The sequence below is a fragment of the Brevibacillus sp. BD137 genome, from assembly GCF_041644655.1.
Classification (GTDB): Bacteria; Bacillota; Bacilli; order Brevibacillales; family Brevibacillaceae; genus Brevibacillus; species Brevibacillus brevis_D.
Genome location: NZ_JAOTNO010000015.1, coordinates 1 through 115,047, shown reverse-complemented (window position 1 = coordinate 115,047; position 115,047 = coordinate 1). Strand labels below are relative to the sequence as shown.

Sequence of the window (115,047 nt, the reverse complement as noted above, 5' to 3'; positions counted from 1 at the left end):
ACTGCGAATGACAATCCCTTCCCATTTTACAAGCATGCCTGTGTGTCACCCAATTCTTCCTGGGCGAGATCAAACGAGGTTTCCTCGCTGGAAACATCCGTTTGATGGTGATCACGGTAGAGAAGGTAAGCATGGATGTCACCGGTTGAAGCGAAAACTCTCCAAGAAAAGTCACGAAGCAAGGAGCATCATCCTTTCCTATATCGGGTCTATCCACTTCCTTCTTAGAATCACCTTTGCCCGTTATTCTATGCCTTGGAAAAATTAACACATCGCGTTGGGAATATTATTGCTCGTCGTAGAAACCGAAGTTACGCAGCATCCGATCTTGGTTGCGCCAATCCTTTTTCACTTTGATCCAGAGCTCCAAAAATACTTGGTCCCCCATCAGTCGCTCGATATCCTTGCGCGCGCGTTGACCAATTTCTTTGAGCATCTGACCTTTTTGCCCGATCAAAATACCACGCTGAGAATCCCGCTCTACATAAATGGCCGCGTAAATGTAAAGTGTCTTGCCATTTTCGCCTCGCTTCATTTCTTCAATGACGACAGCAATGGAGTGAGGTACTTCTTCTCTCGTCAAATGCAGAACTTTTTCCCGAATCAATTCAGCTGCTACAAAGCGTTCCGGATGATCTGTCACCTGGTCAGCAGGATAATACATCGGGCCTTCTTCCATTTCACCCAAAATAGCCTGCTGCAATGATCCTGTATTGTTACCTTCCAGAGCAGAGATCGGAACAATCTGCTTGAAATCATACAATTTGCGGTAATCGTCAATAATTGGCAACAATGCTTCCGGATGTACTTTGTCAATTTTGTTGATGACCAAAAATACTGGCGTTTTGACCTGCTTCAACCGCTCGATGATGTAGTCGTCCCCGGCTCCGCGTTTTTCTGTTGCATCGACAACAAACAAAACGAGGTCTACTTCGTTCAATGTATTTTCGGCAACCGAAACCATGTAGTTTCCGAGTTTGGATTGAGGCTTGTGAATCCCCGGTGTATCCAAGAAAATAATTTGACCCTCTTCGGTCGTATGCACCGCCGTAATTTTGTTACGTGTCGTTTGTGGCTTATTCGACATGATGGCAATTTTATGTCCCACAATATGATTCAACAGTGTTGATTTTCCAACATTTGGGCGTCCCACAATGGAGACAAAGCCCGATTTAAACGATTGCTTGGTCTTGCGATTATCCACGTAAATCCTCCTTGGTGAATGCGCCTGGAAGCAGGGCAGATACTGTCGTTTCCCTAATGTCGCCTTTGAGATTCGTCAAAAATACAGGCATGTCCGGTGGGCACAGCTCAGCGATGACTTGTCGGCAAGCCCCGCACGGTGACACAGCTTGTGGTGTATCGGCAGCGACGGCTAATGCTTTGTAAGTCCGATCACCTTCCGAATACGCTTTAAAAAGAGCTGTACGCTCTGCGCAGTTGCACAGTGAGTACGCTGCATTTTCGATATTGCCTCCCAAATAAACCTTGCCACTCTCAGCTAAAAGAGCTGCTCCGACCTGAAACTTGGAGTACGGTACATAAGCGAGCTTTCTGGCTTCGATTGCTTGTGCTAATAATGCTTGTTTATCCATTTTCATCATTCCTCATATGATTGTTCTTTAACATCATTTCACAACAGAATGTGCCCAAAGAGACACGAAGAAACCAGACTGAAAGGTCAACTGGAATGACCCGTCCGGTATCACTAGTAAAAACTATCCCCATACTTTTTGCAACAGTGGCTGTCCAAATACGATGACTCCGATGATAAAAGACAGGATCGCCGCCACAAGCACAGCTCCTGCTCCCACATCTTTGGCAATCTTCGCCTTGGCGTGCCATTCCGGGGAAGCTAAATCAACGACTGCTTCGATCGAAGTATTTACCAGCTCAAGGGAGAAGACCAGACCGATAGAAAAAAGGACCAGCAAAACATCGCTGCGGGGTATCTGCAGCCACCACGCTGCCGCCAGCACCACTATGGCTGCGGCTACGTGGATTTGCATGTTTCGCTGTGTCCGTACGGTAAAGGAAATTCCTTGCAGAGCGTAGGTGAAGCTGCGAGTCAATCGTCGCCATTCCTTCAACGTAATCTCCTACCTCGTCAAGCCGATTTCTTCCAGTACCTTTTCTTGACGTGAAAACATTTCCTTCTCTTCTTCTGGCGTCCCATGATCATAGCCCAGAAGGTGAAGAAAACCATGAACCGTGAGAAATCCGAGTTCGCGTTCGAATGAATGACCATAGTCTTCGGCCTGCTCATGTGCTTTTGGCACCGAGATGATGATATCTCCAAGCATATTCGGAAACTCGCTGGCCTCATCCTCATCAATGAAGATTTCCATTTCCCCTTCACCTGGCTCGTTCATCGCAAAGGACAGAACATCCGTAGGCCGATCAACGCCACGATAGTCGCGATTTAGCTCGTGGATGCGCTCGTTGTTCACCAGCGTGACAACTACTTCTCCTTGTACCTCTTCCAGCTTTGCCGCTGCTTCCAGACAACGGACAAGCAGGTTTTGCAAATTCTCATCAATCGGTTCGATTTCTTCATGAAGGATTTCTACAGATAACACAGGTAAACGATCTCCTTTTTGTGACGCCATTTATTAATAGCCGTGTTCTACTTCTTCCTTGGCATAAGCAGCGATGATTTTTTGTACTAGACTGTGACGAACGACGTCTCCCTCTTGGAAATGAATAAAGGCAACATCGGAAATCGGATTTAAGATGCGCTGTGCTTCGCGCAATCCGGATTTCTTGCCTTTTGGCAAATCCACCTGGGTCACATCACCCGTAATGACCATTTTGGAACCAAAGCCAAGCCTGGTCAAAAACATTTTCATTTGCTCGGGAGTCGTGTTCTGGGCTTCATCCAAAATAACGAAGGAATCTTCGAGCGTACGACCACGCATGTACGCCAGAGGAGCAACCTCAATAAGTCCTCGTTCCATCATTTTGGCGACTTGTTCATTGCCCAGCATGTCGTACAAGGCATCATAGAGCGGACGCAGGTAAGGGTCTACTTTTTCCTGCAAATCTCCTGGCAAAAACCCAAGGCTCTCCCCCGCTTCTACGGCCGGTCTGGTAAGAACGATCCGTTTGACACGCCCATTTTTCAACGCATTTACTGCTGTGACAACAGCCAAATACGTTTTCCCTGTACCAGCTGGTCCAATTCCAAACACAATGTCATGCTTCTTGATCGCAGACAAATAATGACGCTGGCCCAAAGTCTTTGCCCTGATTACTTTGCCACGTTGGGTACGAGCGACTTCTTCATCATACACATCGAGCAGTTGGGCACCTTCTCCCCGTTCAATCAACGACATCGCATAAGAGATGTCTCTCTCGGACAGGGCAATCCCTCTGCGAATCAACTGTAGCAGAATTTCAATCAACGCTGTCAGTTTGTCCACTTCCGGCTTATCCCCGCTAATAACCAGTTCGCCTTCTCGGGTCATGATTTTGGCGGAATTTCTTTGCTCGATCAGTGTTAGGTACGCGTCATGTGGTCCGAACAACAGCAAGGCCTCAGATGCGTCTGAAAACGGGATTCTTACCTCATCTTGTACGTGCAACAGGCTTCCATCTCCTTGCAACGGTAATCAGCAATGCGTCATTTGCTTGCCATCCCTCACTGCCCAACAAAAGGCTGTTCAATGGCAATATCTTCAATGACGGAAAAATGAATGCTTACGTAAACTTTACCATTCTCTGTTGTGACGTGCAAAACTTTTTCGTCCTGAATGAACGCATCTTTTCCAGCTTTTTTCAAGATATCCTCCCTGGCGAATTTTTTAGCCAGCTCCGTCGCTTCCTCTACGCTCATTTCTGTTTGAACGGGTTCTGTTTGCGCGTACGTTACTGTCTTCCAGCCAAGTGGTGAGGTATATCCCGCATACGAGGGCAGAAACCGTTGTTCTGCCATTTCGGCTTGTGCAAAGGACTGTTTTTCAAAGGGCCACACGTATACCGCATAGGGGCCTACCAGCAAGTATTGATGCTGCAGCTTTTCTCCCGTCAAACGGTGCATCGTTTGTTTTAGCGGGACGGATGTGTTGCTTACATACCACACTTCCCCTTGTACCTTGCCTCGTGCTGATACGGCTTGTTGCCGGTCGTCATTGCCGATGATCCCGGAAATAAGCACTTGGCCTTTTTCTACCAATTGATTGCTCACAACTTGACTGCGACCAACCTCCGGGAGAATTTTATGGACAACAGCCCTCTTTTTCGCTACAAGATGACGGGGACCAGTTGCAAGCGGCTTTACGGGAGCCTCTTTTTCAACCACTTGAAGCATGACCTTGGTTCCTTGAATCTCAATTCCAACCCAGGACGCTTCAGGCAGCAGACTCAACAGCTCTTTTTGCAAAACCAACGGTTCTTTTAGTTTGACCTTCCATGCCCCTTCTTTAATCCCCACTTGTTCAGCGGCTTGAATCACTCGTCGCGGATCAACCATTTTCGTCCCACTCACTTCCACACTCCAAACAAAAGAGGAGAGCATGTACAATCCGATGAAAAAAAGAGCAGCCCCAATTGCCAGTCCAGATCGTCTACGTATACGCAGCAGCCAGAAAGGTAGCCCATCTCTTGCCTCGACGTGACTGCGACAGCCTGTCTCTTTTAAAAGCGGCCGCAAACGAAAATAATCCCGAATCAAAATATCGCAGCGCGTCACCTCTTCTCCTACCCTGCGAATATTCCAGATTCGAATTCCATCCCGTACGGCCATATTCAACATCCGCTCAAACCGTTTTCCCCGAACGGTAATGGTTACATGTCCATCCACCCACTCTTTGATTCCATACCTCATACGTGCCGCCCCCTACCTCAACAAAGATTACGAGCTCTGTGGTCCCGTCTCCAAAAATTTCACGCCACCGATTCTGCCTTCTAACAGAACCTCCTCAGGTAAAATCGCTCGGATGACAAGCTGTTCACCTGAAACAATCATTTGACCGTTCGTCAACAACAGGCGAAGCTCTTTTTCACTAAAATGCAAGACTCCTCGATGATTCTCTATATACATTTGCAAATGACCTATCATCGTAATGCGCGGGACTTCCAGGACTACATCTTGCGGCAGATCCAACACCCCTCCGGCCAACTGGCGCAGACGGCGGCTCCAACGCTTCATGGATTAGCCCCCCTTCTCGTTCTATATATTGGCGAATATGACGATCTCAACTGTTTGCAGGTGCAAAACCATTCTTATCTATGCGTATGCGCGAGTATAAAGTGGCATTCATCAAAAACGGTCACAAAAAAAGAGCCCTCATCGCTCGCAATTTGGCAAGCAGGTGAGAACTCCCTTTTTGAAATACATGTAACAAAATCCATTTATTATTTGCTTTCGTTTGCAACAGAAACCCGTTCTTTTTCTTTTGTAAGCGCCTTCCATTTTTTCATGACTCGTTTTACTTTCTCAGCGGAACAACCGCACGCGACCGCTGTTTCATACACTGATTTCTTTTCGAAGATGGCAAGCCGAATCACTTTTTGGCGAAACCGCCCCATTTGTTCGAAAATTTGTTGATTCATCGCTTGACCTCTACTCCTTCTTCTATTCGGAAGAATTTTCTTTACATTCAGGATAGTCAACCGGGATACGAGAAACAAGACAAGTTGTTCGAGATATTTCGACATGAAAACATTGCGTATCAAGAAAAACAGGCGAACCGAGGTTCACCTGTTTTGACTTGCTGCTATTATCAAATCTTTCTTTGCCTAACCTGCTGGGCGTACGGAGCTTTAGAGCGCGGCTCTCCAAAAATGAGTGCCCATTTCATCCCATCACGCGGATTACCTTGTTTCGCTGTGAGGGTACTCGCTCGTTCCGAATCAGCGACCTTCTTCGTTTCCGATTCCTTCACTGTGATGGTCGGACCCGTTGAAGCACGAGCTGGACTAGAAAATGCCCATTCCTGCTCGACCCCAATCCCTTCCATCGATTCTTGCTGAAGTGGCTCGTATTTAGAGGATGCTCCCACCGTCTCTCTGCCGTACTCTTCCGTTTCCATCGGGATTTCCGACGTGCTTACCGGGGTAAGCGGAGGCATTTTCTTGCCTTGAGACATCTTCTTCTTTCCGGTTTTGCCAAGAGCTTTATATCCTAAGTAACCAAGGATGACAAACCAGAACTTGCCAATGAGCGGGATGATCCACTCGACTAAATCCAGTAAATCTACGACGAGATCCATGAGATCTTCCATGGCAATCGCCCTTATTCTTTCTCGTCCGGCAAAGCAGGATCTTGTTTGTCACCTGCATGCCCAAAAGATTGACGCATTTGTGTATCAGCAGCAATGTTTTGCATGTTGTAATAATCCATTACACCCATTTTGCCGCTTTTCAATGCTTCGGACAAAGCGAGTGGTACTTGTGCCTCTGCTTCTACTACTTTTGCCTTCATTTCTTGTACGCGCGCGATCATTTCTTGCTCTTGGGCTACCGCCATGGCACGACGCTCTTCCGCTTTCGCTTGGGCGATACGTTTATCTGCTTCTGCTTGGTCGGTTTGCAATTGTGCCCCGATGTTCTTCCCTACATCCACGTCCGCAATATCAATCGAGAGAATTTCAAAAGCAGTTCCGGCATCCAGACCTTTGTTCAATACCGTTTTGGAGATCAGATCCGGATTTTCCAATACGTCCTTATGTCCTTTTGACGAACCAATTGTCGATACGATCCCCTCACCAACACGGGCGATGATGGTTTCTTCACCAGCACCACCGACCAATCGATCAATGTTGGCACGAACCGTTACTTTTGCACGAGTGCGCAGCTCGATACCGTCTTTTGCCATAGCTGCAACCACAGGTGTTTCAATCACTTTCGGGTTAACGCTCATTTGTACCGCTTCCAATACATCACGACCAGCCAGATCAATGGCTGCAGCTCGTTCGAAACCAAGTGGAATATCCGCGCGTTGTGCTGCTACGAGCGCATCTACTACACGGTCTACGTTACCGCCAGCGAGATAATGGCTCTCCAATTGGTTTGTATCCAGCTGCAAGCCCGCTTTACGCGCTTTAATCAACGGATTCACGATACGAGATGGTACGACGCGACGCAAGCGCATAGCGACGAGAGTAATAATCCCGATATTCACACCGGAAGCCAGTGCAGAAATCCAGAGCATGACTGGTACGAACGAGAAGAAAACTGAAAGTACAACAATGACTACTGCCACCATAAAAATAAGGGGAATCAAACCGCCTTCAAACATGAAGAGCTCACTCCTTTTGTTCTAGTTCGGCAACGACGATACGCGTGCCTTCTACTTGCACAACCGTGATGGCGGTACCTGCTTCAATGAACCCACCAACCGATACGGCATCCACACGTTTTCCTTCCACCTTGACGACCCCTGCCGGGCGCAATGGCGTTAGCGCGATGCCTGATTTTCCTTCCAGCTCACGCTGATCGCGCGGAGCTACGTAACCTTCCTCACTGCTTTGCGTCTCACCCAAGACAAACTTGTTGAATAGACCTTTGACCCCGTATTTCTTCACTAACATGAATGCTACAATTACCGTGACCAAAGCGGCTACACCCAGGGATGCGAGCCCTTGCTTCGTGTCGTAGGCTGCCATTACGAGACCTGTCACAATGCTCAGGAAGCCAATCGCACCGACAATGCCGCCCGGAAGAAAGATTTCCAGAAGCATCAGTAAGATTCCGACGACAAACAGTCCGATGTGCAACCAGTTGGCAAATCCCGCTACATAATGACCGAAGAAATACAGACTAAAGGCGAAGAGCGAAATCGTCCCCGCAACCCCAAAGCCAGGAGCAAACAGTTCGACTACAATTCCTCCCAATCCAATGATGAGCAAAAGACTCATCACAATGGGACTCGTCACCCATCTAGCTACCAGCTCGCCACCGGTTGGCTCAATGGCCTGAAGGGAATCTGGCTGAATGCCAAGCTTTTTGAGCAATTCTTCCTTATTGGACACCACATCATCCGCATAACCCAACCGCTTCGCTTGTTGAGCATCGAGAGAAAGCACCGTGCCTTTTGGCTTTAATCCCGGGAATTCTGTATCGATTTCCACCATCGCGCGAGCAACGTCAGGATTGCGATTATTCAGCTCAGCTGCCGCCTTCATTTTATTACTCCAACCGGAAATGAACTTGATATCTGCTGCATTCCCTGCCAAGTCAATCGGTGTGGCTGCCCCCATGCTACTACCCGGAGTCATAATAATTTCATTTGCATTCAGGGCGATGTAAGTTCCCGCTGAAAAAGCCTGGTTATCAATGTAGGCTATCACATGCATGGGAGCCTGACGGATCAACTGCCCAATCTGGTCGGCAGCGTTCACTTCTCCACCTGGCGTATTGATATGCAAGATAACAAGATCTGCCTGTTGCTGCTGTGCGTCAGCAAATGCTCTGTGTAAAAAGCTCTCCAACCCTCGCTCGATCGTGCTATCTACTGGAATCCAGACAGCTTTTTGATAGGTCTTGGCTGTTGTGGACGCGGGAGCAAAAAGCATCGTCATACCCATAATCAGGCAAAGAAGTGAAAAAAGCAATCGCACGCGGCTTTTTACTAGCCTTGTTGCACTCATTGCATGTACCTCCTTTCCTTCTATCAGCTTCAACTTGTGTGCAATAAGGTATACGAAAGAGGTTGGCAATCGTTTCATATTTCTTTCACATTTGGAAAAAAAGAAAAACCCAACCTTAATAGGTTGAGTTTTTCTGTTCGTATCTATATGAGGTGTTACTCGCGTCTACGATGGTAGTTCCTCAGATACAATCTTTTGCACGAGGTTTCCGTCTGCTCTGCCTTTCACTTTCGGCATGATCGCACCCATCACTTTGCCCATCTCCTTTTTGGAGGAGGCATTGGTAGCTGCGATACCTTCCCGAACGATATCACGAATTTCGTCTTCGCTAAGCTGAGCGGGTAAGTAAGCGGAGAGCACGTCGATCTCTTCGCGCGTTTTCGAGGCAAGTTCCACGCGGCCTGCCTTCTCAAATTCGTGGAGGGATTCACGGCGTTGTTTTAACTCACGAGTCAAGATGGTCAGCACTTCGTCTTCAGACAAAAGTCTGCCCTTGTTAATCTCTTCGTTCTTTAATGCGGCTTTCACCATGCGAATAACAGAGAGTTTTAGAGCAGCTCTGTCCTTCATTGCCTGCTTCATATCTTGATCGAGTCGCTCCATTACACTCATGATGAGCCCTCCGTCAATTAAAACTTGCGTTTGCGAGCTGCTTCGGATTTCTTCTTGCGCTTAATGCTAGGCTTCTCAAAGTGGCGACGTTTACGCAGTTCCGCCATCACCCCGGATTTTGCGCTTTCACGCTTGAAGCGGCGAAGTGCGCTATCCAAAGACTCGTTTTTCTTGACTCGAATTTCTGCCATTTGTCTTCCCTCCCTCCGCTAAAACCGTGGGACGCCTGAGTCGAACGTACGAACAGACTGTCACACTTCATTATAGGATAATTGACTAAAGAAGGTCAACCTTTAGTTCAATTTTATTCGTAAAAACCGGACAACAGGTGATAATGGATGTGGAAAACCTCTTGCCCACCCTCTTTGCCGCAGTTGTTAATCAAGCGAAATCCTGGCAGCTCCAGCTTTTTCGCCAGAAGTTGTGCTACATGATGGATATGTCCGATCAGCGGCAGGTCCTCGGGGCTTACATCCATTAGCGTCGGAATTGGCTTACGCGGGATGATCAACAAGTGAACGCGTGCTTTTGGTGCAATATCGTGGATGACAATGACGTGCTCGTCCTCATACTCGATACGAGCAGGAATTTCACCATCCATGATTTTGGTAAAAATACTTTTTTCCATGGGAGACTCCTTTCTTCCTCATGTATGTGGATAGTTATGTATGTAAGGATTGATCGTATCATATTCCCTCACTTTTGTCTTGCGGCGCTACCTAACGCATGGTAGCATGACTTCGAGGTTGAAACAGGATAACAAGAAAAAGGAGTTCGTGCAGATGAAACCAATTGCACTGGATCAGGCAGCAATCAAAGCAGAAGGGATTTTGCTTACTGGTTCCCCAGGGCTTGCCTTGTCATCCGTTCACTTTGATACCCGCGAGCTGACTGCGGGATCTTTGTTTGTAGCGCTGACAGGCGGCGCACGGGATGGACATGATTTTTTGTTTCAAGCAGCTGAACAAGGAGCTGTAGCTGCTCTCGTTTCGAATCAGGAGAAGATTCCTGCGGACTTGCCAAACGATTTTGGGTTAATTCTCGTCAATGATACACTGCGTGGCTTTCAAAAGCTGGCTGCCGCTTATCGGAAAAGCTTTTCGTTCCCTCGCATCGCCATTACCGGAAGTATCGGGAAAACAACCGTGAAAGACATCGTGGCACACGTACTTGCGAGCCGTTCGCCTGTATACAAGACATATAAAAACTTCAACAACCACATCGGTGTACCTTTGTCGTTATTGCAGATGGAAGAAAAACATCAAGCTGCTGTACTGGAGCTCGGGATGAACCACGCCGGGGAAATTGATCTGCTCGCTTCGCTGGTCCAGCCAGATATTAGCGTGATTACATTTATTGGAGAGTCCCATATTGAGTATTTTGGCACGCGTGAAAAAATCGCTCTCGCAAAGGCGGAACTGCTTCCTCATACCGCTCTTGACGGGCTTGTGCTGCTCAATAAGGATTCTGAGTATCTACGGTTGATAGCCCATCTGTATCCGGGTGAACTCATGTACTACTCTGTTAATGAGAAAGCGGATATTTGGGCAGAGCAAATCGAAACGGTTGAAGGTGGGACTCGTTTCAAAGTGTGCTTTGCGTCCGGAGAGCATTTCGAGGCATTCCTTCCGCTCCATGGTCGCCACAGTGTCCTGAATGCACTGCCTGCTGTCGCGATTGCCAAGAGGCTCGGAATGGATACGGAGCAAATCGCTTACGCCTTGTCCACCGTTCAGCTCTCCGCCATGCGATTTGAGCAAATTAACGGGAAGCACGGTACTGTGTATATCAGTGATGCGTACAATGCCAGCCCCGTCTCCATGGAGGCTGCCGTACGGACATTTGCTGAGCTGTACCCTGAGCGCGCAAGAGTCGTCGTGTTAGGTGACATGTACGAGCTTGGACCAGATAGCAGGTCTATGCACGCGGGCGTCGGAGCCTCGATTCAAGACATCGCTGAGCGCTTCGAACTGCTCGTGACAATCGGTGAGGATTCACGCCATCTCCATGATGCTTATGCGGGGAACAAGCTGCATTTTGCTACCAAAGCAGAGGCAATGGCTGCTCTACTGCCGCTACGGGATGAAAAACATGCCTTTTTGTTCAAGGCTTCCAAAGGTATGTCATTATGGACGCTTATTACTGATCTCGAAGGTCACGAATAATAGAAAGAGAAAGCCGCCTCTCGTATCATACGGGAGACGGCTTGTTTTTTAGCGCTTGTCATTATCATTCCACAGACGTTCTACCTGGATTAATCGATCTTCCTCAAAGCTTAGTTGATAAATATCGGGCATCGAGGTCTTTTTCCAAAAGGAGAAATCGTACGATGGATCGTAGTGATTCATGATGATCGTCATGATGTTTCCATGGATGCCAATCGCGATTTTTTTGCCTCGATGGTGATCCAAAACTTCCTGAAAGGCAGCGAGTCCTCTTTCCCCCGCTACTGCATTGGATTCTCCCCCTGCGAAAGCGAACTCAAGGTTTGCAAACATATGCTCTATAGCTTGCACAAAATGCTCAAAATGCTCTCCCCAAGCGCCTAATTCCCGCTCGCGAAAACCCGGTTCCTGCTTGATTTCCCGATTCGCTTGCTTCGCCGCCGCTTCAATCGTCTGGATAGCCCTCGCATATGGGCTGGAGACAAATACTTCAATCTGTTCCATTTGCAAAATTTCCGCAACACGCCGCGCATCTTGCCGACCCTTTTCTGACAATCCGCGCGTTTCCTCCTGGTCCTGAATGTACGGCGACTCTGCATGGCGGATCATGTACACATGTGTTCGCACCTCTTACACTTCCTTCGCTTGAAGATTAGCCGAATTTGTTGGTTAGCGCTGCTCATAGATTTCGTTGTACATATCGAGCTTATCAAGTGCGAAAGCCGTATAGTGAGTAGAAGCAAGATCGGCTACGTAGTACGACTTCCCATCCTTTGCCCAGCCAATGATGCGATAGTTATCAGCAGAGCTCAAATACGGGTTTGGTAAGCCTTTCTTCGGATCACTGAATGGATCGTTGCAATTTTTCACCTGCTTGCAAAAGCGGATGGCCCCATACGAGTCTTGTGAATTTGATGGATGTACATATACTTCTGCTGCAAACTGATTCCCTCCCGGTGACCAGAAAATCTGTTTCAAATCGTTATCAGGATAAAAGGACGACTTCAAAATCAACTTTTTCCCCATTGGCAGATCCAGCATGTATTCTTCTTTTTCCGTTCGCATATACCGGTACTTCATATCATTCGAATAAGAAGGGAAGTCGGTCATTTTGTGTTCGTATTTTAACCCTGTTGGCAAATCGAGCTCTTTGAAGGCTGTTTGCGTCTGGTAAAACAGCTTTTTGGAGTTTGGCATCCAATAAAACTTCTCTTGTGGTGCGTATTGATCTACCTTCCATTCATATTGGTCATTCTTTTTCATTTTGAGTGTTGGCAGGTGCTGCAAGTACATGTGGCCGCTTACTTTGGTATTGGAAGAGAGCATGTCCATCCGGGTGAACACCATGTACTGTTCATCCGGTGAAACGGAAAAATCAAGGACAGGATACTGAGCTACTGCCGGGACGAGTACCGTTTTTTTGCCGTCTGGCAGACTGAGCTTTACGATACCGCCATTTTCACGAACGTAGAGTGCGTCTTGCTTCGGCGACCATTTGCCATAGCCGGATAGCTGCGTCATCTTTTTTGTTTGCATATCGTACAAGTACGGTATGGTTCGGTCTGCTTTTCCGTATCCGATTCGCTCCCCGTATACAAACCGCCCAGATGGCGACATGCTCGCCCTGTGAATCAAGGGCATGTTCGTCACTGTTTTTGTCACTTTTCCATCTACTGTTACTTTATAGATGACGACTGGCTCTGGTTTGCGAGGGTCTGCCTTTGCAGGAGCAGAAGCATTGATTTGTCCAGGGACAAGGATGCCCAGCAAGGAAATCAGCAAGCATGAGAGCAATAGGTGTTTTTTCATCAAGGTCCTCCCGAATAAGTAATCAATACGTAGACGCTCACTGGAAGCACTTGGTTTCCTTTTACACGAAAAAAAGATCGGAAGCACCCCTGCGCCCCCGACCTTTTTTCACTTACGCACGGACCATCATTGCCTTCCGCAACCACTCTACCTCTTCCGCTAATACACGCTGCGGACTCTGACCAAACCATTCAATCGATGCAAAATAATCCGTATCCGCAATCTTTTCTAAAATAGGTCCATAATCTACAACACCTTCACCGAGCAGTACCATTCCCTCACGATCGCCGTTAGGAGCATATACATTATGCGGAGCGAATACCGGTAAATGATTCGATGAAGAAATATTTTTCAAATGATAATGAGCTACCCACGGTCTCAATTGCTCGTACGCATCGATCGGATTAGCACCGGATTCCCAGACATGAAGAAAATCAAGATTCACTTTTAGTGCAGGATGATTGACTTCCTGCAACAAGGCAAGTGTAGAACTCAGCGAATCTGTAAGCGTGTTCGGATGTGTTTCGACCAAAAGCTGAATCCCGTGCTCTTGACACATCTTACATAAGATTTGCAGATGATGCACATAGCGTGCACGCTCTTCTGGCCCTACTTCTTGACTTGCCTTCTGTCCAGCAAACGTCCTGATTTGCTTCACATGTAACAGATTCGCCAGTGAAATGAGTCTTTTTGCTTTTTCCAATGTACGCTGAAATCCTGATGTAGTAGCAATATCCAGATAATCGCTAAGCATGGAGATACTCATGCCTTGATCCCTGACCAGCCTTACCTGTTCCTCCATCTCTACTCGATCATGATCGTACAGATGTTGGGCGTGGGTTCCCCATAACTCGATTCCATCAAAATGATGACGATGAGCAAATTGAACAAGCTGTGCAAACGAAATCAACTGGTGGCGAAAAGTAATTGTGCACAATGAGAGTTTCATATGATCTTTACCTCCACCCTTTTTCGTCGACAGTGACGAGACTTTTATCCATTTGGGTCCACAGAACAAACTGACGTTCCAACTCTTTTTTCACTTCAAGCTCGATCAGATCAATCTCTTCAAGCGCCTCGATAATCGGAGGCAACAACGCCATATTCTTGGTCATCGCCATTTTGACAGACAAGTACTGAGCTGTCGTAAACCCTTGGTAGATGTCCTCCACTTTATAGGCAATGCGCAAAAACTCATCACGATGGTATTGCAGGTAATCTTGCAGATAGAGAAATGCATACTCGTAGCTATATTTGCGGATCGCAATCACTTTCACCTGAGTCACTGCCGCAAGCAACATGTCCAAGTTGTATCCATTGCGTCCTTCTGCCATGTCTGTAATCAATTGCTTTAGCTCAAGGGTAAACGGGTTATGGTCACGCTTGAGTGCGTCGTAGAAATAGTCGTGGATCATTTCATAGGTTGGTTCCTTAATTTCACTCGCATCCACCATAAAGCCGCCACCAAACGGATTTTCCAAGAAGGCTTTGATCACCGTCTCCTTCTTCACATTGCCCTCCCAACGAAAATCCGGGTCAAACATAAACCACTCATCCTCATTCTCCGTCTTTGAAATCATCAAAAAATGCGGGAATGGCTTCAACGCAAATTTATTATCTCGTTCTGGAACCAGCGACATGTCTATCTGAACAAGGACAAACTGATCCTCGGTACGCTTATCGATTAGCTCTAAGAACATGTCCAGATTGGAGGCTTTATCTTGGGAATGATCATACCATTCTGTTACTTTCGCTCGGAAAAGTCGCTCATATCCCTTGATAATCTCCTCATGGTTATCAATGTAATAGGTGACCACACCTTGATCTGTAATGGAGTACTCGGCATCCCATATGCCAAAATAATAGGGACGATAATCAATCTTTGTGCGGCGCTTAATCACTTCGCATAGGCAAGAAATGATGCAATGAACCTTAACCATTCTGTATCCCCCACTCGCTGTTTGTATAGACGCTAATTCGATACATGCTGCGGTTCTAGCTGATCAACAAAAGTAAGGAGCGATCCAACCGTTTGGAAGATTCGTGGATCTAACTCATGCGCAGGTACTACCAAGTGCAAATCTTCTTCGATATACACAATCAGTTGCAATAGCATAATCGAATCTATATGTAGATCCTCATTCAATCGCATGGACTCTTCTAGCCTGTGAATATGCGATAATTTTAATTTTTCGGTCATGATCGTATGGATTTGCTCGATTCTTTCTGTTCGTGTCATTTGCTGATCGTCTCCGTTTCTACTAATCGACGGCTGATTTTTCCTGTAGCTGTTTTAGGAATGCTCGTCACGCATTGGATTTCGAATGGGACTTTATAGCCTGGCAAACGATCCTGGCACCATTTCCTGATTTGTTCAGGCGTAGCTCCTTCCTCTGCAATAACCTGCGCCTTCACAATCTCTCCCATGACCGGATGATGTCCACGATACACGACCACTTCTTTTATCCCACTCCTTTTCAAAATGACGTCCTCGACCTCTAAAGGAAATACCTTTAAGCCAGAAACGTTTATCACATCATCCATCCTTGATACAAATTGAATATGTCCTTCTCCTGTCCAGAAACCTATATCCTGCGTGGCTATTTCGTTCTGTCCATTCCAAATCTTAATTTCACCGGGTTGTTCTTCATTTTCTCCTGCTGTCATTGTTACATGTGAAAGAGGAACTCCCAAATCTGTATGGGTTCGCATCTGTTTACTCATACTGACGCATCCCGCCTCGGAGCATCCATATTGTTGCATTAGGATGTCGCTCATGCCTTGCAGCTTGAGAAACAAGCCTTCTGGCATGGGAGCTCCTGATGTCATTAACCGGTGAAAGCGTACCTGCTCTCGCGTAAAGCTAGATAAGATGTGATAAAAGACTGGCAGACCATACACAATATGCTGGGGAGTATCTTGAATCACTTGCAAAGCAAACTTCGGATTTTTGTGCGTCACAATCGAAGGCTTACTCCCCCGCTCCAAAGCTGCCAAAACTCCACATATCAATCCATACGAATGTGTCACAGATGCCAGCACGATCGGGGTTAACGCTTCCTCTCCCTGAAACAACTGGTTGTAGGCATGAATTTCTGTTTGGATATCCTCCCAGCTTCTCCCGATGAGCTTCGCGTCCCCCGTCGTGCCTGAGCTATATTGATAGAGCGATGGTTTTTCGCCCTGTTGTTTATCCGTGATGGACAAGAAGTGCTTCGTCTCCTGATAAACAAGCCCATAACATCTTGCCTTCACTGCCATCTGATAAGCTGTTTCCATTGGGGTTTCCCCATGAATTAACAACACCGAAGCATTATGCTCACGTAAATATTGAACAAGACTAATCACGTCAAGTGGGTCAGCTATGCAGACGGCGTACCTCTTTCCTTCTGGCTGTCGAAAATGATCCATACTTTCGAACCCTTGCTTATGTCTCTCCAATTCATGCACAGAAATCTCATTTTGATTCACAATGAACATGCTAGTAACCTCCCACCGCCATGGAATGAAGCCTTTTCCTTGCCTCGAACAAAGGATTGGGAACTTCATGTAAATGATAGTTCTCGTTCGTTGTATATAGCTTTTTCTTGGTCAATTTCTCTACTTGTACGCTTGGAACAAACAGATCAAATCGCGTAAATCGCTCCGCCAATTCCGGGAATCGTTGTTGGTGCCCCTCCAAAACCTGAGCGGCCATCTCCCAGAAGCGCTCTTCGGCATATCCGTAATGTTCTTCCAATAGCCGTGCGAGTTGCCCCAGATTGATCAGAAATAAGGTCTCTAACGTCAAATCTCTGACTGTTGAAGTTTCATTCATGTGAAACATCACATCATCGGGCTTCGTTGCGTAATATTCATGCACTTCCGCGAAGTTCGGGCATTTGTCCGGCTCACTCAAGAACGGTTGGCAAAAAATCAAATCTTCGTGAAAATCCTTCAATGCTACCCGAGTAGGAACACCATCCCGATGCACCAGGATCATATTCTGTGCGTGGGTTTCCATGGCAATTCCGTGTTTCACTAGAATATGAACGACTGGCAATACACTGCTTTCCAATAATCTCACAAGCCAATTCTCTAGCCCTTGCTCACGAATCCAGCGATCAATGAACGGCACCTTATCCACCTCTACTGCCGCTAATGCGTTATAAGGAACCGCATCTTCTCCTGCTTCGAGATAAGGGATGAGACTTTCTCTCCACATGCACCCAATTACTCCGAATGTAACCATTTCCACAAGCTCAGAAGCAGGGGGAGGATCGTATGCCACTGCCGCAAACTCCTGGAGCATGATCACCTTTTGCACGTCTCGTAAATACGCATCTGCGTCCGTAATCCCCTTGAGCCACCTCGAAACAATGGGTGCACTTGCCAGTGAGTGCGGGGTGAGATGACGTGCCGCTGAGGTATTCACCACGTTGATCGAGAGTTTCAGATACGGTTTATGCGGATTACTTTTGTTAGCAAAGGTGCGAATGGATTGTTGTGGACGATGACTATCAGAGCCTACTCCTAGCACAATGATCTCTTTGCGATGGATATCGTCCAGGAATCCAGGCACGATATGATTACGCCACTGCCAAGGATGGACAGGCACGAAGGCGTACTGATCAGGATCACATCCATGATTGACGATGATTTGTTGAAAGGCTTCTTTTTGGTCTCGACCTAATTCATCCAAAAGAAGGTCATCGAAATTTTTCCCTTGATCAATGGACACTTGAGAATATTGCTTATGTATCGCTAGCCATAGAAAATGAACTTCCTGCTTAAATTCAGGACCATAGGCATAATGATCTACGTAGGTAAATCCAACACGTGATTTATAGCTAGGGTGGTATGGGTGACCGTCCATCAGATCCCCTTCCAGCTCATCGTATGATTTGCCCTGCATCCGAATATCATGTTGCACCCGATAGTATTGAGACAATGTATCCTTTAACAACGTTTGCTCTAGATCATTGGCAAATAGCTTCAGTCTTTGTTCATCTACCGTATTCATTCGGAAGACTTCCACTAAAAAACGAGTGAGGGATATCGCTTCAGATTCTTGCTGTGTGACTCCGCTTTGATCGAAAACAACACGAGTAACGGGGTCCTTCCCTAAACGTACCAGCCCAAAACTAGCACTTTTTCGCCCCCGGCAACGATAGCGAACAGGCATATCTCCCTCATCAAGCCCATGTATGGTATAAATCGTCTCGTCATCCTCTTGGATGGTCTCAGGAATCACAATTCCCTCGTAGAACAATGACTCGATGCATTGTCGAAACACCCTTCTTCTCACCTGCACGTACTGTGTCGAGTGAAGTGCCTCTTCAATCGAGAAATCTTGTATTGTTAACTCCATACCTTATCCTCCAAGTCTCTTCAAGCTATCCAAAAGCATGCAGCCCTGCCTTTTCGGTCTGCTTTACCTTTGCTAAAGGATTATCTATGTAAACAAAAACAGATGATCTCTCTTCCGGTTGGGTTAATTCATCCAAATCATAGAAGCGCGTGAGCAAATTCGCCTTACACGGAAGCTGTTCACGCGTAAGTAGATTCTCTAGAAACTTCGACGCCTCTCGATTCATAGGTAAAAACTCCGTCAAAACCTCATGCATCTCTGCCAATAAGATCCGTTCGTCAATTAAACCTTCCGTTCCAAATCCATTAATAAGTCCAAACATATGGTTAAAAATCATATAATAGGTGATTCGCTCATCGACAAGATGGTCTTTGTAAATGTTCCTACTCGCCTTGCCAACTCCGGGCAATTCTGCCTCTAATACCTCTTGCATCGATTCTGAGAAATAGTAGCCTTGATTATCACGATAAAAGAACTGATCGGGGTATCCGTCTTTGAGCGTGACTACACTATTCTGTTGATGAGCTTCCAAGCCGATTCCGTATTTTAGATAGAGCCATACCATTGGTTTCAATGAAATGTCTACATACCGCTTAAACCATTCCAGACTAACTACTTCCGGTGCCTTGCCTTCCTTTTGTGCCAGATGGTGGATGATCGTTGCCAACCGACTCTTGTAGCCAGGAAGTGGATCTTGCACAAGTGCCGCGATTTGCGTGACTTGTTCTGCATTCCTCCCCATAAAGGGATTATCACGCAGGATTACCTCAAATCCCGTTTCTCCCTCATGCTCCAACATAATCGTGATGTAAGCCGGATCAGAGATAAAGCCAAAGCCCGGATACTTGCGACTTACTTCCCCGATCCCTGTTTCAAAAAGTTGCTTGGCCTCTAAACCGATCTTCATCTCACTTAACTTGTTGACCCGTAAAGAATTCGTAACTTTGATTGGGACGGACAGCTTGAGCATGTATTTCTTCTCAGGATGATAAACCGTTCGAAGAGAAGATGTCGCCATATACTCCTCACCCGCTGGCCCTAGGTATAGAAGCAACCCTTTCCGGATCAAGGATTGTACAGCTACCTTTTCGAGCAACCATTCTGCTTGAAGAGGATGAATCGGGACGATTGAAAATGATGGATCGACATCAGCTATCGAAGGAAACTCATCCTTCAGTAATTGCGTAGCGGACTCTTTTTGCCCAGATTTTTCATGAACAATCGACGGATGGGCTGCAAACAAGTGGAGTTGAAACTTCCCACAACACTCCGGTGCATACAGCGCTTGCTTGGCCTCAGGAATTCCTTGCTGACTCTTCGGCGTTGGATGGAACAAGTGACCGAACAAAAGCGCCTGCTCTGCTTCGATGAAGCTTTGTTCCACGCCATATAACATCTCCGCACTACTTTGGCGCGTCCGAACAAATTTCTCAATGCTTTGGCAGCTTTGAATCATCCGCAAGACTAATTCATCCGGAACTGCATTTTCCCCATGCTGAAGCGTTAGTTCTTTAATCAAAAGAACCGCTAATGTCAAATAGTCCGCTTGAACGAAACGAGTGCAGTCACCACTTCGGTAGCAAGCTGGGTAATGAAACAAATGCCTGCCTGTCACGGAATGATATTTGACACTGACATAGAGGGAAATCCCCTGATGCGGGAGTTCACAATGAAGGTACGTACCCGTTGAACTCGGCTGTATGATTTTCGTTAGCTGCTTCGTAATCTCGTCTTTTCGATTGACCCACTCGCCCCTACCTGTTTCTCGGAGATAACAATTGAGAAAGCTCTGCATCGTTGCATGCTCTGCGATATGCTTGACTACGAACATGTTACCTCTCCTCTTGCTTGATCCAATTTTTTATTCAAGCATTGCGACTGACATAACTGGTAAAACGTCCCATCTATAATGTAAACGATTATCATTCTCATTTCAAGTGATAATATTCTTCGGATACAGTTAAAAGAGATACGCAGGCCGAAATTCGTTCCTCCATCCACACACAAAAAAAAGATGCCGATTCATCAGCATCTTTTTTCTCATGATTAGTCCAACTCTTCCGCATCTACGACGTTGCGACCTTTATCCGCATGTCGCTCGATAGCGAGTTGTACCAGACGATCGATCAACTCGCTGTAGCCCACACCCGCAGCTTGGAAGAGCATTGGATACATGCTAAACGGCGTAAAGCCTGGCATCGTATTCACTTCGTTGATATAGAGTTTGTCGTTTTTCTCATCCCAGAAAAAGTCTACACGGGAAAGGCCAGAACCATCGAGTGCTTGGAATGCCTGCTTGGCTATTTCCGCGATTTGTTCGGATACATGCTCGGGAACGATGGCAGGAATGGAGAGCTCTGTTCCCGCCCCCTTGTACTTGGCTTCATAATCATAAAATTCTTTAGCGGCAATGACTTCCCCAACGACAGATGTCATCAGCTCTTCATTCCCCAAAACGCCAATCTCCAACTCACGGACTTGAACAAACTCTTCTACAATCAATCTGCGGTCGAATTTGGCAGCTACATCTAATGCCTGTTTGAGTTCCTCACGATTTTTCGCTTTATTAATCCCTACGCTGGAGCCCATATTCGCTGGTTTGACGAAACACGGATAGCCGAGTTCGCGCTCGATCCGATCCATGACATCATCCTGGCCTTTTTCCCATTGAGAGCGCAGCAAGCCTACATATTTCACTTGCGGAAGTCCAGCCTGTGCAAAGACCGTCTTCATCATCCATTTATCCATTCCGACAGCGGAAGCCATTACTCCGGTTCCCACGTACGGAATATTCGCCAATTCCAGCAGTCCTTGGATCGTCCCATCTTCTCCAAATGGTCCGTGAACCACAGGGAAAACAACATCCATTTGCTCATTCATGGCAAACAGCGATCCTGACTTGCTTGTTACTGCCAGCTCTTGCCCTGTCTCTGTTGCCTCGTTACTAACTGGTGTTTTTGCCGATAAGCGCAACGCTTCGATCTTATCTGGCAGTTGTCCTGCCAGTGTCTCTCCAGTCACCCAAGAGCCATCCAATTGAACGTACACAGGGGTTACCTCATATTTATTTGCATCTACAGCCTGCATAATGGACATGGCCGTACGCAACGAAACTTCATGCTCTGAGGATTTTCCTCCATAAATAATGCCCAGTCGAATCTTTTGATTTCCCATCTGTGTCATGCTCCTTTCCCCTCCGTACGATACCCGGAGAGTCTACCCAGTTTCTACTCTCTCCTATGCTATGCAAAAGCCCAACATCTGCTCTATTTACCGGGCCGAGCCCGTCATTTAGCATACACAAACCAAACGCCAAAAACAAGAGAAGCAAGTATCACCTGCTCACGTTTTTTCTCATACCATGTAAATAAAATTCCTGTCATGGAGCTATTTTTTGGAGGGATTTCCATGAGAGATTATTTACTGTACTGCACGTACTGCTCTTCTTACACTTTATTGCACAGCTATGATAAGGACAGCGGTTCTTTTTTGGGGGAATATTCCCTGCTGCATAACAACTACACCCGTGACCCAATCGTCTTGAACAAATTTCTCCTCGCCCATCTCGGTCACACCATCCGTACCATTCCCTCTAAGACGGATGACTACCGCCATATCATCTGCAATGCCTCGCATTTTTTGGAGGATGATATTGACAAGTATGTGGAGGAAAGTCAACAGCGGGCTAAATTCAAGGAGCGTGATCGGAAAAGCGAACGGGAAATTGGTCAGGTACAGCTATATCTGGTCGAGCATCTCTTGACCCACGAGCTTCAGAACTTAAGCCAGGCCCGCGCTTCTACCCCCGCCGAAGGACAAGTCTTTTTAGGCAAGGAGCTGGGGTTCAAGGAGGCACTCGATCTCGTCAGGCGTGTTAAAAATGACAAGCAATTGTCATGAGCACTTATTTCTTCATTCGAAATGATTCACATTCTTTGTGCAACTCTTTCCGCTCGTCGCGCGTATAAAAAGAGAGACGATACAAGCGGGGGGAAAGAACATGTTTGAATACAAATTCGTCCGAGTTGAGCTGTCCTCTTTTCGACGCCAACCAAAAGAAGATTATCAGACCGTTGTCCACGAGCACGCCAAGGAAGGCTGGCGTTTGGTGCAAATCTTTGCTCCAAGCATCGGGGGCGATGGTATCGCCAAATACTTCGAATTGATTTTTGAAAAACCAACTTCTTAAATCAGACTAAAAGCCGAAAAGAAAAACAGCGCCGTTTTAATGCGGACGCTGTTTTTCTTTTTCTCTATCGACGATCTCTTACTTCAAAGATGGCAAATTTCAAGTAATGAGCCTCATCAGCCCCACTGATTTGCGGGTGATCCTTACCCGCTCCTCGCCATTCAATCAGGCGCAATATCTTTTTCGCATCGACTGCTGCCTCTTGAATCGTTTGCAAAAACAACTCAGGTGACATATGGTACGAGCAAGACGCGGTAACGAGAAAGCCGCCCTGACGAACGAGCTTCATTCCGTTTAAGTTAATGTCTTTGTAACCGCGGCAAGCGCCTTTCACTGCTCCACGCGATTTCGCGAATGCTGGCGGGTCAAGAATGACTACATCCCAGCTCTTGCCTGCCTCTACATTTTCACGCAAGTAATCAAACGCATTCGCCACCACAAAATCAACACGATGCAAGAAGCCATTGAGTGTAATGTTTCGCTTCGCTGTTTCGATAGCGTGCTCAGAAATATCGAGGGCTGTCACTTTTTTCGCACCGTGCTTGCATGCGTTCAGGGTAAAGGAACCCGTATGTGTAAAGCATTCCAATACCTCAGCGCCATCCCAAAACGGATTTTTGACCACTTTCCCCCGCTTGTCTACAGGCACCTGCTTTGTCTCGCCGTCTACTTCCATGCTCGTCAGGGAAATGCCGTGCTTTTCGCCCCAGCCTTTCATCAATGGCGCGATGGAGGCGCGATTTTCCCGCTGATCATAGAAAAAGCCTGTCTTTTGCCCCTCTACGATATCTACATAGTATTTCAATCCGTTTTCTTCGATCAATACTTCACGCGGACACTCTCCGTACAGGACCTCTTTGCCCTGTGTGAGCCCTTCCAATTCACGGACAGGTACATCATTGCGCAAATAAATACCGGTCGGTGCAAATACCTCTACCAGTGCATCCCGAATCCAATCGATGCGCTTCTCCATCCCCAATGAGAGGACTTGGACAACCAATGTATCCTCGTAGCGATCGACGATGAGTCCAGGCAAAAAGTCAGCTTCCCCGTAAATCACACGGCAAGCCCGTGGGTTGTCCACAAATCTCGTCCGGAATTCTGCCGCTTCCTTGATTTTCCGCAAGAAAAAGTCGTAGTCGATCTCTTCCTTTTGGTCGTAGCTCAAAATGCGTACGATCATTTGTGAAGCTGGATTGATGTAGCCCTTTGCCAAGAAATGTCCTTTGTGATTGGTGACCTCGACGATTTCACCTGGTTCTACATCCCCTTGAATTTCTAATACCTCTGATTGAAAAATCCACGGATGTCCTACTTCTAACCGCTTTTTCCGATGTTGATTCAATAGCACACGTGCCATGCAGCCATTCCTCCTCGTTGTCATGCTTGCCCTAGTACAGGCATAGCGTTATAGTAACTTGCTAAAAATGGACAGGGAGGAACGTATCTTGTGATAGTCTCCATCCTCGCCCCTTTTACCTTTGGGCTCACGTTTTTTCTTTTCGGTATGTATGCCATGCGCTCCGGCTTTCAAAACCTCGCCGGCAAAAAAATGGAAGAATGGATGGGGCGCTTTACTCGCACCCCACTCCATAGCTTCTGGATTGGTCTCTTCGCTACTTTTGTCTTGCAAAGCTCCAGTGCGGTAACCGTCCTGACGATTGGGCTGACGAACGCAGGTATCATCCAGTTCACACAAACCGTTGGCATCATTCTAGGTACCAATCTGGGCACGACCGTGACAACGGAGCTGGTTGCGCTCAAGCTCGAGTCTTTTGCCATCCCCATGCTTCTCATCGGAGTGGCCCTTTGGCTGATGCCGCGCCGAAACATTCGTTGCATTGGTCTTGTCGTCGCCGGCTTCGGGCTGATCTTCCTCGGCATCGATACATTGAAAGTCATGGCGAAGCCTTTGGAGCAGTCTGAGACGTTTCGTTCGCTTTTTCTGGAGAGCAGCCATTCCATCTGGATCGGTTTGATTACCGGGGTCATTTTCACCGCGCTCATTCATAGCGGTTCCGCTACAACCGTGATCACGATGGGCCTGCTCAGTCATCAAATTCTTTCGATGGAAACGGCACTCGCCATCGTATTGGGCGCGAACGTCGGAACTTGCTTTACTGCTGTCATCGCTGCGATTGGCACGAATACGGCATCCAAGCAGGTCGCATGGTGCCATACGCTCTTCAACGTCGCAGGCGCGATTGTTTTTTTACCGTTTCTTTCCCAGCTTGCCCTCGTCAGTGCCTTTTTAACGGATAGTCCTTCTATGCAAATCGCCCATTCACAGACGATCTTCAATCTCGTCTGCTCTCTAGTTGCGCTGCCATTCGTGCCGCAAATAGCCCGGTTTATTCAATGGCTGATCCCTGATAAGCGTCGTCCTACTGACCTCACCTTTAGAAAGAAAATGGTATCAAGTAGATGGAAGTAATGACGCCTGCCACGATCATTGCGACACTGGACGCTGCCGTTTGAACAGGGGAAACGCGGTTCAAGCTAGCCGTACCAATGGCGTGTGCACTCGTACCGATAGCGATCCCGATTGCCCAATCATCAGTGATTTTTCCCCATTTGAGAACAGGACGGGCAATCATGACACCGACCATCCCTGTTAGCGCGGTAAAAAAGGCTGCAAGTGCAGGCTCCCCACCTATGGAACGACTCAGCTCCAACGCAATGGGGGTGGTCACGGATTTGCTGAGCATGCTTTTGTATACGAGCTCATCTGAGCCCAGACACCAATGAACCGCCATAACGACAAAGATCGCAACTGCACAGCCTGCACATACACCAAGCAACACACCGCGCCAAATATGAGCAAATTCCTTGATCTGTTTAGCCAGCGGAATAGCGAGTGCCACCGTTGCAGGACCGAGCCAAAAGGAAATCCACGATCCTCCGGCAGCAAACGTCTCCCAATCTCCGCTAAGTGCCCACCACATGGTCCAGACCAAGATCACAGCCACCAAAAGAGGCTGCAATCGTTGGAATCGAGTGTTGATCATAGTTGCGCCTTTGTACCCTGCTATCGATACCAAAATGGCAAAAAATGGACTAAGCATCCAAAGTCCTCCCCTCTTGCGGCAAGGACGATTCTGATTTTTGTTTATGATGCTTCATATACCATTGCACAACCACGCCAGTCACAAGCATGACCAGCAATGGACCAAGAACCATCGATAGTATGATTGGCAATGGGTTTTGTGTGAATACGTTTAAATAGGAAGCAACCCCAACAATGATCGGTACGAAAAAGAGCAACATGTGTCTAATTAAAAATGTACCCGCTTGTTCCACCCAATCCATTCGTATCCATCCCATACACAGTCCCAGTGTTAATAGCAGCATTCCCACCAGGTTGCCGGGCAGGGGAATATGCAGCCATTTGCTCGCAGCTACGCCTACCCCATAAAAAGCCAACAGGATGACGATTCCTTTAACAAATTTCATTTTGCTAATCTCCTCCCCGCTCCCTATCCTCTCTCTATAGGAACTTCAGCATGCAGGACGGAAAAAGCCCGGCCTTACCTCGGCCAGGCTTTTCTTTCGTATTAGTATCCGCTGCCTGTTGTTTTTGCTCCTGTTACAATGGAAACACCGGAGCTCGTACCGATACGGCTCGCGCCTGCTTCGATCATCGCAACCGCTGTTTCACCGTCACGAACGCCACCAGACGCTTTTACGCCTACATTTGGTCCTACGGTTTTACGCATCAGGGCGATATCTTCAACCGTTGCTCCACCTGTTGAAAATCCTGTGGAGGTTTTTACGTAATCAGCACCAGCCTCGACGGAGAGCTTGCACGCAACTACTTTTTCTTCTTCGGTCAAGAGGCAAGTTTCCAGAATCACTTTCAAGAGAATATCGCCAGCCGCTTGCTTTACAGCAGCGATGTCTTTTTTGACAGTTTCCAGGTCGCCGGATTTCAGGGCACCTACGTTCAGTACCATATCTACCTCAGTCGCACCGTTTGCAATCGCATCGCGGGTTTCGGCTGCTTTGGATTCGATTGTGCTCACTCCCAGAGGGAAACCGATAACCGTGCACACTTTTACATCAGAACCTGCCAAGAGTTCAGCAGAGCGTTTTACCCAATAAGGGTTTACACATACAGACATGAAGTCATGCTCTCTTGCTTCTTGGCACAGCTTGTCAATCATCTCTTGTGTAGCATCAGGCTTCAACAGCGTGTGGTCGATATATTTGTTCATGTTCATAGAACTACACCTCTATCCCTAATTGTTCGAATGCAAGGCGAAAAATGCTGTCATTGTTACGGTATCCCCGTTGCAGTTGCAAATCCCATGCTTCCTTTGCAGAATGCCAATGGACATCATTGATTTCCTCTAGCTGCACGGTGATCTCCGTGTTGTAAGCTTCCACCAAATAATAATGGACTTCTTTGTCGATGGATTCGCCCGTCACTGGATGTGTATACACATAGGTGATCATGTCGAGCTTGGATCCCAATCGTCCGGCTACGCCTGTTTCTTCCAAAACTTCGCGCAGAGCCGTTTCTTCGATGGTCTCGCCCATCTCCTGCTTCCCTTTTGCGAGTGTTACCTTGCCATAGCGGTCTTCAATCAATAGGAGCATGTACTCTGTGTCTTGCTTCTGGTATACAACGCCCCCAGCCGATATCTCCCTCATATAGCTCGCTCCTTCAGGTAAGGCAGCGCCTCTGTTTCCACTACGCGAACAAAAGTCCCTTTGCAGTATTCCGAGCCTGGTTCATCCAGTCTGACCTTGCAAATCTTGCCGATCATGCTCTCATCGCCAGGGAAGACGACGTTCAGGTAGTTGTCCGAATAGCCCATCAGAAGACCGCTATCAGGTGCTTCTTTAAACGGACGCTCTGGAATGACTTCCAGTACATCCCCTACGAATTTCTTGGAGTATGCCAAGGTCAGTTCCTGATTGAGCTCCAGAAGCTTCGCAACGCGCTCGTTCTTTTCCTCTTCAGGAATTTGATCCGTCATACGCGCTGCTGGTGTACCTGTACGCATGGAGTATGGGAATACGTGCATCTCGGCAAAACCGATTTTCTTCATAAACTCGTATCCGTTCCAGAATTGCTCTTCGGTCTCACCCGGGAAGCCTACGATGACGTCTGTCGTAATCGCTGCTCCTGGCAATGCTTCGCGTACTTTGACCATTCTTTCGTAAAACTCAGCAGTCGTATACTTGCGGCGCATGCGCTTCAACACTTCGTCATCGCCCGCTTGCAACGGTACATGCAGATGGCGTACGACACGATCGGAGTTGTTGATAACCTCGATCACTTCATCGGTGATTTGGCTTGCCTCGATCGAACTGATCCGGATGCGCTTGAGGCCTTCCACCTGATGAAGGTCAATCAACAGCTTGGCCAAATTGTAGTCTTCCAAATCTTCGCCGTATCCACCTGTATGAATCCCAGTCAAAACGATTTCCAGGTAGCCCGCTTCCACCAGCTTCTGGGCCTGTTCGACGACGCTCTCTGGTTTGCGGGAACGCATCAGCCCGCGTGCCCAAGGAATAATACAAAACGTACAAAAGTTGTTGCAGCCCTCTTGAATCTTGAGGGAAGCACGTGTGCGATCTGTGAAGTTAGGAACATCCAGCTCTTCGAAGTCGCGAGCTTTCATAATGTTGCCTACTGCATTGATCGGCGTGCGTTCTGCGCGAATTTGATCCACGTACTCGATCAGCTTCTCGCGTCCTTGTGTACCAACTACGATATCTACACCGGGAATTTGCGCAATCTCACTTGGAGAGGTTTGCGCGTAGCAGCCCGTTACGGCTACGATCGCCTCAGGATTCCGGCGAATCGCACGACGAATCACTTGGCGGCTCTTCTTATCTCCCGTATTCGTAACCGTACAAGTATTAATCACGTAAACATCTGCATCTTCTTGTTCAAAGTCGACTCTTTCATAGCCGTCAGCCTTGAACAATTGCCAGATGGCCTCTGTCTCATAGCTGTTTACTTTGCAACCCAATGTATGAAAAGCAACGGTAGACATTGCCATTCCTCCTTTTGTGTGAAAAACGTCTCTCCGTTTTTCATAAAAGTGGATGTGACCGCTTGCGGTCAACGAAATCGGTCATAACCGTTTCGTTCCTGCTCATCCTTTGCGAAGTGATGAAGCCTTTCGTTCAAACTGATAGGAAGCGCAGGCCAAAACGTACTGGCTTGCTGTTTCCGTGCGCAAAATACGCGGGCCGAGGGAAACTGTCAGGAACCCTTTGCTCTCTGCTTGGGCCACTTCCTCAGGAGAGAAGCCTCCCTCCGGTCCAACGAGGACGAGAAGTGAATCACTCGCAGTCATCTCTTCTAACACTTGATGAATCGTGGTACTGCCCTCTTTTTCATAAGCAATTGCGCAATGCGTATACGACTGGCCAGCTTCAAGTATCTCACGAAACGAAACAGGAGATAAAAGTTCTGGCAAAACAGCACGATGAGACTGTTCAGCAGCCTCTTTAACGATTTTGCGCCAACGCTCCAGTTTTTTCGCTTCTTTTTTGGCGTCCAGCTTTACAATGGTTCGCTCAGAAGAAAACGGGAAAAAGGAGTACGCCCCAAGTTCCGTCCCCTTTTGCAAAATCCACTCCAGCTTCTCGCCTTTTGGAAGCCCCTGACCAATTGTGACCCGGATCGGCAGTTCTCGCTCTTCTTGAAGCATTTCCATTACTTCTGCCCGTACTTCCTTGGCAGAAAGATAGACAAGCTTGGCTCGTGCTGACCTGCCCGCTCCATCAGAAACGATGATTTCTTCGCCTTCCCGAGCACGCATTACATTTACGATATGGTGTACGTCGTCTCCGACAATCGTTAGCTCATTCTCAGTAAAGGAATGTGGCTCGACAAAATATCGTTGCATCTCGTCAACCCCACTATTCTATCGTTTTTTTGCTACAATTGCTACCCAGTCATCGATGAAAATGGTTTCCACGATCTCAAGACCTGAAGCCGCCAACGCCGCTTTCACATCCGCTTCACGCGCAGCAATAATACCTGACGAGATAAAGGTCCCACCTGGCTTCAACACGCGGAATACATCGTCGGTGAAACGCACGATGACCTCAGCCAAAATGTTAGCCACGACCACTTCCACCTGCTCCTCGATGCCGTCGAGCAAGTTGTTTTGTCTCACGTTGATATACTCATGCACACCATTCAGTTCGGTATTGGCCTGTGCAGAGCGAACGGCTACTTCATCTAAGTCCATCGCCAGCACATCTTTTGCTCCGAGCTTGATGGCAGCAATACTCAAAATGGCTGTGCCTGTCCCAACATCATACACCTGATCACCTTTTGCCATATACTTCTCGAGTGCACGCAGACAAAGGATGGTCGTCGGATGTGTACCTGTTCCAAATGCCATACCTGGGTCCATTTCGATAATGATCTCATCTGGATGCTTCGGCACGTACTCTTCCCATACTGGCTTGATGGTCATGCGATCGGATACATGAACCGGTTTGTAGTATTTTTTCCAGGCGTGGGCCCATTCATCTTCATGGACATCGTTTACAGCAATCGATGCCTTGCCGATATCCAAACCGTACTCGATCAACTGCGCCAGCTGCTCTTTCAATTCTTCTACAACGTCTAGCAGCTCGCTGCTGTCAACCGGCAGGTATGCTTTAACGAATACGCCCTCGGCCGGAAAATCATCAGGAGAAAGCTGGTAGATTTCGCCAAAGGGGGTATCCCACTCACGATAGAGCACCTCCGGGTCTTCAATTACGACACCATTGGCACCCAATTCATACAAGAGGCTTGACACCGCCTCCGTAGCCTCCGCTGTAGTATGGATACTGATTTCTGACCATTTCACGAATCTACCACTCCCCACATAAGCTCCCAATCGGGCTTTTCATTTAATCGACTTCGCTACATGAAACTTTAGGCAAAAAGCGGACAAAACCGCGACGGATTACTCGCCGCGGAATGCCCGTTTCATTTTTTCGAAAAAGCCTTCGTCTTCTCCTCCGTGCTGTCCTGGCTTTTCTCCAGACAGTTCGGCGAGCTCACGCAACAATTCCTTTTGTTTATCGCTCAGCTTGGTCGGCGTAATAACACGCACTTTCACATGCTGATCACCGCGGCCGTTTCCACGCAAATGCGGAACACCTTTTCCACGCAAGCGGAAGAATGTTTCTGTTTGAGTACCTGCCGGGATCTTCAACTTCACGCGACCGTCGACAGTCGGCACTTCGATCTCATCTCCAAGTGCTGCCTGTGCGTAAGTAAGCGGAACCTCACAGTAAATATCATTTCCTTCACGCTCGAAAAACTCATGGCTCTTCACGCGCAATACGACGTACAAATCCCCAGGAGGTCCACCGTTTGCACCCGGTTCTCCCTCGCCTGTTACGCGCAATTGTGCTCCATCGTCCACACCTGCTGGGATGTTGAGATGAATTTTGCGGCGTACCTTGACACGTCCACTTCCACGGCAAGTTGAACATTTTTCTTTGACAACTTTCCCTTTGCCTTCGCAAGTCGAGCAAACACGACGGTTGACGATTCGGCCGAATGGTGTGTTCGCCACCACTTCTTGCTGTCCTGTACCACTACAAGTCTTACATGTATCGACACCGGAACCAGGCTTCGCGCCAGAACCAAGGCATGTATCGCATTCTGCTTCTTTTGGAATCTCCACGTCGGTTTCTTTTCCAAAAATCGCGTCGATAAAGTCAATGCTGAGGCCAAATTGCAGATCAGATCCTTTGCGAGGCGCATTTGGATTCGCACGTCTGCCGTTGCCACCGAAGAACATATCAAAAATATCTCCGAAGCCGCCCATGCCTGATCCGTCAAAGCCTCCGCCACCGAAGCCCTGATTCGGGTCTTGGTGACCAAAACGGTCATACTGCGCACGCTTTTGTGGCTCGGACAGGATGTCGTACGCATCCTTAACTTCTTTGAACTTTTCTTCCGCGTCAGCCTCTTTATTTACATCCGGATGGTACTGACGTGCTAGTTTGCGATACGCTTTTTTGATTTCATCAGCGTCCGCGTCCTTGGCTACGCCCAGAACCTCGTATAAATCACGTTTCATCTCCTACATCACTCCCATGACAGTCAACTGTTATCATAGCATGTGACAGACTTGAAAAAAAGTCAAAGTCAGCATTCCGTGACTTTGACTTTCATGGGTCACATCGTGGGAAGTGAGGGAAGAAATCTCTCCCCTCACAGTTCCAGCGTGTTACTTTTTATCGTCTACCACTTCGTAGTCAGCATCAACGACATTGTCTTTCTTCGGCTCTGGACCTTCAGCGCCGCCGCCTTGTGCTGCTTGCGCTTGAGCTGCCTGCTCATAGAGCTTCACCGAAATTTGTTGGATGATCTCGGACAGTTCATCTTTCGCTGTCTTGATCTCTTCGAAGTTGCTGCCTTCCAGAGCAGCTTTCACTTTATCTTTCGCAGCGTTAGCGCGATCGATTTCAGCTTGGTCGATCTTGCCTTCTACTTCTTTGAGTGTTTTCTCAGTTGTGAAAACGAGTTGGTCTGCTTCGTTGCGAACTTCTACTTGCTCTTTGCGTTGTTTGTCCGCTTCTGCATTCAACTCAGCATCTTTTACCATGCGATCGATATCATCGTCGGACAGACCAGAGTTAGAAGTGATCGTGATACGTTGCTCTTTCCCTGTACCCAGGTCTTTTGCACGTACGTTTACGATACCGTTCGCGTCAATATCGAAGGATACTTCGATTTGCGGGATGCCGCGTGGCGCTGGCGGGATATCGGACAGGTTGAAGCGTCCGAGCGATTTGTTGTCGCCTGCCATTTGACGCTCCCCTTGGAGAACGTGAATTTCTACAGATGTTTGGTTGTCCGCAGCTGTAGAGAACACTTGGGATTTGCTTGTTGGGATCGTCGTGTTGCGATCAATCAGCTTGGTGAATACGCCACCCAATGTTTCGATACCGAGGGACAGTGGCGTTACGTCGAGAAGAACGACGTCTTTCACGTCACCAGTCAGTACGCCCGCTTGAACAGCCGCGCCCAGTGCTACTACTTCGTCTGGGTTCACACCTTTATGTGGTTCTTTTCCTGTAAATTTCTTGATGGCTTCTTGTACCGCTGGGATACGAGTAGAACCACCAACTAGGATAACGCGATCCAGTTCGCTTGGAGTCAGACCAGCGTCTTTCAGCGCTTGACGAGTTGGGCCCATTGTACGCTCAACCAGCTCAGCAGACAGCTCTTCGAACTTCGCACGAGTCAGGTTCATCTCCAAGTGCTTTGGACCTGTTGCATCTGCTGTAATGAACGGCAGGGAAATGGTCGTAGTCAATACGCCGGAGAGGTCTTTCTTCGCTTTTTCCGCAGCGTCTTTCAAACGTTGTTGAGCCATGCGATCCTTGGACAGGTCGATGCCATGCTCTTTTTTGAATTCGCTCACCAGGTAGTTCATCACAACATCGTCGAAGTCGTCTCCGCCCAGTTTGTTGTCACCGGAAGTTGCTTTTACTTCGAAGAAGCCGTCGGACAATTCGAGAATGGATACGTCAAAGGTACCGCCGCCCAAGTCAAATACGAGAACGGTTTGATCTTCTGTTTTCTCCATACCGTATGCAAGTGCAGCTGCGGTTGGTTCGTTCACGATACGCAGTACTTCCAAGCCAGCAATTTTACCAGCATCTTTTGTCGCTTGGCGTTGGCTGTCATTGAAGTAAGCTGGAACCGTAATCACTGCCTGCGTCACAGATTGACCAAGGTAGGCTTCAGCGTCTGCTTTCAGCTTTTGCAGGATCATAGCAGAGATTTGCTCAGGTGTGTACTGGTTGCCTTCCAGCGTTTCTTTATGGGCGCTACCCATGTGGCGCTTGATGGAGATTACGGTATTGTCTGGATTGGTGATCGCTTGGCGTTTTGCCGCTTCCCCAACGATGCGCTCGCCGTTTTTGAATGCTACTACAGATGGTGTGGTGCGGTTACCTTCCGCATTGGCAATAACGACTGGCTCGCCGCCTTCCATTACTGCTACACAAGAGTTGGTTGTTCCCAAGTCAATTCCGATTACGCGACTCATACAAAATGTCCTCCTAACACTATACGTCTAGTGAATTTTCGTTTTTTGAGATTACTCGTTCACTTGAACCATCGCCGGACGAACGACGCGGTCTTTGAACATATATCCTTTTTGCAGCTCGGCTACCACAACGCCTGATTCAAACTCAGGGTTTTGTGTTTGCATAACCGCCTGGTGGATGTGTGGGTCAAATGGCTTTCCTTGTGCCTCGATTGCAGCCAAGCCTTCTTTATCGAAAACTTGGACCATCTGACGGTATACCATGTTGACACCCTCCAAAAGGGATTCTACTGTCATGGATTCCTTGTCAGCGGCGAGTGCTCGCTCGAAGTTATCGAGGACTGGCAGAAGCTCTTCCACGATTTTCAGTGAAGCGTACTTAGCCAGATCTTCCTGCTCTTTGCGAACACGGCGGCGAAGGTTATCCATGTCAGCCATGGCACGCAGCATGCGGTTTTGGTGATCCTCAGCCTGAGCCTTCCAGTGAGCAGCCTCTTGCTCCCAGTTCATCTCAGTTGCTTCTGCTTGGTCTGCATCCTTTGCTACTTGTTCTTCCTCGAGAGTCGGGTCTTGCGTTACTTTTTCCTCGCTCAACGTCACTACCTCCTGGCGGCTTTTCCAGTCAAAAGACTGTGTTGCCATTCACTCCATTTATTTCTCAAACTGCGAAGTCAGCATGCGCGATAGGCCTTCCGCCAAATGATTGAGTACAGTAATGACCTTGCCGTATTCCATTCGCGTCGGCCCAAGTATCCCCACCATTCCAACTGGCTTGCCTCCAAGCGAATAAGAAGTGGTAATAATACTGCATTGCTTAATCGCGTCTAGCTGGTTTTCCTGTCCGATGCGTACCGTGAGACCATCACCCTGCATGCCGATCACATTCATTAATTGATCGTGCTGCTCTAATAGCTCGAGAATATCCTTGACTTTATCTACGTCCCGGAATTCCGGCTGGTTCATGATCTTGGTCGCACCGCGTAAGTATACTCGTTCTTCTTCTTGTGTCAGCGAATTGTTGAGGAGCTTAAGAATTTCTTCATACTGCTCCGTATGACGTTGCATTTCACCGGAAATCTCTTGATAAAGACGTTGCCGAAGCTGCCATAGTGGCACGTCGGTCAGCTTTGCATTCAACAGATTGACGAGTTTCTCGATTTCCCCGGCTCCTATGCCTTCTGGAAGATCGATCAGCTTGTTCTCCACTCGTCCGGTATGTGTCACAACAATTGCGACAGCCTGTTCAGCATTGAGAGGAACGATTTGAATATGTTTTAACCGATGCTCAAAAATCTCTGGTCCCAAGACAATCGCCGTGTAGTTTGTCAGCTGAGAGAGAATTTGGGCAGTGTACTCTACCACTTGTTCTGCGTGGAGAATACGTTCGGCAAACAACTGTTTTAGTTTACCCAACTCCGTTTCCTCCAAAAGATGAGGCTGAATCAGGTTATCGACGTAGAAGCGGTATCCTTTTGTAGAAGGAACACGTCCCGCCGATGTGTGGGGCTGTTCTAAGTATCCCAGCTCCTCCAAGTCAGACATCTCGTTGCGTATCGTTGCCGAAGAGAATCCGATGTCGTCCCGTTTGGAAATGGTTCGGGAGCCAACAGGTTCGGCAGAATGAATGTAATTATCGACAATCGCATTTAAAATCATTTGTTGACGGTCTGATAACATGGATGTCGCTCGCCTCCTGTTGGATTGTTAGCACTCATGCTTATCGAGTGCTAAATCTATATACTAAGGTATCAATAGTAGAAGGATTTGTCAACGAACTTGAGCTAGTTCTATAGACAAAAAATCTCATTTTTCGCGAGTTTTACTTTTTCCTTAACGAAGAAAGCGTGCAAATACCTCATTTCCTAGCGGAAGCCCCTGTTTCGTTAGCTTCAAAAAGCCGCCCTTTTCTTCCAGCATCCCTTTGGCTACCTCTTCTTCTATTATTGTCCCAAAAACATCATGAACAGTTTCGCCAAAACGGGACGCAAACGCCGAAAGGTCAACTCCTTCTTTCAAACGAAGTCCCAAAATCATTTGTTCCTCCATGGCATCCTCGCGCGGTACCTCGAATTGTTCTACACGCGGCAGCCCTTCCTTGCACTTCTGCAAGTAAATCGCAAGTGGGCCAGCATTCACGTGTCGGTGGCCGCACACATAACCGTGGGCACCTGCACCCAACCCATAATATTCACGATTGAGCCAATAGGTTTTATTATGTTTGCTCTCAAAGCCCGGTTTTGCAAAATTGCTGATTTCATACTGCTTGTACCCATGCCGCTCCATCTCTTCTATTAATACCATGTACATCTCAAGCTCCGTCTCTTCAGACGGCAGTGGCAGCTGATCCTTTTGGTAAAGCGTGTGGAACAGCGTGTTCTCCTCCACCTTGAGACTGTACGCAGAGAAATGAGTGGTACCTAGCCCAAATGCCTTGTCCAATGTCTGACGGAAAATGTCGAGTGTCTGATCCGGCAATCCAAACATCAGGTCGATGCTGAAGTTGTCGAAGCCTACTTTTTTCGCATTATCGATACTGCGGTACACGGCTTCCTGGTCGTGGATTCGTCCCAGTCGTTTTAAGAGCGCGTCGTCAAAGGACTGTACACCAAAGCTCAGCCGATTGACACCCAGCTCACGCATGATCCGCAGCTTTTCCACGTCTGTCGTTCCCGGATTCGCTTCCATCGAGAACTCGATATCATCCGTCCAGTACTTGCCCAATTGCTTTTGTACCATTTCCAAAAACGCGCGCATTTGGGCATGATCGAGAAACGTAGGCGTCCCTCCGCCGACAAAAATCGTTTTCACCTGCTCGATCGGCTGCTGGCTAAAGGTGATCTCCATTTCGCTTTTCAATGCGTCCAAATAATCCCAAATGAGCTGCGGATTGTTCGTCACAAATGAGTTGAAGTCACAGTAGTAACATTTATTCGTACAAAAGGGAATGTGAATGTAAACCGATTGTGGCATCATGTCCCTTTCCCTCCTTATAATGACGACTTTTGGATTACCTTTTTCAATAAAAGTCAAAAAGTCGGCTTTTCAGCACCGAGAAAGTGGGGAGAACCTGAAGAAGGAGGAGCGGAGTGTAGGGGACCTACATGAGCACCGGACTTCGAAGGTGAACGCCACTTTCGACGCCGAATCAACTTTCATTACTACTTCGTGTTCAAAAGCCGACTTTTTGACAACCTCTTTAATGGAAAAGACCTGACACAAGGTCAGGCCTACTTCTTATCATCCATGCGCAATACAGCCATAAATGCTTCTTGTGGTACCTCTACGGAACCGACAGACTTCATGCGCTTCTTTCCTTCTTTTTGCTTTTCGAGCAGTTTACGCTTACGCGAGATGTCCCCGCCGTAACATTTAGCAAGAACGTTTTTACGCAACGCACTGATCGTTTCACGAGCCACAACCTTGTGTCCGATGGTCGCTTGAATCGGCACCTCGAATTGCTGACGTGGAATCAATTCCTTCAGCTTTTCGCAAATGACTTTACCGCGAGCATAGGCCGTATCTTTGTGTACGATAAACGACAGAGCATCCACCACTTCGCTGTTGAGGAGAATATCCATTTTCACCAACTTAGAAGCTTTGTAGCCACCCAGCTCGTAGTCAAAAGATGCATATCCTTTTGTTCCGGACTTCAGCATGTCAAAGAAATCGTAGACGATCTCGGACAATGGCATGTCGTACTTCAGCTGCACGCGGTTCTCACCCAGGTACTGCATGTCAAGAAACTCACCGCGTTTACCTTGGCACAACTGCATAACATCACCGACGTATTCTTTCGGCACCATCACTGTCGCCGTAACGTAAGGCTCCTCGACCATTTCGATCTTTTGTGCTTCCGGCATTTTGGACGGGTTGTCGATTTCGAATACTTCGCCGTTCGTTTTGGTAATGCGATAAATAACGCTCGGCGCGGTCGTAATCAAGTTAATGTTGAATTCCCGTTCGATCCGCTCCTGGATGATCTCCATGTGCAGAAGTCCCAAGAAACCACAACGGAAACCAAAGCCAAGTGCTTGGGAAGTCTCCGGCTCAAACTGCAGGGACGCATCGTTTAGCTGGAGCTTTTCCAATGCATCGCGCAGATCGTTGTACTCGTTCGTTTCGATTGGGTACAAGCCGCAGAAAACCATTGGGTTGATCTTGCGGTAACCAGGTAGCGGTTCAGCTGCAGGGCGATTCGCATCTGTAATGGTATCCCCCACACTGGTGTCTCCCACTGTTTTAATGGAAGCAGCTACGTAGCCTACATCTCCAACCGTTAATTCTTCTACTTGTGTTTGGCGTGGTGTCGATGTACCGATTTCGGTTACTTCGAACGACTTGCCTGTCGCCATCATTTTGATTTTCATACCCTTTTTCAAGGTTCCGTTAATGACACGGATGGAGGCAATAACGCCACGATACGCATCAAAATAGGAGTCGAAAATCAAAGCCTGGAGAGGTGCATCCGGGTCTCCCTCTGGAGCAGGTACTTTTTGCACAACAGCTTCCAGTACTTCTTTAATCCCGATACCTGCTTTGGCAGAAGTCAGAACCGCATCGCTGGCATCCAGACCGATCACGTCTTCCACTTCTTGCTTCACGCGCTCAGGCTCTGCGCTCGGCAGGTCGATTTTGTTGATGACTGGGATGATCTCCAGGTTGCTGTCCAACGCTAAATACACGTTAGCCAATGTCTGGGCTTCGATCCCTTGTGCCGCATCCACGACGAGGATAGCTCCTTCACAGGCAGCCAAACTGCGGGATACTTCATACGTAAAGTCGACGTGTCCAGGGGTGTCAATCAGGTGGAGAATGTACTCCTCACCGTCATCTGCTTTATAGTTCAAACGCACGGCATTGAGCTTAATCGTAATCCCGCGCTCTTTTTCCAGCTCCATCGTGTCAAGAAACTGGGCTTCCATCTCACGTGCAGTCAAAGCACCGGTCAGCTCCAAAATGCGGTCTGCCAGCGTCGACTTTCCATGGTCAATGTGGGCGATGATGGAAAAATTTCGTATCCTTTTTTGTCTTTCACGACGATCCATGTGTTGTTCGTTCCCTCCCACGCGAATCCATTCAAACGTTCAGATTGCGCCTCGCAAAAAATACACTAACAGTAATTATAACAAACCGATGATATAAAGAGCAACCAAAGAGAATCAGGCATTTGCCTCCTTTTTCTCGTATCCAAACTTTTCCTGTGCTAAAGTGGTAAATAGCATGGAGGTGGCTAAGCATGAATCCACAGCAAGCCGACTGTTTGGGCTGTCGGTTGGCCCATAGAATCGTAGAATCACATATTGTCTTGGAAAACGAATGGGTAACGTGCCTTTTGGATATCGATCCTTTTTCGGAAGGTCATGTACTCATTCTTCCGAAACAGCATTTCGTAGAATGGATAGACTTGGATGAATGTACGATGCAAAAGGTATGCGAGGCAGTCACATCTCTGTCCCACGCCCTTAACAAGTTGTACAAGCCCGATGGCATCACCATTTGTCAAAACGGCGGTGCTTTTAACGATCTGAATCATTTTCATATGCATGTCAACCCCCGTTTCCGTCATGACGGGTTTACTTGGAGCGATCCGCTACATGAGCATGGAGCTGTGAACCGCTTGGCCGCTACACGTACAAGAGTGGCGGAAGTATTGATCGCCCTGAGCACAAAGAGAGAAACGGAGAATGATCAAAGTGAATAGCGTTGACTCTTGCTTGCATTCCTTAACGATACCGGATATTCCCGGACTCATTTCCTTATCTGATTCCGTTGGCTGGGATTACGACGAATCGGAAATTCGCACAATTCTGTCTATCGGAACCGTCTTCGGTCACAAAGACGCGAATGGCACCCTCCTTTCATGTGCGGCTATCATTCCGTACGATGACAAGCTTGCGAGCATCGGTATGGTGATTGTCCATCCCTCGTCGCAAGGCAAAGGGTATGGTCGCCAGCTCATGAAGGCGTGCATGGCGTCTGTTTCTACGGATACATCGATCATGCTCATTGCAACTCCAGAAGGAGAGCCATTGTACAAAAATCTCGGGTTCCAAACAGTGGATCGTATTCGAAAGTTTATAGCTGAACGCTTTGTGCCTGAAGCACCTCCGCAAAACGAAGCGAATGACGAATTTGAAATTGCACCAATGGAGTTGGACGATTTCTCGAGCGTGGTTGAATTAGACAAAGCAGCATTGGGTAGCAGACGCACTCATTTTCTCGAGACACGCATGAGACAAGCAAGCACCTGTCTGGTAGCCAAAAATCCCTCCGGCAAGGTCATCGGATATGGCTTCGCCGTACAAGGCCCGGTCAATCTTATCGCAGGGCCGATCGTCGCAGAGAATGCTGGTATGGCTGAAAACCTCCTGTACAAGCTGACACAGCATCATACCGGACGTGTGCGAATAGACGTGGATGAACAAGCAGCGTTTCACACTTATTTGGAGCAAAACGGCTTCACACAGGCTTCCCATCCCCCAGTGATGGTTGCGAATGCGAATAGCCTACCTCGCCGTAATGGAACGTACTGGGCGATAGGTGCTCAAATATACGGATAGACATGAAAAGCGAAAAACGGACCTTCTTTTCGGCAAAGGTCCGTTTTGTCATTCTCACTTTGTTTTTGATCGATTTTGAACTTGTTCCAGCACTTTTGGTGGAAACAGTTTTTGCAGGCTGCTCTGGTAGTTGTTGCCGTCCTCGGGCATTTGGAAGTCAGTAACCCGATAAGCATTTCCAATGTAGACAATTTGAAAGACCATCGGTGCACTGAGCGCGGAAGAATGGCTACCCGTTATTTTCACCCAAGCGTATACGGTTCGCTTCGCAGCATCTGGCGCTTCCACTCCAAGCAGCTCAACGTTTATCTCTCGATATTTTCCCAGCCACCCCAGCTTGACGCTTTCCGTCTCTAAATACTGCTGAATGATAGGCCCAACCAACTGACGGTTCGCAGGTGCTATCCCTTTTTTCACCTCGACAAAAACTTGTCCGAAATGTTTGCCTCCTGATCTTGCTTCCAGCTTCCATTTCCCCGGTTCAGGCAACACAATCCCTGATGGAAAATGACCATCTGCATCGTATAAGGGGTCCATAACCTCGTAGCTGCCCAATGACAGACGGGTCCCATCGGTGTTGTAAGCAGTAATCTCTACTTCTTGGGCGTAGTCCCCATTCAACAGCCATATCACTCGCTGCGTCTGCCCTTCGTAGAAACCGTCCTGATCTGTCATGATGCGTACAGGCTTTTCTCCCAAATAAGAAAAGGACTGATTTTCGTAAGTGGAAGATAAAAAAGGTGACAGCTTCCACAAATCGGCTTCGACGATTTGGCCACCTGGCAACAAGGAAGGTATTTGTGTCTCTTGTTGTGGTGGTATTATCACATGCTGTGCAGATTGTCTCTCCTCCTGAATGGGAAGCCCAAACCACAAGAGCAAGCCCATCGTCAGCACAACGCCCGGCAAGGCTAACTTCCTCCAGCCAGTCATCCACCCAGTCCCAGACCTCACCCGCTGCCGCACTCGCTCTTCCATCGATGCAGTGAACTGTACATCACGAAAAATGGTCTGATCTGCCCGTTCCTTTAAATCCGTGAGCCATCGGTTTTCGTCCATTCCCAGTCCCTCCCCTCTCCCATACTCTGTCGTAGTTGCTGTCTTGCCCTATGCAACCGAGTTCTGACTGTTCCCTCCGTTACTCCTAGCACCTCAGCCACCTCTTCGATGGATAAATCCGCATAGTAATGAAGGGCAATCACTTGACGATAGAGCGGAGAAAGCTGCAACACTTCCGCAACGAGCTGGTCCTTCTCGGCTTGATCGAGCACAAGACTTTCTGTAGAAAGCTCCCCATCCTGTCTCATCCACGAGCGGGGAAGGATATGGCGGAACGACCAAGAACGCAAATAACCATTGCACTCATTAACCGCGATTCGATATAACCACGTGTGCACACTGCTCTCCTGCCGAAAGCGTGGAAGATGCCGATACACCTTAACAAAGACATCTTGGGCAATATCCTCTGCCAAGCTGCGATCTTTGACCAGAAAAGTGACGAGTCGAAGCACGCGGGTCCCATATTCCCTCATGATTTGTTCAAAAGCAGCATCTGTCGTTGGCTGCAATTTTTCCAAGGGCGTGACCTCCTTCACTCGCATTCACTGGTTAGATGCAGCAGCGGACGTTTTGTTACAAAGTCGAGGAAGAAATTTTTTTCGCCAAAATTGTCCAGCGGGTAGCTCCACCCGGTGTCCCGACAGGCTCAGCGACCGGATACCCACCATGCTGCCAACGATCCATATCATAGCCCTCGTCCGCTTGACTCGGCTCGAAGTCTTGCTTATGGAATACATTCTCTCTGCTATAGATGACGCGAAAGCCTGATCCTTCCAATAACAGCTCAAGCTCTGTAGGCAAAAGCAATGCCATCTCGCGTTCTACGCGATACCTCGGCTGCTCAATCTGATCAAGAAAAGTCTCATAAGTAAGCGTGTAGCGGAACTTTTGATCCAAGAGTGAGGTTTCCCCCTCCACCTTTTGATACACCATGCGATCCGGGAAAACGAATTTGCGTTGCATCGTTGCCCATTGATTTTTTACTGGCGGCAAGAGTAAGTCAATTGCCACTGTTCCGTCCTCCGTTATGTAATCGTGGATGACCGAAAGCAATTGACGTTGCTTGTCTCTACAGGTGGCCTGCTGAAATATCCCTTCTGGAAGAAGCACATGCGTAAATTGCTGACCTAGCTCCAGCTCCCACATATTCTGTTCTACCAGCTCCAGCAGTTCTTCGTTCCCTTTTAATATGCGCCGTTTCTTTTTGGTGGCCAGCTCCAGCATATCTGGGCTCCAATCGACCCCGCAGACGGGCAAGCCATTCCGTGCCAGCTCAATGGCAATTCTCCCTGTTCCAACACCCATCTCCAGCACAGAAACCGGTGATTGCTCCGCTTCTCGCAGCAACCAGTTTCGATAAAAAGCGATGCTAGCCTTTCCGGCAAACTGATCGTAATACGTAGCTTCTACGTTCGTGTACTTCGTTTCAGGAAGCGGCAAGTGCCGTCCTTCCTCATTCATCTCACATTCCGTACACACGGAACCTGCTAAATGAGGAAAAGGCACTCCAGGCGGGACGCCATTTTTCGTATCACCTAGCCACTCGTCGTAACGGAACTTGCATTTTCTGCAACTATAAATAGTCATAATGCTTTAATTACCTCCTGAAGATTCCTTACTTCCCCCAGACCGTAAGAGAGGGAGCTTGATATGACTCGGATACTGGCTGTCATGATAGACACGTTGCGAGGCGATGACCGTCTCGGTTTCCGTTGCCAGATCATTGCCTGTATTTGGATTTGGGAACGAGAAGTTCTCGGCACCTGAAGTAACCGAGACGCGAATGCGGTGCCCCCTCCGGAAGACGTTAGCGATCTTGGTCATTCGAATCTCATAGCATTCGATTTGTCCTGGGACAAGTAGCTCGGGCTCCGTAAACGAGTGACGGTAGCGCGCGCATATAATCCCGTCCGATAAACGAATCGAATTGCCTTCCACATCTACATCACACAGCCGCACCAGCCAATCTGTATCCCGCTCTGAGCTGGATGCATAGATAACAGCCGAGATCTCTCCCGCGATGACGACCTCCTCTTCCAATGGCTCCGATGTGTAGACAAGGACATCTGAGCGTTTTTCCACATCACGATAGTTTTCCGGAACGCTGTTTTCATTCTCGGACAAATCCAGCAGATAAGGTGCTGCGTCTAGCGGATCATAGCTGTACGTATCCACCGCCTGTTCATCTGGGATGGACAGGGTCAGTGTTCCATCTCCGCCGCTCGTATTGGCGTTTCCCCGACTGCTCAGATACAGATTCGTCAGTGTCGTCTCCGCTGGCGGCCAAGTCTGCGAGGTCTTCCATTCGTTTTCTCCCACCATGTAGTACTCGACACGCGGCTCTTGATCGACGCCATTTTCCACTCCTTTTAAATAACGGTCAAACCAGCGGAGCTGTGTTACGTCCAGATCGTAACGGATGGCGTTGTTTCCGAAGGGCACATGATGGATTTCTCGCGTCGTATTCGCCTTGTGATACCACGGCCCCAAGATGAGTCTGGCGTGCTCTGGTACATTTCGTGAGACAACCTCCCACGATTCGCTCGTCCCCATCCCATTGTCGTCATACCAACCTGATACGAGGAAAGCAGGCACCTTTACCTGATCCGCATGCCGTTTCCAGTCTGACATGGCCCAGAACTCGTCTCCGTCCGGATGCTCCATCCATTTTGTCCAAAACGGGATTTCTTTCCCTAGCACTTTCTGCGGGATTTCCTTGATCGGACGCACCCTGATGACCTCACTCCAGTCATCCCGGGAAAGAGCTGCAACATTTCGCCGTTTCTCTGCCATCATGAAAATCCATGACAGACCACCAAGGATCGTTCCCCCTTTGCGCGGGATGTCCACATAAGGCGTTCCTACTGTCACGTAGCTAAAAATCGCCTTCAAATGTGGATTTCCGCTTGCAGCCGCAGCCCATTGCACATACCCCACATACGATCCGCCGAGCATCCCGATGCTGCCATCCGACCACTCCTGACTCGCGATCCAGTTGAGGCTGTCGTCTCCATCATTGCGCTCATGAACGAGTGGAATCCACTCTCCCTCGGAATCCTCTCGTCCGCGTGTATCCTGAACAACCAGCGCATATCCGCGAGCTACAAAGGGTAAACGGCGAAAAATGCCATCCATCCGTCCATAGGGAGTGCGGATGAAAATCGTTGGAACTCGCTGTCCTTCCGCCAAGCCCGCAGGCAACCAAACCTCGGTCGCCAAACGAATGCCATCTCTCATCTCTACATCATGCCTACCCAAATGATGTACGCCATAGTTAACCTCGGACAGCAGAGGGTCCTGCCACATCGTAAGTGGCGTCAAATTCTCCCACCCTGTTTTCGCCAATACGACACTATCACCGCGACCTGTCAACACAAATGCGATGACTTCGTTTTCACAAATGATCAGGTCAATTGGCTGCGCCGTTTCGCGTACTGCCCAGATCCACGCTTGCTTTTGCCCTGCGGGACCCGTTCCTTCGATGGATAGATGGCGTTGGTAGTGCCCTCCGTTTTCCAAAAATACGACTTGTTCGCTCTCCCAGTCGATTCGCTCACATTCCAGCAGCTTTTGTGCCAGGATGAGGAGAGGTAACTCGTAGGCTGCTTCCCCTTCAATCAGTTGTGCAAATAGCCCCTCAGCCGCACCACCCTCATCCCAACCTGTGCTTCGATGCCAAACTTCCCCATCCTCAAAACGTATATCAGCTACCTTGATACCAGATTGATAATAACCAAAAGAAACTAGTGTAAAACCAGTTTGTGCCATCCGGCATTCCTCCTGTTATCTAATCTACTTCCACACTTGCTGATACACTCTGAGGAAATTGCCACCCAAGATTCCTTCGATTTCTGTATCCGTGTACCTACGCTTCATCAGTTCACGCGTAATTTCAGGAAGAGACGCATGACCTTTTACTACGTCAAATGGCATTTCTTCGGTTTTGGCAATCTTGTCCAAGGGCAAATATTTCGTCAAATCATCGCACAGGTCTAGGCCTATACCGATGTACCTTGCTCCAACAAGCTTTTTCATATAGTCAACATGATCAATCAGTCTCTCGATAGTTGCGTCGGCGCTGTTAGCCGCTGTGAACATGCTAAACGCATTCAACCCGACAAGTCCGTCCTTTTCTGCAATCGCTTTAATCTGCTCATCTGTCAAATTGCGCATCGTCGGTACGACTGTCCGGCTGTTGGAATGAGAAGCAATCACTGGCTTTTCAGCGATTTCCATTACGTCCCAGAACCCTTCGTCATTCAAATGGCTCACATCGATGACGATCCCCAGCTTTTCCGCTTCTTCGATAAGACGCACACCGAAATCGGTAATGCCTCCTTTTTTCCCTTCGCGCACCGTTGCAAAAAAACTGCCGTCCCCAACGAAATTGCGCCCACTCCAAACCAGCCCCATCATCCGTACCCCGAGCTCATAAAAGACACGCAAGAGACTCAAATCGTTATGCAGCGGCTCTGCCCCTTCCAACGACAGAATGAACGATACTTTTTGCTCCGCTCTTGCCCGTTGCAAGTCATCCAAATTTTTGGCGATGACGATGTGCGCGGGTGACTCTGACGCCTCTGCATGCATAGCGCTGATCTGGCTGAGCGCCTTGCGCAGACTCATCTCCGGTACAAAAGCATCCTCGACGAACACGGCTGCCACGATGGAATGCACGCCCCCCTGCTGAAACCGTGGCAAATACTCCGTCTCGATCATTTTGGTTCGACCGTATCCACGCTGAATCTCCACATCCATCAGCAGATCAAAATGCCCATCCAGAACGTGAACACCGTCATGAAATTTGCGCGCCTGTTCTCTCGTTACTTCCGTCATACGAGTCATCTCCCATCTTGTTCTATGGATTTTTCTTATCGAGATAGTTGTAAACCGTGAATTTGGATATATCCAACAAATTCGCGACGTATCGCACGGCTCCTTTGATCAATAAGAGAACCTTTGCATCTAACAGGTAAAGCCCCGACAGTTGGAGCGAAGTTCTTTCCGCTTTTACTGCCGTCGACTTAACAAAAAAGGACGCCGACTAGGCATCCCCTCTTATGAAAATCAAAGAAACTCAACTTGTCCCCCGTCAGTTGGCTCCACTTATTACCTTCTGGATAGATGGCTTCACACGGATCGCTTCCGAGTAGAAATATACATGCTTTTTCCCAGTAATAGGATGGGTCGTCACTTCTGTCTCTACTCCGAAAACATCCCGAATCAGAGTGGGTGTCAAGACCTCCTCTGGCGTCCCTGATGTAACGATTTCCCCGTCACAGATCACGTACAGACGATCACAGTACATCGCTGCAATATTGAGATCATGCAACGAGGACAACACCGTAATCCCAAGATTTTTAACCAGATCCATCACCTGCAACTGGTATCGAACATCCAAATGGTTCGTCGGTTCGTCAAGGACAAGGAACTGGGCTTGCTGCACCAAAGCTCTGGCAATTAACACCCGCTGCTTCTCCCCACCCGATAAACTGAAAAAGCTGCGATCGGCATATGTATGCATCCCTACCCGCTGTAGTGCTTCCTCACAAATCTGAAGGTCTTCTGCGTTATCAGACTGAAACAGTCGTTTATGCGGAGCACGTCCCATGTTCACGATTTCTGTTACCGAAAAATCAAATTCAACAGAGGACTCCTGCCGTACTGCCGCCATTCGCTGAGCATTTTGACGCGAGGTTAGCTTGTATACGTCGTCGCCATCCAGTGAGATCCATCCCGAACGCGGCTTCAGTACCCGATAAATACTTTTTAGCAATGTGGACTTCCCACTACCATTCGGCCCGATTAGTCCCACAAACTCTCCGGAGCACACCTCCAGACTGACGTTGCGCAGGATTCCCTTTTTCTCCAGTTCGACCGATATATTCTCAACCTGCAAATTCATCGTCCGCTACCTCCAAAGGAATAAGAACTCCGCAACATCAACCAGATAAAGAATGGACCACCACACAGCGCTGTCAAAATACCGATCGGCAGCTCTTCCGGTGCAAATGCAAGCCTGGCGACTACATCAACCCAGATGAGAAATATCGCGCCAAACAAAGCGCTGACAGGCAGGACACGTCTGTGATCTGATCCGACCATCACACGGACAATATGGGGCATCATTAATCCGACAAAACCGATTGATCCCGCGATGGACACGATCACCCCGGTGAGTAGTGCCGTGATCACCAGGAGAAGCTTGCGGAATTGTACGGTATTAACCCCCAATGTCCCCGCTGACTCCTCGCCCATCAGCATCGCATTGAGCGAGCGGTATTGGGCCATTAAGACGATGAGACAGATGACGACAATCAACGTAGGGATCGTCAGGTACTCCCATTTGCCGCCAGCCAGACTGCCACTTAACCAAAACAGCACCGTCCCAATTCCATGCTCATTCGGCGCTGAAAACACAAGGAGACTGGTAATGGCCGACAAGATCGCAGATATCGCAATTCCAGCCATGAGCAGGCGTACCGTCGAGTTTTGTCCTCCAATACGGGATAGCGTAAAAATGAGAATGATAGACACGAGGGAGCCTGTAAAAGCGCCAAAGGTTAACGCATACTGCCCGTACATGCTGAATGCTCCGAAAATAATTACGGAAGTAGCTCCAACGGAAGCACCTGATGATACGCCTAACACATATGGGTCAGCCAGGGAGTTGCGAACCAACGATTGGATCGCTACTCCCACGACAGACAGACCTGCTCCGACGATCGCCCCCAAGAGTACACGCGGGAAGCGAATATCCCAAATAATTGTTTGCTCCCCTTTGGACCAGTCCACCTCAATCCATTGGGTCAACATCGGAATTTTTGATAAGGCGATTTTCCATACCGTAGTCGATTTAATCTCCACCGATCCCAGCGTGACTGCGAACGTAATCGAGAGGAAGAGTCCGACCAATAAAGTAATGATGATAGAAGGTAACTTGATCTGTTGCAGTGCTATTCCCTCCCTTAAAAGGGGCGTACTCTATTTGAATTTATCCGGGTAGAGTCCTTCCGCCAAAATTTTCAGTGCAATCGGTGCACGAACGCCTTCAGAAGCCGCAGACAATGGCAATACCATCAGTCGTTGATTTTTAATCGCCGGAATATCCGCCATTTCCTTTTTGGTCAAAAGGAAATGACGTTTTTGCTCAACAGTTCTATCCCCGTAGTCTACGATAATAATCACGTCTGGATTGCGACTCACTACTTGCTCCCAACTGACCTCTGCCCAACCCTTTTGAATGTCATCAAAAATGTTCTTGCCGCCAGCAGTCTTGATTAAGGACGTCATGTAGTTGTTGGCTGCCGTGAATGGCTTATCTTCCCCGTTGTCGTACACGAACACTTTAAGTGGCTCGTCCACCTTGCCGATTTTGCTAATCGTTTGATCCATTTCACTCTTCATTTTATGGATCAAATCATTGGCTTTGTCCTCCACACGGAAAATGCGTCCGATGTTCGTAATATCCGCGAACACATCGTCGATCGTTGGACCAGGCTTGCTAGACGATTCTTGCAGATAAGATTTGATGCCGACCTTTTCCAAATCCTGCATCGATCCTACGCCCTTTTCGCCGAAACCGCTTTTCCATCCGGCGTACACGAAGTCTGGGTTCGCTGCCAACAGCACTTCTTTCGTAGGATACTTGTCAGACAGTACCGGAATCTTGTCGTAATCTGCTTTTAACGCTGGAAGGATTTCATCGTCCAGGTAAGCGGTTCCGACCATTTTATCAGCCAGGCCCAATGCCAGCATGATTTCGGTTACGTGTTGGTTCAATGTCACGGCACGCTCAGGTGCTTTTGGATAGGTCATTTCGATACCATTATTGGTGAGTGTTACAGGCTTGCTCTCTGCTGCTGGAGCAGCGGTTTGTTCTGTTTTGGCTGGAGCCTGCGTTGTCGTAGTGGAGCCGCATGCCGAAACCAAAAGCATGGCAGCTGTCATGATACCGAAAGCTAGTCCTTTCATTACTGTATGTGCTTTGATTGCATGAAACATCTGTAATCCCCCTTTTTTTATAAATGTTGTAGTAAACCAATTGCATCCACAAAAAAGCACCTCCCATTTCAATCGGGAGGTGCATGACAAACGTAGATATAGCCATAACAGGCGCAAAGGCGCCCTTTCATAGACTGTTTCCACATCTGCCCCATCCTCGTGGGTCGATTGTAAATGATCGCATGGCAGGTCTCCTGGCTTACGGATCAACACACCCAGCTACCTTCCCATTTTTTGTCTCGCAAAAAACAGTGGCTATTCGCTAGGCGCTCCTCGTTACAGTGGCGGGACCGCGCCGGTTTCTCACCGGACTTCCCTTTTAAGCTGACGGCATATGCCATCCAGCACCATTCGATACGTATTCAATTTTTCCAACTTCTTTATTGGTTGATAGAAGTCAGTTTTTTCGGGAACTGCGTGAGTATTTCAACGCCTGTTTCCGTAACCAATACATCGTCTTCAATCCGAACGCCGCCTACTCCTGGCAAATAGATACCCGGCTCGATGGTAAAGACCATTCCTGGACGAAGCACTTCTTGGTTCTGGCTGTGAACAGACGGATATTCATGTACATCCATCCCTAGTCCATGCCCAAGGCGGTGCATGAAGTATTCTCCGTAGCCTTTTGCGGTGATAACATCGCGAGCGGTTTTATCCAAATGCGCAAAAGTCACACCCGGACGAATCTCAGCAATTGCCGCTTCGTTGGCAGCCAATACTGTCTCGTAAATTTCTTGTAGCTGGGGACTGATCTCGCCTACAGCAAAGGTACGAGTAATATCGGATACATATCCGTTCGCAGCTACCCCGATATCAAACAAAAGCAAGTCGCCTTCTTGCACCTGGCGCGTTCCTGGCTTCCCATGTGGCAAAGCGGACTTCTCCCCTGCCAATACCATGGACGTAAAGGATGGACCTTCTGCGCCCAAGCGCTTCATCTGGAATTCCAGCTCAGCTACGATTTCTGTCTCGGTCATGCCTGTTTTGACTTTTTTCAGGGTCTCCCGCAAGGAATCCTCGACCAACTGAACAGCGTGCTTCAGACGATCCACTTCATCCGGAGATTTGATCAAACGCATTTCACGCAGTGGCTCTTCCACGTCCACATAGCTCGACGCCAGAACAACTTGTCCAAGTGCTTCATAGCGCTCGACAGTCATATGACTTTTCTCAATGCCGAGCTTCGCGAAGTTCGCTGGCAACACTTGCTTGAGGATTTCATACGGGTTTTGGATATCCGTATGTGTATGGATATCTTGAACGAACGAAGCCTCTGCTGCTGCCTCACGATCAAGAGCAGGTACAATTAAGGAAGGCTTTCCTTCAGCAGGAATAACAAGACCCATAAAACGTTCATGTGGGTCAGTAAAAAATCCGGTCAAATAGTAGACGTGCTTGGGAGAGGTAATCAACACCGCGTTCAGCTCTTGCTCTGTCAAAAACGTGTGGAGCTTCGAAATGCGCTCTTGAAACAACTTCTTCACCCTGCTTTCACCAATTATTCTATTGCGAGAATACCACTTCCCCATCAAAAAAAGAAGAGTTCAATTGCAAAATCTACTTCGGATCGGACAACCTAAGGGTGGGGTGAAAACAAAAATGGAACAAATACTCGTCCATCAGGATGGCAAGCAGTTTGCTTTTCACATATCGGGGAAAGGTCAGCCGTTATTGTGTATCCATGCGCCATGCATCGGCTCTATCAATTTTGTTTATCAGCAAACACTCGCAGATACTTATCAGCTCATTGTCCCTGATTTGCCCGGACATGGTGACAGTTCGCCCATGGAGAAGCCCTATTCTATTGGGGAATTGGCAGAACGACTCCATAAGCTGATCCCGTCTCTCGGCATTGAGCGTCCCTTTATTTTGGGGTACTCCCAAGGTGCTTCTATCGCCCTTGAATATTGCCTTCGCTATCCTGATCATGCGCGAGGCAGTATACTCGTGAGCGGTTTTTCCGAAGTGAATGACCTGTATTTGCATGGACGATTTTGGATGGCCCGGGCGTTGTCGATGCTTCACGGAGTTCCTCTTCTTGCCTGTTCCATTGCTTCCTCACATGTCAATAACCCAGAAATGCGGGAAAAATGGACGGCGCACGCCTCCAAAACAGATCCCACCAGCTTAAAATACCTTTACGCTGCCGGACATCGCTATCAATGTACAGAGAGTCTGGGCAACATCCAGCTTCCGATTTTACTTGCCTATGGCGGACAAGATAAACGTATGCATCATTATGCGCAAATGCTGACACTGAAATTGCCAAAGGCAAGACTTGAAATGATCCCTAACGTAAAGCATCAAGTCATTACGAAAGCTGCTCCTGTACTCAATCAGTTGTGCCGCACCTTCATGGAAGAAGGATAAATAAGAAAAGACAGAAGGACGGTATCTCCATTCCCTTCTGTCTTTTTGCAATTGGACTAGCTCTTCATCCGCGGGTCGAGTGCATCACGCAAGCCGTCCCCGATTAAGTTAAAGCCGAGAACTGTTAGCATGATAGAGAGCCCTGGAAAAATAACGGTCCATGGTGCTTTCTGAATGTACTGACGTGAATCAGCGAGCATTTTTCCCCATTCTGGTTCTGGCGCTTGTGCTCCCAGTCCGAGAAAGCCAAGTGCAGCTGCTTCAATAATTGCTGTTGCGATCCCCATCGTCCCGGTCACAATGATTGGGGCGAGACTGTTTGGCAAAATATGCTGCATGATAATCCGGGAATTTTTCATTCCGATTGCCCGTGCGGCCATGACGAATTCCTCTTCCTTTAAGCTCAATACACGGGCGCGTACTAACCGCCCAAAAGTCGGAATGTTAATAATCGCAATGGCAATCAAGGCGTTTTGCAAAGATGGCCCCAAGATGGCAACCACAGCGATTGCCAAAAGAATACTTGGAAACGCAAGCATAATATCAAAGAGACGCGAAATGATCGTATCGATCCATCTGCCATAGTATCCTGCCAAAAGACCAAGCAAGGTCCCTACGAGAACGGAGCCAATGACAGAGAACGTCCCTACCCACAAGGAGATTTGTGCCCCATAAATAACGCGACTAAATACATCACGACCATTGTAATCTGTTCCAAACCAATGCGCTTCGGAAGGTGGCTTGTTTTTCATCACGAGCTCGCCTTTGTCGTACGGATACGGAGCAATCCATGGAGCTAGTACCGCCACAACAATGAAAAACAAAATGATCCCGAAGCCCACCAACGCCAGCTTGTTTTTTCGTAGCGTCCTCCATGCATCCTTCCAAGGAGAGACTACTTCTTCTTGCTTCATTTTTAAAGGTACTACCTGATCTTGTGGTTGTAATTGTGGTTGTGCCATGTCTCTTCGTCCCTCCTTAGCGATATTTGATGCGCGGATCGATATAGGCGTACAGAAGGTCGACCAAGAGATTGATCAGGACGAAAATCGTCGCGATTACAAGGATACCGGATTGGATAACCGGATAGTCACGGTTTCCAATGGCGGTCACAATATAGCGACCAACTCCTGGCCATCCAAAGATCGTCTCTGTCAAAACGGCTCCACCCAGCAGCAACCCTGTTTGCAAGCCAATTACCGTCAAGACAGGGATCAGGGCATTTTTCAGCGCATGCTTGTACACGACCCAAAACTGTGTCAGCCCTTTTGCGCGAGCGGTTCTGACATAGTCGGCACGCATGACCTCTAGCATGCTCGAACGAGTGATACGTGCAATGATCGCCATCGGGATTGTACCTAACGCGATTCCTGGCAGAATCAAATGCTTGATAACTTCCCATAGCTGATCCCATCGACCAGCCATCATCGTATCCAGTATATAAAAGTGCGTAATAGCCTCTATGGGATTACGCGAATTGTCGCGACCAACTGATGGCAGCCATTTCAGTTCTTGGGCAAACACCCATTGCTCCATCAAACCTAGCCAAAAAATCGGCATGGATACACCAACCAAAGCGATCAACATCGCACAGTAGTCAAACCAGGAGTTTTGCTTCCACGCTGAAAGAATCCCTGCATTTACACCGATAAACACCGCAATCAGCATGCTCACAATTGTAAGTTCAGTCGTCGCCGCCAAATAAGGCATGATTTCATCTGAAATCGGCGCATTCGTTTGCAATGATTCCCCAAGATTTCCACTCAAAATATTTTTCATATAATCGAAATACTGTATGTACCACGGATTATTCAATCCCAATGCTTCTCGTATGTCTGCAATCGCTTGTGGTGTTGCCTTTTCTCCCAAAATCGTCAAAGCCGGATCACCAGGGATGGCACGAATAATGGAAAAAACGATGATTGACATGCCCACTAAGACAGGAATGAGCATCAAAATTCTTCGAATGCTGTAAGCTAGCAATGCCATCTCCTCGCCTTCCTGCATAAAATAATGGCTAAATGAATGAAAGGAGGGTAAGAAGAGGTATGCACTCCTCTTACCCTTTTCCGATGAATCAGCTTACTTGAAGTCTACCTTTTCCAAACTTTCAGATCCTTTCGGATGCGGGTTGTAGTCTACGATATTCGCTTTTCCTGCCAATGCTGGTGTGGAGTGTGCCAGCGGAACCATTGGTACATCTTTGAAAATGATCTCTTGTACTTTTTTGTACATTTTTTCGCGCTCTGCTTGGTCTGGAGTGGACTGCGCTTTCATCATCAATTGATGTGCTTCTTCGTTTGCCCAACGTGTATAGTTGTTGCTTCCGATGTTGTTTTTGTCGAGCAAGACAGCCAAGAAGTTGTCAGGGTCGCCATTGTCACCTGTCCAACCAAGCATGAACATTTCTTGCTCACCCAAACGAGTCTTTTCCAAATACGTTGCCCATTCCATCGTCACGATCTCAGCATCAACCCCGATTTTCTTCAGGTCTTGCTGGATTGCTTCTGCAATCTTCACACCCTCTGGCATGTACGGACGTGGAACTGGCATTGCCCAAAACTTGATTTTAAAGCCGTTTGGATGTCCTGCTTCGGCCAGCAATTGTTTTGCTTTATCGAGGTTGAACTCACGATCTTTAATATCGTTGTTATGTCCCCACATCGTTTTTGGCATTGGGTTGACTGCTGGTTCTCCAACCCCATCGAAGAAGGCTGTTACGATTTCAGGTTTGTTAATTGCATAAGCAATGGCTTCACGAACCTTTGGATTGTCGAGTGGCTTCTTCTCTACGTTGAAGCCGATGTATCCGATGTTATTAGTAGGACGCAGGAAGAGTTGCAGGTCTTTGTTGTCTTTTACTGCTGGGATATCATCTGTGTTCAGACCATCCATCAAGTCAATCTCACCAGATGCCAAAGCAGTCAGACGTGCCGTGTTTTCCGGAATGACCTTAAACACAAGTTTATCGAGCTTCGGATATCCTGGGCTCCAGTAATCAGGGTTTTTCTCAAGTGTGATCGTGTCGTTGCGCTTCCACTCTACAAATTTGAAAGGTCCTGTACCGATTGGATGCTCATTGAATTTCTTAACATCCTTTTTCAATGCCTCAGGCGAGCCAATCGCGAAAGGAGACATTGCCAAGTTCGCAAGGAATGGAGCCAACGGACGATTCAACGTGAATTTTACAGTGGTCGGATCGACTGCTTCTACAGATTTGATAATGTGAGTCGCGTCACCCTTGTACCCACCAAACTGGCTCACGTAGTACTCGAATCCCTCTGGTGAATGCTGTGGATGGCTCTTGTCGCTCCAGCGCTCAAAGTTGTATTTAACCGCCTCTGCATTGAAATCAGTTCCATCGTGGAATTTCACGCCTGATCTCAGTTTCAGCGTATAAACGAGACCATCAGGAGTCACTTCCCATTTCTCGGCCAACGATGGAGCGAGCTCTGTTGAACCATCCGCGAAGCCAATCAATGTATCCATGACGTTCTCCGTTACCTTAAATGTCTCACCATCTGTTTGCGTAATTGGGTCAAGCCCTTTTGTGTCTGCACCGCGACCGATGATTAATTGCTTCGGTCCAGTTTTTGCAGGCTCAGTTGCAGGTGCCGGAGTTTCTGTCTTTGGTTGTTCTGCCGGCGCTTGTGTCGTTGTGCTAGAGCATCCAGCAATCAGCATGGCCAGCGCTACTAGGCTGGTCATGGTTGCGGAGAGAACTCTTCTCTTCATGAAAACATCCCCCTTTTTCAAATAATGTTCGCATGTTCCTTTTTGGTAGATAGTCGGTTGATACAATACCTCCTGCTTTGCATCCCCCCCTTTACAAGACTTCCTATTCGGCAGGCAAGCTCCCTTTTGTCGATTAGGACTTGTATAAGTGACAAGCAACAAAGTGACCATCGCCTGTATCCGCAAATTCTGGGCGCACAGTACGACACTCCTCTGTCACATGGGGACACCTCGTATGGAATGTACAGCCACTTGGAGGTTTTGCAGGGCTCGGTACATCTCCCTGGAGGATCACTCGTTCTCGTACTGCATCAGGGTCTGGCGAAGGTACAGCCGAAAGTAATGCTTTCGTGTACGGATGGAGCGGATTGGAATACAACTGGCTACTCGTCGTCAGCTCGACAATTCTGCCAAGGTACATCACGCCCACCCGATCGCTGATATGACGCACAACGCTTAAATCGTGGGCAATGAACAAATATGTAAGGCCGAATTCGCGTTGCAAATCCTGCATGAGGTTGAGCACCTGAGATTGAATGGACACGTCCAGTGCAGACACAGGCTCATCCGCAACGATCAATTTGGGTTTGAGCATCAGCGCTCTTGCAATTCCGATCCGCTGCCTCTGTCCTCCACTGAATTGATGCGGATAGCGGCTCGCGTGATAGCTGCTCAAACCAACGATCTCCAGCATTTCCTGCACGCGCTTTTTTCGCTCTGCCGAAGAACCCAAGCCATGTACAATCAAAGGTTCTTCCAAAATCTTCTCAATATTATGTCTAGGGTTAAGCGAAGCAAATGGATCCTGAAAGACAATTTGCATGTCACGTCTCATCTTTCTCATTGCATCTGTGGAAAGTGACATGACATTTGTCCCGTCAAAGTTGATTTCACCAGAGGTCGGTTCAATCAGTCGCAGCAAGGAACGCCCCGTCGTGGACTTTCCACAGCCACTCTCACCTACCAACCCCAAGGTTTCACCACTCTTAACGGTAAACGATACGTCATCTACCGCCTTTACGACACCTACTTCCCCTCCAAGAACACCGCCTGTGATTGGATAGTATTTTTTTAAATTTTTTACAACCAGAAGATCTTCAGCCACCTGCATGCTCCTCTCGGGTTATTCGGTCAGCCAGCAGCGGGAAAGGTGATTGTCCCCTACCACTTTTAATTCTGGCATCTCACTGCGGCATCGGTCTGAAACTTTATCGCATCTAGGTGCAAAACGGCATCCGACAGTAAGCGAACCCGGGATCGGGACGTTGCCTGGAATCGAATAGAGACGCTCCAGTGATCCTTCCAGCTTCGGCAACGAATTCAACAAGCCGATCGTATAAGGATGCTTCGGATTTTTTAAGATCGTACGGACATCGCCTTGTTCAATCACGTTGCCTGCGTACATCACCACGACACGGTGACACATTTCCGCAACGACCCCAAGATCGTGGGTAATGAGGAGAATGGATGTGTCAGCTTCCCGGTTGAGTTGGCGCATCAGGTCCAATATCTGCGCTTGAATCGTCACGTCGAGCGCAGTAGTAGGCTCGTCTGCAATCAAAAGCGCTGGATTGCAAGCCATTGCCATCGCAATCATGACACGCTGCCTCATGCCTCCTGAAAGCTGGTGCGGGTATTCATCGACAATCGCGTCCGCTCGAGGAATTCCGACTTTTTTCAACATCTCAATGGCCCGTGCTCTTGCGTCCTTTTTGCTCGCTTTCGTATGTAATCGGACTGATTCTCCTATCTGGTCTCCAATCGTAAACACTGGATTTAAAGACGCCATCGGTTCCTGAAAGATCATCGCAATTTCATTTCCGCGGATGTCTCTCATTCGCTTTTCGTCGACAGATACGAGATCCTCCCCCTTGAATTTAATCGAACCTCCCACGATTCTCCCTGGGGGATTGGGTACTAACTTCATGACGGAAAGGGAGGTAACGCTCTTTCCGCAGCCGGATTCGCCTACGATACCGACTACTTCTCCTTTTTGTACCGTGATCGTCACGCCATCAACGGCAGGGATTTGGCCGCGGTCCGTGAAAAAGTGCGTTTGCAGGTTTTCGATTTGTAGGACAGGATGTGACACGTGGCTCACCTCTCTCACCGAAATATACTTCCAAAATAGACCTATCCATAGACATTATGTCATTTATTCAATTTTTTCGCAACACAATAAATTCTAACTATTACCTTTTTACTGACTAAAAAGAATGTTTGACTCGCGCTTGAAAATTATGTAAAGGAATTTTATGATAACCCTTTCATTGTTGATGTAGCCTCACTTGCACTGTTTAAGCAGATCTCATGAAGCATCAGTGGCCAAATGCAAAAGACCCGCTTGTACGGGTCTTTTGTCACTGGGGCTTTCTGCACCCCTTCTTTTTGCGCGTAAACCATTTTCACGGTTCAAAAAAACTCCCTATCCAATCGACAAAACTCTGCGCTCCACTTTTAATGCTTCCACCCAAAGTCAAACCGATCCGACTGACATAGTTGACCATTTCCTTCGGATTGGCAGTCTGAACCTGCTTGCCCATTACCGCGATCTCTACTTGTCCTTGATCCACTTTTTTGATGGAAAAGGTTTGCGCCTGCCCCTCTGGCACCCCACTCACCTTGGATATTCCACGCTCAGCCGTTTGCAATCCCAAAACTACCCCGACCAGCAAGATGATTAACAGTCCAGTTAGCTTCATCGTCACGTTCATGCCCGTCACCTCTTTGCAGGCTCGTCAGAAACTGGTTTGCCTACTTTTTCAGCTTGCTGATAATAGGCTGCGAAAACATCTGCCAATGCTTCTGCCGTATTCCTGCTTTCCTGCACGCTGTTTTCCGTACCACCTATTTCTATTAACAGGCTTCCCGGGGAGAGTGACTGATTATACTCGCCATGATCCGTTTTTGCGCCTTTTTCCATCACGCCACGCGAAAGCTCTGGGTACATTTTTTCCATCAACTCATGTAGCTCTGTTGCAAACGCCTCATTTTTCTCGTAGCTTTTGTTTCTTTTTCCGATGACGAACAATACTCTCCCATACGTTTTTCCTTTGATCGTGACCGTCGTACGCTCTCGTGGGGCTGTGTCTCGATGCAGATCGAAAAAGTAGTACAGTTCCTTGTTTTTCTCTGTTGCCGCTTTGACCACTTGCAAAGATTCCGCGTAGGAAAAGGAGTAATGCATTTTTTTGTTCAAAAGCTGTTGATAGATGTCGTCGGTGCTCACATCGGAACCAATACCTCTGTCATTCAACGCTTCTGATAAGTACTTGCTGATTAACGATATATTTCTCGTAGGATGATCGACTGAGGTTCCCACTGACTTCGTCTCACTAAACCACGATTCCCGGTTGTGCGAGTTATAGATGTAGACGATTTTTTTACCGTCCGTGATTGAATTGGGCAAAGGAGCTGGCTTTGCTTCACCTGACTTGGTGGTATCCTCCGGCTTTGGCTCTACGATTGGAACTACTTGCGATTGATCTGCTACCTGTTTTGGATGGGCGGGATACTCCAAATAAAAATCTGCGAGAGAAGCTCCCTTTCCCTGTACGACAAATCTGGCATCCTCTGTCGTCACCATCCCAGGTAGCTCCCTGCCTAGCAAGCTGCGCAAGTCTCCCGGTTGTATATTGGTTGCCAAGCGAAAGAGAAAACCCGTTACGCTATTCGTGCGATCATCAGCCTGTGCTTGTACGGTTTCGGACAAAACCGGAATTTCCTGTCCCATCCATCCCAAAATCGCCAGACTGGAAATATGAGAAGCTGCCTGTTGAATGGCGGAGGACGAAATTGCGATTCGGTTCCCGCCGAGCGAAAGCACTCCTGTCATGACAAACAGGAAGGCGGTTATAAATGAAAGAACAACGAATTGGCGTTGAATGAGGGTCGCCATCAGTCTCACTCCTCTAGCTGTAGCATGGTTGCACGTCGGGAGAACTTTCCCTTTCCCTCGTGCTTGTCTATGCTTTAGCTTATGAGGCTCATAGAGACGATAGAACCCTTTTCTAGCTTTTCTCTCTCACTCTAGCTTTTCATGACTTAGTGGGTATACGAGCCGCTATTTTCTTCATTTACGGCACTGTGCAGGGCGCGATTCAGGCCTGTTGCGATCACATTCGCCACTCCTTCAATAAAATCATCAATTTCTTTTGGCGTGACGACCAGATCCTGTCCAAGCGGCCGGAGGACCTCATGAATCAGTTGCCGTTTCTCTTCTTCCGGCAGTGAACCTACCAATCCCATGAATGTCTTACGGGATTCCAAGTCAGGCAAATCCTCTTCGGTATACGGTTCCTTACGCTCCGGCAGCGTACTCAATGCCAGTTTGTTAAACGCCCGCTTGCTCTCCACCATGGATTGTCCAAAATGCCCCAGCAAGTATGTAATCGCATCATTTACAATCGTGGAGGCAAAAACGACCGTAGGGACTCCTATCGCAATCACAGGCACACCAAGTGTCTCCTGATCAATCGCTTTGCGCTTGTTTCCGACTCCTGATCCAGGATGTATTCCTGTATCCGATATTTGAATCGTCGTGTTGACCCGGTGCAGCGCGCGGGACGCAAGTGCATCGATACAGATGACAAAATCGGGTTTGCTTTTTTCCACGACGCCAAAAATAATTTCACTCGTTTCTATACCCGTAATCCCAAGGACGCCCGGTGATAGCGCACTGACTTCCCGATACCCTTCTCCAACGGTTTCAGGCGCCAGCGTGTACAGATGGCGTGTAATCAACAAATTTTCCACAACCATTGGTCCAAGCGCATCGGGGGTCACATTCCAGTTTCCTAGACCAACGACGAGAGCCTTTTTGTCCTCTGTGATCCCCAGTTGCTTGAGAAACATCGCAAATTCAGCGGAAAATCGCTTGGCCACCTGCTCCTCAATCGATGTATCGTTATCCCGCAGCTTGGGCACTTCAATTGTTAGGTAATGCCCCGGGAGCTTGCCGATTTCCTTTCCCGCTTCCTCTGTTTCCACATGCAATCTCGTTACTTTCACATTGGGCTCGCTATCGTCAGCTTGCAGCCAAATGCCTTCAATATCACTCTGGTTTTGCTGCTGAGCAAGCTCGTGGGCCTCCAAGGCCAGATCCGTACGAATGGAATAACCAGACAAGTCAATGTTATGTGCCATGTTCATCAGCTCCTTTGATCCGAAGTGAAAAAAGTACTGACCATTTTGTTCCTGCTACTAGCTTGCTTGAATCCTGCATTTTTATTCCGAATCCTTTCTTGCAAATGGGTTCGCCCCATGCTAGAATTACTTTGTTGTATGACTGTATGTCTATGGTCGTATTAAGGAGGTGACACACATGCCAAACATTAAATCCGCGATTAAACGCACCAAAACAATCGAAAAGCGTCGCGCACACCGCGCTTCTCAAAAGTCTGATCTGCGTACTTCCATCAAGAACTTTGAGAAAGCTGTCGCTGCTTCCGATGTAGCATTGGCGAAATCTACTCTTCTGGTGGCTGTGAAAAAGCTGGACAAGGCCGCTTCGAAAGGTCTCATTCATAAAAACGCAGCAAACCGTCAAAAGTCTCGTTTGATGAAAAAGCTTAACGTTCTGAGCGCTCCTGTAGCGTAAGAGACCAAGCGCCAAAAAACCCCGTGAACATCTTGTTCTAGGGGTTTTTTACTATGAAAAATCGTCACGACTGTTTTGTTCGTTCGTCATGTGCACGTGCAATAAATAATTCGAGGGCGAGGCGCTTGTCCACTTGCCCTGACTTCATCCGGAAATCTTCTTCGGCCAAGATACCTAGCAGTTTTTTTAACGACTCCTCAGAAAAATGACGCGCTTGTTCCATTGCTTTTTTCACTGCGTAGGGATGCATTTTAATCATGCCTGCCACTTGTTGTTGTGAATAACCACGCGGGGCCAATTGCTTGACATGCAACAGCATGCGGAACTGCCTCGCCAAGAGAGCCAGCAGCTTGATCGGCTCCTCTCCTGTTTTCATGCAGTCGTACATCATCCTGAGTGCCTTGTCCAATCTCCCCGAAGCGACCTGTTCAATCAGCCCGAATACATCCTGCTCCAGCGTACGTGCTCCGAGCAGCTCAATGGCGTCATCCGTGATGCTTTCCCCCACCCCGACAAACAAGGCCATCTTTTCGATTTCCTTGTCCAGTAGACGCAGCTCGGCTCCTACTCGCTCCACAAGCTTCATGGTCTGCTGACGATCGATTTTCGCCTGGTATTTACCCGCTTGCCGCTCTACCCATCCGTACAAATCCCCGTCTTTTAGCAACGGAAAAGGGATCACTTTCGCTTTTTGTTGCAACGTTTTAACCAGCTTTTTTCGTTCATCGAGCTTGTCCGCTTCCGTATGTAGAATAAGCGTGGTGTAGGGAGACGGATTTTGCAAATAATCGAGCAGAGCATCTGGGTCACTTTCTACCTTCGTCGAAGGCTTACTTCCTGTTAAAAAGTAGGCTTGTCTGGCAATTACCAATCGATGCTCGCCCATAAACGGCAAGGTTTCCGCATCCTGCAGAATTTCACTCAATCCTGTTTCGGTGCAATCATACACGCTCATATTCAAATCCATAAATTCTGGATCAATCATTTCTTTACGAGCCAACGCCAAAAAATCTTCGGCCAGAAAAGACTCCGGACCGTATAAGACGTAGATCGGCGAGAATTGTTTTTGCCGTATTTCGCGAATAGCCGATAGGAGTGGCATACGTTTTCTCCCCTTCCTTCTTCTTACCTGCGTTATTATAGCACATGTTGATGAGAGCAAAGCAAAAAAAACCGCCACCAGTGAATCGGTAGCGGCTTTTTCATCCGTTGGCACCTCTATGTAAACGTTTAGGGAAAAGCCCCGGGATTCCTCCTCCCCAAACGGTAAGCAGGGGGTGCTTGATAATGTACTATACGCAGAATCCCCGCAAGCGGTGCCGGTCCATACGCGGAAAAAAGTTAGTCATTATCTTTATTTTTTTTCTTCTCTTTATTTTTTCCCTTGTCTTTCTCCTCTTGCTTGTCCCCGTCGTCGTCCTTTTTGTCATTAGCAGGTTCTTTGTCTTCTCTGTCCGGATTCTCATCCAGTCCGATCGGCCAGCCCGATGGTTGATCATCTGTCATTACTGGCGGTGGAGGTACAACTTTCTTCGGTGGCTGTGGCGGATTCGTTTTCTTCGGTGGCGGTGTCTGCTTTTGAACGTTCTTTGCCGGTGGCCTTTTACTCTTCGTCTGAGTAGCCGATTTAGTAGACTTTTTAGTCTTGTCCTCTTCCTCTTTTGAATTCGATGATATTGGATTATTGCTTGGAGGAGTGGGAGCATCTGGCCCGGGGGTTTTAGGTTGTTCCACGGCCGCTGGCGTCATGTCCGTTCCGTTCTGGAACGAATCGACTTCTTGCTTCTTACCATCACCGCCAGAGAAAAGCATGCCAACCATTAAGCTGGCTGCGACGGCTGTACTACCAAGACTAGCCATCCACACTTTCATCCGCTTCCACTTTTTTGATTCCGGCAGCGAAGACGACTCACGCTTAACTTCCAGAGTGGGCAGGATTTCCTCGTTCACCGTAGATTTAACCGCAGCAGGCTTTGCAGCGGCTGACTCCAGCTTGGGTAGGATAGAATCTACGATGCTGATCGGAGGTACGACAGGGGGTAGATGTTCTAATTGTTGTGACACATCTTTCAAACGGTTGTACATAAGCTGCAGGTCAGTATCTTTCTGGATCAAACGATGGAGTAGTTGCTGCTCTGACTCCGACAAATCACCATCCAAATCCCGCTGCATGAGTTCAAAAATCTCTTCGTTGGTCATCAACCGATCCCCCCTTTCTGGTAGTCGTACAACAGCTCCTGTAACTGTTGCCTAGCCCGAAATAAGTACGACTTTACCGTGTTAAGCGGCAAATCTAGTGCCTCCGCTATTTCTTGATAAGACAAATCCTCCAGATAGCGGAGTACTACAACCATTCGATATTGCTTTGGCAATCTTCCGATGGCTTCCTGGATGTCACTCGACAGCCCGGTGAGAAGGATTTCTTCCTCTACGTTGTTACGATCAGGAATGATCAACTCGTGCTCGTCAATTGAGACCGTTTCCTTTTTCGCGCGAAATTTATCCATACAGACGTTGCTAACAATGCGTTGTACCCAGGTAGAGAACTTTGCTTTTTCCTGATAGGTGTCCAACTTTCGATAAATTCGAATGAGGACTTCCTGGGAGGCATCGAGCGCGTCTTGTTCGTTCCCTAGAATATAATAAGCGCTTCGGTAAACGGAGGTCTCAATAGATCGAAGCAGTTCGACTAGCGCGTCATGATCCCCGGATTGCGCCATCCTGATCAACTCTGCTTCATGCATATTCTCTTCTCCCCCCTACAGACGGTTCGCTCATTGAAAAAGTTGCAAACAGATTATGTATCCAATATTTGGGCCTGCCAATATAATCCGGTAGGTGTAATAACCAGCGTAATCGCTCCATGAGCATCAGTCCTGTACACGGCGGAACCCGATTTTTTTAGGCGATGCAGCACTTCGGGCGAAGGATGCCCGTACCGATTTTTCACCCCGGCAGAGATTACAGCGGCTTTTGGTGCTGTGACTGCAAGGAGCTCTTCGGTACTCGAGGTATTGCTTCCATGATGGGCTACTTTCAAAACATCCACAGAAGTCAAACCGTTTTGAACAAGCTGACTTTCCCCGTCCTTTTCAATGTCACCCGTAAACAATACAGTCTTGTTGAAAGCAGTCAGCTGGAGTATTACGGATGCATCATTTCCTGAAAAAGTCGATTCACCCGGGTGCAGCCACTTCCACTCGATTCCTGGTGCATCTGACCATGATTGACCCGGAAGCCCGGTTAGTATCGGAACTCCTTCTTGTTGGAAAAGTTGGACAATCTCACCTTCCAATTTCGAAGGTGCTGTTCCATTCACCAATACCTCTCCAAAAGAAAAATGAGGAACTAGCGATTTGAATCCCCCAATGTGATCCAGATCGCCATGCGTCATGATGACACGATCGATTTTCTCGATTCCTCTGGCCATCAGAAACGGCAGAACGACGTCTTTCCCCACCTCAAATGGGTCACGTTTTTCCATCCATGGTTCAGCAGCTGGGAACTGCATTGTCCCACCCGCATCCATTAAGTATACCTTCTGATCACCAATTTCGACAACGATGGAATCCCCTTGTCCGACATCAAGGAAGGTAATTCGAACTTCTTCGACTCCTGAAAACGGCTGTCTGGCCGCTACAATGAACGAAAGAAATATAACGAAAGTAAGCATTATATCACGCTTTCGATGATAGCCCAACCTCCATGAAATGGGCAGAGCACCCAAAAAACAGGTATACAAAGCAAGCCACCACCACGAAGGATGCGGCCAATAGGTAAAGGGCAGCCTCATTTTTTCAATAGCAAACAGCGGAAGATGAATCCATTTCAGCATTGCCGTCGATAACCAAACAGGAATCACCGCCAAAAACGGGTGGACGAAATCGAGGACAACGGCAATATACCCGAATGGTAGCGCTATGGCCGAGAGAATCGGTGTCACTACCAAATTGACCAGCCAAGACACAGGTGAAAACAAATGAAAATGGTAGATGAGAAACGGAAAAGAAACAAGCTGGGCTGACAATGTAACCGCCAGCAGTGTACGAATCCAGACAGGTACCCGAACAAATACATGCAAGCTGTATGGCACAAAAATGATCAGACCAAGTGTTACCGCAAAAGAAAGCTGAAAACCGACATGCCACAGCTGATACGGATTCATCAGCAGCATTAGGATGAGTGCCCCAGCCCAGACGTCTTTGCCATCCAACTTCTTTCCAACTACCTGGCAGAGAAGCCCCACACTTCCCATCAGTCCAGATCGGATCGCCGACGCGCTGGCTCCCACCAGAAGCACATACCCGATCAAGAACAAAATCGTTACAACAAATGCTAGTCTGCGTCTGATTCCAATCCGCTCCAAACACCACATAAACATAGAGCTGACCAATGTCACATGCAAACCGGAAATCGCGAGGATATGACTTAAGCCCAAATTCGAATACATTGCCGCAAGCTCGGGGTTCACCTCTTGTCCAAGACCAAGCAGGAGCGACTTCATATAACCCGCTGTTTCTGTATCTGTAAATAATGATTCAATTCGCCTTGCACCCGAGTCCTGCCATTCTTGAAAGCTCGCCCAAACAGAAAAAGCAGGTGTCATCTCAACCGCTTGATAGCTTGTTTCCCCTGTGACATGGACACCTTGCCAATACAAATAGCTGGCGTAGTCGAAGGCATGAGGATTGCGCGCAGGAGCTGGTAAGGATAGTCGGATCGGAGCCGCGATAACACTCCCACGTCTCCACTGCTCTATTTGTTTTGCTTCCTGGAAAGAGGCAAGTTTAACACGAAGCGCGATTTTTTCGAGAGACCAATGCTCATTATGATCACGCTCGTTTTCACCCCAGGATGTTATCGTGACAAAAAATCGTGCTGCATCGCCGTCCCGTCTCACAGGAGAATCAATGACACCTTCTATCCAGATGGTCTGCTCCCTTTCTGCTAATGGTTTCACTTCAGAGCTGTGGAGATTCTCGTACCCATAAAAAAAGAGACCTGCTAGAATAGAAATCAGTGAGTAGCACGCAACGCATTTGCGGTATGGTAACGGGATACATGCAACGACTCCCCATAATAAGCCTGTAGCCAACAGCAGCCAAGCAGGATGCAAATAGGCGGACAGAATAAGGCCGATCATCATCGCTAGGCTTGCTATCCATACTGACACTGTAATCCCCCCGTCCTGTTCTTTTATGAACCGTTTTGTCGAACGATTCACGGTCTCCTAAGGGAGTATATCTAACCGAATGGGGACAAAAATAGAAAAGAAGAAAGGCTAATTCCCTTGTAGAATCAGCGTTTTCGAGGTCAATCACTGGCATTCATAAGAGATTGCGTTGATTGTCGATACATGATAGAGTTAGCAGGAGCAATCCAGTGAGAGGAAGAGTCATTTCTTATGTGCGGAATCGTATCACTCTATAACAAGCGGCAAAAGCCTGTTCAACAAGAAGCGATTAGTGCAATGACGGGTGTCATCCTGCACCGTGGTCCAGATGACGATGGTTTTCACCTTGAAGACAACATCGCCCTGGGCTTTCGTCGTTTAAGCATCATTGACGTGGAAGGCGGACATCAACCGCTGTTTAACGAAACACGTGACATCTGGATTATTGGTAACGGCGAAATCTACAATTACAAAGAGTTACAGCAATGGTTAAAGGACATCGGTCACGTTTTCCATACCGATTCTGATATTGAGACCATCCTCCACCTTTATGAAGAGGTAGGAACAGATGCACCTAAGCATTTACGCGGGATGTTTGGCTTTACGATCTACGACTCCCGTAAAAAACGTCTGTTTGGGGCACGCGACCATTTTGGAATCAAGCCTCTCTACTATGTCGAGACGAATGATTCGATCGGGGTTGCCAGTGAGATCAAAAGCTTGCTGGAGCTGCCAGGCTTCAAGCGTGAAGTGAATCCAACCGCTTTTTATCACTATTTGACGTTCCAATATGTACCTGATCCTGAAACGATGTTTGCTGGCATTTACCGTATACCACCTGCACACTCGTTCGTGGTTGAAAACGACCGGATCAAGCTGGAAAGGTACTGGGATGTAGAATTCAAGCCTGATGAAAGCAAGCCGTTCTCTTATTTTGTTGAGGGTACACGCAGTGTCATGCTTGAATCTGTCGACAAACACCGGATTAGCGAAGTTTCTCGTGGAGCCTTCTTGTCTAGTGGAGTTGACTCTAGCAGTATCGTTGGGATGTTGCGTACATTCGAGCCAGTCAAATCTTTTTCTGTCGGGTCGGATATCCCTGGTTATAGCGAGCTCGATTATGCGAAGCGAACCGCAGCATACTTGGGATCGGAGCATTTCGAGCGCGTGATAAACGCCAAGCAGTACATGGACGAATTGCCAAGACTGATCTGGCATCAGGACGAACCGGTAGCAGACCCATCTGCCATCTTGCTCTATTTCGTAGCACAGATGGCGAGTGAACACGTAACCGTTGTATTGTCCGGTGAAGGTGCAGATGAATTTTTTGGCGGATACAATATTTACAGAGAGCCTCATTCTCTCAAAATGTTTTCCGGAATGCCTGGCTGGATGCGCCAATCCATCGGATACATGGCAGAACGCCTCCCTGATCAGGTAAAAGGGAAAAACTTCCTCATTCGCGGGTCGAAAACGGTTGAGCAGCGCTTCTTCGGAAACGCGCTGATTTTCAGCGAAGAGATGAAAAAGCGCGTCGTCATGGAGGATATTACCCGTTCGGAATCGTATGTATCTCCTTTCACCATTACAGAAGAGATTTACAAACGCGCTTCCGAATATGATGATGTGACCAAGATGCAATACTTGGACATTCACACTTGGCTCAGAGGCAACATTTTGATGAAGGCCGACAAGATGACGATGGCCAATTCTTTGGAGTTGCGAGTGCCTTTCATTGATCTGAAGGTATTTGAATTCGCCGCTACCATTCCAACCAAGTACAAAATTGCCAACGGCACGACCAAGCACGTGCTTCGTGAAGCGATGAAAGACTTCTTACCACCTGAGATCCAATCGAGAAAGAAGCTGGGCTTCCCTGTTCCGACTCGTCATTGGCTCAAAAACGAATTTTACAAATGGGCAAAAGAGATCATTTTTGAATCCAAGGTGGATAATTTGATCAATAAGGCCTATGTGCTCTACATGCTCGATGAACACCGTGAAGGCAATGCGGATTACAGCCGCAAAATCTGGACGATCCTGGTCTTCATGCTGTGGCATCAAATCTTCATTGAGCAAAAGCACAATTTTGAGCCTTATGTCAGCCCGAATGTAGACCTTCGCCGCAAGAAAAATTCTTCGTTGCAGCATATCGGCTAACGGCGAAAACAGAGTAAATAGATTTGCAGACCCTCTCTTACTTTTCGTAGCATCGTTCATAGAGAACAAGTTCTCTCTATGAACGTATCGCTACGTGAAGGACGGGAGGTTTTTTTGTTATGGTGTTGGAATGGTGGGAGCGTTATCGCCGTATCCTCTTGCTGACTGCGGCTGTTCTGTTTGTCGGTAGTAGCTATTGGCTTTATCAACACGACCAATCGCATAAGACTGCCGAACTACCGTTGCATACTCCAGCTTATGCAGCATCAGATGTTGAAGCAAAAGAACGAACAGATGATTCAGTTGCTGCTCAACCTGACAAGCCGGTAAAAGCAACGCCGGAAAAAGATAAGAATAAGGAACCACTCCCCTCTCCTCTCTATGTCGATGTGAAAGGGCAAGTGAAAAACCCCGGTTTATACCAATTTGAACCAGGTACGCGTGTCGCAACAGCCATCGAAAAAGCAGGAGGAGCACTTCCTGATGCTGACCTGGTACAGATCAATTTGGCAGCACCGCTTGCAGATGGAGCTGCTCTTGTCATCCCGGCTAAAGGAGCAACCGCGCCAGTCTCCGCATCCATTGGCCTTGTACAATCTGCTGCAAGCGTATCCACCACTGGTGCCTCTTCAGTCATAAACCTCAACACGGCAACTGCCGATGAGCTCATGAGCCTTCCCGGAATTGGAGAAGCTCGTGCAAAGGCAATCGTGGATTACCGGTCAAAACAAGGGCCATTTCGTTCAGCGGATGACCTGAAACAGATTGAGGGAATTGGCGAGAAGATGTTTGCACGGATAAAGGATCGGCTGGTGGTACAATGAGATCCGGTCATGATCATAGGTGCTCCTACATAGAATGGGAGAAGAATATCGGAGGGAGGTATGCCCATGAATAGAATTGGGTTCATTGGTACGGGCAGCATGGGCAGTATCTTGATTGAATCATTGCTGTCAGCCAAGGCGCTGACACCTGGTCATGTCATTATCAGCAACAGAACCCCTGCGAAGGCGCAGCAACTGGCAGAAAAACATCCTGGGCTCATTGTCGCGCACAGCAATGCCGATTTGGTCAAAGAAGCTACAACGATCGTGCTGTGCGTCAAGCCACTGGAATATAGCGTGATGCTTGAACAAATCGCTCCTGCCTTAACGCCAGACCACCTGTTGATTACGATCACCAGTCCGATCAAACTAGCGGATTTGGAGTCTCAAGTTCCTTGTGCCGTTGCCCGAGTCGTTCCTTCTATAACAAATGCCGTGATGAGTGGTGTTAGCTTATGTGAATTCGGATCACGAATCCAAGAGGAACAGCGTCAATTCATACGAAGTCTGTTTGCGCACATTAGCTCCCCTGTTGAGATTTCAGAGCCTTTTTTACGAATTACTTCTGACATTGTCAGTTGTGGGCCAGCGTTTATCAGCTATATTTTGCAGCAAATGATTCAAGAAGCTGTTGAAGAAACAGGTATTTCCGCAGAAGCTGCTACCTACATGACTACGCAAATGCTAATTGGGATCGCAGATCTTTTACGGGAAGAAGCGTTCACCCTCCCTACTCTCCAAAAAAGGGTCTGCGTGCCCGGAGGAATTACTGGGGAAGGACTGATTCCTTTGCAAGACGGTATTCCTGGTCTTTTCGCCCAAGTATTTCGCCGCACACAAGCGAAGTTTGCCGAGGATCAGGAACTGGTTGCACGAAATTTGAACAATCAGCCGCATTAGCGTATGACGACGTAAGCGTGGATTGACGAAAAAAGGAGTGGATACCTGTCACTCTCAGGTTCCACTCCTCTTCTTATTTCTTGTCGTCCTTTTCTTAACGAACGACGATATTCACCAGTTTGCCCGGAACAGCGATGACTTTGACGATCGTTTTTCCTTCGATCAGTTCGTTAATCATCTCGTTGTTTTTCGCCATCTCTTCCATCTGTTCTTTCGTCGAATCAGAAGCGATAAGCAGCTTTTCTTTGTTTTTACCGTTAATTTGCAGGACGATTTCTACCTCGTCTTCAACCAGCTTCGCCTCGTCGTACGTTGGCCATGCTGCGTATGCCACGCTCTCGCTGTGACCGAGTTTTTCCCACAGCTCTTCACCCAAGTGCGGAGCGATTGGAGACAGCATTTTTACAAAGTCCTCCATGAATTTCTTCGGCAAAACTTCTGCTTTGTACGCTTCGTTTACGAATACCATCAACTGAGAGATACCTGTATTGAAACGCAGGCCCTCGTAGTCTTCTGTTACTTTTTTAACAGTTTGGTGGTACACGCGCTCCATGCCAGCTACGTTGGAGGTTTCCACGATTTTTTCGTTCAGCTCACCGTTGTCACCCACAAACAGACGATATACGCGATCTAGGAAGCGGCGTGCGCCATCCAAGCCTTTTGTCGACCAAGCGATCGATGCATCCAGTGGCCCCATGAACATTTCGTACATGCGCAGTGTATCGGCACCATGGCTGTCGATGATATCGTCTGGGTTTACAACGTTGCCTTTGGACTTACTCATTTTCTCGTTGTTTTCACCCAGGATCATCCCTTGGTTAAACAGCTTTTGGAACGGTTCCTTGGTTGGTACGACACCGATATCGTACAGGAACTTGTGCCAGAAACGAGAGTAGAGCAAGTGCAGTACCGCATGCTCTGCACCACCAATGTAAATGTCGATTGGCAGCCATTCTTTCAGTTTGTCTGGATCAGCCAATGCCTTGTCATTGTGTGGATCGATGAAGCGCAGGAAGTACCAGCAGCTACCCGCCCATTGCGGCATCGTGTTTGTCTCACGGCGTGCTTTCATGCCTGTTTCCGGATCGACAGTGTTGACCCACTCCGCGATGTTTGCCAATGGCGATTCACCTGTACCGGATGGTTTGATTTCTTTTGTTTTTGGCAACATGATTGGCAGTTCGGATTCTGGAACGACTTTCATCGTGCCATCTTCCAGGTGGAGAATCGGAATTGGTTCACCCCAGTAACGTTGACGGCTGAACAGCCAGTCGCGCAGACGGTACGTTACCTTGCGATTTCCTTTGCCTTCTGCTTCCAGCCACTCAATCATTTTGCTGATCGCCTGTTCTTTGTTCAAACCATCGAGCATGCCGGAGTTAATGTGCTCTCCGTCGCCTGCATACGCTTCTTTGGTGATATCGCCACCAGCGATGACTTGCTTGATTGGCAGATCGAATGTTTTCGCAAACTCATAGTCGCGTTCATCGTGCGCCGGAACCGCCATGATGGAGCCTGTTCCGTAGCTGATCAGCACGTAATCTGCAATCCAGATTGGCAGACGCTCGCCGTTAACCGGGTTGATCGCATACGCTCCGGTAAATACTCCTGTCTTTTCTTTTGCCAGATCAGTACGCTCCAGATCGCTCTTGCGCTTTGCTTGATCCAGGTACGCTTCTACTGCTTCTTTTTGAGCCGGTACGGTAATTTGTTCAACCAGCTTGTGCTCAGGAGCCAGTACCGCATAGGTTGCCCCGTAAAGAGTGTCTGGACGAGTCGTAAAGACGGTAAAGGATTCATCATGACCTTCGATACCAAAGGCTACTTCTGCCCCTTCAGAACGGCCGATCCAGTTGCGTTGCATTTCCTTGATGCTCTCTGGCCAATCCAGTTCATCCAGGTCAGCGAGCAGTCTTTCCGCATACGCAGTAATTTTCAAGACCCATTGCTTCATTGGGCGGCGTTCTACTGGGTGTCCGCCACGCTCACTTTTTCCATCAATCACTTCTTCGTTCGCCAAAACCGTTCCCAAAGCAGGGCACCAGTTTACAGCTACCTCGTCAATATAAGCCAAGCCGTGCTCATACAGCTTCGTAAAAATCCATTGTGTCCACTTGTAGTAATGCGGATCAGTTGTGTTAATTTCACGATCCCAGTCGTAGGAAAATCCGAGCGACTTAATTTGGCGACGGAAGGTGTTGATATTGTGCTCGGTGAATTCCGCCGGATCGTTTCCTGTATCGAGAGCGTATTGCTCCGCTGGCAAGCCAAACGCATCCCAGCCCATTGGGTGGAGAACGTTATATCCTTGCATCCGCTTCATGCGGGACAAAATATCAGTAGCCGTATAGCCTTCCGGATGTCCTACGTGCAGGCCAGCTCCAGATGGATACGGGAACATGTCGAGTGCGTAAAACTTTTTCTTGCCTTCATCCTCGGAGGTTTTGAAGGTCTTGTTCTGCTCCCAATATTGCTGCCACTTCTTTTCGACATTGCGATGACTGAATACCATGGTAAAGCACTCCCATCTTAAAATAGGTAAAAATAAAGAAAACCTCACATCCCAGATCGCTCTTGCGAAAGGGACGAGAGGTTGTTTACATTCCCGCGGTACCACCCAGATTGGCAAATGACAAGCATTCACCCACTTGTTTCATCCGTATCGGGGATAAGCCGCTCACCCTTACGCAGTCATGACTTGGATGACCTTGGGGGCAAGTGCTGGGAGGTGAGTTCAGATAGATCCGGGTTGACTTGCACCATCCGTCAACTCTCTGTGAATGCTCGAATCCGATTCCTACTATTCCTCTTAAACGCGTCGAAATCTGTAGTTATAACGCCATTATAGTCAATCCGAACCAATCATGTCAAACTTTTCGGCTTGCGGGCTGAGAAAAATAGGCGCTCACTCGCTTCTTGTGGTGGCAAATCCGAGTAATCAGCGGTGATGATGATATCTGTGAAGCCAGCATCTGTCAGCCAGCGCATCAGTTGGACAGGCTGGTAAGCCCTTTGCCAATGCTCCTCTTCCATCCGCTCATACAATCCGTTTGGCTGACGAATGAAAAACGTTAACTGATGCTCTACCTCTAGTCGCAGTGGGTCGCAAAAACATTGCCAAATGTACGAAACTTCATCTTCTACATGTGTGAACGTCTCGTCCCCGAAAATGTGCAGCATCTTGTACGGGCTGTGCACATCAAACAGAAAGCTCCCACCAGGCGCGAGATGGGCGAAAACGCGCTTGAACGTTTCCTGCACATCCGCTTCCTCTGTAAGATAGCTCAATGAATCACACAAGGAGATGACTGCATCCACTTCCGGCAAGGACAGCTCCCGCATATCCTGCTCCACCCACGCTACTTCTACCTGCTCCTGCCTCATTTTGTCATAGGCGATTGCAAGCATTTCTGTTGAGAGATCCACTCCCGTAACTCGGTATCCCCGCTTGGCGAGTGGGATCGCAATCGTGCCAGTCCCACAGCCAAGATCAATGACCCGCACAGGCTTCTCTCCCTTTTTCCAATGACGCTCAACCCAATCGAGCCACTGGTCATAAGGAGTATCCGCCATCAGCCTGTCATATACAGCGGCCATATGTGCGTATGCCATCTGTCCTTACCCTTCCGTGCTGAAGGAAACTTCCTCTGCGTCCTTCCACAGGCGCTCCAGGTTGTAAAACTCGCGATCTTCGCGATGGAAAACGTGAATGACGATATCACCCAGATCAACCAGTACCCAGCGACCTTCATCCGCTCCCTCGATACCGCGGACGTCAAAGCCGTTTTTGTGGGCTTGGTCACGAATTTCGCGAACAATTGCCTGTACTTGACGCTCGTTGTTTCCGTGGCAAATCATGAAATAGTCTGCGATCACAGACAGCTTTCTAATATCGAGCACCTTCAAGTTCTCTGCTTTTTTGTCCTCTGCTGCCTTCACAACCAACTGGGCCAAATCTTCTACTGTTTTAACCATCAAAACCCTCCTTCTCTCCCTTTGCGGGAAACCAAATCGTTATAGGCCGTCAATGTCAACGGGAAAACTGTCTTTTGCTTTTCTATCAAAAATTGAATGGTGCCTCCCAAGGCAAGTGCCAGAGCGGCATCCAAATCATGCATGGCTTTGGCGCGAATAAAATCGACACCGGGGTAAACCCGGTTTGGTTCTATATAGTCTGCCACACAGACGACTTTTTCTAACAGGGACATGCCAGCCCGCCCCGTCGTATGGTAGCGAACAGCTTGTAAAATATCTGCATCCGTTACACCTAGGTCAGTCTGGATCACAATCGCTGCCGCAAAAGCGTGCCACAGCTCTTTTTCCCCTTCCAAAAGCTCTGTAGGCATATCGTGGCGAACGAGAATCTCAAACATTTTTTCCACAGGCCAGCACTTGCAGTAATCGTGCAACAGACCAGCAAGCTCGGCTTTGTCAGGATCAGCCCCGAATCTCTCTGCCAGCTCGCGAGCCGACGCAGCCACCCCTAGCGTGTGATTGTAGCGCTTTTCATGCATCTGTTGCCGTACGCGAACGAGAAGCTCTTCCCGATTATCCAAAAGTCTCATAGATTCGGTTCTCCTTTATATAGCGCTCCACGGCATCAGGCACAAGATAACGGATGCTTTTCCTGGCAGCTGCCTTCTTGCGAATCATCGTGGAGGATATGTCCCAAACAGGCATCTCCACAAATGTGACGTCCTCGCTCGATTTTAGGTCCAGTTCGGTTCCTGGTCTCGCTAGACCTATAAAGCGTACCATATGAATCAGCTCTTGGTACTGGTACCATTTGGGCAAGATTTTTACCATATCTCCCCCCATGATAAAGGAAAAACGGCAATCCGGGAACTGCCTAATGAGCTGAGTCATCGTATCATAGGTGTACGATGGCCCTTTTCTTTCGAACTCCACATCTGTAACACGAAACACCTCGTGATCAGACACGGCCAGCTGAACCATTTGCAAGCGGTGATGCGCCAGCGTCAGACTCTCTCTTTCTTTGTGTGGTGGAACGTGTGTAGGCATAAACCAGATTTCATCCAGGCCCGCTTGCTCTCTGGCTTGTTCGGCCGCCAGCAAGTGCCCACAATGAATCGGGTCAAACGTTCCTCCCATGATCCCTACTTGCTTGATTGGCTGTCTCATTGCATGCAGGTCACTTACGGAAGCTTGATCGTCTTGTTCTCCCGAGACTCTTTATACAAGACAACTGTATGGCCAATCAACTGCACAAGCTCTGCTCCAGCACCTGCAGCGAGATCTTCAGCCACTTGATGTTTATCGTCATTATTGTTTTGCAAAATCGCTACCTTGATCAATTCACGTACTTCCAACGCTTCTTTGATCTGCGTGATCATGTTTTCGTTTACTCCACCTTTTCCAACTTGGAAAATAGGGGTGAGATGATGTGCTTCTGCGCGCAAAAAGCGCTTTTGCTTGCCGGTCAACATCGGCAATGCCTCCTTTTATATCCTGCCAATCAGGTTGTTTTCTTTAATTGTTGCAAGACGACCTCACGCATAACCCCAGTTGGTGCTTGCTCGCCCGTCCACAGCTCGAATGCCAGTGCACCTTGATTCACAAACATGCCGATTCCGGAATGAACAGTGGCTCCGATGGCACGCGCTTCTTTGAGCAGACGTGTTTCGAGCGGGTTATAAATCAGATCGCTAACGGTTAAACCGGAATGAAGCCACTCTGCTGGCACAGGTGTCTCCTGCACGTTTGGCAGCATTCCGATCGATGTCGTATTGATCAACAGCGAAGAGTCCGCGATAGCTGCTTCCCCTTCGCCTTGTTCTACGATTTTCGTAGGTACAATCGTTCCGACATGCTCAGCCAATACCGCGGCTCTTTCCCGGGAACGATTGATGATGCGAATTTCCTTGACTCCTTGTTCAGCCAAGGTAAACGCCACAGCTCGCGCAGCGCCTCCAGCCCCTACCATGGTTACCACTTGCTTTTCAAGAACGATTCCCGTCTCTTCCACAAGCGAACGAACATAGCCCATACCATCTGTGTTATAGCCGATCAAGCGTCCATCACGAGAAACGACGGTATTAACGGCACCGATTCGTTTGGCAAGCGGATCGATTTCATCCAGCATCGGCATGATAGCGACCTTGTGGGGAATCGTGACGTTAATCCCCTTCAGGCCTAACGCGCGAATACCCGCGACTGCATCTTCCAGATTTTCCGGTTCCACATCGAACGCAGCATAGGCAAATCCCAACCCGGTCTCTAAAAAAGCTGTATTGTGCATCATCGGTGATTGTGAGTGGGAAACTGGATGCCCAAACAGGCCAACCAGTTGTGTTTTGCTTGTAATCATGGAGCTTTTCCTCCCCGGACGTCTCTCTATAGCATATGGCAAGGGGCAAGGCTACCTCGACTTTTCTTGTTTAAGCTAGATCAGCCCTTTGCGCATCCCAACACTTACGCCTTTAGGTGCATGCACGACAACACTCGCTTCGTGTTTTCCTTGGATGCTGACCCAGCCCAAACCGGAAATTACGATGTCAGTGGTCATGGTGGACTTGTTGATTTTAAAGGTGTGCTTCACAAATGGTGGAAGTGCTTTCGCAGCTTCCTCCCCTGTTGGTGGTACCAGCAAGGTTCCATGATGCTTTTGCATCACTTCGTCTGCTTTCTCCAGCTTCGTCCGGTGGATGTACAGATCGTTGTCGACATAGACGATGAACGGCTGTCTCTCTCCGCGTACGAAGTCGATACGGGCTAAACCACCCAAAAAGAGCGATTGCCCATCATCGAGCTGATACACCTTGGAGTTAATCCGGCTGGTCGGGGTAATCTTTCTCAGATCAGTCGGGGATACCATATGTCCGATCTGGTCGCGATTAATGATTCCTGGCGTATCAAAAATGGAGCGGCCATCCTCGAGTGGAATCTCGATTTTGTCCAGTGTCGTACCAGGGAATGGCGAAGTGGTAATCTCCAGCTCAGCCGCACCGTAGTCATGCAAGATGCGGTTGATCATCGTCGACTTTCCTACGTTGGTCACACCGACAATGTACACATCACGGCCTTTGCGCAGCTCTCCAATGCGATTCAACAATTCATCAATATGAAGCCCTTTTTGCGCGCTGATCAGTACGACATCCTCCGGGCGCAGTCCGCGTTCTTTTGCTTCGTGCTGCATCCAGTTGCGTACACGGTTCAGGTTGATGTTTCTCGGCAGCAGATCAACCTTGTTACCCACGAGCAAAATCGGATTCTTCCCGACAAAACGTGGCAAACCCTTGAGCCAGGAGCCTTGGAAGTCAAAGATATCGACTACCATTACGACAAGAGACTCCGTAGAGCCGATGCCATCCAAAATCTTGAGGAAGTCGTCATCGCCCATTCCTACGGGAGCTACTTCATTATAATGCTTGATGCGATAACAGCGCTGGCAAATGATTACCTTTCTGCCAAGCGCGGATTCAGGTGCATAGCCTGGCTTTTTTGCATCCGCTGTCTGAATGGCAATCCCACATCCAGCACAAGAGCCATGCGATTGTTCCGTCATGCTTTTCTCCTCCACGAAACCATTCCTTTCCTCTCCATCCAAATAAGGGCCACACGCTCCATCTGACGATTAAAGCGCGTCCAAAAACCATCCGTCTGGGCTACAGGAACAACCAGGATCGTATGAAATCCTAATCGATTTCCTCCCAGCACATCGGTAAACAATTGATCGCCAATGACAACAGTCTCAGCGATGGTTACATTCATCTGCCGCACTGCCTGCAAAAAGGCACGGTTTGTCGGCTTTTTGGCCGCATAAATAAACCCGAGATTTAATGGGGCACAGAAGCGGTCTACACGCTCCTTGTTGTTGTTGGAGACAACAGTGACCTGTATGCCTGCCTCATGCATGCGAGCAAGCCAGTTGATGACCTCCTCGGTTGCATGTGGCCTGTCCCATTCCACCAAGGTATTATCCAAGTCTGTAATCACCGCACGGATGTTATTTCGTTTCAATTGATCTATGTCAATGTGATGGATTGATTCGACGAACTGACTAGGCATCAGCTTCTCTAAAAACACGGGGCACCTCCAAATGATGTGAAGCAATCAACCGCGATTTCGGCACTTACTATACCATAATCGACCACTTGGTTGCAAAACAAAAAGCATGATCACCACTTGCATTGCACTCTCATCCTGTGTAAAATGGCGTTACCGAGAAAACCATTTTTGTTTTTATGGTTTTCTATTCCGTTGTTTTGGCTGGGGGTCGATTGCAATTAAAAACCGGATCATGAAGGGTTTCATTGAAGAGATTCGCGATAAAGGCATGAAATTCTCCATGGATGATTTGGCGAAGCGGCTCGGGATCAGCAAACGCACGTTATACGAGCACTTCTCATCCAAAGTGGAAATTCTGGAAACAATCATACAGCAGTCCTTTGAAGAGGGCGATGAAAAAACACAGCAAATTCTCGCAGACGACAGTCTCTCTCTTATCGATAAAATCAAAGGCGTCATGATGGTTTTACCGACACACTATGAATTTTATGATTTGCGCATCCTCGAACAGATGAAGCGATATTATCCTGAGCAATATGCCCAAGTCGAGGCTTCTCTATCCGAGGACTGGCAGACGCTTCGCGTCCTTCTTGAGCAAGCGATTCGAGAAGGACTCATCGTCAATATGGACGTCACGCTCATGCTGAAGGTCATTGTCGATGCGCTGAATTCTACACTCGACCAGCGCTTTTACATGAAAAACCAGATTACAGTCTCAGAAGCGCTTTCCGCTATTGTAGATGTCCTCTTATTTGGATTGGTACCAGCCGATAAAAGGTAACAAATGACTCGTGGTCATCCCACTAACATTGGAAGACCACGATATCATTCTTTGCAAGAAAACCAATAAAACAAAAATAGTTTTTATAGTTAAGAGGTGTTCCATCATGTCCATTTTTACACAAATGACCAAACAACAACGAATCGGACTTTTGTTTGTCATCCTGATCCTTTTCATCGATATGCTGCTGTATAGCTTATTGATTCCGATTGTTCCTTATTTTACGGAAAAGCTGCAGCCATCCTCTACAATGATGGGCGTGCTGTTTAGCAGCTATGCGATCGCAATGCTCATTGCCACTCCTATTTTCGGGCCGATATCCGATCGGATCGGCAGACGAACCATGCTTTTGATCGGTTTGCTCGGTCTTGCTGCTTCCACGTTGTTGTTTGCTTTCTCTGAAACAATGGCCCTGTTGATTACCGCGCGTTTTGTTCAAGGTATTGCTGCTGCGGCTACATGGCCAACTGCCCTCGCCCTCTTGGCGGATTTGTTCCCTTCCAAAATGCGCGGAACTGTAATGGGAATTGCATTGACGGCCATTTCGACGGGTACATTGCTCGGAGCGCCGATTGGCGGATGGCTGTTTGAAATCAGTGACCATCGCATGCCTTTCCTGGCAGCAGCAGCCTTTACTGTGATCAACATTGTGCTGGTCTACTTGTTCTTGAAGGAAGACGCAACGAAAACTGTCAGCGAAAAGCTTCATGTCGGTGGATTTATCCGCAATCCGCAAGTCATCTTTATCGCTGGAATCGTCCTGTTGGCTGAAATCTCCCTTTGCTTGCTGGAACCGACGTTACCCGTATTTTTTACAGAGAAACTCAGCATGACGCCGACAACGATTGGTCTTTTGTTTGGGGTCATGACACTCGCGTACGGACTGATCGCCCCAGTTGCCGGCTCACTTTCTGGCCGCATGAATCCGTATAACCTCATGTTTGGCGGAATCATGACGCTGGCTGTGTTTCTGCCATTTTTAGCGTGGGCCGACTCCCTCTGGCAGGCAATGCTCGCAATGGCCCTGATTGGAGCCAGCATTGGTTTCACCTTATCGCCTACCTTGGCTACATTGGGGGCCATCATTGACCAAGGAGGAAGCGGTGCATACGGCACAGCCTACTCTCTCTTTAATATGTTTCACGGGATCGGAATGGTTGCAGGCCCACTGGCAGGGGGAATTTTGACAGATTTACTTCCTGTATCGTCTGCCCTCCTGATCGTGGCGGCATCCATCCTTGGCTTCGGCATTTTACTTTTTGTGCAATTAAAAGCAAGCAAATCTGCCAGTCTTTACACTAAGGAAAGCGAGATGAAATTTTGAGCTTGTCGATTCGTGAAATTACGAAAGAAAATTGGCGCCAAATTGCCAGCTTGACTGTAACGGAAGGTCAACACGCCTTCATCGAAAGTAACTCTTTTTCCATCGCCCAATCAGGGTTTGAACCGGAATGGATATCATGCGGTTTGTATGACAAGGACATCGCTGTCGGTTATGCCATGCACGGGATCGAAGTAGAGAATGGCCGAATTTGGCTGGATCGCTTTATGATTGATGGTCGCCATCAGGGGAAGGGTTACGCCAAAAATTTTCTGCGCATGCTCGTTAAAGAAATGTGCAGACGCTACAGCTGTACGCGCGTTTACTTGAGTATTCATCCTGCAAACGAGTTCGCTCGCAAGCTGTATGAGTCGTTAGGCTTTACCTCCAATGGCGAAATGGATGGACCGGAGGAAGTGATGGTCCTCGACTTGACAATTGAATAGAAAGGCACCTCCTCTGTCGATACGGACGAAGGGGGTGCCTCTTTTTTTGTCGTTATCATTGACTTTTCCGTGCTTCTATCAGTCGCTTGACCTTCTCAGTCGGAGTCCAGCATTGGAATCGATAGTCCGGACGCGTCTCATAGGTCAGACGAGAACATCGATAACTGACTCCTCCCGTACCTTTCTCCACGCGAAAATGAATACAGGTCGCACAGCAATGAAAGGCATTCTCTGTCTCCACTGTTCTCCCTCCCTTACCTCCCCAGCTTCCACGAAAACATCGAGAGCTGTTCGTACCGCTCCCCTTGCTGCTCTGCAAAATTCGAAAAGCCTACACCAACTAATCGAACGCCCGCTGTATAGTCAAAAGCGTCGAGCAAATCGTCCAACAGCTCCTGCCAATTAGCCCCCGCCACAGCCTTGTGCTGCTTGGTCCGCTGGGTAAAGTCCGCGTACTTGATTTTTAGCGTAATCGTCTGGGGCTCGACCCCTTCTTCGCGGATGTCCTCTTCGACTTCACGCAAGAGAGAGGTGGCAATCGGCGCAATCGCTTCCCTGTCAAACAAATCAAAGGGCAGAGTCGTTTCGCGGCTCGATGATTTCGGCGCGCGGTCCATTTCAATTTCGCGATTGTCTTCTCCCCTCGCCCGGTAATAGAGGGAACGACCGAACTTCCCAAATAATGTAGTGGCCTCATCGAGTGAAAGCCGCCAAAAATCCTCTACCGTTTCAATCCCCTTTTTCGCGAGCAGCTCTTGTGACTTTTTTCCAACTCCGTGCAAGGTACCAATTGGCAACGGCCGCAGCACATCCAAAGCCTGCTCTGGTCGGATGATGACAAAAGCATCCGGCTTTTTCAAATCACTGGCAATCTTAGCCAACGACATATTGTAGGAAAGTCCGATGCTGCAAGTAAGTCCGGTCTCTCGTTTGATTCGCCTCTTGATATCGCGGGCGATCGGTACCGCATTCTCATAATGGGACACGTCCAAATAAGCCTCGTCTAGACCCACTGTTTGATAACGCTCTGTATAAGAAGTAAATATCTGTCTGACTTCAGCAGATTTTTCGATATAACGGCTATAGCGGACAGGCAAATAATAGCCTTGCGGACATTTCTTCCTCGCCATGGCGACTGGCATTGCGGAGCGAACACCGTACTTGCGTGCCTCGTAGCTACAGGTCGATACGACACCTCGATTGCCAGTTCCCCCGACAATGACCGGCTTCCCCCGAAGTTCAGGGCGATCTAACTGCTCTACACTCGCGAAAAATGCGTCAATATCCAAGTGAAGAATTTTTTTCATAGGGATACCCACCAAACATACATTCTCATTTCTATTATCCCTGTTTTGTTCCATTGACGCAAGCGAGAACGTCCTAGTCTTGGTTTTCGATTACCTGTAGCAGCTCTGATACTGGAGGATTTCCTTTTTTGGCGTAGATGATCGTTCCGTTTTTGCCTATGATATACACAATACGTTGCTGGAAAAACAATCCGAGAACCTTGCCGACATCATATGCTTTTCGAATGGATTCGTCTTCATCCACAATCAACGGAAATTCATAACGGAACTTATCAGCAAACGAGCGCTTTTTGTCCATGCCACCGGGATTGACACCAAAAACGACGGTATTTGTTTGTTCGATTTTGGTGTAGTGATCCTGAACCGCACATAGCTGCTTCGTGCAAATCGGGGTATCATCGCCCGGATAGAAGATGAGGACAATATTTTCTTTGCCGATGTGATTCCTAAGATCAGTGGTTCCTTTTGTGCTCGTCGCCGTAAAGACGGGAGCCGAGTCTCCGACCTTTAACATTACTCTCACCTCTATGCTCAGTTTACAGGGGCTTCCGGTATGTCAAAATTCATTCGCCCATCCCGATACTTTGTGAACGGATCTTTCTCCTCCCCCATAATCCATACCTTTCCTTCCCATACATGTACGGTTTCTGCATGTTCAAATCTTTGTCCACCCTGCTCAACTTCAAACTTCATTTCAAGAAAGGCAGTATGCCCATCTTCGTATCTAATCTTTGTGATCTCAAAGTCTTTCATTTTATACTGTTGAGCTTGTAAGAAGGCGACCTTTTTCATATAAAATTTTTTCGCTTCCTGGTTACTTAACGTTGTCCCATCAACTGGGTGCCTGCCGTTTGCATCATAAAGATAAAGCATCTCGAAAGCCGTTGCGTAGTCTTCATCGATTAGCGCTTGATAATAATTTGTGGTTATCATTTTCATTTCGCGTTCAGCAAAATACTCTGCGAAGAGAAACCTTGGAAAAACGAGTAGAAAAAGCGAAATAACAACCATTATTTTCTTCAAATACTCACCTCACGAAATCCATTCTCTTACGTGAAGTTCGATTCTGCCTGTCATTTATCCTTGTTTCACTACACTTCTACCATTGGCATGAGCAACCGCACGGGGAAGCCCTCCCGCACGCAAAAAAACCGCTCTGGGCAATCCCAGAACGGTTTCTCTCATTACGACTCTAGTTAGTCGCTTGCAGCTTCAACTGCTTTACCCGAGCAACAAATGCCTCGGCAATCTTCAACATGTCGTCGTCGTGTGCCCACATCCGTTCTGGATGCCACTGTACGCCTACATGTAGCCCGTCGAGGCTTTCCATCGCCTCAATCACACCATCAGCCGCGCATCCTGTGACTTTGAAGCCCGGTGCTATATCTTTGACTGCTTGGTGATGAGAGGTGTTCACGAGCACCTCTGTCTTTCCGAGGGCATCCGCTACAAAGCCAGGTTGCAGCGTAATCTTGTGCGCCCCGTATTGCCGTGAACCCTTCTGCGCATGCTGTAATGCTCCTGGTACTTGACTCGGGATATCTTGAATGAGGGTGCCGCCACACGCCACATTCAAAATTTGCATCCCGCGGCAAATGCCCAGGATTGGCTTTTTTTGCTCCAGCGCAATCTTGATAATCTCAAGCTCCGTGATGTCTCTTTCGTAATTGATATCGCCCAGCCCTTGCAGCGGGTCTTCGCCGTACAAATGCGGCGCAGGATCTTCACCACCGGACAAAATCAAGCCGTCCAGCGATTCGATCATCTCACGAAACGGAGCATCCTGAATCGTCAACAGTGGCAAGATCAGTGGAGTACCACCACTGCGCGCAATTCCGTTCACATAGCCTGAACCTACATAGAAAAACTGGTCGAGATCGTTCTTCGGAAAATACATTTTCGTACATGCCACACCAATGATTGGACGCACGCCAGTCACTCCCTCATAGACTCATGATTACTTTTGATTGGAAGCGTACTTGAAATCGATGAACCCGAGTGCATCTACTACCACATCTTTAACGCTATCCTGCTTCACCCACGCATAGGTGAAATAGTAGATTGGCAACGCAGGCATTTCATCCATGACGATTTGTTCAGCTTTCTTGAGGATTTCCTTGCGCTTCGCTACATCCCCTTCTTTCGCAGATTGCGCGAGCAAATCGAGGAATTCCTTGTTTTCCCATTTGGATGTATTCAGTCCACCCTTGAAGACTTCCAGGAAGTTGATCGGATCGTTGAAATCGCCAATCCAGCTACCACGACCGATGGTGAAGTTCCCTTGCTTCATGTCCTCACGGTGAACCTTGTTCTCTTTGTTAACCAGTTTGACTTCGATGCCAAATGCTTTGCGCCATTGATCCTGAATGACTGTCGCAATACGTGAATTGACCTCTGATGTATTGTATGCAATCGTAATCGGTGGCAACTCTTTGATCCCCGCTTCTTTCATCCCTTCCGCCAAGAGCTTCTTCGCGGTATCTACATCGCCGTCTTTGATGTAGCCCTCTGGCGTGAGTGCCATGGTCGGCGGGAGAATACCCGTCGCTGGTGTACTCTTGTATGGTACGACATTATCGGAGATTTCCTGACGATTCACTGCCGTAGCAAATGCCTGACGAATCTTTTTGTTGTCAAACGGCTTTTGCTTCGTATTAAAAATGTACCAGTACGTACCCGCTGTTGCTTGAGATTGCATCTTTCCAGATGCTTTCAGCGCATCCAGCGCATCCAGTGGCAAATCGCCCAGTGGTGAGCCCGCCCAATCCAGATCACCTTTTTCAAACATCGACAGCTCTGTATTGGCATCCTCGATCATGTTCAACGTCAGCTTGGACAATTTGACAGCGTCCTTATCCCAGTAAGAATCGTTCTTTTCGAATTCGATCTTTGATTTGTGCTCCCAATTTTTCAAGCTGAATGGCCCGTTTGAAATGTACGTCTCTGGCTTCGAAGCCCACTCTTTGTTGCCCTCAACCGCTTTTTTGTTGACCGGGAAATAGGTGACAGACGCAACCAGTCCCGGGAAAAACGGTGCCGGGTTTTCCAGTGTAACCACCAGCGTCTTGTCGTCTGTTGCCTTCACGCCGACATCTTCGGCTTTTCCCTTGTTGGCGTTAAAGGCTTGCCCATTTTTCAAATAGTACATCTGATACGCGTAACCGGAAGCGGTTTTCGGGTCGAGAACCCGTTTCCATGCGTATTCGAAGTCATGAGCCGTAACCGGATCTCCATTGGTCCATTTGGACTCCCGCAGATGGAAGGTGTACGTGAGACCATCAGCGGAAACCTCGTACTTCTCTGCGACCGCCTCTTTTAGCTCGCCTTTTTCATTCAGGCGCAGGAGGCCATCAAATGCTGCACGGGCAACAGACATCGAAGGGATATCTTCTGCCAGTCCAGGGTCGATCGTGCTTGGCTCACCTGAGTTCAGGTTGACCTGCATTGTTTGGGGGGCGCTACTCTGCTCCTGCTTCGCACCTATCGTCTCCCCCGTGTTGCTTGCTTGCGGTGCTCCACAACCAGCGAATGCTAAACTGGTTAACAGAACAGCACAAAATGATAGTTTCTTCCACTTATGCAACAGCAAAACCCCCATCTTCGAATAATTCTTCTTGATTGTTAGGAGCATGACTAAATAATATTATCTTGAGAAAATTTTGTCTACATCGAAACAAAAGGAGATGGGTCTACATGTTATCCAGTCTTTTTGCCCAAATATCCAGTCTGATCAAGGACGCTGGCGGGGAATGGGGAATCTTTTTCGAAGATTTGCAAACCGGCGAAACATTATCCATCAACGAAGATCAGCGCTTCTATGCAGCCAGTGTGATCAAAGTCCCGATCATGACCGCTGTTTTTGCAGAGGCGTATGCAGGCAAGTTTGCCTTCGAGGACAAAATCAAGCTGCGTACAGAGGATCTCGTTGGCGGTGCAGGTGTTCTTCAGCATATGACTCCCGGCACTGAATTTACGATTCGCGACCTGGTTACTCTGATGATCATCCAAAGCGACAATACGGCGACGAACATGATGATTGATCTCGTGGGAACAGAGAGCATCCGCAACGCGATGCAAAAAACCGAAATGACAAACAGTCACTTCTACAACAAGCTTATGGTCGTCCCAGCCGAATTGGAAGGATACAATGAGGTGACGGCAAAAGACATGGGAAGCCACCTCCGCTACTTGGCAACAGGAAAAATCATCTCCTACGACAGCTGTTTAAAAATGGTTGCCATCTTGAAGACACAACAGCACCGTGAGCGCATCCCCTTCCTTTTGCCTGACCCGGACGGTGATGTGATCGGGACGATTCCGAAATGGGAATTCGCCAACAAGACTGGCTCTGTAACCAAAATCACGCATGATGTCGGGATCCTCTACATCGGTTCACACGCTGTCACCTTGTCCATTTTAAACAAGGGACTCGAGCAAAAGGATGCCGCCAACGTCATGGCGCAAATCGGCAATCTTGTTTATCACGCATATAGTCAGAAAGCGTAATCCATGTGGCCTGCCATCTCCATTGGCGGGCTTTCTCTTTATAACGTTGAATGAGAAAAAACAAGCAGGCATTCCTTTCTCCAAGGAACACCCGCTCGTCATCAACTTATTCTTTTTCCAAAATCAGCTTGGCAACATTCATCGCGCTAGAGAAAGACAGCTCAGACAGTTGGCCTTGTCCTTCACACCAGTCACCCGCAAAGAACAGGTTGCGGTAATCCGGCATGAAAATCGGCATTGGCTTCTGATTCATGGTCCATTTGATCTCCTGTACGACTGCACGAGCAGAAACGCGCGGCACAACCAGTTGCTCACGCCAGCCTGGGAAATGCTTGTCATACAGGTTTTCAATCTCTTGTTTGCGGATTTCGGCCGCTTCCTTGTTTCCTACTTCATCCTGACGCATGTAAGCAGTCGCCTGCAGCAACTGCCCGCCTTCAGGTACACAAGTGCGGTCATAATACGAGATATCGGTAATGAAAATATTGTTTGCTTTTTCGTAGATGTAGGAGAACGGTACGTCAATTCGCTCTTTCAAGCCAATGTCATACACCATAACAACCGTTGGCTCGTATTCAGCATGCTGTGCAACGGCATGTTCCAGGCGCGTCTCCGCAAAGACCTTCGCCATCTCCTTCGGCGGAATACAGCAAATAAATTCATCCGCCGTAAATTCGCCCTCCGGTGTCACCACTCCAACCACACGGTCATTCTCTACGTGGAACTTTTCTACCTTGGTTTTGATCAGAATCGTACCCTGATTTGCTTCAATCACACGCACGAATTCATTAATCAGTGCTTGCCAGCCGCCACCGATATACGCTACCGGTTTATTCGTTGTAAACAAACGGCTGTAGTAAGAAAAGAAAACGTCAGAAGGAATCTTTTCAGGCTCACGCGTGAAGAAGTTGGAAGAAGCAAGCGTCAACATCATTTCTCGCACTTCTTCGTTGACTTGCTTTTTCTCCATCCACTTTTGAATCGACATATGTGGATGGCCTTTCTCCATTTTTAGCATCGTTTTCAAAATCTCAAACGTGAACAATACTTTGTCCATACCTTTTAAGAGCTTCGTTTGGAAAAGTCCTTGTACATTCGCCGGAACTGCAGTCAGATCGCTACCAATATCGTACTTGGCTTTTGTCGGATTGAAATCCTGCCAATCGATGTTCAGACCCAATTCTTTTTCAAACGTTCTCAAAACGGAGCTGTCGCGAGCATAAATGGCGTGGGCACCGAAGTTGAAGTTAAATCCTTTAATCTTCAGTGTAACGGCACGTCCACCCAATTGACCGCGTTCCAAAACTGCAACTTTTTTGCCTTTCGACGACAGGTAGGCAGCGCTGGAAAGACCAGCAAGTCCTCCACCTACAATAACAACGTCATAGTGATTGGTTGTCATACACAATCTCCCCTACGCACTAGCGATGTTGAATACATAAACTAAACCCTATCCTAGTCTAAGGGATGGATAAGGTGGAAGTCAACTATTATTGAACTGTGTCTATTTTTATACTGACTTATACCAATATTTACCTAATGAACCAGCTTGTTTACCGCTCTTCTTGAAGCAGTATGCCCCGCTATCCGCTGTATATCCAACCAACGAAAATACCACAAAAAAGCCCTCTCTAGCAGGAATCTGCTTGATATAGGGCTCAAACGCAACGGGAAGGAGCGAACTAATCGTTTCGCCGAGTCATTTGCTGCCAAACGGTACCGCTTGCCGCCTCGCCGCTTTCAATCCGCTGGACCGCCATTTGGACTTGCAAGCTGACCTCGAACTCAGGATCGTTCTGTGCGGCACGCAAAGCATCCAAGACCGTTTCATCCCCCACCTCAAACAAGTAACGTGCAGCACGCCAGCGTACCAGCTTGTTTTTATCCTTCAACGCCTCACACATCGGCAGAATTGCGCGTGTGTCACCTAAGTCAGACAAGGTATCTCCCGCTGTGCGTCGTACAGAGACGGAATCATCGCGGAGCGCTTCAAATAGCAACGGGAAGACATCATCCCCGCCAATCATGCCCAAATACACAACCGCCAGCCTGCGAATCGACGGCTTCCCATCACGAAGCGCTTTTTCCAAAACAGGCAAATCCTCTTCAGTAGGCTCCATTCGATCCAGCGCTTCATATCTTTTTTGCCAATCCGGATCATCGAGCATCTCCAGCGTAACGACTTTCTTTTCACGCACGACTGGCTCTGGGGTTTCCCCGGGACCAAGCGCCATGGCCTGTTCCACGATTTCTTCCACACGGCTCTCCGGATAGGAGGCATCGACTTCCAGTGCGACCTCCTCACCAATCTCGCGCAAATCGCCATAGCGTACGCCATGCTCGACCCATTTTCGCTCCATGATGAGGTTAGGCGACGCAGATCCCGCCCGCACAGCTGCCTGTCCAAAACGTTCTGGCAACGCTGCACGAATCTGCTCCGTCCCCATGGTCACCTTGACCTGCATCGGAACTCCACGGAACATTTGTATGTACACTTGCGCCTCTCCAAATGCCCCCGCCCCCTCGGCAGACAGGTCAGGAACAGCCGCTCCTCCACCTGCATGCAAAACCTCGCGCGCGACCATCAAAATACGTTGCCAATCTGCATTAGACTTTCTCTCCAGCGCGAGAAAATCTGCCGTATGAAAAATGGAGGTAACCCCTTCGATCTCCAAGAGCTTGTTCATGAGTTCTGGTGCTTTACTCGTATCTTTCTTTGTATAGACATGTTGGACCCCATCCGGCAAACGCTCGTCTACATTCAGCTTCATGACGTTTGGACTCGGCGTCGGTTCGATGGACAACAGTTTCATAATGAGTCACTCCTTTTTACAGCACACTTGCTTTCTCTTCTATCGTAGCATGTATCCTGATACGTTTTCCAACCCGAGAAATAGAGAAATGCAGTTTGCCCCTACAACGCCAGCTTGTAGTAATCATTGGCCGACTTTACGAAAAAGCCGCATGATTCATACAGCCCTAAAGCATTGCTGTTTTCACAGGCTACCTCCAGTGATACGTTCTGGTATCCTTCTTTCCCCAACATCTCGATCGTTTGCGCCAAAGCCTGGCGTCCATATCCTTTCCCTTGGTAATCCGGGTGGACACAAAATCCATAAATAAACGCCCTGCCCTCATCCTTGTTCACGCTTATTTTGCCAATGGCCTTATCATCGACAATCATCAAATGCGTAGTGGCCTTTGGATCACCCGCCATGTTTTCTGCCATTTCCCTTGCACGTTCTTCCTCCATTTGAAAGCCATGGACGTTTAGCCATATCAATGTTTCGTAGTCACTGGCGATCTCCGGTCGAAGCAGCACGTTTCCCGAACCCGTTGCTCTTTGCTTCCCTCCCAAATCCATCCAATATTCCGAGAATTGATATTCCCCGCCGATTCGTTCCATAAATGACTTACCGTTTTCCGATTCTCGCTGAACGATAAACAACTGCGCCGGAATACCTCTTCGTCTGCATGCATCTGCGGCTTGTGCTTGCAATGCTGTGAATATGCCTCTTCTTCTGTAGGCTGGGTGGACCATGCCGCTCACTTCTGCCTCACCGCCATGAAACACGTAGAGGCCCAGAAAGCCAACCAGCTTTCCATCCGCATAACAGACAAAGTCCTCTTCATGCTCTCCCGAACGCTTTTCCAGCATCCCGGGGTTTACTTTGAGATCAATCCCATCCTGCTCATTGCAAATCCCAACCAATTCTTTAATTTGTGCCAGTTCCTCTGAGGTGAGTGTTTTTCTTGCCGAGATCGTATACGTCATCGCGTAAGCACCCTTTCTATGATTAGAAGTATCGTCGTTGCAATTGGGCGACCATATCCTCCAAATTATTGGCGACCTGCGGAATCGAATAGCCTACGTAAAGAGGCGAGGTAACAAATCTCGGAACCACTTTGGCGATCAGCTTTTCTCCCCAATGGTAAAAGAAAAAATTGTAGCTTTGATTACGCGGATTGACATGAGTCAGTATCCAATGTGCTAAAATTTGTAAGTAGTCTGCCATTTTCGGCAGTCGATCAAAGTCCGAAAGAATGACATTGTATTCAAAAAAACCTGCACGCGGATGCGTAGACAGATTGCATTCTACCCCCGCCTCTTGATCGATGGTCATGCCAATAAAATCACTGTCTTTTACTTGATCCAGATAGTCGTAGTCGTTTAATCCGACGATTTGCATGTGCGGATGCCGAATGCTCCCTCCGGAATACGGACCGTGGTTCTTGAAAAACAGAACGGAACGATAAGACTTGCTTTGCTCCATTTCAAGCCACTTCTCTACCCCGAATGCCAGCAATGCACGTACATGCTCTTTGGAATAGACAGACCAATCCCCATGGCATTCATCCGTCTCAATCAAAACAGTCTGATGTGTATCCTCCAGAACAGGGAATTTGTTCATGAGCCAAATCATGGAGCCCCGCTGCTCCAAAACATCAGTGAGACTGTTTCGATCACAAAAAGGACAGGCCGTTTCTGTGTTGTTTACACTCACTGGCTTTTTTCTGCCTATTTGCATGTTAAAGTGCAAGTGCGTCTGCTTCATTCCCTTGTCCCTCCAGTTTGTGCTTACTTCCACTTTACACGCATTTTCTGGGAAAATCATGACGTTTTTTGCCTAGACGACACTTTTAAAAACGCAATTAGGCTGCCTATTTTTCAATGACTATGGCGTTTGTTTCTTTTTTTATCTCAAATGTTTTACATACAATGGGAAGCAGTGAAACCTGGAAAGGTGTTGGAATTGGATGGAGAAATCATTTTATTATCCTGTTAGTTGGAGCGAGGCTCAACATTACAAAACGTTGCTTGATCAAGAAGGAGTCCCTTATGAAATTCAATCCCCACTCGATTTGCCTGTCTTGGAAGAAGGTAAGCTCGCCATCGTCTTTCCTTCCATTCCATTACGGATGTACGTCTGGGTGCGAACCTTATTCTATCGTGACGGACTACGCTATCCAGATACGTTTTCATTAGATTTCAAACTACATTAATCATCAGAGAAAAGGTACCGGTTTCGTTGGTTTTCATAAGATGGTATAAGCGGCATTTCGTATCGTTTGTGGGGGAGGTGAAGAAGCTGCCGTCCTACAACATCCGCATCTCGATTGCGAAGCTTCGGCTCGACCTGTTCGATGGGAACCGACTCATCCGTTCTTATCCTGTTGCCCTGGGCAAAATTGCCACATCGACACCACGAGGGGATTTTACCATCATCAGCAAGGTCCCCTATCCGAATTCCTATCCGGGAGGTCGTTTGAGTGCTTTCGGCACCTTATGGATGGGACTAAGTAAGCCACACTATGGCATTCACGGTACGAACGATCCTTCTTCTATTGGCAAGTATGTATCTCACGGCTGTATTCGCATGTTCAATGAGGACGTGAATGCGCTGGCAAAAATCGTGCCCATAGGTACGCCCGTTCGAATCAGACAGCAATAAATAGAAACAAAGACCCGCCCTTTTAAACCAAGGCGGGTCTTCTTCACATAAGATGAGTCTTTTTCGTTCTTTCTGCTTCCGTTCCATCCGATTCCAAGTATACAAGAAATCTTCTCGCTTGCTTGTACATGATCGATAACGTCATTTCCCTGATCTTGTTCATGATCACTTCTTTATCCTCTGGATGCACTTCGGAAGAGAGCTGTTGTTCTTGCAGCTCTAGGTAAGACATCACCCATTCCGGGTCTAACTTATAGGCAGGCAACGACAGCGACTCCTCTACTCTAGTAATCTACTCTAGTCTACAGGTGGATGCGTCGCATTCCCAGCCCTCAATTACTGGCTACGTCACTAATTATTTCCCTTGCTCCAATTCCTCTACCATTGCAGATAATTCCGCCCAACGCTCAATAGTTGCTTCCAGCTCTGCCGCCACTTGCTGTTCTTCTGCATAGAGCTTTTCAATTTTGCCGTAATCGCTGCCAGACGCTGCAATCTCTTGTTTTAGCTTGACGCTACGGTCTTCCAAAGCCGCGATCTTGCCTTCAATCGCATCCCATTCCTTCTGATCCTTGTAGGACAGCTTGCGCGTGCGATTGTTGCCGCGATTAGCCCCGCTGTTGCTTTGCGCCTTTTCTGCCTGTTGATCAGCTTCTTGCACTTGTGTTGCCTTTTCCAGACGTCTTTCTTCCAGGTACTCGGAGTAGTTGCCGTAGTAATGACGAATGTTTCCTTGCCCCTCAAAAGCAAACAAATGGTCTACAGTGCGATCGAGGAAATAGCGGTCATGCGATACCGTGATGACTGCGCCGGGGAACTGCTCGAGATAATCCTCCAAAATACTGAGTGTTTGAATATCCAAATCATTGGTCGGCTCATCTAAAAACAGCACATTCGGCTCTCCCATCAACGTACGAAGCAGATAGAGACGTCTGCGCTCTCCCCCAGACAGGCGGGAAATCGGTGTCCATTGCATATGCGGCGAAAACAGGAACCGCTCCAGCATTTGCGAAGCTGTGATCGATTCTCCGTTGCTCGTCTGAATGACCTCTGCGGCTTCCTTTACATATTCGATGACGCGCAGCTTTTCGTCCATCTCGACACTATCCTGCGTGTAGTAGGCAATTTTTACGGTCGTCCCAATTTCCAATGAACCGCTATCTGGTTGAATTCTTCCTGCAAGCATGTTCAAGAGCGTCGTTTTCCCGCTTCCATTTGGCCCGATAATCCCCACACGATCACCTGGCTGGACAATATAGCTGAAATCGTTAATCAGTTTTCGCTCACCGTACGCTTTATGGATGTTTGTAAGCTCAATCACCTTTTTACCGAGACGACTGGCCCCGAGTGCCATTTCCATCTTAGCAGCCGGTCCATCTACAGCTTTATCTCGTAACTCCTCAGCCCGTTGCACACGCGCCTTTTGTTTGGTTGTCCGTGCTTTTGCTCCACGACGAAGCCATGCCAGCTCGCGTCGAAGCAGATTTTGCCGCTTGCTCTCTACGGCCGCTTCATTTTCTTCACGCTCTGCTTTTTTCTCCAGGAACATCGCGTAGTTGCCTTCGTAGCTATAGAGGTTGCCGCGATCCAGCTCAAACGTGCGGTTCGTCACGCGATCCAGGAAGTACCGATCATGGGTGACGAGCAGCAAAGCGCCCTTGTATCGGGACAAATACTCTTCCAGCCATTCGACTGTCTCGTTGTCAATATGGTTCGTAGGCTCATCCAAAATAAGCAGGTCTGCTGGTTGGATCAAAGCACGTGCCATGGCTACACGCTTTTTTTGCCCACCAGAGAGCTCGCCTACCTTTTGTGAGAAATTGTGCAGGCCAAGCTTCGTCAGGATCATTTTGGCTTGCGTATTGCTCTCCCACGCATCAGCCGCATCCATCCGGTTTTGAACAGCAAACAATCGCGCCTGCTTTTTCTCGTCGTCAGGTGATTCCTGAACAGCCTCTAGCGCTGTTTCATAATCACGCAAAAGCTGAATGAGTGGAGAATCGCCGTAAAATACTTGTTCCAGTATGGAGGAGTTTTCGTCAAAATCAGGATTTTGCGGCAAATACTCCACATGAAAATGATTCGCGTGAACAATTTTTCCGCTATCCGCTGTATCCAAGCCTGCCACGATTTTCAAGAGCGAGGATTTCCCCGTACCATTAACACCGATCAGACCAATGCGCTCTTGCTCGGCAATATGAAAGAAAATGTTATCAAACAATACTTTTTCTCCATAGCCTTTGGAGAGGTTTTCTACTGATAATATTTGCATGAACGTCACCTGTTCTTTTCTATTTGCTTATCGAGAAGCCATATGAATCTTACACTCGATGGTATCATGTTTTTCGCGCAAGCTCTAGGGTGATTCAAATGGATGGACCAAATATTGGAATATCACCTCATTAATGGTAAAATATTGAATAGTAAGTAATAATGACTCATAGACAAAAATACAATAGGAAGCGTCACCAGCAGTAAGGCAGGTTAACGAGCCCAAACAGAAGAGGCGTACTCTTTTCATCGAGCACGCCTGCTTTTATTCTCCTAATGACTGTCCTACTCTTTGTAGCACGTCGCCGATCCGTTCCTTTTGGATAACCTCATCTGCCCACGCATCCAATGGAGTGGGTTCCTGATTGACAATGACCAGTTTGGCTCCTCTTTCTTTTGCATGCTGCGGAAACCAATTAGCTGGACTCACGGTTAGTGAAGAACCTAACACGATGAACAAATCGGCTTGTTCCGTCCACGAGATGGCCTGATCGACTTGGGCTTGCGGCAAAGATTCGCCAAACAGGACAACACCCGGACGCAAAAAGCCTCCGCATGAGCAAGTCGTCCCTTGATCCTCCAGATAACATGTATGGGCATACTCGGTCCCGCAGTCTAGACAGCGGATTTTCGCAAGGGAGCCATGTAGTTCGGCTACTGCCAAGCTTCCCGCCGCTTGATGAAAGCCATCTACATTTTGTGTAATGATCCCATGAACGAAGCCACGGCGCTCCCATTCTGATAACCATTCGTGTCCGGCGTGTGGCTTGCAAGACAGTAGGCCTTGAATGCGCATCTGATAAAATTCCACAAACGCTTCCCGATTCTCCATCATCGCGCGTGTACTCGCGAGTTGCATCGGATCTTTGCCACGCCATAGCCCCGACTGTGAACGAAAGTCAGGCAATCCACTCTCTGTCGACATGCCTGCTCCGGTGAATACGACGGTAAAGGAAGATGTCCGTAACCAGTGTGCCAGATGATCCATCATGGTCTCCCCTCTTCTTTGAAAATGTTCTTCTTCTGATTGTAATAGAAGAATACCAGATTTAGGAGACCTGCCCATCAGAACGCGATTTTTCTTTCTCTTTAATAGGATGGATAAACTCCGGTATGGGAGGAATTCATGCCATTTTGCGGATAACCGGTCTGCTGTTGATAGACTGGGTGCTGTCCATACCCACCCTGCTGCATGTAGTTGGTATCGTAATAACCGTAACTGTCTGGCAAATGACTCGAGTAACCATAGTACGGGTACTGGCTTGAAGCAGCTCTATCTGGCAACGGCCCCTGCTGCTGACACCCTACTGGTGGACCAATCACAACGGTTTGGGTAAGAGGCGCAAATGTTTCTTGTACCTTTGCTTCGTCTAAACAATACGTATGTGCCCACACACTCGCAGGAGTCAAGCGCAATATATCGGAGCCAAAGATCACCTCAGGTACAGGCGCATCAAAAATAGCCAGTAGATGCGTATCGTCTGTCAAGGCCATTTCATAATGCCACCAGCCCTGCGGGATATTGGCAACTTGCCTCGGTTTTATATGGTAGTTGAGCAATTGATTGGTAAAAGGATTGATCAAGGACACAATGGCCTCACCAGCGATGCAATACACCAGTTCCGCTGCATTTTGATGAATGTGTGGCTCGACAACATTTCCGGTTGTCAGGAAAATATCAAGCAGCGAACTGTTGCCCAATGTATTTAATTGGGCGATTCCCAAGGCATCGATGAAATTCCGATCGTCCTTTTTGAAAAACAGATTATTTCTCATATCGTACGTGAACTGCGTATTTGGCGATGTATAGTCGCGATAGGAAGTAGCCATCTGTCGTTTGATCCTCCCACCGTATGGGTATTTGACTCATTATGCATCTCTATTCCCATTCACAAAAGATGTGCACCCATTTATACACCTAGGAAAGAGACACACCCTTTCACCCTCCCCTTTGCACAAACATATCCTACTAATAGGCAAAACGGGCAATCGAGGAGGGTGATCTTGTTTGGCTACTTATTTGGTCTCGGACATACATGGTCAGAATCAGGCTTTTCAAAAGGCGCTACGGGACGTTTCTTTCTCCCCCCAAGCTGGTGATCGTCTGTTCGTATTGGGGGACATGATCGATCGAGGACCTGAATCAAAGGAAGTATTGCTCGATTTACTCGCTCTTCGGCAGACGTATCCGAACCAAATCTATCTCATAAAAGGCAACCACGAGCAAATGCTTGTAGATTGGCTATCCGGCAACGGCAATCCGGAGTTATACCTGCGCTACAACGGCGGCGATGCCACCATTCGTTCTTTCTTGGAGAATCACCCGCTTCGGCGAGCTTTTCTTAATCGGGTGCCTTCTTTGCAGGAACAAGAAGAAGCACGGCAATTTATCCTTTCTCGCTACCCAGCAATTTTGCCAGCCTTGTCGTCTCTTCCTTTGTATATAGAACTACCAGCCGATCCGCGAACAGGGGCTCCAGCTGCACTTTTGGTACACGCAGGCATTCGACCCGGCGTCCCCTTGCAGGAACAAAATCCGCATGATTTACTATGGATTCGCGAGCCTTTCTACCTGAATTATGATGGAGAACTCCCTGTCATCTTTGGCCACACCCCTGTTCCAGGATTGCCTCAATACGATGGCAGCGGTCCTTGGCGCAGAGACAATATGGTCGGCATTGATGGTGGCGCAGGATATTGGCGAGGCGTCATGCTCGTCGAATGGCCTTCGCTACAAACCACTTTCGTACCGATTCGGGAAAGGCAATCCTCTCCACACGTACGGGTCTACTGATTATGGTCGGGAAAACGGAGAGCTTTCGCACTGGTTTCTACCTGCTGCAAGCGCATCGGGTAGTGCAGCCAGTATGATGCAGGAGACAAGCCCATACTTTCAACAAATTATTACTTTTTATAATCTACTTTCGATTTGTAATATGTTAAGATATGGACGAGGTGTTTATATGAAACGTCAGCAAATCGTGGAACAAGCCATGTTTGCCGCATGGGGAATCTCCCTCATCGCAACAGGAGGCAGTTTGTTTTTTTCAGAGGTGTTAAAGTACATACCGTGTGACCTGTGCTGGTACCAGCGAATCTTGATGTACCCGCTCGTCATCTTACTGGGGGTTGCCTCCGCAAAGAAAGACGACAAGATCGCGTCGTACGCCTTGATTCTCTCCATTATCGGAGGACTCACATCGCTGTATCATTACTCGATTCAAAAAATACCTGCCCTTCAAGATCTCGGCAGCGCTTGCGGCATTGTGCCATGCAACACGGACTATATTAACTGGCTAGGGTTTATCACGATTCCGTTCCTTGCTCTCATTGCCTTCACCTTGATCAGCATCCTGCTTGTCATCGTTATAAAAAATGCAAAGGAGAAATGATTCATGAAGAAAGTCATCGCTCTATCCATCCTTGTGGCTGCGCTCCTGATCGGTGCGATTGTGTACGCTGACATTTCGAACCGTCAGCTTGCGGAAGGAAACCCTTATGGTAAAGCCAATTTGCACCCCGCTACTCTCGAACAATTGAGTGACCCACTATATGATAATCTCATTATGCCTAATGAGCTTAAAGGTAAGCTCGATAATCAGGAGGACGCGTTTGTTTACTTTTACAGCCCGGTTTGTGAGCATTGCAAAGCAACTACCCCCGTCCTAGTACCGATCGTGAAAAGCTTGGACATCGATATGAAAAAGCTCAATTTACTGGAATTTAATGCCAGCTATGGTGAATACAACATCGAATTCACTCCGACCCTCGTTCATTACAAGGGCGGCAAGGAAGTGGCGCGACTCGTCGGTGGACGCGAAGCAAGCGAATGGAAAACTTGGTTGGAAGAACAGAAAAAATCATAACGTTTGGTAGCCTCCCTCGATTTGCGGGAGGCTCTTTTCATATTGGACATACGTGACAAATATGTGAAGAATTCCGTTCCCTTGGAAGAAATAGCCCGAACGAGTCATAAGGCTTTTCCAGTTATTTGCCTATAATGGGTACTGGGGATAATCCTTGAAAATGGAGGTAATCGAATGACCCTCACCTATTTCACTGAAACCTTTGGCTTTCGGGCGACATGGAATCCAGAGCTGATTCTATTGACTTTCTTGATTGGTCTGGCTTATTTCTCGCTGACTGGACCATTACGCCAAACGTTTCAAGATTCCACACCTGTCACACGCAAGCAAAAGACCTTTTTCACTCTCGGCTTACTTGGTTTTTATTTTAGTTTGGGGAGTCCCTTGAACGTAGCTGGGCATTTTTTGTTTAGCGCCCACATGCTACAGCAATCATTGCTTTATCTCGTCATGCCCTTGCTGCTCTTGGCAGGTACCCCGTCATGGTTGATTCGCTCCTTGTTCTATCGCCGGGGGCTCAAGCTTTTCATGCGCATAGCGAGTCATCCGATCCCTGCTATTCTCATGTTCAATGCCCTGTTCTCGTTTTACCATATGCCTGTTATTTTAGACTTGGCAATGAACAACCTGGCCCTACATAATTTGATTCATTTACTGCTGCTGGTGACAGCGATATTGATGTGGATGCCTGTTATCGCACCGATACCGGAAATTCACCGTCTGTCAGAACTGCAAAAGCTTGCCTACATCTTTGCTAACGGCGTTTTGATTACGCCTGCTTGTGCACTGATTATTTTTTCAGCAACACCTTTGTATACGACATATGTAGACGGTCCTTCCATGCTCTGCGCTCCATTCTTTTCCGCGCCGATCGACAAATCGATGTTCGCCGTTCCCCTTCTCCCTCTGGATGATCAACGACTCGGCGGAATCGTAATGAAGCTCATGCAGGAGCTGACGTACGGAGTCGTTCTGGCTTACATTTTCTCTACCTGGTACCGCAAAGAAAAGAATCAGGAAGAGGACGGCCTCATAACGCCATAGTCAAAAAGAATGAGAAAGGAGGCGCTACTCACACGTGAATATCGCCCCTGCTACCGCTATCCGAATCAGACGGTTGCTCTTGTTGTTACCCGTCCTCGTCCTTGTTGCTCTTGTGGCTTCTTGGGTTTGGTTCGGGCCCAAGAATGCCCAGGCGAAATTGCCAGATGTAACTCTGCAAACCATCGATGGACAACCCTATTCGCTAGCACCGCAAAAGAAAACCTTTCGCTTGGTGGAGCTAATTTATACCCGTTGCCCGGATATTTGTCCCACCACAACCATCAAAATGGTTCAGCTGCAAAAGCGCTTGCTCGAAGCAAATCTGATGGGGCAAGACGTTGAGTTTTTGACCATCACGATTGATCCACAAAACGACACTCCTGATGTCATGCGCTACTATGGCAAGCAGTTGGGGATTCAAGAGCACGGTTGGACCCTGCTTCGGGGTGATGACGAAACGATCAAAACGGTTACAAATTCGCTTGGCTTTTTTGCCAATAAGATGGATGATGGATTTATCTCTCATACATCGAGTACGTATCTCGTGGATGATAACAATGCTGTCATTCAAAAATTCGGCATGGGTGACGATTTCGATCCCGATCAAATTTATCAGGAACTGTTGAAATTAAAAAAGGAAGGGTAATCCAACATGAAACGTACGATGATTCTGCTCTTATCCATGCTTCTGCTCCTCTTAGCCGCTTGTGGAAAAGAGAACGAGCAACAAGCTTTTCAACCCGGAGCTCCCGTTAAGGCTGCCTTTACTTTGGAACCAAAGGAGCTTGTAGTGGGCGACACCGTTACCTTCTCTGTTAAAGTCACACAAGATGGCCAACCCGTGGATGATGCCAAGGAAGTGAAATTCGAATGGTGGAAAGATGGGCAAGAGAAACATGAAACGATCCCGGCTTCGCTGCAAGGAGACGGTGTCTACACGGCCCAGCAAACCATGAACGAGCCAGGTTCTTATTTTGTCTACTACCATGTAACGGCACGAGATTTCCACAATATGCAGAAGACACCTTTTACCGTAACCAACAAAGCAGGTGAAACTCCTGGGCCTGGGGCGACGCCCGTGCCAGAAGCTGGTGCAAATCCGTCACACGATCATGGAGCGACTGGCCACGCGAATGCCGAAATGGTAGATTATCATTTCTCCCCAGCCGACAACATCAAAGTAGCAACACCAACTGCCCTCACTGTTCATCTCATGAAGGACAACAAAGCGTTGGACAAAGCGACAGTCAAGTTCGAGTTCTGGAGGGGAACTGACCAAAAGCATAGCTTCGTGGATGCAACGGAAACTGCAGCTGGTCAATATGACGGCAACGTACAGTTCCCTACTGCTGGGGATTATACAGTCAAGGTCCATGTGGAAAAGGGAGAAATTCATGATCACAAGGATTTTTCCCTTTCAATAAAATAAGAACACAATATAAAACGGCCATCCTCCCAAGGAATGGCCGTTTTGCTTATAAATTTGGTTAGCAAGTAAAATAAGAGATTCGATGCAAGTCTGTCCCGTAATACTCCCAACGATATCCAGTCCAGCGGTATCCAGATACAGAGTTACGACTGACATAGACGGGGTAAAACCAGAAAGAACGACCATTCCGCAACCATACGTACGTGTAGCGATATAAGCAGGGATAGAATCCGCCAGCATCAATCCGGCGTGTTCCCCCATAGCCTCTTGCTCCTGGTGCACTTGGCGTCCTGCTGGGTGGAGGACCTGGTGGTGGCGGGGGAAAACCTCCTGGTGAACCGGGGGAACCAGGGGAGTCTGGAAAACCTGGGGAACCATCTCGGCCGCCAGGGGGAAATTGATATGACATGACGTGTCACCTCCTACTAGTCTCCCTATAGGAAATGCAGCAAACGCACAGATGGTATGTGCGTTTGCCCGCCGTCATTCACCTATTTTTTCCGCAATAGCCTGTATATAAATCCGCAGGCGCCCCACTCTTTCATCCATTCCGAGCACCTAGATTGGCAGTTACCCTGCACAAAAATTGTACAGTCTCTCCCATTTTCAACCGATTCGATCCTTTTACGAGAAAGGCTGTATCTGGTTTCAGCTGTTTTGCTAGACGCCGATGCAAGCCTGCCTTACTCAAGCAATGCCTCACCCGATTTGCCGGAAATCCGGAGCGAATCGCTGCTCTTGCAATATACCTCGCACTATTTCCCAGCGTATATAAGTAGTCTACATTTTTTTGACTCAAATATATCCCGACATCCTCATGACCTTTGACGTCGTATTTTCCCATTTCTAGCATACTGGCGAGCACGGCGATCTTTGTGGTATGCCCGACCTGGCTTAACACATCAATCGCTGCCTTGGCCGCATCGGGATTTGAGCTGTAGGTATCATCCAGCACCTGAATGTTATTTGCGAGTCGATAACTGGTAAGGCGTTTTCTCTGTCCGCGAAACTGGCTTAACCCGCGACGAATGTCATCGACGGGAATCCCCATCGTATGTGCGACTGCAATAGCAGCTAACGCGTTGTATAAATTATGCTCGCCAGGAATAGGAACAAAAAATGACTCCTTTTCTCCACGTAAAGAGCATTCGAATCGAAACCCATTACCTTCTATTTTCGTTCGCCCCGCCTTATAGTCCGCCTCCTTCTCTTTGCCAAATGTCACGATTTTTCCCGTGAATGAACCCAGGTACGGCTGTTGAACAAACTCGCGAGAATAGGGACAATCTCTATTCAGAAAAACGGTTCCCGTGGGTTTCATATGGCGAATTAACTCCGTTTTTGCTAACGCCAGCTGCTTGGCATCACCGCCAAAATTTCCGATGTGTGCCGTGCCAATATTCGTGATGACTCCCATAGACGGCTGGATGATTTTGCAATGCTGTCGCAAATGACCGCTTCGATAAATTCCATATTCAAGCACTGCGGCTTTGTGCTCGTCCCGAATTCTTTTGGTATGCGCTCTGGTATTTCCCAGGAAGTTCTTGTTATACATCGATTTATATGTGGGCATCCGTAGACTTAAGATGCTGTAGATCATTTCCTTTGTCGTGGTCTTCCCTGCGCTTCCTGTCACAGCGATAACCGGCTTGTCAAGAATCAGCGTCTTTACAGGTGCAGCAGCTCTTCTCTTCTTTTTCACGGGCATCACCCCTTTGCCTCGTTCTTCTTCTCTCGATCAGCTTTCCTATTGTATGAACGGCATAGACAGCCTGTATAGACCAATATCTATGAAAACGTTCCGCTACTATCCAAATCAGAAGGACGACTTCTGGAATAGAGTAGGAGGGGAGGTGAAGCGCATGAAAAAGAAGGCTACGATCGCCGCTGTAGGCGACATCCTGATGTGGAAAGAGCAGGTGGCAACTGCCAGATTGCCTGGTACAGATCAATTCTCTTTTACCGATATGTTTCATCCGGTGGCACCGATTCTCTCAGCGGCGGATCTCACGATTGGCAATTTAGAAACGACTTTTTCCGGGAAAACACAGCCCTATCAAATCGGCTCAGCACGAACCGGTTACCCTCGCTTCAACTGTCCAGATGAATTGGCACGGGACTTGAAAACATCTGGATTTGACGTATTGACTACAGTGAATAACCACTGTCTGGATGGCGGAGTAACCGGACTATGCCGAACCCTTGATGTTTTGGATCGATACAAGCTTGCTCATACTGGAACCTATCGAAGCCCCGACGAGGCAAATACCTACCTGATCAAGGAGGTAAACGGCATTCGCATCGCCATGCTTGCTTATACCTACGGGACAAACAAGCAGGTGATCCCCGCTCATACACCATGGATCGTCCGACTTCTTCATCTTGACACGATATTATCCGACCTGAGAAAAGTTCGTCCTCTCGTCGATGTCGTGATCATCTCCCTTCACTTTGGGATTGAATTCCGCTATACACCGACGACGCGCCAGCGGCAGCTCGTACAAAGCCTGCTCGACAATGGTGCTGATGTCATCCTCGGGGCTCACCCACATGTTCTGCAGCCTGTTGTCACTCCGAGTATCATGACTCCTCACGGGACAAAGAGACAAACATTAGTCGCGTATTCTTTGGGCAATTTTACATCAGAGAAAATGCTCTCGTTTGATCAATCCCAGTGCGGGGCAATCCTGCGATTCACTGTCGAAAAAGATGAGAGGAATCAGATTTCACTCGAGCAAATCTCGGTCATCCCGACCTTTTCGCAACGATATGTAAGTCAAGGACGTATATGCTTTCGTGTCATCCCCATGCGTTCCTATCTGAAAAGTCCTGATCTGTATGTGCGACCCCTGCAGAGAAAAAAGCTCCAGCTGCTGTGGAGTCGGGCCATCCGCATCATAGGCAGGTCGCGGGGCGTATTGATTGAATAACACAGGAGCAAACGAGGGAGCGGGCAGTTTGCTCCTCCCCTTCCTCTTTTCCTACATAGACCACGATTGACGATTTACAGAACATTTTGGTAAAATCAATTGTAACCAACAAAATAACTATCGATAGTTACAAAGGAGAGATGCCTTGCATGATCACCGTTCGCCGTATCGACTCGGAGGATTTACCTGCATTTCTGGCCTTCCCGGATCACCCTGCTTCCGTTCGGGATGATATAGCTGCTTATCTCGATAAAATGTTTGCACAAGGAGCCATGCGTCAAGACTGGTGCTTCGTTCTGGAGGTACAGGGTGAGATCGCTGGTCGTCTTGGCTTCTGGACATTTCCTGGCAGTAAGCAAGCGACTGATTTGGTTTTGTGGGAGCTTCCATGGAAAGAAACAGAATGTACTTCGCTCGGAGCTCATTTTTTACGCGAAGTCTTTACACTCATGGCTGGGAATCTCTCGGAGAAAATCGGCTATGTTCTGGATTCCCCTTCCTCCTCTCCCCAATGGCAAACGGATCACCAAGAGCAAAGAAATGTTCTGGAAGCGCTCGGCTTTCGGATTAGCCGGGAAACAAACCGATTCGAATGGCATGCTTCGAACGAGGCAACTGCTATACCGTCAAAAGGAACGCATGATCTGATCGTGTACCGCAGTCTTCCTGAGGTTGGCGAGGCTGCATTTGTGGATGCCATCCTTCGTGTCTCGCAATTCACCCACGATCAACAAATAACAGAACGGCGCTTGGAAAAAGGCCCTCAAGTCCAAGCGCAGGAAATGTTCCAAGATTTGCAACAAATGAAATACGAACCGGAATGGTGGCAGCTTGCCTATACTGCCAAAAATGAGCTCATTGGATTTTTGATGCCTACAGTCAGCCCTACCTTTGCTACGATTGGATACATCGGTGTTCTCCCCGAGCAAAGAGGGCACGGCTATATTGATCCATTGCTGAAGCAAGCCACAGACGTTCTTGTACAAGCTGGAGAAACATACATCCGCGCAGATACGGATCTAAAAAACACGCCAATGGCCAAAGCCTTTTTACGTGCTGGTTATCACCAGTTTGCCAGTCGCCAAGAATTTTCCCTGGATCGCGGCTTGTTGCTCTAACAGACAAACAAAAAAGGGGGCGATTGCTGTAACAATCACTCCCCTTACTTCCCTTGTATAGACAATATTTATGGGACAATTTCAGACATTTCTGCTGGGCATACAGCTTGCTTCAGCATTTCTGTTGCCTGTTCCGTATCTACGTCTTTTACCAATTCAATCTCACTAATGAGGAGCTGCTGCGCATTATCCAGCATCACTTTGTCACTCGTTCCCAATACTTTTTCTTTACTCATACCAACCAAATCGCGAATGACCTCAGATTGCTCGTAAATATCGCCACTCTTCATTTTTTCTGTATGAAGCTTGTAGCGCTGTGCTGCATTCAAGGCGGTGTCGCGTTGCCCCTCTAGCATGGCGGCCAAAACATTCTCTAGAATGTCGGCTTCGACCACCTTTCTGATACCAAGAGCGGACATCTTTTCAACCGGGACCATGATGTTTAACTCTTTCAGCGACATGTTGAGCACATAATAGAGGTGTTTTTCACCCAAAAACTCTTTCTCCTCCATCGCCTCGATTACGCCTGCCCCGTGGATCGGATAAAAAACCTTGTCTCCAACTTGAAACATACGTCCACCTCCTTCAAAGCAATCTAAAGCCATTATAACACAAAAATCGAATTTAAAATTTTTTATTTTATCATGACGATCAAAATCAAGTCAATAAAAAATTTACATCTTACTCATTGAGCGTTTCTGTTGCCATTCGCCGCCTAGTTTAAATACGATCACACCCCCCACAATGACCAGTACCCCAAACAATTGCGTAAAAGTAATCGGCACTTGAATCAGCCCTAACCAGCCGATTGAATCCGACCATAAAGCAAAACCGAGCTGGGCAGTGAGAACGATGGAGATGGCATACGTTGGGCCAAGCAGTCTCATCCCTTGCACCAAACAAAAGACCACCCCAACGCCGATCATTCCGCTGAACCAGTACCACGGCTGCATAGTTTGAGGTGAAAACAACTGACTTCCTTCAAAAATGAGACCCATTGTTAAAGACGACAGAAACCCCATCCCAAGCACAAGAGTCGTCGTAGACCATGTTCCTACCTGTTCACTTACTTTCCTGTTAAAAATATTTTGCAGGCTGACCAACAAGCCAGCCAGTAACGCGAAAAATAGCCCGACTACCATGTTTTTGACACTCCTGTCTCCTTATTCGTTGGGAGTCTCGCTCGCCATTTTAGCTAAACCTTCCCTATCCTTGATTAGAAGGTATCCATTGGCACGCTCAATCAGTCCCTCCTTGCAGAACTGTTGAATGACCCGATTCAAATGTCTGTAGCTCGTTCCAATCATATTCGCTGCATCCAAGAGATAGCTCGTACTGATCTGTTCTCTGTTGGCAGAATTCCACTCCTCTATCGAAACGGACAACAAATAACGCGCGAAACGTACTTCTACTGGGTACAAAAGGTTGATGCTTAATGTGTTGGACTTCACACAAAATTTATTCGTAATGATTTGCAGTAAAAATTGCAAGAGTGGAGCGTAGTCCGTCCCGTATTTTTTCAACCAGCGATAATGAATCCCGATCATCTGAACAGACGAGGCCGCTTCTACCGAATTCTGGTAAGAAATTCCTCTTACATACTCAATATCTCCGATCACTTCAAGGGGCTTTTTAAAGGATAGGATCAGCGTTTTTCCTTCGGGGGAAGTCGTAAAAACCTTTACTTTTCCCTTCACCAAAACATACAGGTGACAAGCCGCCTCACCCTGGGCACAAATGAGCTCCCCTTGATGAAATTGGTACAAGGACAAATGCGGCAGAAAAGGCTCATAAAAGACAGACGCTAACTGATGTTCATGGAGATATTGTTGCAAAAGCTCACGATTTTCGATTTCCTTCATCCCTCTGTTTCACCCTCTCGCTATCAGGATCGCAGTATCAGCACACCCAGAATCATCATCCCGATCCCGATAAAATGCGGCAGCCTCATCTTTTGTTTATCAACACCGAACCACCCATTGCTATCAATGAGAAAAGTCAGGCTAAGCTGCGCAATCAAGACAGCTGAAATCGTCATGGTTACCCCGATCTGCTGGATAGCCGTAACATTGCTAAAAATGATAAACGCTGCGAATGCCCCACCTGTCAAATATAACGGTTTCACTCGCCTATATGCCTGCCATTTTCCATCTCGAAAAAACAATAGGAGTATAAAAGCCGTGAGAAAGCCCGTTAACTGCGTAAGTGTCGCGGTTTGCCAAGTACCAATATCTTGACTGATTCTTGCATTCGCTACCCCTTGCAAGGTAATGAACACACCGCCCAAAATAGCAAAAATAATTCCTTTCATCCCTCTCACCTCACACTGATCTGTTCCTAATTAAAAAGGATGGCAAGGTGGATAGGGAAGGACATATGTCCTCATAATTTTCGTTACAAAAAACAAAGAAAAGGCCCTTTCCGTTAGAAGGACCCCTCGCTCACTCTTCTCATTGAATCTTTTTTTGTTTCACGATTCCTATCACAAGCAAAACGATCATCCCAATGATCGTGATCGGCAGAAACCACTTCCCAAAGCCGCCTCCCCAGCCTAGAGCAATGGAAACCGACTCCAACAAGATTACGGAAAAAATAATTAAGCAACTATTTTTTATTTGGTTCACGATTTTTCGACTGTGCAAATAAAACTGCTCGGCATTCGATTCAGAGAAGCGTGCTGGGTAGTTATGTAGCTCCGGATGTTTTTCGAGTACCTGCATGAGGAAAATGATAAAGACGCCAATCCCAGGCAAAAGAAGCAACTCCCATTTTGAACCCCAGCGATCTACTTCCCCCAAGGAATCGTAATGGGCAGGCACCTCGTCAGGAAGCTTATTCCATACAAAGACTAAAAAGAGTAGTGATCCCACAAAAAATAAACAACCAACTACATCCCATAACCGTTCGCTGCCTGTCTTTGGTATATTTGTGAGTGGTCTCTTCATATTCTCCCCCCTACTGCTGCTCCTCCTACAAGCATTTTACCATTTATGTCCATTTGTGAGTCAAGGTCAATCCGTCACACACTTCTGGGCGTTTTTACATATCTTGATGTGGAGTAAGGAGGGAACAACAGTGGATGCTCCTATAAAGGAAAGTATGTTGTTTGAGCACCGTTTCTGGCTTCAGATTCTGGGCGATCATGCCCGCTTTATTTTTCAATCACTCGCTCCGAATGAAGAGCAGGAGATTGAAAAAGCTGTATACTTTCTTGTGTCATTTGATAACTTACTGGATATCGCCAGGCAGAATCTATCTTCCGATGAACTAGACGCACTCAACCAGCAGGCAAGTGAACTCACGCAACAGCTGCGTGAATTTAAACTCCACATTCTGGAAAGGCACCTCATCAGTAAAATATCGATCAGTCTTCCTCCAACGTTTATGAACCACATGGTCAATGAACTAGAAGAGTATGAACGTATTTTGCATGCCTTCCTCTCCGGAAGCTTGCCACCTGCCAATCACCCGGTAGAGCTCCACCTTCTGTGGCTATCCGATGCGGTCGGGCATGCAGCCACCATCACGTCCCTTTTGGACATGGTGGAAAAAGATTATCAGCGTAAAAGTGAACAATTTACCAAACAGTTCGAGCATTTTTACCTAAAAGCGGTGGAATTAGCCGGGTATCTCCGAACAAACTTGAATAACTTCCCGGCACTACGCCGTTTTAACCATCAAGCAGAAATGGAAATGAAGCTTTTTCAGGTATTCTTACATGAATTGGAAGAGATGCGGATGCACGATGAATTGCTTGGCGTTTTCTCCCCGCTCATGGCCGACCATATGTCTCGAGAAGAATGCTACTATTTGATGAAGCTATCTGAGGTTTCCGACGTGCCATCACCAGACTGTTTCTCGACAAGACCCCGAACCGAGTAAAAGATTAACCTTGTTTGGAACTAGGCGAAAGCGAAAGGCTTTACGCCTCTTTTTCATTCTTTCTTCGCGATATCCACTCATGCATAAGCAAGCAGAAAGCTGTCCTCATATCCTATCAGTACCAACGGTTAAGGGGGTAGTGTTATGGATCCAATTGATCATCATAGACAGCGTATGCATCACCACATGAGGCAAGCAGAACGTTTTCGCTCTTTAGCTTTTGAACATCGTCATGACCGACTGCGTCATCATACCTTTAGAGAAAGAGAACACTTCCATCGCATGAGGGCCCATCACCACAGAATGCAAATGCATTCGATGCGTCGTTTTTGACATGGGAAAACTCCCTTTACCGGGAGTTTTTTTGTGGGACAAGCCAATAATTTCTTAATTCTGTGCTCATGCCCATTCACGAAACTGGGTAAACGCATAGTCATACATCATGTATGATTAAAAGTGGAAATGGGCTTTGATCCGCCCAAATCCTTATGCGGAGGTACAACATGACAGATGTTTTTGTTATTCGATCATTAGAGGAAATACGTTTTTGGTCTCGCATCATGAAAGAACACTCCCTGTTTCTCAAATTGGGCTTTCACTGCGAAGACACAAAATTGATTGAAGAAGCGAATCGCTTTTATAGCATTTTTGAAGAAATTGAAAGCCAAGCACTTGCCTTTTCTTCTGACGAAGACCCTCAACGAATCTATGACTTTAATCAACTCGTTCACAATGCCGTTTCCTATATTTGGGCTTTTAAACGCAAAGTACTCGGACTCATTATTCAATGCAAAATCGGTGGTAACAACTTTCCGCTGTTAGTCGATCACGTGAGCAGGGAAGCAGCCTATTTTCGGAATCGATTAGAACAATTGAATACAGGAAACCTTGATCCCTTACCTGATGCGGTGATTAATGAAAATGTCTTTTTCCTGCGAATCATGGCTGACCATGCGAAATTTATTAACCATCTGCTCGATCCTTCTGAAAGAAAGCTAGTGGACCAAGCTAGAGAATTTAGCCATGATTTTGATCAATTATTGTTCCAAGCTCAGGATCTTGATTCCATGCGTCCCCAGTCTCAAACGAAACCACTACTGAATCAGTTTGTGGATCAAAATCGCGTATCCGTTCGTCAATTGCGTGACTTCAAAAAAACAGCTCGTGATTTGATTGAGGAATGCAAAATTAAGAGCATAATCCCCCCATTGCTCGCTGACCATGTATTTAGAGAAGCTTCGCATTTTCTTGAAATTTTAGATGCCTTTGAAGTATCCCTTACACACGCAAGGTAGCGAAACAGGAGGAACATCTATCGAATACTTTTAAACCCGTCTCAATAATGCGAAGAGGCACCTCCTATCAGACAGGATGGTGCCTCTTCGCATTGATAACCATGAAGCAAATGATTAACACAAAAAGTCTCTTTAGAATAGGGACAAGTTAAACAGCAATCCAAGCAAAAACATAATAATTACATATCCTGGTATTACTGCAAGTTGTATATTCGTCTTTCTATCGGTAATAAAATGCGCACAGTAAAAAGATATTGACCCCGACACTGACAAACATAAATAAAATTCAAAAGAACTTCCCTGCAATAAAAACCTATCTACCAGATATGAATACATGATGCCCGTTACTACAAAGATCAAAGTTACAAGAAAACGGTTTACTATCTTGGATGTAAAAGAATAGACCAATTCTCCTAACAAGCATCCAACATAGCAAAACGGTAGTAAATAAAAACTCAACATACATGTCAAGAAAGTGAAAACATTAACCACTCCTTCACCTTGATAGGATAGGCAGGAGAGCATACTAATGATATACAACATGGCACTGACAAGAAACGCTACACTTGCTGCACTAAAAAAACGTAAAATCTGCATGGACACCTCATTAAATTGAAACTTGACATTACAACCACCTCGATAAAAAAGCACACAGTCTATCAATTCAATAGCCATTATTTTAACATATGTTATATCCCATACATTAGGGGCAGAGACTTTTGATTTTCCTCTTCAGAAATTCCCCGAAATTACAATCGAGGTTTCCCAAAACGCCAAACTGTGGGACGTTGGAACCTTATTGGGGTGCCTTTTCATTCCATCCTCAATAAGGCGAGCACACGTCCGTGACCATCCTAACACTATTTTATCGTCCATTTTCGTCACTTGAGAACACTCGTACAATCAAAAGGAAAATTCTGTTAATACTTTATTTTAGATCCATCCTAAAGGAGAAGAGATCCCATGAAAAAGAAGAAATCTAATTTTAAGAAATGCAAGAAAGTAAATGGTCAATTGGTGCAATATTCATCTTATTATCCAGCACAATCTGGAGGCTGTATCTGGCTATGCATGCGTCATGGGTGCGGTTGGTGGTGTCCAGAACGCGAGATGTAATGTGACCTTATTCCAAGAAACATCATGCTAACCACATTGGTTGTGTTTTTACCACTCCCTGTTTATTAGGGAGTTTTTCTTGTTACAATTCCCGGAGCCATTTTAATGTTTCTAGATCGCCAATCTGTTAAAATTATTTCAAAAAGGGAATTGTTGGTGATCATTTATGAAAAATAGACCTCTTTGGTTCAATATCTTTTCAGTAGTTGCTCTTGCTATTGCAGTAGTGAATATTTTTACACATGTGGCTTTCTTAAGAATTGTAACGATGATATGCCTTGCCGTTGTCATGGCTTCTTTAGGATCATTTGAATTGAAGAAAAACCGTAAGATGGCCTTTATTCTATTTGGTGTGGCCGCTTTTCAAGTTTTCGTGTCGGCAGAGATGATTTATGTCGCCGTTACAAAATAACTATCTGGTTGAAATACGGTTCACAAGGTCTTCTTGTGAGATACTTGTAAAAATCGTTTTAGAGGTGGAGCTTCTTGATCCGCTAGTAAATAGAAAAGCCACTCGGCATCCGAGTGGCTTCATTCTATTTACTTTTCTGTATCACTTCTTTTTCGCATTCATCAAGGATATGTATAAGCTTTGGCCTTATGAAATAGGCTTACAGAAGATTTTAGGCATTCACAACTCCTCGACATAATCCTTGGCGGTGTTATTATTGAACAAGAACTTATATTGGAGGAAAAAAGCATGACACAGAAAAAAATGCTGATGTTGATTGTGGTGCTGCTGATCGGCGCCGCTTATTTCTTTGGCCTTGTGCCAATAGAGAACAAACCAGTCAACAACGGGAACGTAGACCATACGATTGTTTTTCCTTCTGATCGATACCCTCAGACCGCAAAGCATATCAAAGAAGCGATTGCCTCCGGGAAGTCAGCTGTATGTACAATTGACCGCAGTGGGGCAGATGGAAATCGCGAAAAATCACTTAAAGGTATTCCTACAAAAAAAGGATATGATCGAGATGAATGGCCAATGGCTATGTGTGCTGAGGGAGGCACAGGGGCACATATTGAATACATATCACCTTCAGATAATCGAGGGGCTGGATCGTGGATTTCCAATCAACTAGAGGATTATCCCGACGGAACCAAGGTTGAAATCTTGGTTAAATAAAGTTGCCCGCAAATTCCTCATACAAATAAACATTTCTCAGTAAACGACCCGTCTCCTTTATACAGGGACGGGTTAGCTATTTCTAGAGTGTATACACACATCTGAGATTGTGCTGAACGCGGCGTCCTCCTATATACACGACTGTTAAATTGTCTGTTACAATTGCAGAGTGTCATTCATTTTAATCAAGTCCTAATTGACTTTCGTTACTTACCTGCAATCCTTTGTCCACTCCATTAGGAGACTGCAACTTACCCTCTTCTTTGAGGAATTTCCCTTGATATACCCCTTTAATTACGTACGCGTCTTCGGCAACGGGACCTTCATATTTTTCTAAGTATACATACGCTTTTTCACCTGTTTCGAATACCTCATTACCTTCAAAAGTATACTCTGTTCCATTTTTATATCCGCCGGTCTCTAGTATTTTGATCACATTTTTTGGCTGTACATCCCCCTTATACACTTGTTTGACTTTTGCGTCACTAAGAGTAAATACGACGTTTTGATACTGGAAGCTCTCCGATTCATTGATTTCAACCTCGGCAATCACTTCAGCGCTTTCATGAAGCTCTTTGATACTATCGAAACCCTCTACTACCTCTCCCGACACATCTACTTTTTTTAAAGTCTGCTTATCACTTTTTGCTGGTTTATGAGAGGTTTGGTCGTAAGCACGACTCGTTTCGATTGTATGAGAATCTAAAAATAAATAGCCTCCGCCAACAAGAAAACCTAATGCAAGTGTGGATAATATAATTTGTCTTGTGTTCTTCATTACATTTTTCATCCTTCCCATACCGCAATATCATCGTCAGGTGCTTTTTTTATTTTCACTCCTCTGTTTCTATTTTTTCAAAAGGTAGAATGCTATAATGCTTTTTAACTGTAAATATATGGAACCACCTTTATTTTGACGAACGATTCTCGCTTTTGTTTCACACGTGCAAATAAAAACCGCCTCATGATTCAAGACGGTTGTTGGCAACGTAAGTAAAAGGTCCACGGCCATAGTCCGGAATGATCCGAATCTAATTTGGAGAGTGAATATATTGACCCTGCTTAAAAAGTTTAGTTTTTGGCTAACTTTGGTCAGTATTTTGATTTGCCTTTTCGATATTTTAGGGAATGATAAAAAGCACATCTTATTTGCAGTGACAAACCCCATCCTCAATGAAATTGTTTATATTGAACCGTTCAGACATTGGATAATCGAAGTGAATCAGGATGCTAACAGTACCATTCTTTCTGTTGGGTATTTACTGCATGTCATTACTAACTTCTTGTTTGGACTAATGATTGACGTAGCACTTGCATTTAGAAAAAAACAACATCAGCATAATTAATAAAACAGGGGGACATGTTCAAACAACATGCCTTCTTTTGTTTTTTAAAATGCGCTTCTATTCCTAAACTTGGACAAAAAAACTGCACCTCCAGCTGTTAGATGCGCCTAACAATTGAGGTGCAGTTCAAGTCGTCGCTTTGCCTTTTGGCATACTTTGATCTTAAATTGGAAAATATTAATTCTCGTATAAATTTACATTCATATAAATAGGACCGCTTCCATAATTTACGCACTCTAAATAATAGGTCCCGGGCTCCAGTTCAAAATATTCTTCTTTATATTGATTCCCAATTACTGACATAGATAGAGTCTTTCCATTTGGATTAACGATATAGACCTTTGAATCCGGGACCACTGGATAACTTACACTACCGGTAAAAGCTACTACCTTAACTGACGTTTTTGCGTTGATCGTGAATGTTCCAGAGGAAGCTATCCTATCTAATCTCGAAAGATGAAACCAAAAGAAAGGAGACTCACTTTGTACTTCAGCTTGAAGCTTACTCTGCCCCTGGTTAAATGAAGTTTGATTTTGTGTGATTTCACTTGCAAACACAGCTTGCGAACCGAAAGTTAATGCAGAAACAACTGCACCCAAAGTCATTAAACCTTTCATCATAATCCTCACTCCTAGTTTTACTTAATCTTTTTGAACATACCTTTTCATATTTCCTATCTACAAAAATGTTTCGTCGACTACGACGGGCTACAAATCAAAACTACAAACATTTCCACTTATTTACAATTTTCTAAAGATACATAACATGCATCTTAAAACAATACAATTGTATCATTTAGATTCTTCCTGTAATTTTCTTCTTCGATTCACTGTAAGAACATCTTAAAACCATGACCGCAAAGGAGGAAGAATGAGAATGAGAATGAGCATGTCCACATCTGCACCGGAATGCACCATCACCCGTAACCGTACCCTGAATGTCCGTCCTCTTCGCAGAAGATCCCGTCACCTTCTGATACTTTCCAGCCAAGAGCCTTCGCTTCCCTTTTACTGGCACAAGGATCATCTAACGGTTCAACATAAAAAAATCCAACCAGGATTGTAACAAATTACCATCACCTTCGTCCTTTTAGAGGAGACAGTATCCTATGTGAATTGGAGGTATTTCATTTTGAACAAAAAACTTTTTAAATCTGGAAACTTAATAGTTGTTCTACCTCTCTTATTTGCACTTTTAATTCCTGCAAGTTTCTTACTCGGCCCATCACTAGCCACAAAAAATGAATTCGACTGGAAATTACAAGCCGGTTCTGCCAATGGAATTGTATCCAAAACTCCAATTGATGTAGCGAGTGGTTTGTTTTACAATGGCAGGCCGTTACGGAATGCATTAGTAAAAGTAACTTATTTTGACAATAACCGAAATGTGAGTATTGTAATGCAACCTTATGAGGATGGATATGAAGGGACAGTTTTCTTCCAAGAACCAGGAAAATATACCCTTCGATTTTCTGTAGAGAAAGGAAATATTATAGGCTCAGAAGAATGGGAAATTGATGTAGAAGAGTAATCATTAATTTCACTTTCTACACTTCTCGATGAGAAGTTATTACTTTATAAAACACGGCAGGGGCCTTTTCGCTTTTAATCATTTGAAAAATTCCTAGTGTGTTAGATAACAC

The 115,047-nt window shown here is 47.4% G+C and carries 125 protein-coding genes, 1 riboswitch and 1 other annotated feature (1 of these 127 only partly in view); of the genes, 31 read left to right on the top strand and 94 right to left on the bottom strand.

The features are described from left to right. The 16 genes from recO to ODZ53_RS25020 all read right to left on the bottom strand — a co-directional run. Positions 1–36, bottom strand: the start of a protein-coding gene (gene recO / locus ODZ53_RS25095) for a DNA repair protein RecO (protein ID WP_012685774.1). 738 nt of this gene lie to the left of the window's left edge; only the first 36 of its 774 coding nucleotides appear in the window; the start codon lies at positions 34–36; the stop codon falls past the left edge of the window. After that, positions 27–182 (bottom strand): YqzL family protein, encoded by a 156-nt coding sequence (locus ODZ53_RS25090; RefSeq protein WP_012685773.1) that lies wholly within the window; start codon positions 180–182, stop codon positions 27–29. The genes recO and ODZ53_RS25090 overlap by 10 nt, the downstream gene beginning before the upstream one ends. 104 nt (positions 183–286) lie before the next feature. Then, complete coding sequence (gene era / locus ODZ53_RS25085; RefSeq protein ID WP_016742636.1) at positions 287–1,204, bottom strand: GTPase Era; 918 nt, start codon at positions 1,202–1,204, stop codon at positions 287–289. Continuing rightward, positions 1,197–1,595 (bottom strand): cytidine deaminase, encoded by a 399-nt coding sequence (locus tag ODZ53_RS25080; protein ID WP_372680847.1) that lies wholly within the window; start codon positions 1,593–1,595, stop codon positions 1,197–1,199. The genes era and ODZ53_RS25080 overlap by 8 nt, the downstream gene beginning before the upstream one ends. A 123-nt stretch (positions 1,596–1,718) precedes the next feature. Beyond that, the gene (locus ODZ53_RS25075; protein WP_372680845.1) at positions 1,719–2,090 is read right to left on the bottom strand and encodes a diacylglycerol kinase family protein; all 372 of its coding nucleotides are present in this window, start codon (positions 2,088–2,090) and stop codon (positions 1,719–1,721) included. Positions 2,091–2,099: 9 nt separating this feature from the next. Further along, entirely contained in the window at positions 2,100–2,609 is a 510-nt protein-coding gene (gene ybeY / locus ODZ53_RS25070) for an rRNA maturation RNase YbeY (RefSeq protein WP_253901956.1), read from the bottom strand. A 3-nt stretch (positions 2,610–2,612) separates the two neighbouring features. Further along, entirely contained in the window at positions 2,613–3,584 is a 972-nt protein-coding gene (locus tag ODZ53_RS25065) for a PhoH family protein (RefSeq protein ID WP_012685769.1), read from the bottom strand. A 56-nt stretch (positions 3,585–3,640) separates the two neighbouring features. Next, positions 3,641–4,825 carry a sporulation protein YqfD gene (gene yqfD, locus ODZ53_RS25060; protein WP_372680842.1) on the bottom strand — a complete coding sequence of 395 codons (1,185 nt, stop codon included), beginning with the start codon at positions 4,823–4,825 and terminating at the stop codon, positions 3,641–3,643. 27 nt (positions 4,826–4,852) lie between these two features. Then, positions 4,853–5,149, bottom strand: a complete 297-nt coding sequence (yqfC, locus tag ODZ53_RS25055) for a sporulation protein YqfC (protein ID WP_007727617.1) — start codon at positions 5,147–5,149, stop codon at positions 4,853–4,855. A gap of 206 nt (positions 5,150–5,355) precedes the next feature. Continuing rightward, positions 5,356–5,553: a sigma-70 family RNA polymerase sigma factor gene (locus tag ODZ53_RS25050; RefSeq protein WP_199928875.1), complete on the bottom strand. Its 198-nt coding sequence runs from the start codon at positions 5,551–5,553 to the stop codon at positions 5,356–5,358. A 170-nt stretch (positions 5,554–5,723) separates the two neighbouring features. Then, a complete protein-coding gene (locus tag ODZ53_RS25045; protein WP_372680840.1) occupies positions 5,724–6,224 on the bottom strand; it encodes a hypothetical protein in 501 nt (166 codons plus the stop codon). 11 nt (positions 6,225–6,235) lie between these two features. Beyond that, on the bottom strand, positions 6,236–7,240 hold the full coding sequence (gene floA, locus ODZ53_RS25040; protein ID WP_199928877.1) for a flotillin-like protein FloA: 1,005 nt from the start codon (positions 7,238–7,240) through the stop codon (positions 6,236–6,238). 7 nt (positions 7,241–7,247) lie between these two features. Continuing rightward, positions 7,248–8,591, bottom strand: a complete 1,344-nt coding sequence (locus tag ODZ53_RS25035) for an NfeD family protein (protein WP_012685764.1) — start codon at positions 8,589–8,591, stop codon at positions 7,248–7,250. 165 nt (positions 8,592–8,756) lie between these two features. Continuing rightward, positions 8,757–9,203 carry a GatB/YqeY domain-containing protein gene (locus tag ODZ53_RS25030; protein ID WP_007727628.1) on the bottom strand — a complete coding sequence of 149 codons (447 nt, stop codon included), beginning with the start codon at positions 9,201–9,203 and terminating at the stop codon, positions 8,757–8,759. Between the two features lie 17 nt (positions 9,204–9,220). Continuing rightward, positions 9,221–9,394 (bottom strand): 30S ribosomal protein S21, encoded by a 174-nt coding sequence (gene rpsU, locus ODZ53_RS25025; protein WP_007727630.1) that lies wholly within the window; start codon positions 9,392–9,394, stop codon positions 9,221–9,223. Positions 9,395–9,507: 113 nt separating this feature from the next. Further along, on the bottom strand, positions 9,508–9,831 hold the full coding sequence (locus ODZ53_RS25020) for a histidine triad nucleotide-binding protein (protein ID WP_199928879.1): 324 nt from the start codon (positions 9,829–9,831) through the stop codon (positions 9,508–9,510). A gap of 154 nt (positions 9,832–9,985) precedes the next feature. On the opposite strand from ODZ53_RS25020, the gene ODZ53_RS25015 reads away from it, so the two are divergent. Then, complete coding sequence (locus ODZ53_RS25015; protein WP_372680836.1) at positions 9,986–11,368, top strand: UDP-N-acetylmuramoyl-tripeptide--D-alanyl-D-alanine ligase; 1,383 nt, start codon at positions 9,986–9,988, stop codon at positions 11,366–11,368. Positions 11,369–11,416: 48 nt separating this feature from the next. Here the strand turns inward: ODZ53_RS25015 and ODZ53_RS25010 are convergent, their stop codons facing one another. The 9 genes from ODZ53_RS25010 to ODZ53_RS24970 form a co-directional block, all read right to left on the bottom strand. After that, positions 11,417–11,995 carry a histidine phosphatase family protein gene (locus ODZ53_RS25010; protein ID WP_372680834.1) on the bottom strand — a complete coding sequence of 193 codons (579 nt, stop codon included), beginning with the start codon at positions 11,993–11,995 and terminating at the stop codon, positions 11,417–11,419. A 42-nt stretch (positions 11,996–12,037) separates the two neighbouring features. Then, positions 12,038–13,177 carry a TolB-like translocation protein gene (locus ODZ53_RS25005; protein WP_372680832.1) on the bottom strand — a complete coding sequence of 380 codons (1,140 nt, stop codon included), beginning with the start codon at positions 13,175–13,177 and terminating at the stop codon, positions 12,038–12,040. A gap of 112 nt (positions 13,178–13,289) precedes the next feature. Next, entirely contained in the window at positions 13,290–14,126 is an 837-nt protein-coding gene (locus ODZ53_RS25000) for a sugar phosphate isomerase/epimerase family protein (protein ID WP_372680830.1), read from the bottom strand. Positions 14,127–14,133: 7 nt separating this feature from the next. Continuing rightward, the gene (locus ODZ53_RS24995) at positions 14,134–15,117 is read right to left on the bottom strand and encodes a DUF6005 family protein (protein ID WP_012685759.1); all 984 of its coding nucleotides are present in this window, start codon (positions 15,115–15,117) and stop codon (positions 14,134–14,136) included. A gap of 32 nt (positions 15,118–15,149) precedes the next feature. Continuing rightward, positions 15,150–15,416 (bottom strand): petrobactin biosynthesis protein AsbD, encoded by a 267-nt coding sequence (gene asbD, locus ODZ53_RS24990; protein ID WP_372680828.1) that lies wholly within the window; start codon positions 15,414–15,416, stop codon positions 15,150–15,152. Then, positions 15,413–16,657 (bottom strand): AMP-binding protein, encoded by a 1,245-nt coding sequence (locus ODZ53_RS24985; protein ID WP_372680826.1) that lies wholly within the window; start codon positions 16,655–16,657, stop codon positions 15,413–15,415. Before ODZ53_RS24985 ends, asbD begins: the two co-directional genes overlap by 4 nt. Before the next feature lies 1 nt (position 16,658). After that, positions 16,659–18,527, bottom strand: coding sequence for an IucA/IucC family protein (locus tag ODZ53_RS24980; RefSeq protein ID WP_372680824.1), 1,869 nt, complete (start codon positions 18,525–18,527; stop codon positions 16,659–16,661). A gap of 25 nt (positions 18,528–18,552) precedes the next feature. Next, positions 18,553–20,358, bottom strand: coding sequence for an IucA/IucC family protein (locus tag ODZ53_RS24975; protein WP_372680822.1), 1,806 nt, complete (start codon positions 20,356–20,358; stop codon positions 18,553–18,555). A 215-nt stretch (positions 20,359–20,573) separates the two neighbouring features. Beyond that, a complete protein-coding gene (locus ODZ53_RS24970; protein ID WP_199929267.1) occupies positions 20,574–21,701 on the bottom strand; it encodes a D-alanine--D-alanine ligase in 1,128 nt (375 codons plus the stop codon). 234 nt (positions 21,702–21,935) lie between these two features. On the opposite strand from ODZ53_RS24970, the gene ODZ53_RS24965 reads away from it, so the two are divergent. Together ODZ53_RS24965 and ODZ53_RS24960 are read left to right on the top strand one after the other, a co-directional pair. Beyond that, positions 21,936–22,427: a hypothetical protein gene (locus ODZ53_RS24965; RefSeq protein WP_012685752.1), complete on the top strand. Its 492-nt coding sequence runs from the start codon at positions 21,936–21,938 to the stop codon at positions 22,425–22,427. 100 nt (positions 22,428–22,527) lie between these two features. Further along, a complete protein-coding gene (locus tag ODZ53_RS24960; protein WP_016742618.1) occupies positions 22,528–22,716 on the top strand; it encodes a DUF4177 domain-containing protein in 189 nt (62 codons plus the stop codon). Between the two features lie 64 nt (positions 22,717–22,780). Here the strand turns inward: ODZ53_RS24960 and ODZ53_RS24955 are convergent, their stop codons facing one another. Continuing rightward, positions 22,781–24,076, bottom strand: coding sequence for a class I SAM-dependent rRNA methyltransferase (locus tag ODZ53_RS24955; protein ID WP_188067822.1), 1,296 nt, complete (start codon positions 24,074–24,076; stop codon positions 22,781–22,783). Positions 24,077–24,166: 90 nt separating this feature from the next. On the opposite strand from ODZ53_RS24955, the gene ODZ53_RS24950 reads away from it, so the two are divergent. Next, positions 24,167–25,150 (top strand): Na/Pi cotransporter family protein, encoded by a 984-nt coding sequence (locus tag ODZ53_RS24950; RefSeq protein ID WP_012685749.1) that lies wholly within the window; start codon positions 24,167–24,169, stop codon positions 25,148–25,150. Here ODZ53_RS24950 and ODZ53_RS24945 read toward each other — a convergent pair. From ODZ53_RS24945 to lepA, 13 genes are all read right to left on the bottom strand, one after another. Beyond that, a complete protein-coding gene (locus ODZ53_RS24945) occupies positions 25,116–25,781 on the bottom strand; it encodes an LrgB family protein (protein ID WP_372680819.1) in 666 nt (221 codons plus the stop codon). The genes ODZ53_RS24950 and ODZ53_RS24945 overlap by 35 nt on opposite strands. Beyond that, entirely contained in the window at positions 25,774–26,169 is a 396-nt protein-coding gene (locus ODZ53_RS24940) for a CidA/LrgA family protein (RefSeq protein WP_012685747.1), read from the bottom strand. Before ODZ53_RS24940 ends, ODZ53_RS24945 begins: the two co-directional genes overlap by 8 nt. 101 nt (positions 26,170–26,270) lie before the next feature. Then, entirely contained in the window at positions 26,271–26,936 is a 666-nt protein-coding gene (deoC, locus tag ODZ53_RS24935; RefSeq protein WP_372680817.1) for a deoxyribose-phosphate aldolase, read from the bottom strand. A gap of 4 nt (positions 26,937–26,940) precedes the next feature. Further along, complete coding sequence (locus ODZ53_RS24930; protein WP_017247721.1) at positions 26,941–27,369, bottom strand: NUDIX hydrolase; 429 nt, start codon at positions 27,367–27,369, stop codon at positions 26,941–26,943. Continuing rightward, the gene (gene mtaB / locus ODZ53_RS24925) at positions 27,366–28,724 is read right to left on the bottom strand and encodes a tRNA (N(6)-L-threonylcarbamoyladenosine(37)-C(2))-methylthiotransferase MtaB (RefSeq protein WP_012685744.1); all 1,359 of its coding nucleotides are present in this window, start codon (positions 28,722–28,724) and stop codon (positions 27,366–27,368) included. The genes ODZ53_RS24930 and mtaB overlap by 4 nt, the downstream gene beginning before the upstream one ends. A gap of 102 nt (positions 28,725–28,826) precedes the next feature. Next, on the bottom strand, positions 28,827–29,585 hold the full coding sequence (locus ODZ53_RS24920) for a 16S rRNA (uracil(1498)-N(3))-methyltransferase (RefSeq protein ID WP_012685743.1): 759 nt from the start codon (positions 29,583–29,585) through the stop codon (positions 28,827–28,829). 18 nt (positions 29,586–29,603) lie between these two features. Then, complete coding sequence (gene prmA / locus ODZ53_RS24915; protein ID WP_372680814.1) at positions 29,604–30,545, bottom strand: 50S ribosomal protein L11 methyltransferase; 942 nt, start codon at positions 30,543–30,545, stop codon at positions 29,604–29,606. Positions 30,546–30,644: 99 nt separating this feature from the next. Beyond that, positions 30,645–31,772: a molecular chaperone DnaJ gene (dnaJ, locus tag ODZ53_RS24910; RefSeq protein ID WP_012685741.1), complete on the bottom strand. Its 1,128-nt coding sequence runs from the start codon at positions 31,770–31,772 to the stop codon at positions 30,645–30,647. Between the two features lie 150 nt (positions 31,773–31,922). Then, positions 31,923–33,752, bottom strand: coding sequence for a molecular chaperone DnaK (gene dnaK, locus ODZ53_RS24905; RefSeq protein WP_372680811.1), 1,830 nt, complete (start codon positions 33,750–33,752; stop codon positions 31,923–31,925). Between the two features lie 51 nt (positions 33,753–33,803). Next, positions 33,804–34,394, bottom strand: coding sequence for a nucleotide exchange factor GrpE (gene grpE, locus ODZ53_RS24900; RefSeq protein WP_142495768.1), 591 nt, complete (start codon positions 34,392–34,394; stop codon positions 33,804–33,806). 9 nt (positions 34,395–34,403) lie between these two features. Further along, complete coding sequence (gene hrcA, locus ODZ53_RS24895) at positions 34,404–35,429, bottom strand: heat-inducible transcriptional repressor HrcA (protein ID WP_087349484.1); 1,026 nt, start codon at positions 35,427–35,429, stop codon at positions 34,404–34,406. Positions 35,430–35,582: 153 nt separating this feature from the next. Continuing rightward, entirely contained in the window at positions 35,583–36,725 is a 1,143-nt protein-coding gene (gene hemW / locus ODZ53_RS24890; RefSeq protein WP_372680809.1) for a radical SAM family heme chaperone HemW, read from the bottom strand. Positions 36,726–36,979: 254 nt separating this feature from the next. Beyond that, positions 36,980–38,797, bottom strand: coding sequence for a translation elongation factor 4 (gene lepA, locus ODZ53_RS24885; protein ID WP_012685734.1), 1,818 nt, complete (start codon positions 38,795–38,797; stop codon positions 36,980–36,982). A gap of 191 nt (positions 38,798–38,988) precedes the next feature. Here lepA and ODZ53_RS24880 point away from each other — a divergent pair, with 191 nt between their 5' ends. Together ODZ53_RS24880 and ODZ53_RS24875 are read left to right on the top strand one after the other, a co-directional pair. After that, entirely contained in the window at positions 38,989–39,453 is a 465-nt protein-coding gene (locus ODZ53_RS24880; RefSeq protein ID WP_372680806.1) for an HIT family protein, read from the top strand. Next, complete coding sequence (locus ODZ53_RS24875; RefSeq protein ID WP_372680804.1) at positions 39,437–40,312, top strand: GNAT family N-acetyltransferase; 876 nt, start codon at positions 39,437–39,439, stop codon at positions 40,310–40,312. Before ODZ53_RS24880 ends, ODZ53_RS24875 begins: the two co-directional genes overlap by 17 nt. A 54-nt stretch (positions 40,313–40,366) precedes the next feature. Here ODZ53_RS24875 and ODZ53_RS24870 read toward each other — a convergent pair whose 3' ends face one another. The 10 genes from ODZ53_RS24870 to ODZ53_RS24825 form a co-directional block, all read right to left on the bottom strand. Beyond that, positions 40,367–41,371, bottom strand: coding sequence for a hypothetical protein (locus ODZ53_RS24870; protein WP_372680803.1), 1,005 nt, complete (start codon positions 41,369–41,371; stop codon positions 40,367–40,369). Next, a complete protein-coding gene (locus tag ODZ53_RS24865) occupies positions 41,341–41,889 on the bottom strand; it encodes a sigma-70 family RNA polymerase sigma factor (RefSeq protein WP_372680801.1) in 549 nt (182 codons plus the stop codon). The genes ODZ53_RS24870 and ODZ53_RS24865 overlap by 31 nt, the downstream gene beginning before the upstream one ends. A gap of 55 nt (positions 41,890–41,944) precedes the next feature. Further along, positions 41,945–42,958: a methyltransferase domain-containing protein gene (locus ODZ53_RS24860; RefSeq protein ID WP_372680799.1), complete on the bottom strand. Its 1,014-nt coding sequence runs from the start codon at positions 42,956–42,958 to the stop codon at positions 41,945–41,947. A gap of 6 nt (positions 42,959–42,964) precedes the next feature. After that, entirely contained in the window at positions 42,965–45,139 is a 2,175-nt protein-coding gene (locus ODZ53_RS24855; RefSeq protein WP_372680797.1) for a CocE/NonD family hydrolase, read from the bottom strand. Between the two features lie 24 nt (positions 45,140–45,163). Then, positions 45,164–46,207: a dipeptidase gene (locus ODZ53_RS24850; RefSeq protein ID WP_372680795.1), complete on the bottom strand. Its 1,044-nt coding sequence runs from the start codon at positions 46,205–46,207 to the stop codon at positions 45,164–45,166. A gap of 22 nt (positions 46,208–46,229) precedes the next feature. Then, entirely contained in the window at positions 46,230–46,343 is a 114-nt protein-coding gene (locus tag ODZ53_RS24845; RefSeq protein WP_372680877.1) for a helix-turn-helix domain-containing protein, read from the bottom strand. A gap of 120 nt (positions 46,344–46,463) precedes the next feature. Continuing rightward, on the bottom strand, positions 46,464–47,276 hold the full coding sequence (locus ODZ53_RS24840; protein ID WP_199928924.1) for a heme ABC transporter ATP-binding protein: 813 nt from the start codon (positions 47,274–47,276) through the stop codon (positions 46,464–46,466). Then, entirely contained in the window at positions 47,273–48,331 is a 1,059-nt protein-coding gene (locus ODZ53_RS24835; protein ID WP_483862223.1) for a FecCD family ABC transporter permease, read from the bottom strand. Before ODZ53_RS24835 ends, ODZ53_RS24840 begins: the two co-directional genes overlap by 4 nt. 24 nt (positions 48,332–48,355) lie before the next feature. Continuing rightward, a complete protein-coding gene (locus tag ODZ53_RS24830; protein ID WP_372680791.1) occupies positions 48,356–49,375 on the bottom strand; it encodes an ABC transporter substrate-binding protein in 1,020 nt (339 codons plus the stop codon). A gap of 167 nt (positions 49,376–49,542) precedes the next feature. Further along, positions 49,543–49,742, bottom strand: a riboswitch (cobalamin riboswitch). 13 nt (positions 49,743–49,755) lie between these two features. Then, positions 49,756–50,850, bottom strand: a complete 1,095-nt coding sequence (locus tag ODZ53_RS24825; RefSeq protein WP_372680875.1) for a M24 family metallopeptidase — start codon at positions 50,848–50,850, stop codon at positions 49,756–49,758. A gap of 124 nt (positions 50,851–50,974) precedes the next feature. On the opposite strand from ODZ53_RS24825, the gene ODZ53_RS24820 reads away from it, so the two are divergent. Continuing rightward, positions 50,975–51,745, top strand: a complete 771-nt coding sequence (locus ODZ53_RS24820; RefSeq protein WP_372680789.1) for an alpha/beta fold hydrolase — start codon at positions 50,975–50,977, stop codon at positions 51,743–51,745. A gap of 56 nt (positions 51,746–51,801) precedes the next feature. Here the strand turns inward: ODZ53_RS24820 and ODZ53_RS24815 are convergent, their stop codons facing one another. From ODZ53_RS24815 to gpr, 8 genes are all read right to left on the bottom strand, one after another. Next, entirely contained in the window at positions 51,802–52,707 is a 906-nt protein-coding gene (locus tag ODZ53_RS24815; RefSeq protein WP_372680787.1) for an ABC transporter permease, read from the bottom strand. A gap of 16 nt (positions 52,708–52,723) precedes the next feature. Beyond that, positions 52,724–53,734: an ABC transporter permease gene (locus tag ODZ53_RS24810; RefSeq protein ID WP_041749357.1), complete on the bottom strand. Its 1,011-nt coding sequence runs from the start codon at positions 53,732–53,734 to the stop codon at positions 52,724–52,726. A 93-nt stretch (positions 53,735–53,827) separates the two neighbouring features. After that, on the bottom strand, positions 53,828–55,480 hold the full coding sequence (locus tag ODZ53_RS24805; RefSeq protein WP_372680785.1) for an ABC transporter substrate-binding protein: 1,653 nt from the start codon (positions 55,478–55,480) through the stop codon (positions 53,828–53,830). A 133-nt stretch (positions 55,481–55,613) separates the two neighbouring features. Next, positions 55,614–56,585 carry an ABC transporter ATP-binding protein gene (locus tag ODZ53_RS24800; protein ID WP_343206983.1) on the bottom strand — a complete coding sequence of 324 codons (972 nt, stop codon included), beginning with the start codon at positions 56,583–56,585 and terminating at the stop codon, positions 55,614–55,616. Positions 56,586–56,603: 18 nt separating this feature from the next. Continuing rightward, complete coding sequence (locus ODZ53_RS24795) at positions 56,604–57,572, bottom strand: ABC transporter ATP-binding protein (protein WP_372680782.1); 969 nt, start codon at positions 57,570–57,572, stop codon at positions 56,604–56,606. A gap of 313 nt (positions 57,573–57,885) precedes the next feature. Beyond that, positions 57,886–58,194, bottom strand: coding sequence for a YqxA family protein (locus ODZ53_RS24790; protein ID WP_087349521.1), 309 nt, complete (start codon positions 58,192–58,194; stop codon positions 57,886–57,888). 5 nt (positions 58,195–58,199) lie between these two features. Then, positions 58,200–59,378 carry a stage II sporulation protein P gene (gene spoIIP, locus ODZ53_RS24785; protein ID WP_372680780.1) on the bottom strand — a complete coding sequence of 393 codons (1,179 nt, stop codon included), beginning with the start codon at positions 59,376–59,378 and terminating at the stop codon, positions 58,200–58,202. A gap of 146 nt (positions 59,379–59,524) precedes the next feature. Next, on the bottom strand, positions 59,525–60,625 hold the full coding sequence (gene gpr, locus ODZ53_RS24780; RefSeq protein ID WP_064200857.1) for a GPR endopeptidase: 1,101 nt from the start codon (positions 60,623–60,625) through the stop codon (positions 59,525–59,527). A gap of 178 nt (positions 60,626–60,803) precedes the next feature. On the opposite strand from gpr, the gene rpsT reads away from it, so the two are divergent. Beyond that, entirely contained in the window at positions 60,804–61,079 is a 276-nt protein-coding gene (gene rpsT / locus ODZ53_RS24775) for a 30S ribosomal protein S20 (protein ID WP_012685714.1), read from the top strand. 64 nt (positions 61,080–61,143) lie between these two features. Here rpsT and holA read toward each other — a convergent pair whose 3' ends face one another. The 4 genes from holA to ODZ53_RS24755 form a co-directional block, all read right to left on the bottom strand. Next, positions 61,144–62,181, bottom strand: coding sequence for a DNA polymerase III subunit delta (holA, locus tag ODZ53_RS24770; RefSeq protein ID WP_372680777.1), 1,038 nt, complete (start codon positions 62,179–62,181; stop codon positions 61,144–61,146). Between the two features lie 239 nt (positions 62,182–62,420). Continuing rightward, complete coding sequence (locus ODZ53_RS24765; RefSeq protein WP_199928934.1) at positions 62,421–63,278, bottom strand: anti-sigma factor family protein; 858 nt, start codon at positions 63,276–63,278, stop codon at positions 62,421–62,423. Continuing rightward, positions 63,278–63,823: an RNA polymerase sigma factor gene (locus ODZ53_RS24760; protein WP_372680775.1), complete on the bottom strand. Its 546-nt coding sequence runs from the start codon at positions 63,821–63,823 to the stop codon at positions 63,278–63,280. Before ODZ53_RS24760 ends, ODZ53_RS24765 begins: the two co-directional genes overlap by 1 nt. A 53-nt stretch (positions 63,824–63,876) precedes the next feature. After that, on the bottom strand, positions 63,877–66,279 hold the full coding sequence (locus ODZ53_RS24755; RefSeq protein ID WP_372680873.1) for a DNA internalization-related competence protein ComEC/Rec2: 2,403 nt from the start codon (positions 66,277–66,279) through the stop codon (positions 63,877–63,879). Between the two features lie 204 nt (positions 66,280–66,483). Here ODZ53_RS24755 and asnB point away from each other — a divergent pair, with 204 nt between their 5' ends. From asnB to comER, 3 genes are all read left to right on the top strand, one after another. After that, the gene (gene asnB, locus ODZ53_RS24750) at positions 66,484–68,412 is read left to right on the top strand and encodes an asparagine synthase (glutamine-hydrolyzing) (RefSeq protein ID WP_372680773.1); all 1,929 of its coding nucleotides are present in this window, start codon (positions 66,484–66,486) and stop codon (positions 68,410–68,412) included. Positions 68,413–68,531: 119 nt separating this feature from the next. Beyond that, positions 68,532–69,236 (top strand): helix-hairpin-helix domain-containing protein, encoded by a 705-nt coding sequence (locus ODZ53_RS24745; protein ID WP_372680771.1) that lies wholly within the window; start codon positions 68,532–68,534, stop codon positions 69,234–69,236. Between the two features lie 66 nt (positions 69,237–69,302). Then, complete coding sequence (gene comER, locus ODZ53_RS24740) at positions 69,303–70,136, top strand: late competence protein ComER (RefSeq protein ID WP_372680769.1); 834 nt, start codon at positions 69,303–69,305, stop codon at positions 70,134–70,136. Between the two features lie 94 nt (positions 70,137–70,230). Here the strand turns inward: comER and leuS are convergent, their stop codons facing one another. From leuS to ODZ53_RS24695, 9 genes are all read right to left on the bottom strand, one after another. Beyond that, entirely contained in the window at positions 70,231–72,648 is a 2,418-nt protein-coding gene (leuS, locus tag ODZ53_RS24735; RefSeq protein WP_372680767.1) for a leucine--tRNA ligase, read from the bottom strand. A 66-nt stretch (positions 72,649–72,714) separates the two neighbouring features. After that, positions 72,715–72,959, bottom strand: a binding site (T-box leader). 39 nt (positions 72,960–72,998) lie between these two features. Further along, positions 72,999–73,748, bottom strand: a complete 750-nt coding sequence (locus ODZ53_RS24730) for a class I SAM-dependent DNA methyltransferase (RefSeq protein ID WP_372680765.1) — start codon at positions 73,746–73,748, stop codon at positions 72,999–73,001. Between the two features lie 6 nt (positions 73,749–73,754). Beyond that, the gene (gene rsfS, locus ODZ53_RS24725; protein ID WP_016742581.1) at positions 73,755–74,111 is read right to left on the bottom strand and encodes a ribosome silencing factor; all 357 of its coding nucleotides are present in this window, start codon (positions 74,109–74,111) and stop codon (positions 73,755–73,757) included. Beyond that, on the bottom strand, positions 74,111–74,701 hold the full coding sequence (gene yqeK / locus ODZ53_RS24720; protein ID WP_007727774.1) for a bis(5'-nucleosyl)-tetraphosphatase (symmetrical) YqeK: 591 nt from the start codon (positions 74,699–74,701) through the stop codon (positions 74,111–74,113). The genes rsfS and yqeK overlap by 1 nt, the downstream gene beginning before the upstream one ends. Further along, positions 74,685–75,278 (bottom strand): nicotinate-nucleotide adenylyltransferase, encoded by a 594-nt coding sequence (locus ODZ53_RS24715; protein ID WP_372680763.1) that lies wholly within the window; start codon positions 75,276–75,278, stop codon positions 74,685–74,687. Before ODZ53_RS24715 ends, yqeK begins: the two co-directional genes overlap by 17 nt. 14 nt (positions 75,279–75,292) lie before the next feature. Continuing rightward, the gene (gene yhbY, locus ODZ53_RS24710; RefSeq protein WP_007727776.1) at positions 75,293–75,583 is read right to left on the bottom strand and encodes a ribosome assembly RNA-binding protein YhbY; all 291 of its coding nucleotides are present in this window, start codon (positions 75,581–75,583) and stop codon (positions 75,293–75,295) included. A gap of 29 nt (positions 75,584–75,612) precedes the next feature. Then, entirely contained in the window at positions 75,613–76,464 is an 852-nt protein-coding gene (locus ODZ53_RS24705; RefSeq protein WP_173625184.1) for a shikimate dehydrogenase, read from the bottom strand. A 75-nt stretch (positions 76,465–76,539) separates the two neighbouring features. Continuing rightward, on the bottom strand, positions 76,540–77,661 hold the full coding sequence (gene yqeH / locus ODZ53_RS24700; protein WP_012685701.1) for a ribosome biogenesis GTPase YqeH: 1,122 nt from the start codon (positions 77,659–77,661) through the stop codon (positions 76,540–76,542). Beyond that, on the bottom strand, positions 77,658–78,182 hold the full coding sequence (locus ODZ53_RS24695; RefSeq protein ID WP_012685700.1) for a YqeG family HAD IIIA-type phosphatase: 525 nt from the start codon (positions 78,180–78,182) through the stop codon (positions 77,658–77,660). Before ODZ53_RS24695 ends, yqeH begins: the two co-directional genes overlap by 4 nt. Before the next feature lie 214 nt (positions 78,183–78,396). On the opposite strand from ODZ53_RS24695, the gene ODZ53_RS24690 reads away from it, so the two are divergent. The 3 genes from ODZ53_RS24690 to ODZ53_RS24680 all read left to right on the top strand — a co-directional run bounded on the left by ODZ53_RS24690 (position 78,397) and on the right by ODZ53_RS24680 (position 80,712). After that, positions 78,397–78,945 carry a TetR/AcrR family transcriptional regulator gene (locus ODZ53_RS24690; RefSeq protein WP_173604638.1) on the top strand — a complete coding sequence of 183 codons (549 nt, stop codon included), beginning with the start codon at positions 78,397–78,399 and terminating at the stop codon, positions 78,943–78,945. Positions 78,946–79,051: 106 nt separating this feature from the next. Beyond that, positions 79,052–80,269, top strand: coding sequence for an MFS transporter (locus ODZ53_RS24685; RefSeq protein ID WP_372680759.1), 1,218 nt, complete (start codon positions 79,052–79,054; stop codon positions 80,267–80,269). Further along, the gene (locus tag ODZ53_RS24680) at positions 80,266–80,712 is read left to right on the top strand and encodes a GNAT family N-acetyltransferase (RefSeq protein ID WP_372680757.1); all 447 of its coding nucleotides are present in this window, start codon (positions 80,266–80,268) and stop codon (positions 80,710–80,712) included. Before ODZ53_RS24685 ends, ODZ53_RS24680 begins: the two co-directional genes overlap by 4 nt. Before the next feature lie 55 nt (positions 80,713–80,767). Here ODZ53_RS24680 and ODZ53_RS24675 read toward each other — a convergent pair whose 3' ends face one another. The 6 genes from ODZ53_RS24675 to ODZ53_RS24650 all read right to left on the bottom strand — a co-directional run bounded on the left by ODZ53_RS24675 (position 80,768) and on the right by ODZ53_RS24650 (position 85,602). Further along, positions 80,768–80,953 (bottom strand): hypothetical protein, encoded by a 186-nt coding sequence (locus tag ODZ53_RS24675; RefSeq protein ID WP_372680755.1) that lies wholly within the window; start codon positions 80,951–80,953, stop codon positions 80,768–80,770. A 13-nt stretch (positions 80,954–80,966) separates the two neighbouring features. Then, entirely contained in the window at positions 80,967–82,019 is a 1,053-nt protein-coding gene (locus ODZ53_RS24670) for a DNA polymerase IV (RefSeq protein WP_188067794.1), read from the bottom strand. Between the two features lie 73 nt (positions 82,020–82,092). Beyond that, the gene (locus tag ODZ53_RS24665; RefSeq protein ID WP_372680753.1) at positions 82,093–82,533 is read right to left on the bottom strand and encodes a peroxiredoxin; all 441 of its coding nucleotides are present in this window, start codon (positions 82,531–82,533) and stop codon (positions 82,093–82,095) included. Positions 82,534–82,550: 17 nt separating this feature from the next. Beyond that, a complete protein-coding gene (locus ODZ53_RS24660; protein ID WP_372680751.1) occupies positions 82,551–83,042 on the bottom strand; it encodes a hypothetical protein in 492 nt (163 codons plus the stop codon). 169 nt (positions 83,043–83,211) lie between these two features. Further along, positions 83,212–83,949 carry a gamma-glutamyl-gamma-aminobutyrate hydrolase family protein gene (locus tag ODZ53_RS24655; RefSeq protein ID WP_372680749.1) on the bottom strand — a complete coding sequence of 246 codons (738 nt, stop codon included), beginning with the start codon at positions 83,947–83,949 and terminating at the stop codon, positions 83,212–83,214. Between the two features lie 27 nt (positions 83,950–83,976). Next, complete coding sequence (locus ODZ53_RS24650; RefSeq protein ID WP_372680747.1) at positions 83,977–85,602, bottom strand: peptide ABC transporter substrate-binding protein; 1,626 nt, start codon at positions 85,600–85,602, stop codon at positions 83,977–83,979. 110 nt (positions 85,603–85,712) lie between these two features. Here ODZ53_RS24650 and ODZ53_RS24645 point away from each other — a divergent pair, with 110 nt between their 5' ends. Continuing rightward, positions 85,713–86,525 carry a serine hydrolase gene (locus tag ODZ53_RS24645; protein WP_372680745.1) on the top strand — a complete coding sequence of 271 codons (813 nt, stop codon included), beginning with the start codon at positions 85,713–85,715 and terminating at the stop codon, positions 86,523–86,525. 106 nt (positions 86,526–86,631) lie between these two features. On the opposite strand, the gene ODZ53_RS24640 is transcribed toward ODZ53_RS24645, so the two are convergent. From ODZ53_RS24640 to ODZ53_RS24625, 4 genes are all read right to left on the bottom strand, one after another. After that, on the bottom strand, positions 86,632–87,927 hold the full coding sequence (locus ODZ53_RS24640) for a phytoene desaturase family protein (protein WP_012685689.1): 1,296 nt from the start codon (positions 87,925–87,927) through the stop codon (positions 86,632–86,634). A 280-nt stretch (positions 87,928–88,207) separates the two neighbouring features. Continuing rightward, positions 88,208–89,338, bottom strand: a complete 1,131-nt coding sequence (locus ODZ53_RS24635; protein ID WP_372680743.1) for a virulence factor — start codon at positions 89,336–89,338, stop codon at positions 88,208–88,210. Positions 89,339–89,439: 101 nt separating this feature from the next. Further along, the gene (locus ODZ53_RS24630) at positions 89,440–90,300 is read right to left on the bottom strand and encodes a GNAT family N-acetyltransferase (protein ID WP_372680741.1); all 861 of its coding nucleotides are present in this window, start codon (positions 90,298–90,300) and stop codon (positions 89,440–89,442) included. A gap of 22 nt (positions 90,301–90,322) precedes the next feature. Then, complete coding sequence (locus ODZ53_RS24625) at positions 90,323–91,081, bottom strand: DUF4931 domain-containing protein (protein ID WP_199928952.1); 759 nt, start codon at positions 91,079–91,081, stop codon at positions 90,323–90,325. Between the two features lie 202 nt (positions 91,082–91,283). On the opposite strand from ODZ53_RS24625, the gene ODZ53_RS24620 reads away from it, so the two are divergent. Together ODZ53_RS24620 and ODZ53_RS24615 are read left to right on the top strand one after the other, a co-directional pair. After that, positions 91,284–91,529 (top strand): hypothetical protein, encoded by a 246-nt coding sequence (locus ODZ53_RS24620; protein ID WP_007727802.1) that lies wholly within the window; start codon positions 91,284–91,286, stop codon positions 91,527–91,529. A gap of 77 nt (positions 91,530–91,606) precedes the next feature. Then, a complete protein-coding gene (locus ODZ53_RS24615) occupies positions 91,607–91,978 on the top strand; it encodes a L,D-transpeptidase (RefSeq protein ID WP_012685684.1) in 372 nt (123 codons plus the stop codon). A gap of 43 nt (positions 91,979–92,021) precedes the next feature. Here ODZ53_RS24615 and ODZ53_RS24610 read toward each other — a convergent pair whose 3' ends face one another. The 4 genes from ODZ53_RS24610 to ODZ53_RS24595 all read right to left on the bottom strand — a co-directional run bounded on the left by ODZ53_RS24610 (position 92,022) and on the right by ODZ53_RS24595 (position 96,079). Beyond that, positions 92,022–92,243 carry a hypothetical protein gene (locus ODZ53_RS24610; protein WP_016742563.1) on the bottom strand — a complete coding sequence of 74 codons (222 nt, stop codon included), beginning with the start codon at positions 92,241–92,243 and terminating at the stop codon, positions 92,022–92,024. Positions 92,244–92,333: 90 nt separating this feature from the next. Continuing rightward, positions 92,334–94,250, bottom strand: coding sequence for an ABC transporter ATP-binding protein (locus tag ODZ53_RS24605; protein ID WP_372680738.1), 1,917 nt, complete (start codon positions 94,248–94,250; stop codon positions 92,334–92,336). Positions 94,251–94,514: 264 nt separating this feature from the next. Further along, a complete protein-coding gene (locus ODZ53_RS24600; RefSeq protein WP_372680871.1) occupies positions 94,515–95,237 on the bottom strand; it encodes an NAD-dependent deacylase in 723 nt (240 codons plus the stop codon). Positions 95,238–95,338: 101 nt separating this feature from the next. Continuing rightward, positions 95,339–96,079, bottom strand: a complete 741-nt coding sequence (locus tag ODZ53_RS24595) for a cupin domain-containing protein (RefSeq protein ID WP_372680736.1) — start codon at positions 96,077–96,079, stop codon at positions 95,339–95,341. A gap of 178 nt (positions 96,080–96,257) precedes the next feature. On the opposite strand from ODZ53_RS24595, the gene ODZ53_RS24590 reads away from it, so the two are divergent. The 6 genes from ODZ53_RS24590 (at position 96,258) to ODZ53_RS24565 (ending at position 100,588) form a co-directional block, all read left to right on the top strand. Beyond that, positions 96,258–97,043 carry a metallophosphoesterase family protein gene (locus ODZ53_RS24590; protein WP_234127642.1) on the top strand — a complete coding sequence of 262 codons (786 nt, stop codon included), beginning with the start codon at positions 96,258–96,260 and terminating at the stop codon, positions 97,041–97,043. A gap of 169 nt (positions 97,044–97,212) precedes the next feature. Continuing rightward, positions 97,213–97,641: a disulfide oxidoreductase gene (locus ODZ53_RS24585; RefSeq protein WP_372680734.1), complete on the top strand. Its 429-nt coding sequence runs from the start codon at positions 97,213–97,215 to the stop codon at positions 97,639–97,641. A gap of 3 nt (positions 97,642–97,644) precedes the next feature. Then, positions 97,645–98,115, top strand: a complete 471-nt coding sequence (locus tag ODZ53_RS24580; protein ID WP_012685677.1) for a thioredoxin family protein — start codon at positions 97,645–97,647, stop codon at positions 98,113–98,115. Between the two features lie 174 nt (positions 98,116–98,289). Further along, positions 98,290–99,159 (top strand): cytochrome c oxidase assembly factor CtaG, encoded by an 870-nt coding sequence (gene ctaG, locus ODZ53_RS24575; protein ID WP_012685676.1) that lies wholly within the window; start codon positions 98,290–98,292, stop codon positions 99,157–99,159. Between the two features lie 34 nt (positions 99,160–99,193). Then, positions 99,194–99,805 carry an SCO family protein gene (locus tag ODZ53_RS24570; protein ID WP_012685675.1) on the top strand — a complete coding sequence of 204 codons (612 nt, stop codon included), beginning with the start codon at positions 99,194–99,196 and terminating at the stop codon, positions 99,803–99,805. A gap of 6 nt (positions 99,806–99,811) precedes the next feature. After that, positions 99,812–100,588 (top strand): FixH family protein, encoded by a 777-nt coding sequence (locus ODZ53_RS24565; RefSeq protein WP_372680731.1) that lies wholly within the window; start codon positions 99,812–99,814, stop codon positions 100,586–100,588. On the opposite strand, the gene ODZ53_RS24560 is transcribed toward ODZ53_RS24565, so the two are convergent. Next, complete coding sequence (locus ODZ53_RS24560) at positions 100,577–100,849, bottom strand: hypothetical protein (RefSeq protein ID WP_372680729.1); 273 nt, start codon at positions 100,847–100,849, stop codon at positions 100,577–100,579. The genes ODZ53_RS24565 and ODZ53_RS24560 overlap by 12 nt on opposite strands. A 280-nt stretch (positions 100,850–101,129) precedes the next feature. Then, a complete protein-coding gene (locus tag ODZ53_RS24555; RefSeq protein ID WP_372680727.1) occupies positions 101,130–102,296 on the bottom strand; it encodes a UDP-N-acetylmuramoyl-tripeptide--D-alanyl-D-alanine ligase in 1,167 nt (388 codons plus the stop codon). Positions 102,297–102,450: 154 nt separating this feature from the next. Here ODZ53_RS24555 and ODZ53_RS24550 point away from each other — a divergent pair, with 154 nt between their 5' ends. Then, complete coding sequence (locus ODZ53_RS24550) at positions 102,451–103,518, top strand: CapA family protein (RefSeq protein WP_372680725.1); 1,068 nt, start codon at positions 102,451–102,453, stop codon at positions 103,516–103,518. Between the two features lie 149 nt (positions 103,519–103,667). Continuing rightward, complete coding sequence (locus ODZ53_RS24545) at positions 103,668–104,636, top strand: GNAT family N-acetyltransferase (protein WP_372680723.1); 969 nt, start codon at positions 103,668–103,670, stop codon at positions 104,634–104,636. Positions 104,637–104,704: 68 nt separating this feature from the next. Here ODZ53_RS24545 and ODZ53_RS24540 read toward each other — a convergent pair whose 3' ends face one another. The 5 genes from ODZ53_RS24540 to ODZ53_RS24520 form a co-directional block, all read right to left on the bottom strand. Next, positions 104,705–105,208, bottom strand: a complete 504-nt coding sequence (locus ODZ53_RS24540; protein ID WP_372680721.1) for a CarD family transcriptional regulator — start codon at positions 105,206–105,208, stop codon at positions 104,705–104,707. Between the two features lie 102 nt (positions 105,209–105,310). Continuing rightward, the gene (locus ODZ53_RS24535) at positions 105,311–105,778 is read right to left on the bottom strand and encodes a DMT family transporter (RefSeq protein WP_372680719.1); all 468 of its coding nucleotides are present in this window, start codon (positions 105,776–105,778) and stop codon (positions 105,311–105,313) included. 21 nt (positions 105,779–105,799) lie between these two features. Continuing rightward, the gene (locus ODZ53_RS24530) at positions 105,800–106,498 is read right to left on the bottom strand and encodes a Crp/Fnr family transcriptional regulator (RefSeq protein ID WP_372680717.1); all 699 of its coding nucleotides are present in this window, start codon (positions 106,496–106,498) and stop codon (positions 105,800–105,802) included. Between the two features lie 23 nt (positions 106,499–106,521). Next, positions 106,522–106,947, bottom strand: coding sequence for a DMT family transporter (locus ODZ53_RS24525; RefSeq protein ID WP_372680715.1), 426 nt, complete (start codon positions 106,945–106,947; stop codon positions 106,522–106,524). Positions 106,948–107,086: 139 nt separating this feature from the next. Beyond that, positions 107,087–107,581 carry a DUF1648 domain-containing protein gene (locus ODZ53_RS24520; RefSeq protein ID WP_372680713.1) on the bottom strand — a complete coding sequence of 165 codons (495 nt, stop codon included), beginning with the start codon at positions 107,579–107,581 and terminating at the stop codon, positions 107,087–107,089. 130 nt (positions 107,582–107,711) lie between these two features. On the opposite strand from ODZ53_RS24520, the gene ODZ53_RS24515 reads away from it, so the two are divergent. Beyond that, on the top strand, positions 107,712–108,518 hold the full coding sequence (locus ODZ53_RS24515; RefSeq protein WP_372680711.1) for a DUF2935 domain-containing protein: 807 nt from the start codon (positions 107,712–107,714) through the stop codon (positions 108,516–108,518). 213 nt (positions 108,519–108,731) lie between these two features. On the opposite strand, the gene ODZ53_RS24510 is transcribed toward ODZ53_RS24515, so the two are convergent. Beyond that, a complete protein-coding gene (locus tag ODZ53_RS24510; RefSeq protein ID WP_041749352.1) occupies positions 108,732–108,854 on the bottom strand; it encodes a hypothetical protein in 123 nt (40 codons plus the stop codon). A 167-nt stretch (positions 108,855–109,021) separates the two neighbouring features. Between ODZ53_RS24510 and ODZ53_RS24505 the strand changes: the two genes are divergently transcribed. The 3 genes from ODZ53_RS24505 (at position 109,022) to ODZ53_RS24495 (ending at position 112,058) form a co-directional block, all read left to right on the top strand. Further along, positions 109,022–109,813 (top strand): DUF2935 domain-containing protein, encoded by a 792-nt coding sequence (locus ODZ53_RS24505; protein ID WP_372680709.1) that lies wholly within the window; start codon positions 109,022–109,024, stop codon positions 109,811–109,813. 1,282 nt (positions 109,814–111,095) lie between these two features. After that, positions 111,096–111,341, top strand: a complete 246-nt coding sequence (locus tag ODZ53_RS24500) for a hypothetical protein (RefSeq protein WP_142495722.1) — start codon at positions 111,096–111,098, stop codon at positions 111,339–111,341. Positions 111,342–111,629: 288 nt separating this feature from the next. After that, positions 111,630–112,058: a NucA/NucB deoxyribonuclease domain-containing protein gene (locus tag ODZ53_RS24495; RefSeq protein ID WP_372680707.1), complete on the top strand. Its 429-nt coding sequence runs from the start codon at positions 111,630–111,632 to the stop codon at positions 112,056–112,058. Positions 112,059–112,239: 181 nt separating this feature from the next. On the opposite strand, the gene ODZ53_RS24490 is transcribed toward ODZ53_RS24495, so the two are convergent. Continuing rightward, complete coding sequence (locus tag ODZ53_RS24490; RefSeq protein WP_372680705.1) at positions 112,240–112,836, bottom strand: hypothetical protein; 597 nt, start codon at positions 112,834–112,836, stop codon at positions 112,240–112,242. Positions 112,837–113,110: 274 nt separating this feature from the next. On the opposite strand from ODZ53_RS24490, the gene ODZ53_RS24485 reads away from it, so the two are divergent. Continuing rightward, positions 113,111–113,404, top strand: a complete 294-nt coding sequence (locus ODZ53_RS24485) for a hypothetical protein (RefSeq protein WP_372680703.1) — start codon at positions 113,111–113,113, stop codon at positions 113,402–113,404. A 177-nt stretch (positions 113,405–113,581) separates the two neighbouring features. On the opposite strand, the gene ODZ53_RS24480 is transcribed toward ODZ53_RS24485, so the two are convergent. Then, on the bottom strand, positions 113,582–114,025 hold the full coding sequence (locus ODZ53_RS24480) for a hypothetical protein (RefSeq protein ID WP_142495718.1): 444 nt from the start codon (positions 114,023–114,025) through the stop codon (positions 113,582–113,584). Positions 114,026–114,536: 511 nt separating this feature from the next. Here ODZ53_RS24480 and ODZ53_RS24475 point away from each other — a divergent pair. Beyond that, positions 114,537–114,935 carry a hypothetical protein gene (locus ODZ53_RS24475; RefSeq protein ID WP_372680701.1) on the top strand — a complete coding sequence of 133 codons (399 nt, stop codon included), beginning with the start codon at positions 114,537–114,539 and terminating at the stop codon, positions 114,933–114,935. The last annotated feature ends 112 nt before the right edge of the window (positions 114,936–115,047 follow it).

Coding starts and splice junctions, on each gene's coding strand:
- deoC (WP_372680817.1), bottom strand. CDS start 26,936: ATGAACATGAACAAATATATCGACCACACGCTGTTGAAGCCTGATGCT.
- ODZ53_RS24500 (WP_142495722.1), top strand. CDS start 111,096: ATGAAAAATAGACCTCTTTGGTTCAATATCTTTTCAGTAGTTGCTCTT.
- ODZ53_RS24945 (WP_372680819.1), bottom strand. CDS start 25,781: ATGCTTAGTCCATTTTTTGCCATTTTGGTATCGATAGCAGGGTACAAA.
- ODZ53_RS24685 (WP_372680759.1), top strand. CDS start 79,052: ATGTCCATTTTTACACAAATGACCAAACAACAACGAATCGGACTTTTG.
- ODZ53_RS25000 (WP_372680830.1), bottom strand. CDS start 14,126: ATGAAACTCTCATTGTGCACAATTACTTTTCGCCACCAGTTGATTTCG.
- ODZ53_RS24940 (WP_012685747.1), bottom strand. CDS start 26,169: ATGAAATTTGTTAAAGGAATCGTCATCCTGTTGGCTTTTTATGGGGTA.
- ODZ53_RS25005 (WP_372680832.1), bottom strand. CDS start 13,177: ATGAAAAAACACCTATTGCTCTCATGCTTGCTGATTTCCTTGCTGGGC.
- ODZ53_RS24715 (WP_372680763.1), bottom strand. CDS start 75,278: ATGAGACAGCCAATCAAGCAAGTAGGGATCATGGGAGGAACGTTTGAC.
- ODZ53_RS24930 (WP_017247721.1), bottom strand. CDS start 27,369: ATGAGGGAGATATCGGCTGGGGGCGTTGTATACCAGAAGCAAGACACA.
- ctaG (WP_012685676.1), top strand. CDS start 98,290: ATGACCCTCACCTATTTCACTGAAACCTTTGGCTTTCGGGCGACATGG.
- leuS (WP_372680767.1), bottom strand. CDS start 72,648: ATGGTATTCAGTCATCGCAATGTCGAAAAGAAGTGGCAGCAATATTGG.
- ODZ53_RS24965 (WP_012685752.1), top strand. CDS start 21,936: ATGAGAGATTATTTACTGTACTGCACGTACTGCTCTTCTTACACTTTA.
- ODZ53_RS24565 (WP_372680731.1), top strand. CDS start 99,812: ATGAAACGTACGATGATTCTGCTCTTATCCATGCTTCTGCTCCTCTTA.
- asbD (WP_372680828.1), bottom strand. CDS start 15,416: ATGACACGAACAGAAAGAATCGAGCAAATCCATACGATCATGACCGAA.
- floA (WP_199928877.1), bottom strand. CDS start 7,240: ATGTTTGAAGGCGGTTTGATTCCCCTTATTTTTATGGTGGCAGTAGTC.
- rpsU (WP_007727630.1), bottom strand. CDS start 9,394: ATGGCAGAAATTCGAGTCAAGAAAAACGAGTCTTTGGATAGCGCACTT.
- ODZ53_RS24665 (WP_372680753.1), bottom strand. CDS start 82,533: ATGTTAAAGGTCGGAGACTCGGCTCCCGTCTTTACGGCGACGAGCACA.
- ODZ53_RS24555 (WP_372680727.1), bottom strand. CDS start 102,296: ATGCCCGTGAAAAAGAAGAGAAGAGCTGCTGCACCTGTAAAGACGCTG.
- ODZ53_RS24860 (WP_372680799.1), bottom strand. CDS start 42,958: ATGACTATTTATAGTTGCAGAAAATGCAAGTTCCGTTACGACGAGTGG.
- ODZ53_RS24955 (WP_188067822.1), bottom strand. CDS start 24,076: ATGGCACGTGTGCTATTGAATCAACATCGGAAAAAGCGGTTAGAAGTA.
- ODZ53_RS24580 (WP_012685677.1), top strand. CDS start 97,645: ATGAAGAAAGTCATCGCTCTATCCATCCTTGTGGCTGCGCTCCTGATC.
- ODZ53_RS24745 (WP_372680771.1), top strand. CDS start 68,532: ATGGTGTTGGAATGGTGGGAGCGTTATCGCCGTATCCTCTTGCTGACT.
- ODZ53_RS24530 (WP_372680717.1), bottom strand. CDS start 106,498: ATGAAGGAAATCGAAAATCGTGAGCTTTTGCAACAATATCTCCATGAA.
- ODZ53_RS24830 (WP_372680791.1), bottom strand. CDS start 49,375: ATGTTTCATGCAATCAAAGCACATACAGTAATGAAAGGACTAGCTTTC.
- asnB (WP_372680773.1), top strand. CDS start 66,484: ATGTGCGGAATCGTATCACTCTATAACAAGCGGCAAAAGCCTGTTCAA.
- ODZ53_RS24585 (WP_372680734.1), top strand. CDS start 97,213: ATGAAACGTCAGCAAATCGTGGAACAAGCCATGTTTGCCGCATGGGGA.
- dnaK (WP_372680811.1), bottom strand. CDS start 33,752: ATGAGTCGCGTAATCGGAATTGACTTGGGAACAACCAACTCTTGTGTA.
- ODZ53_RS25080 (WP_372680847.1), bottom strand. CDS start 1,595: ATGGATAAACAAGCATTATTAGCACAAGCAATCGAAGCCAGAAAGCTC.
- ODZ53_RS24840 (WP_199928924.1), bottom strand. CDS start 47,276: ATGAATTTGCAGGTTGAGAATATATCGGTCGAACTGGAGAAAAAGGGA.
- ODZ53_RS24820 (WP_372680789.1), top strand. CDS start 50,975: ATGGAACAAATACTCGTCCATCAGGATGGCAAGCAGTTTGCTTTTCAC.
- mtaB (WP_012685744.1), bottom strand. CDS start 28,724: ATGTCTACCGTTGCTTTTCATACATTGGGTTGCAAAGTAAACAGCTAT.
- ODZ53_RS24980 (WP_372680824.1), bottom strand. CDS start 18,527: ATGGAGTTAACAATACAAGATTTCTCGATTGAAGAGGCACTTCACTCG.
- ODZ53_RS24760 (WP_372680775.1), bottom strand. CDS start 63,823: ATGCATGAAGCAGAGTTGATCAGGATGGCGCAATCCGGGGATCATGAC.
- holA (WP_372680777.1), bottom strand. CDS start 62,181: ATGCCACTCCTATCGGCTATTCGCGAAATACGGCAAAAACAATTCTCG.
- ODZ53_RS24875 (WP_372680804.1), top strand. CDS start 39,437: ATGATCAAAGTGAATAGCGTTGACTCTTGCTTGCATTCCTTAACGATA.
- ODZ53_RS24705 (WP_173625184.1), bottom strand. CDS start 76,464: ATGATTACAAGCAAAACACAACTGGTTGGCCTGTTTGGGCATCCAGTT.
- dnaJ (WP_012685741.1), bottom strand. CDS start 31,772: ATGAAACGTGATTTATACGAGGTTCTGGGCGTAGCCAAGGACGCGGAC.
- ODZ53_RS25015 (WP_372680836.1), top strand. CDS start 9,986: ATGAAACCAATTGCACTGGATCAGGCAGCAATCAAAGCAGAAGGGATT.
- ODZ53_RS24645 (WP_372680745.1), top strand. CDS start 85,713: ATGTTATCCAGTCTTTTTGCCCAAATATCCAGTCTGATCAAGGACGCT.
- yqeK (WP_007727774.1), bottom strand. CDS start 74,701: ATGAGACTTTTGGATAATCGGGAAGAGCTTCTCGTTCGCGTACGGCAA.
- ODZ53_RS24525 (WP_372680715.1), bottom strand. CDS start 106,947: ATGAAAGGAATTATTTTTGCTATTTTGGGCGGTGTGTTCATTACCTTG.
- ODZ53_RS24560 (WP_372680729.1), bottom strand. CDS start 100,849: ATGGGGGAACACGCCGGATTGATGCTGGCGGATTCTATCCCTGCTTAT.
- ODZ53_RS24730 (WP_372680765.1), bottom strand. CDS start 73,748: ATGGCATACGCACATATGGCCGCTGTATATGACAGGCTGATGGCGGAT.
- comER (WP_372680769.1), top strand. CDS start 69,303: ATGAATAGAATTGGGTTCATTGGTACGGGCAGCATGGGCAGTATCTTG.
- ODZ53_RS24550 (WP_372680725.1), top strand. CDS start 102,451: ATGAAAAAGAAGGCTACGATCGCCGCTGTAGGCGACATCCTGATGTGG.
- ODZ53_RS24960 (WP_016742618.1), top strand. CDS start 22,528: ATGTTTGAATACAAATTCGTCCGAGTTGAGCTGTCCTCTTTTCGACGC.
- ODZ53_RS24970 (WP_199929267.1), bottom strand. CDS start 21,701: ATGGGAAATCAAAAGATTCGACTGGGCATTATTTATGGAGGAAAATCC.
- ODZ53_RS25045 (WP_372680840.1), bottom strand. CDS start 6,224: ATGGAAGATCTCATGGATCTCGTCGTAGATTTACTGGATTTAGTCGAG.
- ODZ53_RS24790 (WP_087349521.1), bottom strand. CDS start 58,194: ATGAACGTGACGATGAAGCTAACTGGACTGTTAATCATCTTGCTGGTC.
- ODZ53_RS24880 (WP_372680806.1), top strand. CDS start 38,989: ATGAATCCACAGCAAGCCGACTGTTTGGGCTGTCGGTTGGCCCATAGA.
- yqeH (WP_012685701.1), bottom strand. CDS start 77,661: ATGACGGAACAATCGCATGGCTCTTGTGCTGGATGTGGGATTGCCATT.
- ODZ53_RS24855 (WP_372680797.1), bottom strand. CDS start 45,139: ATGGCACAAACTGGTTTTACACTAGTTTCTTTTGGTTATTATCAATCT.
- ODZ53_RS24630 (WP_372680741.1), bottom strand. CDS start 90,300: ATGACGTATACGATCTCGGCAAGAAAAACACTCACCTCAGAGGAACTG.
- ODZ53_RS24635 (WP_372680743.1), bottom strand. CDS start 89,338: ATGAAACTGTTGTCCATCGAACCGACGCCGAGTCCAAACGTCATGAAG.
- yhbY (WP_007727776.1), bottom strand. CDS start 75,583: ATGTTGACCGGCAAGCAAAAGCGCTTTTTGCGCGCAGAAGCACATCAT.
- ODZ53_RS24640 (WP_012685689.1), bottom strand. CDS start 87,927: ATGACAACCAATCACTATGACGTTGTTATTGTAGGTGGAGGACTTGCT.
- ODZ53_RS24545 (WP_372680723.1), top strand. CDS start 103,668: ATGATCACCGTTCGCCGTATCGACTCGGAGGATTTACCTGCATTTCTG.
- lepA (WP_012685734.1), bottom strand. CDS start 38,797: ATGGATCGTCGTGAAAGACAAAAAAGGATACGAAATTTTTCCATCATC.
- ODZ53_RS24495 (WP_372680707.1), top strand. CDS start 111,630: ATGACACAGAAAAAAATGCTGATGTTGATTGTGGTGCTGCTGATCGGC.
- hemW (WP_372680809.1), bottom strand. CDS start 36,725: ATGATGCCACAATCGGTTTACATTCACATTCCCTTTTGTACGAATAAA.
- ODZ53_RS24995 (WP_012685759.1), bottom strand. CDS start 15,117: ATGGTTAAGGTTCATTGCATCATTTCTTGCCTATGCGAAGTGATTAAG.
- ODZ53_RS24480 (WP_142495718.1), bottom strand. CDS start 114,025: ATGATGAAAGGTTTAATGACTTTGGGTGCAGTTGTTTCTGCATTAACT.
- rsfS (WP_016742581.1), bottom strand. CDS start 74,111: ATGGTTAAAACAGTAGAAGATTTGGCCCAGTTGGTTGTGAAGGCAGCA.
- ODZ53_RS25035 (WP_012685764.1), bottom strand. CDS start 8,591: ATGAGTGCAACAAGGCTAGTAAAAAGCCGCGTGCGATTGCTTTTTTCA.
- ODZ53_RS24850 (WP_372680795.1), bottom strand. CDS start 46,207: ATGACGGAAGTAACGAGAGAACAGGCGCGCAAATTTCATGACGGTGTT.
- ODZ53_RS24535 (WP_372680719.1), bottom strand. CDS start 105,778: ATGGTAGTCGGGCTATTTTTCGCGTTACTGGCTGGCTTGTTGGTCAGC.
- ODZ53_RS24600 (WP_372680871.1), bottom strand. CDS start 95,237: ATGGATCATCTGGCACACTGGTTACGGACATCTTCCTTTACCGTCGTA.
- ODZ53_RS24540 (WP_372680721.1), bottom strand. CDS start 105,208: ATGTTTCAAGTTGGAGACAAGGTTTTTTATCCGATCCACGGGGCAGGC.
- ODZ53_RS24810 (WP_041749357.1), bottom strand. CDS start 53,734: ATGGCATTGCTAGCTTACAGCATTCGAAGAATTTTGATGCTCATTCCT.
- yqfD (WP_372680842.1), bottom strand. CDS start 4,825: ATGAGGTATGGAATCAAAGAGTGGGTGGATGGACATGTAACCATTACC.
- ODZ53_RS24870 (WP_372680803.1), bottom strand. CDS start 41,371: ATGGACGAAAACCGATGGCTCACGGATTTAAAGGAACGGGCAGATCAG.
- ybeY (WP_253901956.1), bottom strand. CDS start 2,609: ATGGCGTCACAAAAAGGAGATCGTTTACCTGTGTTATCTGTAGAAATC.
- gpr (WP_064200857.1), bottom strand. CDS start 60,625: ATGGCACATAACATTGACTTGTCTGGTTATTCCATTCGTACGGATCTG.
- spoIIP (WP_372680780.1), bottom strand. CDS start 59,378: ATGGCGACCCTCATTCAACGCCAATTCGTTGTTCTTTCATTTATAACC.
- ODZ53_RS24510 (WP_041749352.1), bottom strand. CDS start 108,854: ATGTCAAAAACGACGCATCGAATGCATTTGCATTCTGTGGTGATGGGC.
- ODZ53_RS24625 (WP_199928952.1), bottom strand. CDS start 91,081: ATGAAGCAGACGCACTTGCACTTTAACATGCAAATAGGCAGAAAAAAG.
- ODZ53_RS24805 (WP_372680785.1), bottom strand. CDS start 55,480: ATGAAGAGAAGAGTTCTCTCCGCAACCATGACCAGCCTAGTAGCGCTG.
- ODZ53_RS24670 (WP_188067794.1), bottom strand. CDS start 82,019: ATGAAAAAAATTCTTCACTTGGATATTGACGCATTTTTCGCGAGTGTA.
- ODZ53_RS24595 (WP_372680736.1), bottom strand. CDS start 96,079: ATGGCTACTTCCTATCGCGACTATACATCGCCAAATACGCAGTTCACG.
- ODZ53_RS24920 (WP_012685743.1), bottom strand. CDS start 29,585: ATGCAACGATATTTTGTCGAGCCACATTCCTTTACTGAGAATGAGCTA.
- ODZ53_RS24690 (WP_173604638.1), top strand. CDS start 78,397: ATGAAGGGTTTCATTGAAGAGATTCGCGATAAAGGCATGAAATTCTCC.
- ODZ53_RS24605 (WP_372680738.1), bottom strand. CDS start 94,250: ATGCAAATATTATCAGTAGAAAACCTCTCCAAAGGCTATGGAGAAAAA.
- ODZ53_RS25020 (WP_199928879.1), bottom strand. CDS start 9,831: ATGGAAAAAAGTATTTTTACCAAAATCATGGATGGTGAAATTCCTGCT.
- ODZ53_RS24620 (WP_007727802.1), top strand. CDS start 91,284: ATGGAGAAATCATTTTATTATCCTGTTAGTTGGAGCGAGGCTCAACAT.
- yqfC (WP_007727617.1), bottom strand. CDS start 5,149: ATGAAGCGTTGGAGCCGCCGTCTGCGCCAGTTGGCCGGAGGGGTGTTG.
- ODZ53_RS24975 (WP_372680822.1), bottom strand. CDS start 20,358: ATGTTCGTAGTCAAGCATATCGCAGAGCATGCAACGATGCAGAGCTTT.
- ODZ53_RS24520 (WP_372680713.1), bottom strand. CDS start 107,581: ATGAAGAGACCACTCACAAATATACCAAAGACAGGCAGCGAACGGTTA.
- ODZ53_RS25030 (WP_007727628.1), bottom strand. CDS start 9,203: ATGAGTGTAATGGAGCGACTCGATCAAGATATGAAGCAGGCAATGAAG.
- ODZ53_RS25050 (WP_199928875.1), bottom strand. CDS start 5,553: ATGAATCAACAAATTTTCGAACAAATGGGGCGGTTTCGCCAAAAAGTG.
- ODZ53_RS24505 (WP_372680709.1), top strand. CDS start 109,022: ATGACAGATGTTTTTGTTATTCGATCATTAGAGGAAATACGTTTTTGG.
- ODZ53_RS24985 (WP_372680826.1), bottom strand. CDS start 16,657: ATGTTCATTGTGAATCAAAATGAGATTTCTGTGCATGAATTGGAGAGA.
- grpE (WP_142495768.1), bottom strand. CDS start 34,394: ATGGCAACACAGTCTTTTGACTGGAAAAGCCGCCAGGAGGTAGTGACG.
- ODZ53_RS24815 (WP_372680787.1), bottom strand. CDS start 52,707: ATGGCACAACCACAATTACAACCACAAGATCAGGTAGTACCTTTAAAA.
- rpsT (WP_012685714.1), top strand. CDS start 60,804: ATGCCAAACATTAAATCCGCGATTAAACGCACCAAAACAATCGAAAAG.
- ODZ53_RS24765 (WP_199928934.1), bottom strand. CDS start 63,278: ATGACCAACGAAGAGATTTTTGAACTCATGCAGCGGGATTTGGATGGT.
- ODZ53_RS24490 (WP_372680705.1), bottom strand. CDS start 112,836: ATGAAGAACACAAGACAAATTATATTATCCACACTTGCATTAGGTTTT.
- hrcA (WP_087349484.1), bottom strand. CDS start 35,429: ATGTTATCAGACCGTCAACAAATGATTTTAAATGCGATTGTCGATAAT.